This window comes from Mesorhizobium argentiipisi (SeqCode) (genome assembly GCF_037179585.1).
In the GTDB taxonomy this organism is placed as follows: Bacteria; Pseudomonadota; Alphaproteobacteria; order Rhizobiales; family Rhizobiaceae; genus Mesorhizobium; species Mesorhizobium argentiipisi.
Genome location: NZ_JAPYKO010000003.1, coordinates 112,877 through 228,219, shown reverse-complemented (window position 1 = coordinate 228,219; position 115,343 = coordinate 112,877). Strand labels below are relative to the sequence as shown.

Sequence of the window (115,343 nt, the reverse complement as noted above, 5' to 3'; positions counted from 1 at the left end):
GTGAGGCTGGAGGAGAGTGGCTCCTGTCCGCCATTCAGGACATCACAAAGCCATAGGCCCTTTTTGCGGGGCCCAATTTGTGCGGTTGGGAGCCGTTTCGAGTTCTGGAGCATTGCCGGTGTGAACGGATGGCGGATTGCGATGCGCACGCTGCAGAAATTCCTCGGTCTTATCGTTGTCGTCCCTTTCGTGGTCGGTTCCGCGAACCGAACCGCCGCCGGTCGACGTGTTCGACCTGCCGACGCCCACCCGTGCCGGCCTGGGCGAGCCGCCGCCGAACGACATTATCTTCAACAATATTCATTGCGCGCGTGGACTTTACATATTTGTAAATTGCAGTCGCCGGCTAATCCGAGATACCGCTGGGCGGCGGTTCGGTTCGCGAATCCGACTTATCGGGCAACAGCACTTCCCGGATGAACGAGCCGGGCCGTCCTTAAGCTATTTGGGAGAACACTATGATTCGCAAGGTTCTGGTTGCAGCCTCGGTTGTGACGCTCGTTAGCATGCCGGCATTTGCCGCCACCCAGTATTGGGTCGCGAAGGACGCCACGACGAAGAAGTGCTCCGTGGTTTCCACGAAGCCGGACGGCAAGAAAATGACCGACGCCGGAACAAAGGCATACGATTCCCAAGCCAATGCCGAGAAGGCGATGAAGCTGCTGAAAGACTGCAAATAAGGGAAATTTACGCCCGTTTTGAGCTGTCGCCCGCTCTGGAGCACTGGAGCGGGCTTTTTGCTGCGCAGAGCTCGCGGTCGATGGCGGACGTCATCTGCCCAGTTCGACTCTGCGCCAGGAAGGTCGATGCAATTTCGCGCCTGACAGGAAGGCAGCTGTCTCGAACCTCCCGATCGGCGGCGAATGCAGCAAAACGTGTTGTTTTGAGGATCAATCCCGCAGGGCGAGGGGGTCGACCGCGATGCCGGTCAAGAGAGGCCGGCGGATAAAAAATGGCCGGGCTCGAATGCGGCCCGGCCAAAAGAAGGTCAAAACCTTCAGAGGGAGCACCGTTCAGCGGGATGGGAGGAAACGCCGAACAATGTTATGTTTATGTGCTCATTTCTGAGCTTCTGCGACGAACGTCATTCCAAAGAGTTGCCCAACTGACAAAATTCGTACTCCGCGCCGACCGGGCTCGGCGTTCAGACACGGTGCTACGTTCCCCCGGGGCCATAGGCTAACCGCCGCCCCGCTCGCAAATGGCTTGCGTGAGACGCCGATCCATTGTCCATCGAGCATCGCGACGCGCCGAAACTTTCAGCCAATCGGTGGACGCGCTACCCCGCCTCACTGCCGGTCGCAGTTTGGCGAGAACTGACATTTGTACCCGCAATGTCGCCTAAAAAGGCAGAGTGGAACTTTGACCGGTCCAGCTGCAAGAAATATCACGCTGGGCTGTGTCGGGTCGCCGTCTCAATCACTAAGCTGCTAGTACCGCCTAGCATGTGGGTCGGACCGCAATCGGCAGGCGTTCATTTGTTGTTATTGAAGGTAACCCTCTGCTCGGCATTGGAACGCGCAGGCCGCCTGACGAGCGCTCGAAATTTCGACGGCTTTGGGCTATTTCGTGACCGGACGTCTAGCTGTCAGCTTCCTGACAGGTTGGCTGCTCCATCATGCGATCAACCAAAGCGAGTGTCCTGCCGCGCTGTCCTCGACGCGATTGTGGCTTGGCAGCTGATTGTGAACGGCTGTGTTGAAAGCAGGAATCATCATCGGCACCGGATCAGCAGATATTTCGTCACCCTCGGCCGGATATGCGCGAGGCGTGATTGAAGGCCGGAAACCACCGCTTCAAGAACAAAGTTTGACAAAAATCACCACTGAATCAGAAATGCTCAAACCCGGAAAGCTCAAGATGAACTCTACCTATGCAAGCTCTCAGAAGGCCATTCACTGGGCTGTGTTTCTCCTGGTTGTCAGCCTCTATGGCCTGACCTATGTCGCCGACCTTCTTCCGCGCGGGGATGCCGGTCGCAACCTCGTATGGTGGTTTCATATTTCATTCGGCCTGCTGCTTTTTGTCCTGGTCGTTACGCGCATCGGCCTGCGCCTGGTACGTGGAGCGCCCGATTTGCCCGCGCAAATGACACGACTTGAAAAATGGATGGCCAAAGTCGCGCATCTTTTGCTCTACGCGCTTCTCGTAGCCATTCCGGTCCTCGGAATCCTCCTGACCTGGTATAGGGGGGAACCCTTGAGCTTCTTCGGTCTGATTACCATATCGGCCCCATTCGCACCCGATCGCGCGTCGGCCGGAACCATTAAGGAGCTCCACAGCCTCTGCGCCAATCTGATACTTGTCCTTGCCGGGCTTCATGCGGCTGCCGCTCTTTGGCATCATTTTGTCCGTAGGGACGACGTACTCAAGCGAATGTTGCTGGGAGCACGCGCCTCCTGATTACGGCTTATAGATGAAGAAGGCACTGATGCGTGTCGCGATGGTTGGCTTGCTCGGACTTGTCCTGGCCCGGCCGCATGCTGCGCTTGCAGAAGTTGACGAGGACGGCGATCATGATCGGGCGCGGGACCTATATGAGCATGGCGAGATAAAGAGCCTGTCCAAGATAATGAGCGTGGTCCGCGCCCAAGTTCCTGGCGACATAGTAGCCGTCGACTTCATCCGGATTGACGACACGTGGGTGTATAGGTTCCAGGTTGTTGCCTCCGACGGCCGCCGCAGGATCGTCGATGTGGACGCCGGGGCCGGAGCTGTCATGCACGGCAAGCGCGGCGACTAATGAAAATTCTCCTCGCCGAAGACGAACCCCGTATCGCGACCGACATCTCGGCGGTTCTCAAAGCCGCTGGGATGGCCGTCGATATCGTGCGCGACGGCGAAGCTGCCTGGTTCGCAGGCGACGTCGAGAATTACGATGCGGCCATTCTGGATCTTGGGCTACCAAAACTGGATGGCCTGACTGTTCTGAAACGCTGGCGTGCCAACACCCGACGTTTTCCAGTTCTAATTCTGACCGCCAGGGGGATGTGGAGAGACCGCGTCGAGGGCATCAACAGTGGTGCAGACGATTACCTTCCCAAGCCTTTTGAAATGGAAGAACTTCTCGCTCGGTTGAGAGCAATATTGCGTCGTTCAACGGGACAGGCTGCGCCGGTGCTGAAATCAGGACCATTGCTCCTCGACACGCGCCAGATGCGCATTTCGCTCCGCGGCGTACCTGTCGCGTTGTCGCCGCTGGAATATCGGCTTCTGGCGTTTCTGATGCATCATTCCGGACGTGTGGTCGCGCCAACCGAACTTGCGGAGCATCTGTATGATTCCGGCAACGATCGTGATCCCAATGCAATCGAAGTCATAGTCGCCCGTCTTCGCAGAAAGCTCGGCAACAACGTCATCGAGACGCGTCGCGGGTTTGGATACTTTGTCGCTGACGAGCCTTCCTAATGGGCAACTCGATCCGCTTCAGACTCTGGTCGGCAGCGACGATCTCGATTCTTGTCGCTCTTGCCATTGCCGGCGTCGGGCTTCGCTATCTGTTTGAATCGAACGTCGAGCGGCGGGTCGTCAGTGAACTGACTCTCGATCTCAACGAATTGATCGCTGCAACCAGCTTCACAGCCGACGGTCACCTTTCGGTCGCGCCCGCCTTGACTGATCCGCGCTTCGCAAATCCGCTGTCCGGTCAATATTGGCAGGTGGAGGATCTGAGCACACACGGTCTTGTGCGTTCACGCTCGTTGTGGGACGCGAGGCTGGTGCTGCCGGATCATCAAACTGGCGGCGAGTTGAGGCAGACCGAGGAACTCAAGGGGCCCGCCGGCGAACTTACAATTGCCGTCGCGCGTTCGATCATTGATGCCGACGGCCGTTCCTTTCGCGCCATCGTGGCGGAAGACCATCGCAGTGTGGAAGTCTCGGTAAGCAAATACGTCCGTGACCTTGCGCCAGCTCTCATCTTGCTCGCCGCTGCCCTGATGGTGGCATTTTTCATCCAGATCACTGTTGGCCTTGCTCCGCTGAGAAACCTACGGGCGGCCGTCAGGGACGTTATCGCGCAGCGAACGGCGCGGCTAGAGGTGGTTGCGCCGACGGAGGTGCAGCCGCTCGCCGACGAAATCAACCGCCTCCTCTATGCCCAGGAGAAAGCCCTTGCACGCGCCCGATCGCGTGCCACCGACCTGGCGCATGGCCTCAAGACGCCCCTCCAGGTTCTATCGGCGGACATCCGCGCATTGCGCAAAAAGGGCGAGACGAAGCTCGCCGACGAAATTGAAAAGAGCGCAAGCGCGATCCGCCGCCATGTCGAGCGGGAATTGGCGCGCGCCCGTCTGGCACCCGGCGTTTCTGGCAAGGCATCCTGCCGGGTGCGAGAAACGGCGGCTGGCGTTATTGCTGTGGTGAGACGCACGCCGAGCGGCAAGCAGCTCGCCTTCGTGATCGACGTCGCGGAGGATCTCGTGGCGCCGGTCGATGAAGGCGACCTGTCGGAGATTCTTGGCAACCTTGTGGAGAACGCGGCGCGTTTCGCGAATTCCTTAGTTCGCATCACCGCTTCCGACGCCGCTGGCGAGGTGGTCATCGCCGTTGCCGATGATGGTCCAGGCATTCCGGATGCGGACCGCGTATCGGTCCTGTCACGCGGCGTCCAACTGGACAGCAAGGGCGGCAGCAGCGGACTGGGTCTGGCCATAGTTTCCGACATTGTCGAAGCCTATGACGCACACCTGACCATGACCAATTCCGATCCTGGCCTGGTGGTAACCATAGTCCTGCCACGGCACCGCTAGAAAAAGACGAGCACAGGGGCTGGCGTTCACGCAAACCCAGGGAAATAATCAGTCTTTAGCCTCGAACGGCGCACGCCCATGGCCAGCAGCATCTGTCGCAGCGTCTTGACCATGGCTTGCGGGCCGGAAATATAGAAGGTTCGCTCCAGGTAGTCGGGTATGGCCAGGCGCACCAGGCGGGCGTCGATATGGCCGGGATATTGGCCCGGCCCGGTGCCGTTGGCCACGGCGTGAAACGTCCTGATGCCCAGTTCGCGCCTCGCGGCGCCAAGCACGTCGCGATAGGCGATATCTTCCTGGGTCTCCGTGCCGTAGAGGACGACGATGGGTCGCACCTCCTTGCGGTCGATAAGATATTGCAGCATCGAACGGAACGGCGTGATGCCGATGCCGCCGGCCAGGAAAGCCATCTTGGCCTTGGGATTGGACGGCAGCGTGAAATCGCCGGCCAACTGGGAGGCGTGGATCATGCTGCCGGGTCTCATGGTGGCCAGCGCCCGCTTGAAGGCGCTCGATTGTGGATAGAACTTGATGCCCAGCCTAACGGATTGCTCGGTCGGCGCGGACGCGACCGTGAAATAGCGCCGGTTGCCGCGATTGTCGGAACGGTCGAGGCCAAGTGTCCATTCAAGGTACTGGCCCGCCTTGAAGGCGAGTATTTGCTGTGACCTGAAGATGAAGTCGTAGCTGTCGACGGCGGATTGCTCGACGCGTTCCAATCTCAGCACGAAACGCCCTTTCGGGCTCACAGCGTAGGCGAAGAGGTTGCCCACGAGAAGCGCGAGTTCGGGCGTAAGGTAAAACGAGCCAATATGAATGTTGGGCGCGAACAGAAAGCCGACGATTGCGCCAAAGGCGATGCGCGGCCAACGCGTCGTCGGAGCTGTCAGCGGCTCGGTCAGCATCACGAAGGCGAAGAACAGCAGGGGTGACGAGCCGAAGGTCTCCGTCAGGGCGGTGCCGTAGTGAGACGGATCGGTGGTGGCCAATGTTGTCGCGAGAGCCACCACTAGGAAGGTGGCAACGAGGTCCAGCCGGCGCAGCTTGCGCATCACAAGAACGCCGCCGATGAGCACGAAGGGAAGCAGCCAGATATTGCCCCCCGCCCACCAGGTGGCGGGCCGGTCGAGCAAAAGCGCGGTGAGAGCGACACCCAGCGCGGCCGGATTAAAAAGATGCTTCCTTCCGATGGCGAGCATGTATTTCGAGGAAATCGCCCAGACCGCGGCGAGTACAATCGCCCCGATCGCCTGGAGGTCCGTGGCTGCGACCGGATCGAGAATCAGCGTCAGGATGAGGGCGGTGATGTAGAGGGATTCGGTGTTGGCTGGGACCTCGAAAATGCGCGCAAAAACCTTGTTGGTAATCCAGCAGGCGACTAGCACCAAACCGGTCGTGAAGGCGAGCGCGACGGGATCATGCGGCACAAGCTTAACGAAGCCGAACACGAATGCCGTACCCACCAGCGCCATCAAATAATAGAGCACCAGCCGGTACATGGTCAGATGGTCGAGAAATCGGTCAATGGCCTTTATCATTGTTGGCAAAAAGCTCCGAAGCCGCTGGTTATCGTGGCGCGGCCATTGACGTCGACGATGTAGCCTTCCAAGTCCGGCATACGCTCGAGGAAGTGGATGCCGTCCTTGCCCATGGCGAAGGCTGCAGTGGCAAAACGGTCGGCTTCGAGCACGTCAGGCCCGATAACTGTCAGGCTGACGATGTCTGCGATGGCACCTCCAGGCCCGTGGGGATCGTAAATGTGTTGCCCGCGCACATATGTGCCGGATGTGGCCACGCCGCGTCCGCACGGGCAGATGATCTTAATGACTTCGTCCGCGTTGAAGGGATTGCGGATGCCGACGCTCCAGTCCCGGCCCGCGGCGTTCCTGCCACTGGACTGGATGTCGCCTCCGGCCTCGATGAAGAAGTCGCGGATCCCGGCCCGCCGGATGATTTCGGCAGCGTTGCAGATGGCCCAGCCCTTGACGATCCCGGACGGGTCGAGCGAACCGTCGGCCTTGCGAATATCAAAATATCCGTCCGTCTCCCTCCTGGTCCGTTCGGCGAGCGCCATCACTTCAAGCATTTCGCGGCTCCAGTTGCGTACCGGGACATCGCCACGATTGATGGCCGAGATCTCACTTCCCGCCCGGTAGGTGCTGAAACGACGGTCGACAGCAGCGAAGTAATCGAAGACCGTATCGATCAGGGCGCCATCGGGCGCATTTGCGATATCGACCGTGACTGGCATGCCCATTAAAATCCGGGTTTCGCGCATGACTCACGAAGACGCCTTCTCCAGCGCGCCGCCAAGGGACTGGATAAAGGCCCTACTGGTCAGCGTCGCGCCCGAAATGATGTCGACATCAGCGCTTTGCGCGCGGATCGCCTCCTCGCGCAGCATGGGCAGAGCCTGCCTGTTGATGCTGACAGACGTGCGGCGGTCACTCGGGTATTTCAGCACCTTGAGCGCCGTGAGTCGGCCGTTCTGAACGAGAACCTGGAGCTGGATGATGCCGTAATAGGCGTCGGCTGCGGGGCCGGTGTAGACCCCGTCGGCATAGCCGTGGGCTGCGAGCTTCATGCCGGTACGAAAGGCGTGAGCCGGCGCTTGCGGATATCCCGGTCTCGGCTGCGGGATCGGTATGTAGACAGCCGGCGTCACAGCAAAAGACGGCATTTCTGGCAGGGTGGGGCTGGCGGGCGCCGGCGCGAACTTTTGCTCCGGCGGTGCAGGCGGCATCTGAGAAACCTGCGGCTGACCGGCGGCAAGTGCCGGTTTCGGCGCATGCGCTGCAATACCCCCCGTGGTTTCCTTTCCAATCTCACGCGGCATTCTCAGCGTCGGCGCCGGCCGCACATCTTCTTGACGAACAATGGGCAGGGCTGCCGCAGGTGCAGCAACTGGATAGGCCGCAGCCAGTGATACGACCGGCGGCAATGCGTCCCCGTTTGCCTTGGCGGATAGGGCCCCATCAATCAGATCGTTGGCCGGGCCGTGCTCAGTCTGAGCCCAGATACAAGCGCCCGACGACGCGATCACGATAAGTGACAAAGCGATCTGTTTCATAAGGTTGTGTTCCACATTGGATTGTGCGCCGGACAAATCGATTGAGCAGGCATTGTCTCACCACCAAGCTGACAATTGGCTGTCAGGTATTCCTGGGGGGTATTCTGACTTCGTTGTCGGCTTTAGCGAACCTGCTTGACAGCACCCTGCGAGCAGGACCCTGAACTGACGAAGCGCAGATATGGGGTAGCGGGATCAAACGGGAAGCGGGATGGCCCGAAACTGTTTTCTTAAAGGCGCGCATCGTCCGCCTCCGAAGGAGGAAATAGGGAATCTGGGCTGGAGGCTCGTTGGGCCATAGCACCACCCGACAATTCCGATAATGCGCTCGCCTCCCGATCTCAGGTCCGGTAAGATGCATATTTTCTCGGATTAATATTCTGTAATAATTACTGACGTTTCGCGTTTATAGTCACCAGTATGACGGCCATAACCACAAGGTATCATTTATACGAGAACTTCTGAATCTATATCTAGGACAGCTTTTGGAATTCTCCGAGAGCCTTTAGATCAGGAGCTTATCATGAGAAAAGTAACAGCAATATTGGCGACGTTGGCCTTGGGCGCGGTCCTTGCAACGGGTACGGCAACAGCCTCGATGGCCCGCGGCGGTGGGGGCGGCCATGGAGGTGGCCATGGCGGTGGTTTCGGCGGCGGTCACAGCATGGGCGGTGGTTTCGGCGGCGGCCATGGCTTTGGCGGCGGTCATGGCCATGCCGGCGGCGCTCGGGCCCTTGGTGGCATTGCTGGCAATCGTGCCGTTGCTCGCAATTTCGGCGTCAACCACGCAGTCGCAATTGGCCATGATCGTGTTGCGGTGCGGGACTTCCGGCGGGACCGCCGCGATGATCAGTATTGGGGGCCGTACCCCTACTGCGAGTACCCGTATCGCTACGATGTTCCCCCCTACGCGCCTTGCCTGTGAGGGCGCTTGAGTGATCGTTTGGGCGGCATCGCAAGCGTTCAACGCTTGCGATGCCGCCCAAATGAACAAATGCGGGCGCCTCCCTAAAGGACGTTTTCGACGATTCTGAAAATCACGCCGATCAGGCAGGCTCGGAGTTCCTGTTTTTCGGTGCACCATAGAAGCTCAATGGCGATGGGATGGGCGAGCCAAGACTTATGGCGGTCCTCTTGCTTGCGAATACCATCTCGGCCGAGGGGTCAAGTGCGGCGTGCGGTTCGACCCTGGACCCGCAGGAGAGTGCGGCTGCCAACAGCCTCAGCTACGCGACCTCCGGCGACACCACCCCCCCCGCTCGAGTAGAGTTTGTAACCAACGTAAAATACGAAAGTATATGGCAACCGACCTGAGCAGATAGGCCGCGCAAACCGTCATATAATGGTGCGGCATGCCAGGTGCGGTAAATTCCAGCTAGGGAAGAATTGAGCTCGTGCTCCGCATTAGGAGCGTACGTCGCCTGGACGCGGGATCACTGAAGGGCAGCGTTGTCGTCCAGAGGGACATCAATTCGGCTGCACATGGAACCATCGGCTTGCGCGATTTGAGGAGACAGCAAATGTTTTGTATCAACTGTAACTCTGCGCTTCACCGGCGACCTTCTCAGTACTATTTCTGTTCGAACGCGTGCTGGGAATACGCCAAGGCAAACACTCCTTGGCGTATTCTATCGGATGGCCTCAGTCTCTTCGCGACTCCTGCCAGGCACGTTACGTCTAGGCCGCTAAGTCGTCGGCGGTCCAGAAGAAGCGTGAGGGCTATCATCCAATCCACGGGTGAGGCGGGACCTATCGGGACAAGCGTGGAAGCAGTCACCTGAACCTGCGCTCCGCGTCTGAATTGGCCGGCCAGCCGAAATGACAACTTTGCGACATTGGTGTCCGATCGGCTCTGTGAATTCCAATAACGGTTATTGATCCGAAAGAACTCTAGGTGCCCACCTTGTCTGCGTCATGCCTTCGGTCAGCGCGGCGTTTCATGGCTCCATCGTCGAGATCGCTCCCACGCGCAAGATGGCGGGTTCACTCTGTTGCGCGATGAGAATGCCGTCTTTGCGCCCGGTGCGGCTCGGCGCGAAAGCAAGGCACAGCGACGTCGCTCACGCCTGCATTGGATGCGGGATGACTGAGTTCAGGGCTGTCCTGCTGGAAGGATTGGAGGTCGCTTTCATTGTACTGGCAGGCTGCCGCGGCCTCCTGTTTCCGGTTCTCTGGGTGCGCTTGCCGCTTAGCGCGTCGTCCTGGTCTTTGGAAACCTCATCCGCCGACCGCGTGGCGGTTTCCGAGAACCAGCCCAGGTTCGGTGTCGGCTTTCTTGATCGATGTGGAAAATAGCGGAAAGTGCAGAGGCTTCAGCCCCGAAACCGGCAAGCTAGGAACAAATACGGCAAAATTTACATAGCGCTATTGGGGACATAAAGCTAAACCACCGAGCGGACCGCCCATGATGCGGCCAGGCAGACGGTTCAGCTAACGAGTTGAACTGGCCAGTTGGCCATGGCCCGCTCCAGGCACTCAATCGCGCTGGGGCAATCCTCCCCTAGTTTTCCTTATGAGACCTACCGAGCAGAACTTGAGGTTGTATTCATGAGATCCGCGGCTTGGACGCGCCAGCCCTAAGATGTCGCTATTCGTTTTATCCATTGCAAACGCTCGGCATCTAGCGCTCTGTAGAATTATCCGGTGATCGCAGAGCGCCAGGCGAGAGCCAAGATGATAAACCAGTTGCACCCGATTCGGAGCGCCAGCAAGACGCTACCTCCCATTGCAACCGGCGCAGTTGCGGCAGCAATCTTCATTGCGGACACGGTCACGGAGGCCGACATCCCGGTCGGCGTTTTCTATGTTGCCGTTCTACTGATGGCTGCCCGATTCTGCCGCGCGCGGCGCCTCATAATCGCAGCGGCGGGGTGTGTTGTTCTCACCTTGTTGAGCTATTTTCTATCGGCACCCGCAGCCCCGGACGCTCCTGGTCTTATCAACCTTCTAGTCAGTATCGGTGCCATCGGCGTGACGGCCCTGCTCGTGGTGCAAGGCCAATCAGCGGCAGAAACACTGCGCGAACAGGCCAGTCTGCTTGGCCTTTCGCACGACGCCATTTTCGTGCGCGATGTGCACGATCGGATCACCTATTGGAATCGCGGCGCCGAGAGCCTGTTCGGATGGACGAGCGACGAAGCTGTGGGAAACCTGTGCCATCAGCTCATGCAAACGACCTTTCCGGCGCCGCTTGAAAGGATCAACGCCGAGCTGCTGCGCAGCAGCGGCTGGGAAGGAGAGCTGATCCATACGAAGCGCGACGGAACGCAAGTCGCGGTCGCAAGCCGATGGGCATTGCAGCGGGATGGGCGAGGCGACCCTGTCGCGATTTTGGAGACCAACAACGATATCACCGAGCGCCAGCGGGCAGAGGAGGCGCTGCGCGAAAGCGAGAGACGATACAAAAGCATCTTTCGGACGGCAGGCGTATCGATATGGGAAGAGGATTTTTCTTTGATCAAAGCCGCGATCGACGAGCTCAAGGCCCAAGGCGTCGAAGACTTCCGTACTTATTTCGCTGGACATCCGGAGTTCGTAGTAGAATGCGCTTGCCTGGCGAAGGTGGTCGACGTGAACGACGCCACGATCGAGTTGTTCAAGGCCCAGAGCAAGAACCAGCTCCTGGATTCGCTCAATGCCGTATTTACCCCGGACACGATGGACGCGTTTGCCGCGGAACTGATCGCCGTTGCAGAAGAACGCTCCCTTTTTTCAGCCGAAACGACGCTTCAAACACTGACGGGAGACAAACTGACGGTCCTTTTCGCGATCACCTTCCCACCCGGACCTTCCAAGCTCGACCGGGTATTGGTGACAGTTACGGACATCACCGAGCGCAAGCGGGCCGAGGAGGCGCTTCGCGAAAATGAAGAAAAGTGGAGGGGAGTATTCGAGCACAATCCGACCATGTATTTCATGATCGGTGCCGCCCGGACCGTTCTTTCCGTGAATCCCTACGGAGCCGAGCAACTTGGCTACGCGGTCGACGAGTTGGTGGGTGAATCGGCACTGAAAATATTCCATGAAGCTGATCGAGCTGAAGCGCAGCGCAATATGACGCGGTGCCTCGACGAACTCGAAAAAGTCGTCAGTTGGGAGCTGCGCAAGCTCCGCAAGAGCGGCGAGGTGCTCTGGGTTCGCGAAACTGCCAGAGCCATGCTGATGAAGGGTATGCCCGTCATCTTGATCGTCTGCGAAGACATCACAGAACGCAAGCGCGCAGAATATCTGGCGGGCCAGGTATTTGAAAGCTCACCCGACGCCATTTCCATGGTGGGGAAAGACCACCGGTATCGACGCGCAAATCCCGTTTATGAACGACTTTGGGGAATGTCGGTCCAGATGTGCATTGGCAAGCACGTGGCTGATCTTTTGGGCGCGGCAGTGTTTGAACAGACAATCAAGCCGCATTTGGACAGGTGTTTCGAGGGCGAAGAAGTACGCTACACCGAGTGGTTTACCACCGCGCTCGGGCGACGCTACCTCGCCATGTCGTACACACCGTTGCGGATGAATTCCAACCACATCGAAGCCGCACTTGTGGTCGTACGCGATCTTACGGACCACATTTTAATTTCTGAGGCCTTGCGAACTGCTCAGGCGGAACTCGCACGTGTCAACCGCGTCACCACCATGGGGCAACTCACCGCCTCAATCGCACATGAGGTGAGCCAGCCCATCACCGCCACCGTCGCCAACGCTCAGGCGGCGTTGCGGTGGCTGGGAGGCCGACCGCCCAACGTTGAGGAGGTACGGCATGCACTCGATGAAATCGTGAAAAGCAGCAACCGGGCGGGCGACGTCATCGGCAGAATCCGCGCTCTCGTCAAAAAAGCACCGCCACGGAAAGATCGGTTCGACCTCAACGAAGCCGTTCGGGATGTGATTGTGTTGACACGCAGTGAAGTGCTGCGGCATAGCGTTTCGCTACAGGCTGAGCTCGCGAGAGATCTGGCGCCGGTTAGTGGCGACCGTATCCTGCTGCAGCAGGTGCTCCTGAACCTGATCATGAATGCCGTCGAGGCGATGAGCGGCACTACCGATGGGAAACTGAACCTGCGGATCAGCACCGAGACAGAGACGGATGGGGGAGTGCGCGTAGCAGTGTGCGATTGCGGCCCGGGATTGGACCCTCAGAGCCTGGACCGCGTTTTCGATGCCTTCTACACGACCAAACCGGACGGTATGGGCATGGGCCTGGCAATCTGCCGATCGCTTGTAGAAGCGCACGGCGGACGGCTGTGGGCCAGCGCGAACCAACCGCGGGGTGCTGTTTTTCAGTTCACGCTGCCTCCGGAAAGTGATGAGACCGCCTCCGCCCCACGCGCCAGCTAGCCGCCCGACCACCCGTCTTTGAAAGCACCAGGTGGCTGCTATCCGAAGACGCTGAGCTTGTCACGGCACAGGACATGGTGGTTGATGCCGCGTCTACCATGGGAGGGCCGCGCTTATGAGCGAGGCACTGTCGTTCGCGATCTCGATATGCGATGCCACCATCGCAGATTGTGTGGTTTGGATGACTACGCTAGGCGTTTGTGAGAGGTAGCGCCACGAACCGGATGGCATCGCCCGATTTGATCCGTAGCAGCGCGGCGGCCTTGCCGCTGTTGCGGAGCGATGCAAGACTCGTGTGAACATCGTTAGGGTTCGAGACCGTCTTGCCGCCGACCTCGAGGATGATGTCGCCAGCCTGCAAGCCATGCTCCGCTGCCTGACCGTTGGGATCGACGGCAACGACCATCACCCCCGGCTTGCTGGTGCCCGCAGTCTGGTTTGCAGGCGCTAGCACGAGCCCAAGATCTTGCTTCTTGGGGGTGCCAACCCTGCTCTCGGTTGGTGCGGTGACCTGTGGCTGGCGATCGACCGGCATGGTTCCCAGCTTCATGTTCAGGTCCTTGGCCTCGCCATTGCGATGGATACTTAATGACACCGTAGTCCCCGGCGCCATTTGGCCGATCTTCTGCGCCAGGTCCAGGGGGTCATCAATTGGCGCCCCATTGACGGCCGTGATGGCATCCCCCGGCTTCAGCCCTGCATCGATTGCCGGGCCAGTAGGCTCCACATCATCGACAAGAACGCCTCTTGCCTTGCTCAAGCCAAGCGCAGCGGCAATATCCGCGACGATTGGTTCATCATGAATGCCGAGCCAGCCGCGCGTCACATATCCCTTGTCCTTGAGTTGAGCGACAACCGCTTTCACGGTAGCCGCCGGAATGTCGAAGCCAATTCCGACCGAGCCTTCTGAGGGCGTGAAGATAGCCGTGTTGACGCCGATCACATTCCCGTCGACATCGAAGGCCGGGCCGCCGGAATTGCCTCGGTTGATCGGGGCGTCGATCTGAATGAAGTTGTCATACGGGTTGGCATTGATGTCGCGTCCTTCTGCGGAAACAATGCCAGAAGTGACAGTACCGCCGAGACCGTACGGATTGCCGATCGCGATCACCCAATCACCAACGCGCGGTTGCCGGTCGGCAAATCTGACGTACGGAAAATCGTGCCCGTCAACCTTGATCAGGGCGAGATCAGTCTTGGAGTCCGTGCCTACGACTTTGGCCTTGTAGCTCTTGCCGTCGCCGGTGGCCACTACGACGGCCTCGGCATGATCGACCACGTGGTTGTTGGTTACCGCGTAGCCATCTGCCGAGATGAAGAAACCCGATCCCTCGCCGAGGATCACTCCTTGTTCCCCTGACGAGACTGAATCAGGCGACACAGCCGGGCTTTTGCCTGCATTTGTGCTTGCAGTCTCTCGGGTCTCGTCGATTATCACGCGCACCGACAGGACAGCCGGTCTGACCTTAGCCACGATATTGGCAAAGCCGTCGGGTGAAGCAGCAGGTTCGGCGGCTTGCGCCGTATCGGCCTGTCTTGAAAAGCCCAGTTCATGGAGCGCCAGTGTCCCACCAAGCAGTCCAACCGATCCGAGAATGGCCGCCGTGACCCCCAAACGGTAAGTTTGTGGCCTAGATTGACGGGAGTTGGTGTACTTAACCATGGCCTATCTTCCTTCTGATGGACGAACAACCAGCCGAGACTGAGTATGGCTGGAGCTCTGGTGCCGCGGCTGGTTGCGGTCCGAGGTCCGGAGAACCAATTGATTAATCGGGCAGCTGAGTGAGTTCAGGTGCCTCAACCCACGCTCGTCACGATGGCAGCCTGATCAGGTATGAGAAGCACCCGATAAGCCTTGGCGTCGCACTGCAGCAGATAAGCGGTTTCGTTGGGTACCGATTCGGCATCGAGACGCTCCGCCGAGATCGGCCCCTTGCAGGGGAAACCCTGGCTGCGGATCTGGTCGGCAACGATCGCCGCATCGGTTTCGCCGCGTTGAGCCGATGCAGTCAGCGAGGACCCTCCCGCACAGGCCGGGCTGATGATTGCCGTGACGATCGATAATACCAGCCAAAATTTGAGCTTGCTCTTCATTTCGATCTCCTTGGCTATTCTTCGCCATTCTCCCGCGATCGATCCACAGGAGAGGCCGGTTGCGATCAGGTGCGAGAAGTGGCGAGCATCCAGTGACCGGCAGTTCGCTCACGGGTCTCTCCCGAATTGATTGAACGCCAACGGTTCGGCGTCTCGCCGACGAAACGTTTGAAGACGACGCTAAAATGGGATTGCGTCTGGAAGCCTATGCAGAGGGCAATCTCGACCAGCGGCGTTTGGGTCTTTGCGAGCATTTCCTTGGCATGTTCGATACGTCGCCGTAGAAGAAATTCGTGCGGACGTATCCCTGTTGCAGCCCGAAATTGGGCAGCAAAGTGCATCCGGCTGAGCCCCGTTGCCGCGGCCATGTCGCCCAATGTAATCGTTTCTCCGAGATTTGCCTCGATATACTCGGCGGTGCGTTTGAGGCGCCACATGGGGAGTGGGTTCTGGGGCTGGGTCGAACACTGGTTCCCTCGAAGTGACTGCAAGGCAAGCACCCGAGCGACAAGGGCGAGGCGGAGCGAATCTGCATAGAGGCAGGCGAAATCGTCCTGGCTGCACTCGGCAGCCTCAAGCGCCTGCGACAGCTGTTCGACGATCGGATCGGCCGGTTGCTGGGTTCTGCTAGCCGGTTTTAGCAGGCCCGCCGCCGTGCCATCACCGGTGAACCAGTCGTCGCCAGTCGGACGAGTTGTCGGCAATCCAGCTACGGAAAGGAGAAGGTCGAGATGCTCGAGAACGATCGAGATCTCCGGCGAGGTTGCCAGGTCAGGACTGTCAGGGAATGATCTTGATGAGTCGGACGCATGTGCTCCCCTAACGCGGACAGTTGGCGCCGGAAGACGCGGAGGAGCCAGGTACTCTTGCCCTGATCGACCAACATGAGATTCAGACGCACGCGCTTGTTGCATTGGAGTAGCTCCTGAAATTCCTGCCCATCATCAATCACGATGCCGTGGTTCCGGAACAAATCCGAATGGGCTACCGAACTGGCTTCAATTGACCTCAACTGACATGGACCGAAACTACAACTCGCTGAGATTTTCTCCATTCTATATGAGTTTAACATGGATCATCTCCTGATATGGCTGCCACACACTTTGGTATTCCTGTCCACGGAGTTCGTGTTGCCGATATCGCCCCCATGTCTTGCTACTATGGGGATCTCCAGCTGATGCAAACCTTTGTATGGTTCCTAAGCAGTGCAGATTTTTGTATTGTCGGGATATAGAGGGAAGAGACAGAGGGATCCCTTCGGACCGGATCAGAAAGACAATGAAGTGCCTCAAATCCCTTTGATTGCCATCATCGATGACGATGGTGCGGTCCGGACATCAACCGCCAATCTGATGCGTTCGGCCGGGTACGAGGCGATCTCCTTCGCGTCAGGAGAGGAGCTTTTGGCTTCGGCTCGCCTGAACCAGGTGAATTGCGTTATCACAGACGTGCAGATGCCTGGGATGTCGGGTCTCAAGCTCCAGGATGCGCTTCTGGCACGACGCTTTACAAGGCCGATCATTTTCATCACCGCTTACCCAGAAGAGCGGGACCGCTGCCAAGCCTTTGCCGCGGGAGCTCTGGCCTTCTTCAGCAAACCCTTCGATGGCACTGAAATGTTGGAATGTGTAAGTAAGGCGGTAAATGCGCAGAGCGACAGCAGGCCAGATGAAACACGTCATCCGTAGCGCAAAGGGCCCTTGTGGCCGGTACCGCAACTGAAAGCCGGAAGAATGCCTGGAATGGATCGAGAATTGCGTGGCGCCCAGAAAATTTGGAATTGGCAGCAGGCCGGATCTGCTACGGTCGAAAGATTTCGACCAAGGTCGATATGCGAAATCGCTATCAGAGATAGCTCGGGCCGTCGGCGATGGCCGGCAGTTCAGCCCGGCGATCGACCTACGAGCATCGGCGACAGTGGTTGCGGCATCACCGAGGAGCTCGAGGCACAAGTGGTTGAGCCGTTCTTTTCGGCAAACCCGGCAGCCAAAGGCGCTGGGCTCGGATTGCCAATGGTCAAAGCTTCCGTTGATCAGTGGGGCGGGCACATCGATGTGCAGAGTGCTGTCGGCCGAGGAATGACGATGTCGATATACGTCCCGAGCCAAGTTGCTGACTTGGCCGGCAGCAAAGATCGCTTGCGAAAGCGATTAGCCGGCCCTTCTTGTGGAGGTGAAATCAACCGGGGTAATATCGAAATCGTCTCTGCCGCTCCATTTGCCATTTTCACGTCGTCAGGGAAACGGCATCCGCTCTGCGATTGATTTCTCGAGACCCGCGGGCCCGTATCCGTTTGGAACAAATCTGGGAAATAGCGCATGCTTCGTCGTCCGGTTACCAGCCTTGCAGGAGGCAATTCATGACTACCGGAGCCAACGGCAATTCGATCTCCACTCCGAACATTGTCTATGTCGTAGACGATGATACCGCCTTACGGGAAGCCATAAGCAGCCTGTTCAGGTCGGTCGGACTGCAGGTCGAAACGTTCGCTTCTGCCTCCGAGTTCCTGCAGAGCAAACCTCTTGAGGCACCGAGCTGCATTGTTCTTGATATCCGCCTTCCCGGCGTGAGCGGCCTGGATTTCCAGGGCCAGTTGGCGAGATCAGGCATCCCTATCCCTATCGTTTTCATGACAGGGCACGGCGACATACCCATGTCGGTGCGGGCCATGAAGGCAGGGGCGGTCGACTTTCTTACCAAGCCGTTCCGGGATCAAGACATGCTCGATGCGGTCTTCGCGGCTCTGGAACGTGACCGCAAGAGATGTGACGAGGAGCAATCGACCGCAGCCACTAAGGCCCTCTATCAAACGCTGACATCGCGGGAGAGGGAGGTCATGTCGTTCGTCACAAAGGGCCTAATGAACAAGCAAATCGCAGGCGAGCTGGGTCTCAGCGAAATCACGGTCAAGATTCATCGCGGGCATGTCATGCGAAAAATGGAGGTTCGTACTCTAGCGGACCTCGTGCGGATCTCGGAGCGGCTGGGGCTCTCGAGCTCCAATCCAGTTTCCTAAGGACTGTCGAGAAGACTTGCGCAGCGCGCGCTCGATCGAGTGTTCGCGCTAGTCTTACCAGGTGAACCACACCTGATGGCCGCGTAGATGGGCCAGCTTCCGACCTCGCCATCGCCGATTAAGTCCCGTTCAGTCGAGAACCTCCTCAAAACCCGGCGCCGCTTCGTCGGCCAGTTCAAGAGAGGGAGGGTGATGCGTTCCAACGATGTAGCTGGCGCGGCCGAGTATTCGGGCGAAATCGAAATAACAGCGGCGTTCTGAGAATACCACGCCGTTCCAGTCGGCGAAGATCGCGGTGCCCAGGACAATGGCCGCACTCCATGGCAGTGTCCCGCAAACCGCTGAGGCACCGCATGCTCCCTCCCCATGCGTAGCCCTTTCGGCACTCCGACGGCGACGACCGGTCAGTGTTCTGGGCGCTTTTACTTCGAACTCCGCCGCGCCGCCCCGAATCCGAGCGGCCCTGGTGGCGCCGAATTCACGAGGGCAAGAAAGACCATGGTAAACAGAAGCGGAGTTGGCGAAGCGGATGCGCTGCGAAGTTCGTCGAGACGTCACAATCGGCGCTTTGTTCTGAAGGCAATGGCCGGTCTGCCGCTGGCCGCTCCAGCGCTGTCCATCGCGCCTGCGGCAAGCGCAGTATTGCTTGGGACCGAGTGGGCAAGAGCCCAAACCGCGGAAGAACTGATCCAACCGGCGGAAATCCGCAGTGACAATGGAGTCCTCAGGGCAACACTTACAGCCACAGCTGATCGTGTGAAGCTCGGCGATTTCGCTTTTCCCGGGTTGGTTTATAACGGCGCCTATCTGCCGCCGCTGCTACGGGTGCGAGTAGGCGACACAATGGCGATCACTTTCAGGAACGGCCTTCCTGATGATCCCTCGAATTTGCACTATCATGGGATGGCGGTTTCGCCTTTGGGCAATAGTGACAATGTATTTATCCATGTCCATCCGGGCCAGGAGTTCGACTACAACATCCATATTCCTGTCAGGGATCGCCAAGGGCCAGGCCTGTTCTGGTATCATCCGCATGCGCACGGATTTGTGGCCAAACAAATCCTGGGTGGAATGTCGGGAGGCATCGTGGTCGAGGGATCCGAGCAGCTCTTTCCCATCCTTGGCGGATTGCCAGAGCGTTTCTTTTTCTTCAAGCACGTCGAGCTTGGCGAAGAAAGCGAGATCATCTCCGTCAACGGTCAGCTTAATCCCCATGTGCGGATCCAGCCTGGCGAGCTGCAGTTCTGGCGCATTGCTAACATCGGCGCCACTCTCTTCATCAAGTTCCGCATCGAAGGCATGCCGCTCTACGTGTTGGCGACCGACGGTCATCCGCTGTCCCGACCACGTAAGCTGACCGAATTCTTTCTTGGACCTGGCGAGCGGATCGATGTGATAGCGATTGGTCCGCAATCAGGCGAATACGCCATGACGACAATCCCGTTCCAGAACTCGGCCGGGCGGAAGCCCAGTCCTCCACAACGGATCGCGGGCGTAATTTCTGCCGGGGCGCCGACCGCAACTGCGGACATCGAGGCCGCGGTTTTGCGTCATGATGTGCAGGGTAGGCGATGGTTTGATGAGGTGCGATCCACACCAGTCGCGCGCGGCCGCACCCTTGTATATTCGAGGAGCCCCGACCGGCAGCATTTCATGATCAATGGACGCATGATGGACGAGAACCGCGTCGATCAAACCGTGAAGCTCGGAGACACTGAGGAGTGGACCATCATCAACAACGACCAACAATACCACAGTTTCCATATTCACCAGACAGCGTTCATGGTGACCGAGCTAAACGGAATCCGGCAGAACGAGGACAGCCTTCGCGACACGTTTTCTGTGCCGCCGGCCACCGATGCCGGACCGGGTATGCTGAAAGTAGTGATCCCTTTCACGGACCCGGTAATCGTAGGCCGGTTCGTTTATCACTGTCACGCGGTTGATCACGAGGACAAAGGAATGATGGGAATTATCGAGGTCGTCGCGTGACAGGTCGGCTTTTTCGGTAGCTCTTGGGTTACGTCCCGAAGCGTTAACGCTGATGGCCGCGGTTCAAGGCCGCTGGGTCGATGCTGTGGCCAGTTCAATCATTTTGCCCTGAAAGGATACGCAAATGAAAGTTGGATTCATCGGGTTGGGGCACATGGGCGCAGCCATGGCCGGAAACCTCCTCCAGGCGGGCCACGACATGACTGTGTACAATCGGACACCGGGTAAGGACGAAGACCTCCGCCATAAGGGCGCCCATGCCGCAAGCCAGGCCTCAGACGCGTGCCAGGATAAAGTCGTGTTTACGATGCTGGCGGACGATCACGCCGTCGAGAGCGTGGTCTATGGGGACGGTGGTATACTGGCGAACCTTCCGAAGGGTGCCGTCCATATTTCGGCGAGCACGATCAGCGTCGCACTTTCGGAGCGGCTGACGGCCGATCACGCTGAAGCCGGTCAGCAATTCATCGCAGCGCCTGTGTTCGGACGGCCAAATGTAGCATCCGCCGGCCAACTGTTTGTGATCGCCGCGGGCGCACCGGACGCCATCGAAATTGCTTTACCTCTCTTCGACGCCATCGGCCAGAAAACGTTCGTGGTCTCTGAAACGCCGAAAGCGGCCAATCTCGTCAAGCTGAGTGGTAATTTTCTGATCGCGTCCGTGTTCGAGTCTCTCGGCGAGGCCTTGGCGCTTGTCGGCAAAGGCGGGATCGATAAGCATCAATATCTCGACATCCTAACATCAACACTCTTCGGCGCGCCCGTCTACAAAACCTATGGCGCGCTCGTCGCCGACGAGACGTTTGAGCCGGCCGGCTTCGCCGCGCCGCTCGGGTACAAGGACATTCGGCTCGTGCTGTCCGTCGCCGAGGATCTGCGCGTGCCACTGCCGCTCGCGAGCCTCTTGCGTGACCGCTTTCTTACCTTGTTCGCCCATGGCGGCGACAAGCTCGACTGGTCGGCGATCGGCGGTTTGGCAGCCAAGGACGCAGGCACTGGAAGCAGTAAAGCCGGTGCGAGTAAATAGGCTGGCGATGCACACGCATATCGAGAGTTCGCCGCAGTCGGCCGACCACGGCGGGCGCATCGTCTCGGTCGCCCGTCATCATCGTCAACACCCATGCTTGGCGAGAGGTGCTCGGCACTAAGGTCGGGACTTCGAGGGCCGATCTGGGGATTCCTGCGCAATCTGACCGCCCGCGGCCTGCGGCGTTAAGCATAAGTCTCCGACGCCCACGGAGGCTTTCAAAGCACAGTCCCGAAGGTGCTGTGCGCCGCGCCTGGCACTGCCGAGTTCAGCGTGCTGGCGCATGCCGGAAAGAGCGGCCGCGGGGTCGTTTGTCACCACTGCATTCGTCCAGGAGAACCGGAAGCCGCGAGCGCCCACTCGCGCGGCGTGAGTCAGAGATCCCGCGCACTGCCCACAACAACACTGCGACCTTCGGCTGTGGACGCCGTGCTGCGGTTTGCTGTCGGCAGGATGCGGCCCGAGGCCAACGGCGACGATATGCGCCGCGTTGATCCCAAGTTCCATCCACCTCGCAGCGCGCTGGATGCTCCACTAGGGACCCAGCGTGCTGTGGGTGCGCAGCGTGCTGTGGGTGCTCGTTATCCAGACCAGCTGCAGCTTATTGATCAGGGGCGGCTGGCAGTTGGATGCGAGGACATGGCAGAACTTGATCGCATCCTTTGCGCGACATCAAGAATCCGATTGGACCAGAATTCATGGTGCCGCCGCTACGATCCTGACCGATGTTGCAAGCTCAGGCCTTGCGCGAGCGCAGGACGAGTGCTGCCGCCAGAGCATTCAGGGCAAGACCGAACCAATCGCGGCAATACGAAGAAAGATATCTGCCGGGCGATATCTACACTCTCAGTCGGACCACCCCTTTTGCCTCAGAGACTGGTAGAGGAACTTACGACGTGGCTGCGACAGACCTAAACGTGAACGGCAGAATGGAGTCGGTCACAGTCAACGATCCCGATACTCCACTGCTTTATGTGCTCAGGAACGAGCTTGGACTGCGTGGACCGCGCTTCGGCTGCGGCCTCGGTCAGTGTGGGGCTTGCACCGTGCTGATCGACGGCGAGGCAGCACGGTCGTGCGTAACGCCACTCTCTTCGGTTGGAGCCAGCAAGGTCGTCACTCTCGAGGGGCTCGGCTCCGATGCAAACCGCCATCCCCTGCAACAGGCCTTCATAGACGAGCAGGCCGTCCAATGTGGATACTGCATCAACGGGATGATCATGCAATCCGCTGCGCTGCTACGGCGCAAAGCAAAGCCTAGCGACCTGGAAATCAAGCAGGAATTGGCAAACAATCTTTGCCGTTGCGGCACGCATCTGCGCATCGTCCGCGCAGTGAGGCGGGCTGCTGGCCGATGAGGAGCATGTCATGACCGTCATCATGGATCGGCGCTCTGTGTTGCTTGCGGCCGGGGCTCTTGTTGTAACCTTTGGTGTTGGCCGCGAGCGTGCAAGGGCTCAAGCGGCCGCGCCGCAAAAGAGTGTATCGCCCGACCGCGTCGAGGGCTTCCTTGCGATCGACCGTGAGGGCAAGGTCACAGTCTACTCCGGCAAGGTCGACCTTGGGACAGGGGTGTGCACAGCCCTCACGCAGATCGTGGCAGAAGAGCTCGATGTGCCGATGAGCCAAGTTGCAATCATCGAGGGCGACACGGCGCTAACGCCAGACCAGGGAACCACGAGCGGCAGCTATTCCATCGAGAAAGGTGGAATGCAATTGCGTCGAGCGGCGGCTAGCGCGCGTCTGGCGCTTCTCCGAAAGGCAGCTACGGCGCTTAAAGTTGAGCTTTCGTCGCTCTTGGTCCAAGACGGGATCGTGAGAGCCTCCAGCGGCCACGAGATCCCGATCGGTCAGCTCGTCAGCGGTGACTCGCTCGCCATCGACGTCGATCCGAACGCTCCTGAAAAACCGGTCTCCGAATATACCATCGTTGGAAAGCCGGTCGCGCGCCTCGATATTCCGCAAAAGGTAGATGGACGCTTCACCTACATGCAGGATTTCAAGCTCCCGAGCATGCTACACGGGCGCGTCATCCGGCCGTCAGGGATCGGCGCGAAACTCGTCTCCTACGAGGAGTCGTCGATAAGCGACATCCCTGGCATTGTCCGAGTGGTCCGCATCGGCAACTTCCTCGGCGTCGTCGCCCAAACCGAATGGAGCGCGGTTAAGGCGGCCCAGCAATTGACCGTAACATGGTCGAAATGGGAAGGGCTGCCTGACCAGACGCAGCTCTGGGATCACGTCCGCAAAACGAGGATAGTCCATGACGATATCCTCAGCAATGTGGGCTCGTCGACATCGGCGATTGCGGCGACGCCACGGAAACTCTCGGCGACCTATGATTTTGCTATACACACGCACGGCTCCATCGGCCCTTCCTGTGCGGTCGCCTCCTTTAGCGAAGGCGCTGTCACCTGCTGGACCGCCTCCCAGGCCACACATAATCTTCGCAAGCAACTAGCGGCGATGCTCGAGCTTTCGGACGCAAAGGTTCGCTGTGTCTACGTCGAAGGCGCCGGTTGCTATGGCCGCAACGGGCATGAGGACGCGGCGGCGGACGCGGCGCTATTGGCGCGGGCGGTAGGCAGTCCAGTCCGCGTCCAATGGATGCGCGCCGACGAGCATGGCTGGGATCCGAAAGGGCCGCCCACTCTTCTCGACATGCATGCCGGCATCGATCAGGGTCATGAGCTCGTCGCATGGGAATCCGAGCTGTTTATTCCTCAAGGCGGCCCCACGTTAGTGGAGCTTGTCGGCGCCGGCCTTGCCGGGCTGAAAGATCTGAGCCAGCTTAGCCCGGGCGGCGTCCTCAACGATCTCGCAATCCCGTACACCTTTCCGAATGTGAAGACGACCGCGCATCGGCTCGAATCGACGCCGCTCAAGCCGTCCTGGATCCGTTCTCCTGGACGGCTGCAAAACACGTTTGCGAACGAGTCTTTCATGGATGAGATCGCCGCGGAACTGCACGCCGATCCACTGGAATTCCGCCTCGATCATCTCGACGATCGGCGCGGCAAGGAGCTTCTGGAGCGACTCGCGACGCTTAGCAACTGGCGTGCGCGGCCGCAGCCCGATCGGAGCGCGGACGTCGTTACCGGGCACGGCCTCGCCTATGTCAAATACGAGTTGGTCCGTACCTATGTTGGCGCCGTCGCAGAGGTGCGTATCAACCGAAAGACAGGGGAGATTGCGGTCCAGCGCTTCTATATCGCGCATGATTGCGGGCAGATCATCAATCCGGACGGACTGCGCAATCAGATCGAAGGCTGCATTGTGCAGACGGTGAGCCGGGTGCTAAAAGAGGAAGTGACCTTCGACCACTCCATGGTGACCAGCCTCGACTGGGCCACCTATCCGATCCTGACCTTTCCCGAAGTTCCCGACGTGGTGATCGATCTGATTGATCGACCAAACGAGCCCCCATGGGGCGGCGGCGAACCGTCCTGTGCGGTCGTACCGGCGGCAATCAGCAATGCCATCTTCGAGGCGACCGGCGCGCGAGTCCGTTCGGTGCCGTTTACCCCAGCGAAGGTAAAGCCCGCGCTCCACTAGCTGTGAGCCTTCAGGAGGTTGTCAAATCGGCCCGACCGAGAACCTGATATCGAAGCTTCAGTTATTCTCGGAGGACCGAATGAAGGGTGAGCGCCCAAACTGTGTTCGGGGCGGCGTGCGGCGAACGTGCCGTCGTGTTCAACATCATTCAAATATCTTCGCGCCGCCCGGCTGCGCCATAGCCATTCCGGCACGCTGCGAATTAGCGCTGCCTTCGAAGGACCCCGGCTGCAATATGCTCCGGCAAATCAGCCAGGCGGCGGGTCCAGAGTCCCAGCTTGGAATGCCGCCGTGTTCGCTAGGGCTTGACGGGAGAATCGACGTGCATATGCCCCGGCCGGACTGTAGAATCTGAAGTGAGGCCCCCGAAGGGTTCGCCGCGGCCTGGAGGAGTTTGTGTGTCCGCTTTGGCAAACCTGCCGATTTTAAGCAAGCTGCTAGCGGCGTTTGTCGTGGTGCTTGCCACCATTTTTGTGAGCAGCGCAGTAGTTTACGACCGGCTGCTAGTAGTGGAGGAAGCCAAGAATTGGCGCATCCATTCCACCGACGTAGTGGTCGCCCTAAGCACAGCAAGGCATGCCGTACTGGAGCAGGAATCGAACCTCCGCGGCTACATACTTACCGGTGATGACAGTTTTCTGGAGTCTTCCCGTCAGAGCAACGCTAGGTACGAGCAGTTAATTAGCAAGCTCAGAGATTTAACTAAAGACAACCTGTCCCAGCAGAGTCGGCTCAATGCGCTCGATGATTTGGAGAAGAAATGGCGATCTAGCATTGCGGATCGTGAAATTGCTCTCATGCCAAAGCCCGAGGGGCAGGAGGGTGCGCGTGCCATTGAAAGCTCAATGGTTGGCAGAAGCTTAATCGATCTTATTCACGCGAAAGCCGAGGAGATCGAGAAAGCTGAGCTGGAGCTCCTTGCAGGGCGAGACGCTACTCAGCGAAAGGCCTTTACGGCAGCGTATACGATGACGGTGCTTGGCTGCGCGGTCTCATTGGTCATAGCGGCGTTGATGGCCGCTCTTGTCACCCGATCCATTGCTGCGCCTATCGGACGCCTCACGGCAGCAATAACGACACTCGCCAAGGGGTTCACCGCCGTCGAGGTGCCCAGGATCGAGCGCAGCGACGAAGTCGGCAAGATGGCTGCCGCAGTCCAGGTTCTGAAGGACAGCATGATCGAGCGTGAGAGGCTTCAGTCTGAGCTAGCGCATGCAAACCGAGTGGTGACCATGGGCCAACTCACGGCTTCAATTGCGCATGAGGTAAACCAGCCGGTTGCCGCTGTGGTCACGAATGCACAAGCCGCCTTGCGCTGGTTGGGTGGTCAACAGCCGAACCTCAAGGAAGCACAACATGCTCTCCGCAGCATCGTCAATGAAGGGACGCGGGTTTCGGAAGTCGTTCAGCGCATTCGTGCCCTGTTCATGAAATCACCTCGGCGATCTGAGCTCCTCCATGTCAACAGCCTGATGCTCGAAGTCGTGGCCCTCACGCGACGGCAAGTCCTCGCAAATGACGCTCAGCTTCGCCTAGAGCTTATGGAGGGATTGCCGCCCATCCGTGGGGATCGGGTCCAGTTACAACAGGTCATGCTCAATCTGATCATCAATGCTATCGAGGCCATGGCTGGCGTTCGCGACGGGTCACGAGAATTGCTGATCAGAACCTGTCAGGCGGAGCCGGCCGCGATTGTCGTTGAGGTGTGCGACACTGGTCCGGAGATGGACCCTCAAAGTCTAGAGCGGCTTTTCGACGCGTTCTACACCACCAAGCCTGGAGGGCTCGGCATGGGGCTCTCCATCTCGCGAACCATTGTCGAACGGCATGGCGGCGAGTTGTCGGCTGCGGCGAATGAACCTCGAGGCGCCATTTTTCGGTTCTCCGTGCCCGCCGAAGACAGCGCCGGCTCACAGGCGGTGTCCATCTCCGCCGGCGATGCCCGGCACGGGACCGCCCAACTCTGAGAAAACCATAGCAGTCGGCTTGCCGCTAAGGTGACAAGGCACACGGACGGTGGTCCAGGCGAGAGCGCCGAATTCGCACTTCACTCAACTCAAGGTTCTTTGGTTTCCGATGCGTGTCGGGTCGGCTTTAACCGAGTCAGCGAGAACGCTTCCGCTGCCATAAGCTCGTACGGTCCAGATCTGCGGCCAAAACAGTCGATCACACCCAGTGACTTGGGAAAAATCATACACAAGTATAGGCTCGCCACACCGAGATTCTACCAGCGTTTACCTGTGTACGATGGAGAGGTCCGCAGGTCGCAAGTAACTAAGGCGCACGGCACCGAATAAAGGTGTCCAAACCGCAAGGTGCGCTGATGCTGTTAAACTCGTCACTCTCCAAGCTCGAGCCATTTGCCACCGCTGGTGGCGCGGTTTTGCCGGCGGCTCTGCCGTCGCGGCCAATTCCGAGAAGCCTTTCCGAGCTCCGCAGACGCGAGGCGGCGCACGTCGCCGGCCAACTCGATACAGTCGCATGTAGCGGGCTTGTTGGTCCGCTTGTCGAGATATCCCCGGCCTATGCGGCCACACGGCGAGCCGTGACCTGCGGCGGCATGATTGCCGAGATCGTCGAGACCAGGGATGACATCAGAGCTGAGTACCATTTCAACGCCCCCGTGCATCTGCTCGCCGTCTGGGAGCAAGGCGTTCGGCGCGCAGGGGAGACGTCTGTGGACGGTCTGCCACGATCTGGTTTGAAGGACCGGACGGGGAGAACAAGCTTCGTGCCCGCAAATCACGCGTATCACGACTGGCACGAGGCGCAGGGCGTGACCCGGATCATTTTCGTGTACTTCGATCCGGCCCAGGTGTCGAACCCCGATGTGCCGATGCCGCGGCTCTTCTTCGAGGATGCGGTGCTCCTGGCGCTCGCGCTCAATCTCGGCAAAATCGTCGAGAGGTCCGCTGCAGGCGATGCCTTGTATCTTCAGGCGCTGGCCCTCGTGCTTGCCCGCGAGCTATGTCGCCTCGATCAAGCGGCTTCGCAAGCCGACACTCCTGTCCGCGGCGGGCTTGCCGCATGGCAGCAGCGAGTGGTTGCAGCTCACATTGAACAGCATCTCGCAGAGCCGATATCACTTTCGGATCTCGCGGAACTCGCGCGTCTAAGCACGTATCACTTCGCCAGAGCCTTCAAGCGATCATTCGGCGTGCCGCCTCATCGGTTCCACGTCACGCGGCGCATCGAACGGGCAATGGTGCTGCTTGTTGAGTCTGCGATGTCCGTGACAGAAATAGGTCTTACCGTGGGCTTCAGCGAGACCAGCGCGTTCACGGCCACCTTCCGCAAGCTGACCGGCTTCACGCCCACTGCCTACTCGCGCAGCCAGGCGGCTGCCCCTTATTGACTGGGGCTTTGATCGCAGCCGCCACGGCAAGACGGATCCGATCAAAACCGACGCCCGGCTCCATCGTGATCGGCTCGGAGTTCCGATTATCGCGAAGAAACTTGCAGCTTGTGAGGCTTTGAAAGGAAACGAGATGGGACACGACAATTCCAAAACCGGAGACACCACCCGCCGCACCTTGCTTTTGGGAAGCGGGGTTGCGATTGCCACCTTGGCAAGCAGCAGGCAGGCCAGCGCGGCTTCGTCAGCAGCAATGGCGCATGCACCCGTCGCCGAGCCCGTACCTGGTCCTTATCCGATACCACCCAAGGACAGGTCTGCTGGCCCGATCCTACCCGGCCGGGGTTCGACCCTGTCGGGCAAGATCGCGGTCGTTACCGGAGCCGCTCGCGGCATCGGCCGCGCAATCGCGGTCGAATTTGCTGCGAACGGTGCGGACGTCATCGCGCTCGACATTGCAGGTCCGGTGAGCCCCACGGCAGATGCGATTCCTGCAACGGACAGCGAGCTTTCGGAGACTGTTGCGCAGATCCAGAAATATGGTCGACGCGGAGCGGCCGTGAAGGCTGACATCCGGGACATCGCGGCGCTACGCCGGGTCGCCGACCAGGTCGAACGTGAGTACGGGAAGATCGACATTGTGGTCGCCAATGCAGCGATCCAAGGTTGGAAGCCTTTGATGCAGATGGATGACATGGATTGGCGGGATCAGATTGAAAACAATCTCAACGGCACGGCCAATACCATCCGCGCTTTCGGTCCCAGAATGGTTGCTCGCAAATATGGTCGCCTCATCCTGCTTTCATCTATGCAGGGGAGGATGGGGACCAAAGATGGCGCGAGTTATTCCGCCTCGAAATGGGGGATTCTCGGCCTGATGAAATCCGCGGCGCTCGAGCTTGGTCAGCACAACATCACGGTCAACGCGATATTGCCCGGCTTGGTCGGCACCCCACTAACGTACAATGAGCAGCGCTTTCGGGCTGCGATCGAGCAATCGAACAGAACGCCCACAGCTAATCCGACCGCGCAGGAGGCTTGGGAAGCGCGTGCACCGACCGTGCCGCTCCAGGTGGGTTGGCTGCAGCCGGAGGATATTTCACCAACCGCAGTCTTCCTGGCGTCCGATGCTGCTGCGTTGGTGACCGGGGCTGAGTTTGCGGTCACGGGCGGGGATGCTGCAAAGGCAAGTTGAGGCAATCCGCAGCCCGACGGCTCATCTATTCCAGGGAAACATGATTTTTCCCCTGATCTGCGGGCATACCAATCGTGACATCCGACGGCATCACTGCCGCTGCCATCGACGGCGGTCATCATCGCTTCCTCGCGCTTGCTGTCGCAATAGACGCTGTTCGAGCTCAGGGCGGTTAAGTCTCACGTCGGCCGAGGAATCTCAACCGTGCGGGCAATGGGATCGTCAGCAGGCCGCAACGCGATCGCCAGCACAGCTGCTTCAGCGCAAGAGCGAACTGGCGCGTTCAGAGGGCATTCTTGCTCTCCGGTACCGGCACCTCGAAGCCGTTCAATATCACCGATACGAGGCTGTAAAGGCCGGTCAGGTAAATGAGTTCGGCGGCGCCATCCGCGCCGAAGGTTTTCACCGCGTGTCGATAGACCAGATCGGGAAGAAGCCTCCCCGATACCAGCGCGGAAGCGACATCGTATGCCGCCGCTTGCTGGCGCGTCAGGTCCACCGGACGTTGCCCGGCTGCGATGGTTGCGATTGTTTCCTCAGCCAGCCCATTCGCCTCTGCAACAAGAACATGGGCATAGAGTTCGTAGGCTGAGTGAAAATGTACGCCCGTCACAAGGATCGCGACCTCGCGGACCGGCTTTGGCAGCGTGGGCGACGCGGAAAGCGCCTTGACGAGCTCCCAGGTTGGGCCGCCGAATCTTGAGAAGTGTAACCATGGATTCCATGGACCCATCAATGCGCCGTCATCGTTGACCGCCGCAAAGCCTTTGAAGCTGCTCTGGATGCCGTTTTGCATGTCGTCATAGAGATCACGTTGGTCCGGACTGAGTTCCGACGGTAAGAGAAGGGGTAGGCGCATGGCTATCCTGTGGGTTGGAGTGCGCGTTTCGTCAGGCAAAGGGTAGTCGATCGGGTCAGACGAATGAAATGCATCGTCTCCATAGCTAGGCGGGAGGACAATGCTTGCCTGATATTGCTGCCGATATTGAGAGTTAGGCTTTTGCGACCTTCTGACGATGTTCAACTGTGGACTGTAGTCGTCTTGGCAAAGAAGAAGACGGTTTTTCCGAGTTCTTGGGCTGAGATATATGGCCCGCCGGCTGTAATCGACGTCTTGAGTTTGGTCGGTCGGAGTCTCCTGACTGGATCCGATGTTGAGCAGGAAAGGCTCAAGCGCATTCTACGCTTCTACCACATCGGGATACTTCTCTTTCCCGGGCTGGCGCCGGCGCCGCACCAACCCGCTGAGTTGGTCCAGGTAGAGGTAGACGACCGGCGTGGTAAAGAGCGTCAACAGTTGAGAAAGCAGCAGGCCGCCGACGATAGTGTAGCCGAGCGGCTGGCGGAGTTCAGATCCAACGCCGGTGCCGAGCATCAGCGGGAGGCCGCCGAGGAGCGCCGCAACAGTGGTCATGAGGATAGGGCGGAACCGTAGCCGGCACGCTTGATAGATTGATTCCTCCGGGCTCAGTCCCTCGATGCGTTCGCGCTCAAGTGCGAAGTCGACGAGCATGATGCCGTTCTTCTTGACGATGCCGATGAGCAGGATAATGCCGATCATGCCTATTACGTCGAGCGGTCTCTGCGCGACCATCAGCAACAGAAGCGCACCGATGCCGGCCGACGGCAGCGTCGACAAAATGGTGATGGGATGAATCAGACTTTCGTAGAGAACGCCGAGGATAATATAAATGACCACAAGCGCTACCACGACCAGCATCACTTCTCCCGACAGAGCTGAGGTGAAGGCGTTCGCATTACCTTGGAAAGTCGTCGTGAGCGACGCCGGCCTCCCGCTTTCCTGTTCGATTTGGTGAATGGCGTTGACCGCGTCGCCGAGTGCCACGCCCGGTTTCAGGTTGAACGAGATCGTAGTCGAGGGGAACAGGCCCTGATGGTTGACCACGCTCGGCGCCGTCGTGACTGTATTCTTGACCAGGGTGTCGAGCGGTACCTGCTGCCCGGCAGATGAGGGTGTATAGATGTCGCTGAGCGCCTCGGGGCCGGTTTGGAAGCGCGGGTCGACCTCGAGCACGACGTGGTATTGGTTCAGCGGCGTGTAGATGGTCGAGACAATTCGCTGGCCGAAGGCATCGTCCAGAATGTTGTCGACCGTCCCAGGCAGGATGCCGAAGCTCGATGCGACTTCGCGGTTGACGGTAACGTTGAGCCGCGGCCCGCCACTTTCCTGGTCTGTTGCCACGTCCGAGATCAAGGGCAGCGCTTGCAGCTTTTCGAGGAAGAAGGCCGACCAGTGATTGAGCTCGTTGGAATCTGCATCCGTCAACGAGTACTGATATTGCGTTTTGGCGACACGCGCCCCGACGGTGATATCTTGCGCTGCTTGCATGTACAGCCTGATGCCCTCGATTTTAGCCAATGAAGCTTGCAGGCGATTGATCACCTGGTCGGCGGAAGCATCGCGCTGCTCGCGCGGTTTCAGGGCGATGAAGAGGCGGCCTTGATTAAGGGTGGAAGTCGCACCGGAAGGCCCGATGCTGGACCCAACCGAAGCGACTGCCGGATCGGCGATCACCACACGGATGGCTGCCTGTATGCGCGCGCTCATCGCCTGAGATGAGACATCCGGCGCTGCTTCCGCGATGCCGGTTATCATTCCGGTATCCTGTTGCGGGAAGAAGCCCTTGGGAACGACAGAGTAAAGGTAGCCGGTGAGCCCGATCGTGGCGAGCATTACGAGCAGTGTGATGAACCGGTGCTTCAGGGCTACACGAAGAGCCCGCTCATACGCGCCAAGCAAGCCATCGAAGCCGCGCTCGAAGCGCATATAAAGGCGCCCGTGCGTCTCGGCCGGACGCTTCAGGAGGCGGGCACACATCATGGGGGTTAGGGTCAGCGAGACTAGAAGGGACAGCACGAGCGAGACGCTGACCGTGATGGCAAACTCCTGAAACAGCTTGCCGATATAGCCACCCATGAGGAACAGTGGAATGAAGACCGCAATTAGCGAAAGCGTTATTGATACGATCGTGAAGCCAATTTCGGCGGAGCCTTTGAGGGCAGCCTCCATCGGAGAAAGACCCTCCTCCAGGTGACGTGTGATGTTCTCGATCACGACGACCGCGTCATCAACCACGAAGCCGACAGCAATTGAGAGCGCCATGAGCGACAGATTGTCGAGATTGTAACCCAGTGCGTACAGTACGGCGAATGTTCCTACGAGCGAGAGCGGCACTGTCACAGCCGGAATGACAGTCGCCCAGACATTACGCAGGAAGATGAAGATGACCATGATCACCAGCGCAATCGTGAGAATCAATGTGAACTGAACGTCCTTAACGGAAGCGCGGATGGTTTGAGTTCGATCCGAAAGCACATCGAGCTTGATCGCCGGTGGGATTGAGGCTTGAAGCTGCGGCAACAACGCCTTGACGCGATCGACCGTGTCGATCACGTTGGCGCCAGGCTGGCGCAGGATCGTGAGGAAAACCGCGCGCTGGTCATTGTACCAGCCCGCGTTGAAGACGTTTTCCGGCCCCGCTGTCACATTGCCGACGTCGCTAATGCGAACCGGTGAGCCGTTTCGGTAAGCTATGATCAGATTTTGGTACTGGTCTGGTTTTACGATTTGATCGTTGGTGTTGAGCGTATAACTCTGTTTCGGACCGTTGAGAGTGCCCTTCGGCTGATCGACATTCGCCTGGCCGAGTATGGTGCGTACATCTTCCATGCTTATGCCGCGATTGGCGAGCGCTTGCGGGTCGACCTGAACGCGGACGGTCGGTTTTTGCTGGCCGCCGATCCCGACCTGTCCGACGCCGGCGATTTGCGAGAGCTTGGGGACCAGGATACCTTCGACATACGCATCTACTGTAGTGAGCGGGACCGATTTGGAGGTGAGGGCGAGGACCAGGATAGGGGTATCGGCCGGGTTCACCTTGCGGATCGTGGGAGGGTAGGTCATGCCTTGGGGCAAATACGGGCTTGCGGCGTTGATCGCTGCGAGCACGTCGGCGGCAGCACTATCGACGTCACGGCTCAGATCGAACTGAACCGTGAGCTGTGTGGTACCGAGCCCACTCGCAGAACTCAGCTGCGTGACCCCCGGAATAAGCGAGAGCTGCTGTTCGAGTGGGGTCGCGACCGAGGATGCCATCGTCTGCGGATCGGCGCCTGCAAGCTGCGCCTGGATCTGAATGGTCGGGAAGTTCACGTTCGGCAGGGCTGCCACGGGCAGAAGCGGGTAGGCCACGAGCCCCAGCAGCAGCACTGCCAGCATCAGCAGCGCCGTCGCGATCGGGCGGCGGATGAAAAATGCCGAAAAGTTCATGGGATTTCCTGCTCTATGGAGCTCTGCAACTGAGCGCCGCGGGCGGCCTGTCCAGTCAGTTCCTGGATAGAGGCACCCGGCTGCAGTCTATACTGGCCGTCCACGACGACCTTCTCGCCAGCCTGAAGACCGGAATCTATCAGGGCTATGCCGTCGTCAATCTGCGCGACCTCGATCGGACGCGTCTGCACTGTTCCGTCGGAGCCGATGACCCATACAAACGATCCTTGCGGCCCTTGCTGCACGGCCGAACCGGCGATCGTCAGGCCGCCCTGGCGGGTGTCGAGAAGCAGTCGTACATTGAGGAGTTCGCCGGGCCACAGGGTGCGCTTGGCATTGGGGAAGCTGGCACGCAGTCGAATCGTTCCGGTGGTCTGGACGATTTGATTGTCAATAAGATCGAGCTTGCCTGTATCAAGCTTGACCTTGTCGTCTTGACTGTATGCGAGGACTGTCAGCGGTCCCGTGGCCATTTGCTGCTGGATCTCAACGAAGTCGGTCTGCGGCAGGAAGAAGAACAGCGAGGCCGGCTGGATCTGTGCGATATCGACAAGACCGTTCGCGCTGGACGGAGTGATGATATTCCCTTGGTCGACCTGACGAACGCCCGTCACCCCGTCGATCGGAGCCGTCAGCCTCGTATAGCTCAAGTTCGTTCGTGCCTGGGCGATGACGCCTTCGTCGTATTTCACCTGCGCCTGCAGTTGGTTTGATTGGGCATTCTGGGTTGCCACGAGCTGCGTGGTGGCGAACCCCTTCTGCTGCAGTGCGGTATAGCGGTTTAGATCAGCGCGGGCATTGAGGAGCTGCGCCTGATCGCGGTCGCGGGTCGCGACCGCCTGGTCAAGCTGTGCTTGATAAGGCCGCGGGTCGATCTCGGCGAGAAGATCTCCCTTCTTCACTGTCTGTCCCTGGATAAAGGCTATCTTGATGATCTGTCCGGTGATTTGGCTTTGGACAATCACATTGTTGTAGGCGACGACTGTGCCCATCCCGCGTAGATAGACGGGCACGTTGCCGCTCTCAACTGTTCCGGCGACCACTGGAACGGCCGGAGGTGGGAGGGCGGCCTGGGCCGGTGCGGTCGTATCGCCGACGTACCACACTGCCAGCCCGGCGCCGCCAATGACAGCTACCGCCGTGATGAGCACCATGAATCTTTTGCGCATAAAAAACCCCGCTTTAGTAGCACCCGGGAAGGGACGCGACTGTGCTCGTCGATCCGGAGCCCGAGTTGGAACTGCTCCCGCTGCTCAGACCACTGCACGCACCACTGCCGGACGAGGGGACGCTTATCGCAGTACTGCCGATGCTGTTGCTCGTGCTGCTCGGTGCCTGGATCGTAATTATTGGGCTCACGCCGGCATTGCTCAATTCAGTCGAGCTCAGCGGGATTGTGCCGCCATTCAGTGCAGAACTTGTGCTCGAACCCGGGGTTGACAGAGGTGACGCAGTGCCACCCGAAGATAAGTTGGGCGAGGACGTGCAATCCGATGCTGAAGCCATTGAGGCGGGCGTTGTGAGTCCACCTCCGTCGAAGGTCGAACAGGTTGTGCCGATTGCTGTGCTCACTCCCCCTGGATCAATCTCGGTCGCACCCAGAGGAATGCCGGTGCTGGATGCACCCGAGCCGCTGGACCCCGGAATGCCGAGCGGGGAGGTCGCTCCTGATGATAGTGTGCTCATCGTTTGCGCATAACTTGCGCTGCAGCTGAACAAGAGGGCAACGATGATCATGGACGTCCGTCGCATGGAATCTCCTGTTGCTTCAACGAGGGGCACCGCCCGGCGTCGCGTTAAGGCGAGGGGAACTTCTTCGTGATCGATGTCGCTGTTCCGTGCCGGAGCGGAAACCAATACTCCAACCATGGGCCGGAACAGCACCTATACGGTAGCTAAGGCTTCAAGCGGGAACTGGCTTGATCGCTACTGCTGCCATTGGCTTGCTCTTGCGCAAAGAGATTGCCGATAACGGTCAGGCCAGTCGGAACTGTTCGTCGGCCGCTGCAAACCTAGAGTATCCGAGGGTACATCCTGCCGACTATCCTTGTTCTTGTAGAACTGGAGGCTGATTGCGTAATTGAGCTTATCTGCTGAATATATTGGCAGATTAGCATAGCCCGTCGGACGTTCTTTCTAGCGACAAATCGTGGTTGGGCCGGCATGGATTGTCCCCAGCACGACAGCGATAAGCGCGCCGCTTGCCGGCAGCAGGAGCGACCACAGGCCGAATGCTTGTTCGCAGGCTGCACCGAGTGCGCATCCGGTGAAGAAGCCGGCAATCACCAGTCCCGCCCGCTGCGCACGCTTTCTTGCGTTGATCCGATCGCCGGTACTGCTTCCAAACAGCGCCTCGCTGAAATCCGCCACGAAACGCGTTATGTTGGTTGTCATGACCGCAGTGGAGGGCGCCCCTTTCAAGAGCTGCACAAGAGCGTTTTGAAGAGCCATGGCCGAGACGCCCAGCATGCCCGCGACAACCATGTTTGCTGAATCAGGATCCACATGCGGTCCGTTCTCGATACAGGTGGCAAGGAAAGCAGAAAGAAGGGCGAACTGCAGCAGGAGCAGAGGCAGCAGGGAGGGGATCCGCATACGCTCCAATCCAGTCACAAGAAGTTTCACCAGGGTGACTGTGAGCACGAACACCGGAACCGAGATCAAATGAGCCACTGGCGCTTGACCGTCGCCGACAAGCCTGGCGGCAAGTACAACGAGATTTCCGGTAATATGGGCTATGAACAGGCCGCCAAGTCCGAGGAAGCCGATGACGTCTACGCTGCCTGCGATCAGACTGAGCGCAAACAGCAACGGTTTACTGCCGGCCGACTCGTCGACCCAGTCCACTGCGGCCCCTTTTATCACACCCGTTTCAACACTGCCTGGATGCGATGCGGCTACGCCCGGGTCAACGCAGACTACGGACGACCCCTCCCCAGAATGTACAGGTGCGCGCTCGCTCATGCCTGATCCGCATGCATCGGTTTGGGAAGCGATCTTAGCCGGCCTCCTCCGAATAGATTGGTCGGTAAGTGCAAGCACTGATCAGCGCACCGATATCGTTCGGGCGCGGCACCCTTGCCAAGCCCTGATCGAAAATGTAGGCGGCGATCCTCTCGGCGACATGGAGCGATGCCTCGAGAATGCGGCTCTGCGGCGGATAGATCAGTCCGGTCGCGAGGTGCTCCTCACTAACCTGCTCCGCCACGGCCTTGGCGGCGACGATGAACATGTCCTCGGTCACTCGGGTCGCATCGGTGGCAAAGACCGCTAAGCCCATGGCCGGGAAGATGTAGACATTGTTGCCTTGCCCCGGCACAAAGCGCCGCCCGTCGATCTCGACTGGCGGGAACGGGCTGCCGCTCGCGAAGACCGCCCGACCTTGCGACCAGCCATAGGCCTCCGTGGCGGTGCACTCGGAGCGCGAAGTCGGGTTGGAGTAGGGAAAGATGATCGGCCGTTCGTTGATCTCGGCCATAGCCTCGATGACTTGCTGATCAAACAGGTTCGGCGTGGTGCTGACGCCGATGATGCCCGTTGGCCTGAGCGCCTTTACTGCCTCGACGAAAGTCGCGACCGGCGCATGATCCAAGGCGAACGGCTGCTGAAAGTTGGTGAGATCAGTGCGCGATTTCACTACCAGGCCATTGACATCGAACAGGGCGTTGCGCCCCCGCGCCGCCGTGAGCTCCGTGCCCTCGCTCGCCATCGCGAGGCTGATCAGCTCGGCAATGCCGGTCGCCGCCGAGCCTGCGCCGAGGAACAGGAATCTCTGCTCGCAGAGCCGCTGCCCTGAGATGCGCAGCGCTGCGTAGATGCCGGCCAGCGCGACACCTGCAGTACCCTGGATGTCGTCGTTGAAGGTGCAGATCCTGTCGCGGTGCCGCTCGAGAATGGGAACAGCGTTGAAGTTTGCGAAGTCCTCCCATTGGATACAGCACCTGGGATAAAGCGCCTGCACGGCATCGACGAATTCGTCGATGAAGGCCGCATACTCCGTGCCCCGGATTCGCTCACGACGCAAGCCGAGATACAGCGGGTCCTCCAGGAGTTCGTGATTGTTGGTGCCGACATCGAGGACGACTGGCAGACAGTGTTGCGGCGGCACTCCTGCGCAGGCGGTGTAGAGCGTCAGTTTGCCGATCGGAATTCCCATACCGCCAGCGCCAAGATCGCCAAGTCCGAGGATGCGCTCGCCATCGGTGACAACTATGAAGCGCACATCCTTTTCCGGCCAATTGGCAAGCAGCTCTTTCAGCCGACCGCGCGCAGTGATCGGCAGATATAGCCCGCGTGGCGCGCGAAAAACATGGCCGAACTTTTGGCAAGCCTCGCCAACTGTCGGCGTATAGACGAGCGGCATGTAGGTGGCCGGGTCCGACATCAAGAGCGCGTAATAGAGCGTCTCGTTGCGCGCCTGCAGATCCGACAGCGCCAGGTACTTCTGCAGGTCGTCGTCGAGAGCGGCGATCTCGTCATGCCGGCGCGCCACCTGCAGAGCGATCGTGCTCACCGCGGGCGGCAGCAGACCCTCCAAACCTGATGCTCGCCGCTCTGCCTCGGAGAACGCCGTCCCCTTGTTGAGGCGGGGATTGCGCAGCAAGTTGCAGCCGGTGGGATGTTCCGTGGTAGGCACCTCAATCTGGATCGATGCGCGCGCGGTCATTTGATTGCTCCGATGTGATGTGTACCGGGTTGGTCTCTCGAAAGGGGGCGTGAGCGGTCACTGCCGCGGGCATCGCTGATGCGAGACGCTCCGCTTCGCGACAACGTGTGCCGGGTTGAGGCCCTTCAGATAGGCTACGTGCAGCTCGCAGCTGGTCGGTGCAGCATGCGATAGTTCAGCGCTGCATGTGCAAGTCCATCAGTTCGAGCGGAGGCATCATGTTGTTGTTCAAGTTGGCCATGATCCACAGCGAGCCGGCGACGACGAGGATTACGATGAGTACGCCGAACGCAAGCGCCAGCACGTTATTCGTGTTGTCCGGCCCCGTAGTAATGTGCAGGAAGAACACCAGGTGAACTCCCATTTGAGCGATGCCAAGGACGGCGAGACCGAGGGGGATTCCGGGTGCCCAGAGCAGCGAGGTGTTGGCGACCCAGAAGGAGATGGACGTGAGGATCGCCGCGACGACCAATCCAATGGTGTAGACGAGCACACCGGCCGATGTCTTCTCTTCCTTCTCAGGGAAGACTGACCTGTCTCCGGGCGCGCGATCGAAACGTATTTCCGTCATGGCCGGACTCCCATCAGATAGACAACCGTGAACAGCCCAACCCAGATAATGTCGAGCGCATGCCAGAACAGGGAAAAGCACTGCAGCCGGCGCTCCACCGTGGGGCGAAAGCCCTTGACCGCTACCTGCGCCATCATCACCGACAGCCAGATCAGCCCCGCGCTGACGTGCAGCCCGTGACAGCCGACAAGGGTGAAGAATGCTGAAAGAAACGCGCTGCGTTGCGGGGTCGCTCCACGCGCGATCATACCGGTGAACTCGCTCAGCTCGAAAACGAGAAAAGCGACGCCCAGGGCGAATGTGAGCGCCGCAGTCAGATAAGTGGCTCCGCGCCGTCGTGAGCCGACTGCCAAGGACATCAATCCACATGTGTAGCTCGAGGCAAGAAGACAAGCGGTTTCGATCCCGACGCTGGCCTGATTGAATAGCTCGGCGCCTTTCGGACCGCCCGCAGTGGCGGTCGCGAGCACAGCGTAAGCGGCAAAGAGCGCTGCGAACATCACGACGTCGCTAAGGAGGAAGATCCAGAAACCGTAGGCAACGACGATCCGCTTCGGAGCCGGTCCGGCTTGGCTTGTGCTCGGCAGTGACGGGCGATCGCCTTCGCCAACAGCGACGGTGAGGTTCATACCACAAGCTCCAGCTGCTGCGCCCGATCAAACCGTGCAATCTGCTCGGCCGGTACTTCCGTTTCCTCGTCATTGCGAAAGGCGAAAAGGAGCACCGTCACGAACGCGCCGAACAGCCCCAGGCCGACCATCCACCAGATGTGCCAGATCAACGCGAAGCCGGTGACGACAGCAAAGAATGCGGTGACGAAGCCTGTCGCGCTGTTCTTCGGCACCTCGATCGGCTCGTACTTGCGCGGCCGCGCCGGTTGATCCTGATTTGCGGGCTTCCCTTCCTTGAGGGCCCAAAATGCGTCGGCCCCGTCGACATGCGGCAGGATTGCAAAGTTCCAGGCCGGTGGCGGCGAGGCAGTGGACCATTCAAGCGTGCGGCCGTTCCACGGGTCGCCCGTTGCGTCGCGCAGCTGCTCGCGGTTGCGGATCGAAACGATGAGCTGGATAATCTGGCAGACAATGCCCGCCAGAATGACGACAGCGCCGGCTGCCGCCACCAACAGCCAAGGCTGCCAGTTCAGATCGTCGTAATGCTGCATGCGTCGGGTCATGCCCATCAGCCCCAACGCATAAAGCGGCATGAATGCGATATAAAACCCCACCAGCCAGCACCAGAACGAGGCCTTACCCCAGCGTTCGTCGAGCTTGAAGCCGAACGCCTTTGGGAACCAATAATTGTAGCCTGCCATCGCCCCGAATACGGTGCCGCCAATGATCACGTTATGGAAATGCGCGACGAGGAAGAGGCTGTTGTGCAGCTGAAAATCGGCGGGGGGCACGGCCATCAATACGCCGGTCATGCCGCCGATGACGAACGTCACCATGAAACCGATAGTCCATAGCACAGGCACCGTGAATCGGATGCGCCCGCCCCACATGGTGAACAGCCAGTTGAAGATTTTGACGCCCGTCGGCACTGCGATGATCATGGTCATGACCCCGAAGAAGCCGTTGACGTCTGCGCTGGCGCCCATCGTGAAGAAGTGATGCAGCCATACCAGGAAGGAGAGGACGCAGATCGCCATGGTAGCCGCCACCATCGAACGGTAGCCGAACAGCGGCTTGCCTGAAAAAGTCGCGATAACTTCCGAAAAGACGCCGAACACCGGCAGGATGAGGATGTAGACTTCCGGGTGACCCCACACCCAGAACAGATTGACATACATCATCGGGTTGCCCTGCCCACCGACCGTGAAGAAATGAAAGCCAAGATAGCGGTCGAGCAGGAGCATCGCGAAGGTCGCGGTCAGAACCGGAAATGCCGCGACAATGAGCAGGTTCGCCGCAAGCGACGTCCAGCAGAAAACCGGCATGCGCATGTAACCCATTCCCGGAGCGCGCATCTTGAGAATTGTGGTGACGAAATTTATTCCCGTCAGCAACGTGCCGATGCCGGAGATCTGCAGCGCCCAAAGATAGTAGTCGACACCGACGCCGGGCGAGAACTGCAGCTCGCTGAGCGGCGGATAAGCGACCCACCCTGTCTTGGCAAACTCGCCGACCACCAGGGAGATGTTGATCAACAGAACGCCTGAAGCCGTCAGCCAGAAGCTAACAGAATTCAACGTCGGGAAGGCCACATCGCGGACACCGAGCTGCAGTGGCAAGACAAAGTTCATAACGCCGATTACGAGCGGCATGGCCACGAAGAAGATCATTATGGTGCCGTGCGCCGAGAAGATCTGGTCGAAATGCTCCGGCGGCAAATATCCTTGCGCGCCGCCAGCCGCGACCGCTTGCTGCCCCCGCATCATGATTGCATCGGAGAATCCGCGGAGCAGCATGACCAGCGCCAGCAGGAAGTACATGACTCCTATACGCTTGTGGTCAACGGATGTGATCCACTCACGCCACAGGTAAGGCCAATGCCCCTTCACTGTGACCCAGGAGAGGACGACCAGCATGGCTAACCCCATGACCGCAGATGCGCCCATGACGATCGGCTGGTCGAACGGGATCGCGTCCCAGCTGAGCTTGCCAAGAACATTCATTTTTGGGTCCTTTGTTCAACCGCCTGGGAGAGACGCGATTGATCATCAGGCTGTAGTCTGGTGCCCAAGATGCTTTTGAACAGGTTGGGAGCGACCTTGCGATAGCTGAAAGGCGCAACCGCTATGCTGGGCTTGGCGAGATCGGCATACGCCTGTGTGTCGAGCACCGGACCAATATTGCGGGTTGCGGTCACCCATTGCTCAAAGTGGTCGGCTGGCACCGCCTCAACGTTGAAGCGCATATCCGCAAAGCCATCGCCGCTGAACTGGGCCGACAGCCCTCGGTACGTTCCAGGATGGTCGGCCTGAAGGTGAAGACGCGTCGTCATCCCTGCCATCGTGTAGATCTGGCCGCCCAGTTGCGGTACGAAGAAGCTGTTCATGACGCCCGACGAGGTCAGCTCAAAGCTGACCGGCGTGCCGACCGGGATTGTCAGCTGATTGACGCTCGCAATGCCTTGATCCGGGTAGATGAACAGCCATTTCCAGTCGAGCGAGACGACCTGAATAGTGACGGGTTTTATCGTGTCGGCAATTGGCTTGCCCGGGTCGAGATCGTGTGAGCCGATCCAGGCCACTCCGCCAACCAGCAGCACAGTCATGGCTGGAATCGACCAAACCAGCATCTCAAGACGACCGGAATATCTGAAATCCGGCAGGTAGCGGGCTCGCGTATTCGAGTGGCGAAACCAGAACGCAACGCCGAGCGTGGCCAAGATCGTCGGGATCACGATGGCAAGCATGATGCCGAGCGAGTTAAACAGAATTTGCCGCTCACCGGAGGCGATCGGTCCTTTTGGATCGAGCACGCCCTCAGCACAGCCACTGAGTGTCGAGGCACCGATCAAAACAATAACCGATACGCGGTCTCGCTGACAAACCCATGAGGTCAGCCGAAGCCGGGAGCAGAGGCTGGTCCTAATCTCCATTACCGATCTCAGCGCAATACGTTGGTCTTTGCGAGGTCGATGACCTCGTCGCCTCGGCCGCTAATCACAGCCTTGACCATGTAGAGGGTAAACCCTTTCGCCATCTCCATGGTGATGGAAGGCGGTATTGCGAGCTCGGTCCGGTTGACCACAGCATCGATCAGAACCGGCCCGTCGTGGGCGAGGGCATCCGCGATTCCGTCGTCCACCTCCGCCGGATCCTCGAGCCTGATGCCCCGGATGCCGACAGCTTCGGCCATTGCGGCGAAGTTCGGATTCTTCAGCTCTGTGCCGAAATCGAGGAAGCCGGTGGATTTTTGCTCGAGTTCGATAAAGCCCAACGCGCCGTTGTTGAACACCACCACCTTCACGGGAAGGCGATGCTGCGCCAGCGTCAGAAAATCGCCCATCAACATAGCGAAGCCACCGTCGCCGGACAGCGAGATCACCTGCCGATCGGGAAATGCGGCCTGGGCACCGATCCCCTGCGCCATCGCATTCGCCATCGAGCCATGCCAGAAAGAGCCGAGCAGCCGCCGCTTGCCGTTCATGGTGAGGTAACGCGCGGCCCACACCGTCGGCAGACCGACGTCACAGGTAAAGACAGCGTCCTTACTGGCCTGGTCGCTGATCGCCTGAGCGATCTGCTGCGGATGAATGAGCCGCTTTCCGGGCGTGCCGATCGCGAGACCGTCGAGTGCCTTGCGCGTCCTGACGTAGTGCTGCCGTGCCTGGGTAAGGTGCGTATCGTCGCGTTTCTCCGTCAGCAGCGGCAGCAAAGCGGTGATGGTGGTACGGACGTCTCCCACAACGCCGAGGTCGACTGCAGCGCGACGGCCGATGTTCTCTGCCCGCAGATCGACCTGAGCAATGCGGGCGCCATCACCTTCCGGGTAGAATTGGCGGTAGGGGAAATCGGTCCCCAGCATGAGCAGCACGTCACAGGCGCGCATTGCATGGTAGCCGGAGGAGAAGCCGATCAACCCGGTCATGCCGACATCGTAGGGATTGTCCCACTCGACATGCTCCTTGCCGCGGAGCGCATGAACCATTGGCGCCTTGAGGCGCTCGCCTAGCGCCAGCAACTCGTCGTGGGCGCCCTGACATCCCGAGCCACATAAGATCGTCACACGGCCATCACCGTTGAGGAGCGCTGCCAAACGATCGAGGTCGTTCGGCGACGGCGTTACCATCGGCGCGGATGGGAGCAACCCGCCTAGTTTGACCGGCGCGTCGGCAGCGGCCTGCAGCGCGATGTCGCCGGGTAAAACGAGCACCGAAACGCCGCGCTTGCCGACGGCTTGGCGGATGGCGATCTCGAGAGCCCGTGGCATTTGGTTGGGCCCGGAGACCAACTCGCAATAGTGGCTGCATTCCTGGAAGAGCGCCTGTGGACGGGTCTCCTGAAAATAGCCGCTGCCGATTTCGCCCGAGGGGATCTGGGCGGCGATTCCAAGAACAGGGACGCGCGAGCGGTGACAATCGAACAGACCATTGATGAGGTGCAGGTTGCCGGGCCCGCAGCTTCCCGCACATACGGCGAGCTCGCCCGTCAGATGCGCCTCGGCGCCGGCGGCAAAAGCGGCAACTTCTTCGTGCCGGACGTGGATCCACTCGATCTTGCCTTGTTGTCGGATGGCGTCGGTCAGACCGTTCAGGCTATCCCCGACGATGCCGAAAATGCGTTTGACACCCGCGGCGGCGAGGATTTCCGCGAATTGATCCGCCACCGTTTTTGCCATTTGGATTTCCTTACCTGACGCGTTCCGGCCGTAGCAGCGGCTCCAGCCTGCTGCCGTCTCAGTGCCGGATCTCCTATCGTCGATCGGCGAGGGCCCAACATTAGTGGACGCGATGACCCGCTGGCTTCGTCGTTCTTGCCGCGCCTGTGACGATGTTGCGCTAACTGAAACAAGCTAGCCAGGACGCGCCTTGCCCCTGCAGCATCTTCAATTCAATGCTAAATGGGTCGAGACCAAGACCCGCCGCGCATGCCTATCTCGATGGTGTCAGACGCAGGATCTCGAGAGGGAGTCAGATCCGCGCGTCTTCGTGCACAGCGGGAAACTGCGCGATGAACCATGTGAGGCCTAGCAGATCTGCGGTGCCTCCTGGGCTGAGATGGCGCCTGATCAGCGCGTCATCGAAGGCTACCATTTTCGCAGCACCATCCGGTGCCAAGGCGCCGCCCGCCTGCAGAAGCTTTGTGGCGTATGTGCGGACGTAGCCAAGGCCAGCAAGACCGCCTCGGGAAACGAGGTTGGTATCGTCGTTGACGGCCAGCAGATGTAATAGCGCCTGTAGGAGCGCCACTTCTTCGCTTACGCCGTCGAACCGTAAGCCGGCGTACACTGGCAACGCCGTCGTGCGCACTGTCGCGAAACCAGACGCTGCCTCTCCTCTGGCACCGGGGAAGCCGAAGCGACGGAACGCCCTTTCACCCGCCGTACCCGCCTCCAGTGTGCCCCTAAGCTCCCGATCAACGAGTCCGGAGCAAATGCCTGCCACCTCGGCGCACATGCTCTCTCGAGTCAAATCGAACCCATTCGTCAAAAGCCGACCGGCGGCGAAACAGAGCAAGCCGAAGGAAAATATGGCGCCCTTATGCGTGTTAATGCCGTGTGTCGCCTGCAGCATCGCTTGTTCGCACTGGAGTCCGATGGGCCGCACCAGCGGCAGCGAGAGACAAGCAGCGATTCCAGCGGATTCATGGCCCATCTCCAGGAAGCGCGGCCACCAGGGAGCAATAGCCCGCGCACTCGCCAGGAACGTATTTATGTCCATGTCGTAGTGAGCGCCGCAATTGCGCGCGTCAACCAGCCCGGGCTTGGGGGTGAGCATCACCTCTGTGAGCAATGCCCTGTTGACATAGTCCGCAATCGCGGCAGCGCCAATTGTCTGTTGCGCTTTGTCCTGCGAAGCGCGCCACAGCCTGCTATATGGCTGTCCGTAGATCATATTCATGGACGATCTTTCTCAACGTGCTCAACAGCTCTTCCAGCGGGTGCCTGCGCGAGCGGCCGCAGACGTGCGCCGGCTGTGGGCAGACGAGGCAGGGGCGCGGAGGAAAGCCGAGGCTTCGGCGGGATAGTGAGCCCGTCCCGGGAGCGATGACATCCAGATCCCACAGGCGCCCGATGGGGTGGCGGTCTTCAAGCTCGATGGCAGCCGATTTGAGGGTCCATGCGTCCGTGTCAATGACGTAGAGCGCCTCCGGGCCGGTCTCCTGCCACAAGGCTTCGTGCGACAGGACGCTCCAGCCCCGCCTGAACGCGACGTCATCCAATTCTCGAAGCCCTTGGGCCATCAAACGTCGCGGTAGTTGGCCATCCTTGATCGGACCGGGGATCACGAGCGTCACTGAAATTAAAGGTCTGCCGAATCGCGCGAGAGCAACGGCTTGGCGCGCAACCCGCTGCTCCCTTGCGACCAGCATCTGCTCGAGGCTGATACTGGTCTCACCGATCATTTCGGCATGGGAATCCATGATCAGCCCTTCACCTGCCGCACGACATCGATGACGCTGCCGTCGCGATAACGGACAACGCCGACGATGCGGTCGGTGAATTCGAGCGGTTCGGGCTCCCCGGTCAGTGTCACCGCCCGCTGGTGCAACTCTTCGATTGTCATGACCGGCAACCGGGCTTCGCGCAGGCGCTGTTCGACTTCGGGACGGTTCCGGTTTACCGCGATGCCCTGATCCGTGACGACAACATCGACCGATTCACCAGGAGTCAGCCTTGTCGTGACGCGTCGAACAATTGTGGGAATCCGGCTGCGCACCAAAGGGGCCACAATGATGGTCAAGTCGGCCGCCGCTGCCACGTCGCAATGCCCGCCAGATGCGCCTCGCATGACGCCGTCGGAACCGGTGATCACGTTGACGTTGAAATCAAGATCGATCTCCAAAGCACTTAAAATTACTATGTTCACGCGGTCGACGTATGCCGCCTTGGAGGTGGGATTCGCATATTCGTTTGCCGAGATCTCCAGATGTCCGCTTGAGGTACGCAGCGACTCCGCGGCATCCTGGTCGAATGACTGCACATCCACGACGGTCTTGATCAGACCCTTCTTGTGCAGATCCGCAATGCCACCAGTAACGCCGCCCAACGCGAAGCTTGCTTTGATTCCCCTGCGCGTCATGCGCTCCTCCAGGAAGCGGGTAGCAGCGGTGGCCGCCGCTCCCGAACCGGTTTGCATTGAGAAGCCATCAACGAAATAACCCGAGTGCTCGATCACGTCCGTTGCATTCCGGGCAATCAGCAATTCGCGTGCATTGTTCGTGACCCGCGCGGCGCCTGCGCTGATCTTCGACGGGTCACCGACTTCGTCGAGCTTGACGATCCAGTCGACGCGATCCTGCGAAATGCTGGCCGGGTGGTTCGGGAAGTCGACCACTTCTTCTGTCAACACTACGACCTGGCGAGCGAATTGCGCATCGACCTTCGCGTAGCCAAGCGAACCGCAATTCAGCCTGCCATGAGTTCCATTGGCGTTTCCGAACTCGTCGCAACAGGCTACTGCCAGGAAAGCCACGTCGATTTGCAACTCTCCCGTCTGCAGCAAGTGGACACGGCCGCCATGCGAGTGGACCTGTACGGGCCGCGCCATCAGGCCGTTCGAAATGGCTTCTGCGAGCTTGCCGCGCATGCCCGAAGTATAGATTTCAGTGATGACACCGCTCTTGACGTGGTCGACGAGAGGATCGTGGCAGCCGAGCAAGGAGCTCGACGCGAGCGTAAGGTTCTTGAAGCCGAGCCGCGCCAGAGTGTCGACGACCCTGTTGACGACTTTGTCGCCCTCTCGAAAGGCGTGATGGAATGAGATGGTCATCCCATCCTTGAGCCCCGATCGCTCGATGGCTTCCTCAAGCGATCGGCAAAGTTTGCGGTGCAATTTCGTATCGACGGCATCGAGATAAGGGGTCTGGGCCGTCGCTCCCGTGAAAGGCTGCGACTGGCCAAGTACGGAATCCGGCGATTGCAGTGGCGTGAGCGAACTGGTCATAAGTGTCGTCCTCAATCGAAGTGTTTGTTTCAGGCCGCTTCGGCAAGCTGCAATGTCATTTCAGCCTCTTTGAGCACTGGTGGGTCAATCATCTTGCCATCGAGTGAGACGACCCCCATTCCTTTGCGGAGCGCTTCCTCTGCCGCTGCAATCACGCGTCTGGCGTGATCGACTTCGTCCTGCGTCGGCGCGTATGTTCTATGAAGAAGGTAAACTTGCTTCGGGTGAATCAGCGACTTTCCGTTGAAGCCGAGCTGCTTGGCGATTTTGACCTCGCGCATGAAACCCTCGTCATCGTTCACATTGCCATAGACGACATCGAAGGCGTCGATATGCGCCGCTCGCGCGGCGTGCAGGACCGCAGCTCGTGCATAGAACAGCTCGGGCTGCCAGTCGTCGCTGCGGTGCGTATGCATGTCGACGAGGTAGTCGAACCCGGCCATGGCGATCGCAATCATCCGCGGCGACGCACTTGCGATCGCCATGGCGTTGACAACGCCCGAGGCGGATTCGATCGCTGCCATCAGCTTTGTGTCTCCGACAGGGCGTCCGCACGCGATTTCGATCCGTGTCACGTGTGTCTCGAGCTCATGGATCGCCTCTGGGCTTTCTGTCTTGGGTAGCCGCACCACGTTGGCGCCCCCTCTGATGGCGGCCTCTAGATCTTTCCTGCCGAACTCCGTGCTGAGGCTGTTGATGCGCACGACGGTCTCGATATCCCGATACACGGGGTGCTGGAGCGCCTGAAAGACGAGCAACCGCGCCGAATCCTTCTCACGTGGTGAAACCGCGTCTTCGAGATCGAACATGATCGAATCGGGTTTGTAGATGAATGAGGTGCTCAGCATCGCGGCATTGTCGCCGGGGACGAAGAGCATGCTGCGACGCAATTTCATGACAGCCTCCGCCAATCCAGGTCCTCGGACCCGGAGCCACGCAACGTCGCGGCCTGAACCCGTGCCCGGATGACACAATCCAGCGCGCCCTTGTCTTCGATCACCACGGATCCGGCCTTGACAGAAAGCTGATCCAGGGTCTCGGCAACGACACGCGCGATCTGCTTGCCGAACTGCTTGAATACTTCGCTCTTGATCACGATTTCGCGTGTATCGCTTGGCGCAACCTTGACCAGCAGATCACTAGATTCCAGCGTGCCGGCTATAGCTTCTTTGACAATCTTCATTGAATTTCGACCTTTCATCATGCCCCTTGCACAATTTGCGGATAGTCTTGCTCCAAAAACTTCATGGTTGTCGCTGGCACCAGTTCCTCGATAGCCTTAAAATTCCGGTGCGCGAGCAATCTTCGGACCTCGGTCGCGGAGACCGGGGTCCCATGGATCGATATTCTGGGCACCTCGATCACCTTGATCGGTGGAGCCGGCGAGGCTGGTTGCTGCAGCCACTGTCTCATCTCAGTGTTGTAGCTGTTCGTCACCAGGTCGAACGGCTCAGTGCCCACGTAGCGCTGGGTGATGCCAAGGGCCGGTGCGATGTATTCCCGGAACAGAAGTAGATCGATAGCGGCCCAGCTATGATCGACGAGCGCTTTATCCTTCAGAAAGTAGCCCGGGAAGGTGGCGCGCGAGATTATGTAGTCGGAGCCCTGATGCAGCGTCAGGTTGTCGATATCCTTTACGCCCGCCGCAACGAGGGCGAAGCGATCGGCATAGGAGATAGACGATGCATCTTCCCTGACGAGGAAGAGATGGATCCAGTCGCAAGCGGCCGCCGCCTGCTCAACCAGATAGCGATGGCCAAGCGTGAATGGGTTCGCGTTCAGGACGATGCCGCCGATCGTGACGCCCGGCTGACGTTGCTCACGTAACCTGTCGCAATATCTTTGAATTGCAACCGTACTATTCTCCATCAGCACGATCTGCCGGGGAACCTCGACCAGGGGGTAGAAGCCCCAGCCGCGGAATAAGGTTTGGTTATGCGGTGGGGAGTAGAGGAAGAGGTGGAATTGCCCTCTCTCTGCCGCCAGGCTGACGACTTCGCTGCCCAGCCGCAGGCTGAGCGCCTCACCGCGTAGATGCTCGGCGACAGCGACACACTTTATTGTGCAGTGGTCAAGACCCGCGCAGGCGACGACGGTCCCTTGGTGTCGGCAGACAACGAAAATCTCGATTTGGCTGTCCAGCTCCAGATTATTGGCAGCCAGGAGCCGCTTTACATCCTCCATCTCGTGCGGCGCCTCGTGGGGCCGCACACTATGAAAATGATAGAGATCACCTGGGGCGTTCACAGCTGACCCCCCTCTCACGATATCATCAGATGTTGTGTCGCTACGATCATGAGCGGGATCGTTGCGAAGGCGAGCACCCTCGTTGCGAGAATGGTGGTCGAGGATTCTGACTCGAGAACATGGTGCTCTTCGGCGAACATGGTTGTGATGACCGCCGAAGGCAGTGCCGCGAGCAGGATTGCCTCCCGCGCGACGACGCCGGTAATCCCCAATGCCAGGACGGCCGCGAACATCGCGACGGGATGAACGAGGTTCTTGACCAGGCAGTCGATGGCCACTGCCTTTGTTAGCTCCACCTTTTCCTCGGCGATGATGAGCCCGGCAAGAAAAAGAGAAATCCCCGTTGTGGAATTGCCTATGAGTTTAAGCGAGTCGATGGCGAATGCGGGGATGTGCAAGTCAAGGAGCATCAGCACGATGCCGATGAATGGGACCCAGACTCTCGGCTCACGTATCGCTTTCACCAGCGTGATGAAGAATCTACGAGCCCCCGCGCTCTTGCCGCTGTTGGAGCCAATTTCGAGGAGCACGGTGGTGAGCGGAACGATGATCAGCGATGGGACCAGGTTCGCGATGAGAATTGGGTAGAGGCTTGAAGGGCCGAATAACTGCCCGAGGACCGGAACGCCCATGAACACCATATCGGGGAAGGCGAGAAGGCTCGCCCTCAGTGTAGACGTGCGCAAGTCGTAGCGAAGGACAAACAGGCTGCCGAGCAGGATGGCGAGGTAGGGAACCGTAAGCCCCACCACGAACAGCAACGGTATCCTGTAGTCCATGAGGTCTGAGCGGGGCGTCTGTAAGATTCCGGCCAGAAGCAGAGGCGGCAGGAGCCAGGTCAGCACGAGCCGGGTCAGCATCGCCCGGTCGGTGCCTCCGAAGAACTTCAGGCGCGCCGCGCGATATCCGAGAAAGATTACAAAGGCAACGGGCACAAGCGTCACGGCGATGGTGTTTAACATGCCGGCGCACCTGAGCTGCTGCGCAGTCGGTCCGTGATAGTCAGCACCCGCATCGCCTCCCGGATCATTGCCGGTTCCACGACGTGACCGTTCAAGACGGGCAGGTCAGTACCGGCCGCCGTGCTAGCGGCGATGACCGAACGAGCATTGGCTACGGCCTCCGGTGGTGGTGTGAAGACGGCGTCAATCGCGGCCAGCTGCTCTGAATGCAGAGCTGCCTTGCCAGTCATGCCGAGCCTGCGACTCGCTACCGCGTCGCGGTGAAGGCCCTCATGGTCGCGCTTGAAGTACGGCGCGTCGATCGCGGCGATCCCGGTTGTGGCTGCGGCCGCCACCGCCTGAGATCGTGCAAACAGCAGGTTCTCCCAAGAACCTTCGGCTCCCAGGTCGGCCGCCAGGTCGCCGCCGCCGAGGAAGAGCCCGCAGACGCGTCTATGGGCTTCTGCCATCAGATTGGCAACGAAGACTGCTCGTGCAAGTTCGACCATCGGGATGATGCCGATAGTGGATTGCGAGCGGTCCAGTATGTCCGCCACCATCCGGACTTCATCCGCGGACCGGCATTTTGGGATGATGATTGCGTCCGGACAGCTTCCTGCTTCGTGGAGGGCGAGCAGGTCACGAAGTCCTTCCGCCGACCGTGGACTGTTGATGCGCAGAATGCGTACAAAGTCCGTGTCGATTGGCTGGCGCAAGAACGCCAGCGCAGCCTCACGCGCCCGCTGCTTGTCCACGGGGGCGACGGTGGACTCGAGATCGACGATGAGAGCGTCGCCGCCAGGGCTACCAGCCATCGAGAAGAGATCGGGGCGGGAGGCAGGTGTGAGTAGAAAGCTGCGGCATGCACGGAGCCTGGTGCTAAACGAATTAAGCTCGGGGGTTTGGAGCAGGTTAGGATCGTGCGGCGCACTTTGCTCTGTACCAGTGCTCGCTGGCCCGTTGCTCCGGGATGTACTATCGCTCCAGCTTACCCTGGTCCTCTCGCCCCCTTTTTCAGTTGCAGAATTGGACTTTTTAACCGCTGTCATATCGTCACCATTCCGCAAATGGAGGCTCCCAATGCTACGGTCGCTTCCAAAGTGAGTTCGTTCGGACGAGAGAAAGCTACCCGCTGCGGCTTGGGATGACTTGCGCAGTCTTGCCGTGAGTGGTGTGCCTTTGCGCTATTGGTCGAAGACGATCCCCGAAGACTGTCCGACAAGTTCGAGCCGGCGGAGAAGCAGCGCGTCACGTTTAATGGTTTGGCCCATCGGATCATCCTCCTCTTGTCATTTTTCGTTCCCCGGCATCGATCCGGAGGGCCTTTCGAAAGCCGAAACCAATCGGGCCAACGCACCGGCGTGCGATCGGAACTGTTCCTCTGTCGTCTCGACGTGGCTCTTGAGAAGGTCCGAGATGTCGACACGCGTCCTTCGTTCAGTAGGGCAACCTGCGCGACTTACATTTCGGTCAGGTAACGGGTCGTGAGTGAAGCCCGGCCTGCTCGTCAGAATGATGCTCAGGCGATCATCGACAACGATCCGGCCTAATCGTTTCAGGGCAAGATCGGGCAAGGCGCCGCAACACCGACAAAGCGCGCAAGCATCACTTAGGCAATAGTGACTCTTGAGAACCCCGCCAAGACATCACGCGACTTTGTGGGGCCGGCATCGGCACGCCCTTCGATTCTCCTATTCTAGACGGTCGCGCCGTGCTGACCGATAGAAAGCCGGAGTCCAAGCGGGCGCCGAGGAGCATGCATGGATATTGAAGCATTTTTCGCCGCGAAGCTCGATAGCCTTCACAACGAAGGACGCTATCGGGTCTTTGCCGATCTGGAGCGCAGAAAGGGCGACTTTCCGCGGGCGATCCGGTATGCCAATGGCACTCGCAGCGAGGTGACGGTCTGGTGCTCGAACGACTATCTGGGCATGGGCCAGCATCCGCCGGTGATCGCCGCCATGCATGAAGCGCTCGACCGTTGCGGCGCGGGCGCGGGCGGCACGCGCAACATTTCCGGCACCAACCACTATCACGTGCTGCTCGAGCATGAGCTTGCCGACCTGCACGGCAAGCAGGCAGCGCTGCTGTTCACCTCGGGCTATGTCTCGAACTGGACCACGCTCGGCACGCTGGGCGCTCACCTTCCGGGTGCCGTTATCTTTTCCGATCAGAACAACCATGCCTCGATAATTGAGGGCATCCGCCATTCGAAGGTGGAGAAGCGTATCTGGAGGCATAACGACCCGAAGGACCTTGACCGGCTACTGTCGGAATATGGCCGCGAGGCACCGAAGATCGTCGCCTTTGAGAGCGTCTACTCCATGGATGGCGACATTGCGCCGATCAAGGAGATATGCGACGTCGCCGACAAGCATGGCGCCCTGACCTATCTCGACGAGGTGCACGCGGTCGGCATGTATGGGCCGCGCGGTGGCGGTTTAGCCGAACGTGAGGGGCTGATGGACCGCATTACCATCATAGAGGGGACGCTCGGCAAGGCTTTCGGCGTGGTCGGCGGGTATATCGCAGGCTCGGCCGCGCTCTGCGACTTCATCCGCAGCTTTGCTTCTGGACTCATCTTCACGACCTCGCTGCCGCCGCATGTCGCGGCGGGAGCGCTTGCGGCCGTACGTCATCTCAAGGGGAGCAATGCGGAGCGTGAGCTGCATCGCGACCGGGTCGCCAGCGTGCGCGGTCGTCTGGAGAGAATCGGGATCCCGTATCTGCCGAACCTCAGCCACATCGTGCCGGTGATGGTGGGCGACCCCGTGAAATGCAAATGGATCAGCGATACCATGCTGGATAGCTATCGCATTTACGTCCAGCCGATCAATTACCCCACGGTGCCCAGGAAAAGTGAGCGGCTTCGGATCACGCCGTCGCCCCTGCACTCCGACGCCGATATTGACCATCTGGTCGGCGCACTCTCCGACCTCTGGTCACGATGTGCATTGGCGCGGGCCGTCGCCTGACGGCTGCGATTGCAGAATTCAAGGACGTCACGGTGCAACGGCGCCTGTGGAGGCTCGAGAGTTTACAGGCGTGGCCAGGGAGCCGTGACTCCGTATGCCAGGACTCCTCAATGGTAGCCCCTAATGGCGAATTTTGCCGTCCTGCAATCACATCGTCCGGTTCGATGTCGGCTTTGCGACCAGGAACTGCGTTGGCCGGGCGTGTCAAGAAATGAGAATCATACGTAAGCGTCAAATTCGACAAACCCAGACCTTATTGTCGTCCACTTGCGTACAATTGAGCGGCTGACGAGCAGGGAGGTAAGTTTTGGATATCTGCAAGAGTCCGAAGGTCTCCCGAAATGATCCTAAAATATCCTGTGCTCTCTCCACGCGGCCTGCTTTCGGTCGGCCTTAAGCAAACGTGGCCAGGAAGCTTCCAACTTCGACGTAAGAATTGCGGATTCAGGATAACGCTCTCTCATGCCGCATTTCCTGAAGTGATTATGCTCCGGGTAAGCGATGATGAGTTGCTGCGCGAGCCAGAGGCGATCGTCAGGGGGTTGGTGCGAACGGCCTGGAGGCTTTTTTGGATTTTGTTAGACCGGGCTATACCGCAGCAAGGCGGCAGCTACATTAATGATGGCCTGTTGGTGCTAGACGGGGCAGCAGCACCAAAGAATGTAAGCGGTGAGACGTAACCGCCATTTGTGTTGGCCAATTTGTAGCGCGATGCGACTGGGCTTTGCTATATGAGGCTGGGGAGGGCTAAATCGGATGCGGTTCGAAAATAAGGATGTTCTCGTAACCGGCGGGAATTCAGGTATAGGGCGCGCTATCGTTCACCGGTTCTTGCGAGAGGGAGCCAGAGTGGCCTTCGTTGGACGCGATCCGGACAAAGGCCGGACAGTCGAGGCGGAAGCAACAGCAATGAACGGGCAAGCGCGCTTCTTTCGATGCAATCTTGAAAGCGAGGACGAGGTAGCCGATTTGATCGAACAAATCGCGAATTGGGGTCGCTTGAGGATCGTCGTCAACAATGCCGGCCTTGGTTCTCGCCGAAGTGGCGCCGTGACTTCAGATCGCCCCGGCCTTCGATGGGACAAGCTGAGGGGTCCCAATCTAGATTCCACCTACTTCGTCTCTTCCTATGCATTACCACTACTTCGCGATTCTGGCGGCGGCGCCATCGTCAATATCTCGTCCACCGCTACTTTGCACGGCAATTGGGGTCTTTATTGTGTGGCAAAGGCTGCTGTGGAAGCGCTCACCAAGTCCCTGGCTATCGAGGGTGCACCTCATGGCATCAGGGCGAACTGTGTAAGCCCTGGCTGGGTTTCCACCGAGACCGATGCGGAAAAGCCAGCCTCCGGTAGCGCAGGCGATTGGAAAGTTCCTCCGAGCGCTTTCAATCGGATGGGATTGCCCGCCGAAATAGCGGCCGTCGTAGCATTTCTCGCGAGCGATGACGCCTCGTTCGTCACAGGCCAAACGCTCATCGCCGACGGTGGGTTGACCATCTTGGATTATCCTTCGCTGCCACTCCTTGAAGACCGCGGTGCAACGTTGTTCTCCGGCACGCTCGAAGACTGATCGCTGGCTGGTCTATCCACCATCGAGATGTCGTGTGTCAGAACAAGAACGTTGTCGTCGCCGGATCCGATCCGGTGCGACCATCCGGTGAATCGATCCCTTTGATGGTGTCCAGGTCTTCCGCGTCCAGCTCGAAATCGAAGACGTCAAGATTGGAGACGATGCGTTCCTTGTGAACCGACTTCGGAATGACAATCAGCCCTTCCTGCAGGTGCCATCTAATGATCGTCTGCGCCACGGATTTCCCGTGCTTGCTGGCGATGCTTTCGATGGTTGGGTCCTTCAACAGGCGACCGCTGCCAAGGGGACTCCAGGATTCGATACGGATATTGTGCTTGATGTGAAATTCACGCTTGTCCCGCTGCTGGAAGCGTGGGTGGAGCTCGATCTGGTTGACCGCGGGAGTGACGCCGGTCTCGCCGATGATCCGTTCCAAATGCTCCTGATTGAAATTGGAGACGCCGATTGATTTGATCCGACCGGCGTCCCTGAGTTCGATCAGCGTCTTCCATGCCTCAACATATTTGTTCTGGCTCGGTATCGGCCAGTGGATCAGGAACAGGTCGAGCTGTTCGATATCGAGCTTGCTCATCGTCTCGTCGAAAGCGCGTAACGCGTTATCGCGCTGATGAGCACCGTTGCGCAGCTTCGATGTTACGAATAACTCGTTCCTCGGGACGCCAGCGCCGCGGATAGCCTGCCCGACGCCTTCCTCGTTCCCATATCCTTCGGCAGTGTCGATCGATCTGTAGCCCGCCTCGATCCCCCAACTCACAACCTGGGCGGTAATGGACGGGTCCACTTGCCATACGCCAAGGCCGAGTTGGGCAATAGCGGAGCCATCATTGAGTCTGATCTCTTCAGGCATATTCAGATCCTATCTACTTTTGGGTTGACGTGCTGGCTCCTCGCAAGAAAGCGCAGTTGCCTTCGAACAGAAGTAGTGTTGGAACGGTCGCCGTCGGAAGGTGCTGCTACAGCTGGCGCTGATCATTACGCTACCTCCACAGGATCGTTCCAAGCCGATGGTACGTACACGGTGCAGAAACGACGCCTGCCCGTCCTCGATGCAGCTGTTTGGGTCGCTACGGTGAGTTGCGGACAAGAATTTTCACTTGGTCTTTTTGCCTGTTAAATCTACGCCGCGTGGGATTTAACGCCATCCTGGGAAAGGTGTTAGCAAATGGTCTGCTCAGATACTTGTCGTATACGTTGGTATGCGTGGCATGCCGTCGCCGACCCTGTAGGCTCGGTGAATCTCAGCTACCCCGCAGTGAGAGGTGGCGAGGCGGAGGCTTCGAACTGCAGTGATCGGATATTGTCGGATTCTGCTAGGATCTCGCGCCCCTTCGCCCGAGAACCAGAGGACGGGGCCCCGCCGAATTTGAAGGGTCAGGCGCCGACCAGACGTCGGGCTCATGGACCTTCCGGGATTCGGCAATCGCTGGCGCGATCTAACCGCCGCTGTTTCCACTATTGCTTTTGCCCAATGCGACGAGGGCATCGACCATTTGCCTCTTGCGCTGCAGTACCTTCTTCATGTCCACCGAGACGGGACCGGTGATCACGCCGAAGTCCGTGGCTTGAGCAACAATCCGGGCATCACCCGCCACTGCCTATGACAAGAGCATCGAAACGCTCCGTTCGCTATTTAGATCCTCTGTAGATGATGAGGGATACCCAGCTTGCTCTCGCATTCCGTGCGGGCGGCCTGGGCGATAGCCCTATGCTCGGATGTCCAGATGCCAGCTCTTTCGCCGCCTATTGTAAGAAACGATGGAAAGGACGGCAGGCTAGCCTGAAGCGGGCTAGCCTTGATCACTGCCACGTTTGGTCGGGAAGATTGACGACGATTGGAGTCGAGGTGCTCCTGACGACCACCCAGCGAAAGGCTTCGAAATCTGAGGGATTGATTTCCATGTGCGGTAAAAACGCGGGCACATGGATAAAGTCGCCCGCTTTCGCGTGCCCAGCATATTCGCCTTTTGCGCCCCAGCGGACTTCGCATACGCCCGACAAGACATAGGCGATCGTCTGCTGCTCTCCGTGATGGTGGATGCCCGTACGGGCTCCCGGCTTGACCTCGAACAACCCGCCCCACAACGTCGATTGGATGCCCCGCTGCGGTGCGACTGCTGCCAAGCGCACGGAACCTGAGGTCTGTTCCGTGCCTGGGTCGAAGTCAGGCGGGCTGACGATGCGAATTGGTGGGTATTCGGTCACCGCTACAAAAGCTCCTACTCGGTCGAAAATAGATGCGCTCGCGCTCATGGGACTGCAACTGGATGCACCTGAAGCCTCAAGCTGGGGATAGTCTCGATCTTCGGCAGAATCTGAGCTTGTCGGGTATTGCTTCATTCGTGCCGCTATTGCCGCGAAGTGCTGCGGCGCCTTGCGTTCGCGGGGACGCGCCTTCTCTGGCCGTGCATCCATTGAGCACGGCTTTGGGGCAAGAAAGAACGAAGAACAGCAACTCTCGCCAAGCAACGCCTTACTCGCTGAATTACAGCAGACCATCGGCAGGAGAGCACCGTGAACTAAGCGGCCGAAGTGCGAGCGCGGCGCCCAAACGTTCGTGACAAAAAAGGAGCCCAACATGTCCACTACCAAATTCACCAATGCCACCGGCGCGCCGGTCTCCGACAACACAAATATCATGACCGCCGGTCCGCGCGGCCCCGCGCTGCTGCAGGACATTTGGCTGATCGAAAAGTTGGCGCATTTCGATCGGGAAGTGATCCCGGAGCGGCGAATGCATGCCAAGGGTTGGGGCGCATACGGAACCCTCACCGTAACGCACGACGTCACCCGCTACACCAAGGCCAAGCTCTTCTCGGAGATCGGCAAGGTGACGCCAATGTTCGCGCGCTTCTCGACCGTCGCCGGCGAGCGCGGCGCGGCCGATGCGGAACGCGACATCCGCGGCACCGCGCTCAAGTTCTACACCGAAGAGGGCAACTGGGACATCGTGGGCAACAACACCCCCGTGTTCTTCTTCCGGGATCCGTTGCGGTTCGCGGACCTGAACCATGCTATCAAGCGCGATCCGCGCACTGGCCTGCGCAGCGCGGACAACAATTGGGATTTTTGGACACTGCTCCCCGAGGCGCTCCACCAGGTTACCGTCGTCATGTCCGATCGCGGCATCCCGAAGAGCTTCCGCAACATGCACTTGTTCGGCAGTCATACCTTCTCGATGATCAATGCCGCCAACGAACGTGTTTGGGTCAAGTTCCACTTCCGCACGCAACAGGGCATTGCCAACCTTACCGACGCCGAAGCGGCTGCACTGGTGGCGACCGACCGGGAGAGCAACGGACGCGACCTCCTTGATGCGATCGAGCGGAGCGACTTCCCGCGCTGGACACTCTTCATCATGACCGAGGATCAGGCTAAGACCCACAAACATAATCCCTTCGACCTGACCAAGGTGTGGCCGAAGGCCGACTACCCGCTCATCGAGGTCGGCGTGATTGAGCTCAACCGCTATCCTGAGAATTATTTCGCCGAAGTGGAACAGGCTGGGTTCTCCCCTGCCAACATCGTTCCCGGTATCGGCTTCTCGCCCGATAAAATGCTCCAGGCTCGGCTATTCTCCTATGGCGACGCGCAACGCTACCGGCTTGGGGTCAATTTCAACCATATACCGGTCAACGCTCCGAAGTGCCCGTTCCAAAGCTACCATCGCGACGGCAAGATGCGGACGGACGGCAATCTTGGCGGAACGGTCACTTTCAATCCAAACAGCGCCGGCCTGTGGGACAACCAGCCCGATTTCGCCGAGCCGGCGCTGCCGCTCGACGGGGAAGCGGCGCATTACGACCATCGCGTGGATGACGATCATTGGGAGCAGCCTGGCAACCTATTCCGCAAGATGACTACGGCGCAGCGGCAAGTGCTGTTCGATAACACCGCCCGCGCGATGGGCGATGCACGGCCGCACGTCAAGCAGCGCCATGTGGAGAACTGCACGCGGGCCGATCCGGCATACGGCGCGGGTGTGGCGCGGGCGCTGCAGATGTCCTCACGGGTCGCAGCCGAATAGAGACCTGCTTCGCCGACCGTCAGACGTTCTGGGTTTGTCGGTCGGCGAGCCCCCCAGCATTTTGCGCTCGGGCCAAACCCTATCGCTCGGGTTGGCGCCGAACCCATCTCAGGAGATCAGCGATGTCCAAACCAATTGCCCCCAAGCTCCTTGCGGAGTTCATCGGCACCTTCGCCTTTGTGTTCATCGGGGCCGGCGCGGCTGCGGTGATCGGCGACGGAACCGGCCTGAACGGCATCGCCGCGATTGCCTTCGCCCATGGCCTGACCATCATGGTCTTTGCCTTTGCTTACGGCAGCATTTCGGGAGGTCACATGAACCCGGCGGTCACCGTCGGCGTACTCGCAGCCGGCGCCATCCGCGTCGGCGACGCGCTCGGCTACATCGTGAGTCAGCTCGTCGGCGGCATCGCCGGCGCGCTGGTATTGCGGGCCGTGCTCGCCGGCACGGCTACAGGCCTCGGCATGCCGCAACTGGCGCACGGTCTCGTGCTTGGCGCGACGACGGTCACGATCACGCCCGCAGCCGGCTTCGTGATCGAGGCTTCGCTCGCTTTCTTCCTGGTAACTGTCGTGCTCAGCACCGCTGTGGCCGGCCGTGCCGGCAACCTCGCGCCGCTAGCGATCGGAATGACTGTCACACTCAATATCATCATGGCCGCAGCCTTGACGGGCGCCCCGTTCAATCCGGCGCGGGCTCTTGGCCCTATGGTAGCGACCGGAAATTTCGCCGATGCGTGGCTGTATACGATAGCACCGGTCATCGGTGCTGTGACCGCCGCTTTCGTGCATTTGGGACTGAGGCGGCTCGCCCACGAGGATCGAATAGACACGCAGGCGCCAGCCGCGCCAGCTGAATGAGTGTCGCAAAACTCCGAAGCGCCGGCTCGACGTCCACAGCAGTCGGATGACGCCCGCCGACGCCTAGGAGACGATGACATTCAGAAAAGTATTACATGAACAATACGCGATATTCTTCGGCAGGGCTGATCATCCGACAGCGGGAGCCCAAAAATCTGGAAACTCCTTTCGATCGGATCGACTCCTATCTCACTCCGACGGCGCTGTTCTACATACGCAGTCATTTTCCGAGGCCGACGCTCGACCGAGCATCATATCAACTGCGTATCGATGGTGCCGTCAGGCACCCGTTTGCCTTAAATTACGAGCAACTGCGAAACATGCCGTCCGAAACGCGGGTCGCCACCCTGGAGTGCGCTGGCAACAGCCGGGTTTTTCTCGTCCCGCAGGTGCAGGGAGCACAGTGGGAGCTCGGCGCCGCCGGCAATGCGGAATGGACCGGTGTACCTTTGCGGGCGTTGCTGGAGCGCGCCGGCCTGGCAGACGATGCGTGCGAGATCGTGCTCGAAGGAGCGGACCGAGGAGCACCCAAAGAAGAGCCCCGGCCACCCAACCCTATCTCGTACGTCTGGAGCTTGCCCCGAGCCAAGGCCATTCAGCCGGAAGTCCTGATCGCGTATCAGATGAACGGACAGGATCTCCCGCTGGATCATGGATTTCCGGTCCGCGCAATCGTGCCTGGTCATTATGGAATGGCCTCCGTCAAATGGTTGACGCGCATCGAAGCCGTGCGGGATCCGTTTCACGGTTACTGGCAGACAACGGATTACGCTTACTGGGCTTTGACGAATGGGAAGCCGGTGCGGCGGGCGTTGGGAGAGATGAAGCTCAAGTCCGAAATCGCGCGACCTCGTATCTACGAAACACTGGTCCCGAACCGGATTTACACAGTTTCCGGCGCCGCATGGGCAGGCGAGAGCGACGTAACCGAGATTCAAGTAAGCACCGATGGCGGCCTTGCCTGGGCTGAAGCAGAATTCCTGGATCCAGTGCGACGACATGCTTGGCGACGTTGGAAATTCGATTGGCTGACGCCGAAAGAGCCGGGCCAGTACACGTTGCTGGCTCGTGCCAAGGACGCGAGTGGTGCGTTCCAACCTTACGACCACGATCAGGCCTATGGCGGCTACGCAATCAATCACTGTCTTTCGATTGAGGTATTCATAGAGGGTTCTGGGTAAACGAGGGGGTGCCGGGGCGGCTGAGTGGTCACACCGTCGGGCGCAAGTGCACTTCCTTAACCCAAGCCGATCATGGATCCTTCGGGGCATTCATAAAGATCGGAACGGTAGATGCAACGTATGCGTCAGATAGCCGAAACGTATTATACTTAAATTGGCCTTCTGTCTCCATATCAATTTGGCTTTCAAAATCGTGAGAGCTCTAAAGATAAGGAGTTTGCTATGAGAAGGTCGAAAACAATACTTATGATGGTGGCACTGGGTGCAGTGCTGGCAGCGGGCTCGGCGACGGAATCAATGGCGCGCGGAGGCGGGGGTGGCGGCGGCCATGGCGGCGGCGGCGGGGGTCATGGCGGCGGCTTTGGCGGCGGCCATGGCGGTGGCTTCGGCGGCGGCCATGGCATCGGGGGCGGTTTCGGCGGCCACAGCATAGGGAGCGGTTTCGGCGGCCATGGCATCGCCGGCGGCCTCGGTAGCCACAGCGCCGCCCATGGCTTCAGCAGCCATCATTCATTCGGAGTGACCCACCACGTTGGATCGGTGGGGCACCCCCATTATCGTCACGGATACTATGGTTCGGACTACTTCTGTGGTTACCCGTACGCGTACGGCTACGAAGATCCATACAATCCGTATGCATACGACCCATACTGCCTGTGATCCACTACACCCTCTTCGAATCCGGCCTCCACAGTATGAGTGGAGGTCGGATTTGAACGGTGAAAGGTTTGGCTTGCTCGTGCCGCGCCGTGAATCTGACCGTGACTTTGGAGCGCGTCACCGGCATCGGCATACGCTCAACCGCCCATAACTATAAATGCAAGGTATAAGCATCCTGACCGTAAGTGCTATGTTGATTCTTATATCCTCCACATATTTAATTATAGAGTTAAATAACATAGCTAAACCGTAGGAGTATATGGTGATGAGACCAACAAAAATACTGGCGAAGATCGCTTTGGCCGCACTGCTGGCGACCGGGTCGGCGACGGTCTCGAGCGCGCGCGGCGGCGGTGGTGATGGTCATGCCATAGACTTTAGCGGTGGTGGCATTGCCAACCGTCACCGACACCACAAGATCTTTTTTAGCGATCCAGGATATCACTACCAGCCTTGGTGGAACTACGATACCGATGCTGCTTACTGCTCGTTCGATGCCGTGAACTCGAGCTACTATGGATCCAATGGAATGTGGCACTCTTGCCCGTGATCCAAACTCGCCAATTAGAGCCCTTCTGGTTCGGATTGAAGCAAAGTCGTGCCGATGAAGCGACATCCCGGCGGAAGGCGACGCCCGCCCCATGTCGTTCATCGGCAGGCCTGCTGACAAAGCGAGCCGAGACGAGCGGCTTCAGAACAAGCATCGACAGAGTCATGTCAGGTTCTTTGTCCTTGGAGTTCTTTGAGCGCTGATCGGCGGCTCGGGCAGCGGGCTCGGGTATGTCAATTCCCATCCGCCACCAAGCGCTTTGTACAACTGGACGAGATCGATCGAGATGTTGGTCGTGCTCTGCGCATAATTCTGTTCGGCTTCCAGCAGCGTGCGCTCCGTGTCGAGCACAGTGGTGAAGTCGGCGACGCCATCATTGTAGCGGACGCGGGCTAGCGACAAGGCTTCTCGCGAGCGCTTGACCTGCGCTGCCAGCCGGTCACGGCGTTGCTGTTCGGTCCGGTGGGCGACCAGGGCATTGACGACATCGTGCCAGGCTTGCAGAACGGTCTTGTGATAGGCGATCGCCGCCTCTACCTGTTGCGCCTTGCGAAGCTCCAATGTCGCCTTCAGCCGGCCACCCTCGAAGATCGGCATCGAAATGCTGGGTCCGACATTGGTCAGGATCGCACTGGTCGTCAGTAAACTCCCAGCCTTGAGGGCGTCGAAGCCCACCGCTCCGTTCAATTGAACCGTTGGGTAGAATTCGGCGACCGCCACTCCGATGTCGGCGGTGGCGGCGTGAAGCTGCGCCTCGGCTGCGCGAATGTCCGGACGGCGGCGCGCCAACTCGGAGGGAATGCCGATCGGAATCCTGGCGGGCGACGGCGGTACCGGTTTCGTGGTGGCGAGTTCGCCGCGCAAGGCATCGGGCGGCATGTCGAGCAGAAAGCTCAAGGCGTTGATCTCCTGCGCTTCTTGCTGTTCCAGGCTGGGCAGCTCCGCCCGGACAGCTTCGACCTGGGCGGATGCATTGTCGACGTCGAGACTGGCCGTCAGGCCGCTCTGCTGGCGCGTTTGCGTCAACTGCAGAATATCCTGCTGGATAACAAGGTTGTCGGTGGCGATCTTGATCAAGGTCTGCGTGCCGCGCAGTTGGATATAGTCGCGTGCGGTTTCCGCCAGGCTCGAGAGGAGCGCGCCACGCCGCTGCTCCTCGGAAGACTGCACTTGCGCATCCGCCGCTTCAACCTGGCGGCGGACGTGCCCCCAAAGATCGAGTTCCCATGACGCATCGAAACCGCTGGTAAACAGGTCCGTCGGCCCTGTGGCAGAAATGGTGCTCGACCCAGCGAGACCATCGATCAGACTGCCTTTGATACTCGGATCGCTCAGTTTTTCATGTTGGTATCTAGCGCTGCCTTTCAGATCAGGCAGTTGGGCGGAAGCCACGGCACCACGCTGAGAACGGCTTTCAGCGAGATGGACGGTCGCAGTCTTTACGTCGAGGTTGGCCTCAGCGACCCTCTTCACCAGAGAGGTAAGGGTAGGATCGTGAAAAACCTGCCACCAGGCAGAGTCGACAGGCTGCTGAGCCGCCGCGCTGAATGCCGCGGTACTCGCAGGCGCGGCTGCCGTGCCGCTGGTGTACCAGCGTTTGGGCAGGGCCGGGTCCGGCTGGACGAAATCTGGGCCAACACTGCATGCTGCCACGGCCAACGTGCCGGAAATCGCTGCAACAGTGGGCAATTTGTAGCGCATGATCAAGCCCCGTGGCCGGCGCCAACGCCGCCGCTGGCCACCATCTTGCCCGACAGGAGGAGGCAGAAGGGAACGGCAAGGAAGGCGAGGCATGAAAAGAACAGAAACACATCGGAATACGCCAGGACGGCAACTTGCGATCGGAAGCTTTGGTACACACCCCCAACCGCCATTTCGTGCGCGATCCCAGCAGGATGTCCAACCGACTCCAACGCACGCTCGTACTGGGCGACCAGCGCGTTGTAGGGTTGATGAAAGGGCGAAGCCCATTCCGACAGATAGGACTGCCGGACCTGGCTTTGCTCTGTGACGAGCGACGTCGCGGCAGAAATGCCGATCGAACCGAATACATTGCGAAGCATTGAAAAAAGGGCTGCCCCGTCACCGCTCAGTTCGCGCGGCAAGGTAGAATAAGTGATCGTACTGATCGGCACGAAAAGGAATGCGAGGCCGGCAGTCTGCAAGCTGCGCATGATGACAAGTGTCGAAAAATCTATGTTCGGCGTCAGGTGGGTCGAAAAGAGCAGCGCCGATCCCATGATGAGAAAGCCAGCGGCGATGACGAAGCGCGCCTGGATAATGATCAAGAGGCGCCCGACGATCGGAATAAGGAGGATGATGACAACGCCACCTGGGGAGAGAATGAGCCCCGCCCAGGTCGCGGTGTAGCCAAGGACCTGTTGCGCGAATTGCGGAATGACGACGGCGCTGGCGTAGAGAATGCATCCCGTCGCCGCGATCAGTGCGCTGCCGCCGGCGAAATTCCTGTCCCTGAACACATCGAGGTTGACGATCGGCTTCCGGGCAATGAGGAGCCAGCCAATGGCGCCGGCGATGCCGAGGAAGGCGAGAAGCGCCATGACTATGATGACCGACGAACCGAACCAATCGTCGTCGGTGCCCCGGTCCATCATGATCTGCAGGCCTCCGAGCCCAACCGTGATGAGGGAAAGGCCAATGTAGTCGAGACCCCGGCGCTTTCGGCTCTTCACCCACGGCGGGTCTTCAACCAGGATCGAATTCACAACCACTGCGAGGATGCCCACGGGTACATTGATGAAGAATATCCAGGGCCAGCTCCACTGATCGGTGATGAAGCCGCCAAGCGTCGGACCCAGGATCGGAGCGACGATCGTAGCGATCGCGGTGACGCCGAATGCAGCTGCGCGCCTGGCCGGAGGAAACGTATCCAGTATGATCGATTGTTGGCTCGGCTGCAGGCCGCCGCCAAAGAAACCCTGCAGCAGCCGGAACACGATCAGCTCGCCTAGACTCGTCGACATTCCGCACAGGAACGAGCAGACCGTGAACATGCCGATGCAGATCAGAAAGTAACGTTTGCGTCCGAATAGATCGCTTAGCCAGCCCGAAATGGTCAGCACGATTCCGTTCGCAACCAGGTACGAGGTCAGGGCCCAGGTTGCCTCGTCATTGCTCGCAGAAAGACTGCCGGCGATGTGCGGCAATGCGACATTGACGATCGTGGTGTCGAGGATTTCCATGAAGGCGGCAAGCGTCACGCAAACCGCAATCAGCCAGGGATTGTAGCGGGGCTTCCAGTCGGCGACGGCTTCTGTTGGAGCGCTGCTCATCGAACGGTCACCGCCGGAATCACCGATATCCCGAGCGGCAGCGGAAGTTTGGGATCGAGTCCGCGGTCGATGACGATCTTGACTGGCACGCGCTGAACGATCTTCACGAAATTGCCGGTGGCGTTCTCCGGCGGAAAGGCCGTGAACTTCGAACCGGACCCCATCTGGACACTGTCGACATGACCGTGCAGGTCGAGATCGGGATAGGCATCTATGTCGATCTTCACGCTCTGGCCAGCCCGCAGAGCGTCGAGCTGGTTCTCCTTAAAGTTGGCGGTAACCCACACGTCCGGTGAAACGATCGAGAATATCTGCTGGCCGGGCGTGACGTAGTTGCCGATTTCCACGTTGCGCCGGGTTATCCAGCCGTCCTGCGGTGCGGTGACGACCGTCCACGACAGGTTGAGCGCCTGCTGATCAAGCTGGGCCTGAGCCTGCTCGACTTGTGCCGTTAGTTGTTTGACTTGCATATCGCTTTGGCCGATATGCTGCTCCACCGGCGAACTCAGCTGAACCTGGGCTTCGGCTTGGGTAACCTGAGCCTCGCCCTGGCGCAACGCGTCCAACGCCGCATCGACCTGCTGCTGGGTGGTCGCAGCCTTGGGAAGGTCGTGTTGCCGGTCATAGTCGGCTTGCGCTCTATTCAGATTGGCCTTGGCCGTCACCAGTTGGGCCTGGGCCTGCTCCAGCAAAGCCGGGAAATTCTTGCGGGCGATTTCGGCGATCAGCCGTTCGCCGGCAGCTTGCGCCCTGGTGCTGTCGAGTGTGGCCTGGGCCCTGTCCCGTTCGATCGTGTAGGGGCGCGGATCGATGTGAGCCAGCGGATCGCCCTTGTGGACATACTGGTTGTCCGTCACATCCAGCGAAACGACGAGGCCGGTAACCTGCGGCGCGATGGCGACAACCCGCCCATCCGTATAGGCGTCATCCGTGCTCACGATGTTTCGGTTCACATACCAGGAATAGAACACGCCGATGACGAGAGCTACCAGGGTGAGCAAGCCGATGATAAAGACCGCCGGCCTTCGCCTTGCGTGCATCGCGTCCGGATCCGGTGAACCGCTTCCTTGCGCCGCCTCTTCGACAGCCGGTTCGTGCTCGGCTGGGCTCGCATCGGCGACAGGATCTCTCGGCCCTGGCGCGGCAGGCAAGCTCACGAGGCTGCCCGCAACCGTCTCCCGGCTGTTTAGGAGGGAGATGTCCAGACCACTGCGGCCCACTGCACGCACTGTGTTGACTTCGGCTGGGTCCGGGCCGCTGGGCTCGATAATGTCGGACTGCGACATGCTTCATCTCTCTTATGCAACCGTTTGTCATGCAAACCGGCTGGAGGCCGCCGTGCTCGGTCGAGGAACCTGTCGGGGTCCTCGCCGGCCGCAGAGACCGTTTGCTTTTCAAAACGCGTGACGGGTGGCTCTCGCTATGGCCGGCGGTGTATCCGATGATCGGCTGCCTCTCCATTTGAAGCGAGTGTAGTTAGCCGTGTCGGGTCTCTCCAATCCGACCTACGTATGCGTGGATAAAGTGTCGGTCTGAAAGGCTCATACTTTGGTATGCCCGCCGCACGCGCCCGGGCTTCCCAGGCACGCAACCACGGCCCTGAATGGGTCGCAAGAGCCTCACGAGGGGTACCTGGCAACAACGTGCGCCCACGTCGGGCCTGACCATCCGCATCATGACATCGCCGGGTCTAGCTTCTCGCGTGGGACGTCTGATCGCGCCGTCGCCAAGCAAAAAAATGGGCCGATGACGAGGCGTCACCGGCCCAACGAGCCCGTGCCACGACGAGCGCCCCGGGGGGAAACAAGGCGCCCACCAAGACCGACCAAGGGGGAGAGGGGCCTCTGGCGATCAGCTTTGACACGAGATGGTCTGCGGCAGATGAGTTTTCGAACCGATGGCCGAAATCAACATCGGCGCAGCGCCGATCAAGAGACTACTTCATTGCCCTAAATATGCTTGTCCGCTATTGCCGAGTTTGTGTTTCAATTGCCTCAATTTTAGGGGTGATGGGGCATCCAGAGACTTTGCCAGCTGGCCTGGCGCTGATGCGACGACCGGGTGGTTTTAATTCCACACCGGGCTGCTGAAGTGACCAAAGTCGAGTGAAGGTACCGACCACATAGATGTACCTCCTGCCGATAAATAGTGGCGGAGCTCCAGGCCACTACGATCGTAAATTCCAGCAAGGCAAACCTCTGTATAGGTCCGACCATGGTGGATGCGTTGTATGTTTCCAATATGGGATAGAATTTTCCCGGGTTATTCAAAAGATGCCGAAGGCACAAATTCCAATGGTTGCCATCGTCGACGACGACGAGGCCGTCCGAATGTCTACCGTCAGTCTGATGCGTTCGGCTGGTTACGACGCTGTTGCGTTCGCAACTGGCAGGGAACTCCTGGATTCGACTTGGCTCGACATAGCGGCCTGTATCCTTACCGATCTGCAGATTGCCGGTCATGACCGGTCTCCAGCTTCAGAATTTGCTTAGGGTCGCGGCTATACGACACCCGATTCATCATCCCTATCCGGAAAAACGGGCCCGGGGAGTATTAGTATCGCATACATGGGGACAATTCTGTAAAACGAGTGTATTATACTAACTCAACATCACTCACATTATATTAGGTTTGGTAACGACATATTCGATGTCGACCAAAAGGAGAATACAATGACCAAACGAACCGTACTCTTGGCAATTGCCATTGGGACAATGTTGACGACCGGGACTGCTGCGCTGGCAGCTCGTGGCGACAGCGCTTTGGACTGGCCCAACAAGTCCTGCATCGATGGGATCCCCAACGTCACCCACGGGGGTCATGTTCCCTGCTAATGGGGGAGTTTCAATCGAATCCGGGCCTGAGCCCGGATTCGATCATGCGCTTCTCGACCAATCCGGGTCTGCCGTTCAAGCAGGTGCTGCGCTCGCCCGCAGGTGCATCTCAGAAAAAGTTACTGCGGATTGGAAAGACCACGGTCAGTAGCATGGGCAGGGGCGCGCGAGCTGCGCGGGGCTCGAGCCGTAAGCCAGAGGGCGATCTGTATTGCGCCCTTTGGAGCTGGCGCAGCACGGCTGGAATCGCTCGCTGGCGGCCGAACTGACCAATCAGCTGATCCCGGATGCGGTGCTCACGCCCGGCATGGTCGGCACCATCCCCCAACTGCAGCAAGGCGGCTTCCACTACGCGAGCTCCGGCTAACGGCATTAGCAAGCAGCAAAGGCGCCGATCGAGGAGAAGTTCAGTTACCAATACCTCTGAGCAAAGCGCTGCGATGAAGCATTATGATCGGGAAGGATGTCGATGTCCGACAACGTCACCGCCAAAGCTGGCGTCCCAGTACTCGGTCTTGCGGCTCTGGGCATCGTTTTCGGTGATATCGGAACCAGCCCGCTTTATACGTTCAAGATCGTCCTTGCCCAGACCGGTGGCAAGCCCGACGCAATGACCATCCTGGGGTCAGTTTCCTTGATCCTTTGGACACTCATCATTGTTACCACCGTCAAATACGTCCATTTCGCTATGCGGGTCGATAACGATGGTGAAGGCGGCATCCTAGCCGTGATGTCATTGCTCGGCGTGAAGAAGCAGAACCGACCTGTCATCGTCGCAGCAGGCCTGTTTGGCGCAGCGCTGATGTTCGGTGACGGTGCGATCACGCCAGCCATTTCGGTTCTCTCGGCGCTTGAAGGCGTTGAACGGGTAGCGCCAAGCCTGACACCATGGGTGCTTTGTGGCGCGGTTGCCATCTTGGTCGCATTGTTCGTCCTTCAGCCGTTGGGAACAACCCGCATTGGCAAGAGCTTTGGGCCGGTCATGCTGATCTGGTTTGGTGTGATGGCCGCCATGGGTATCTACGGCATCCTGCAGTATCCAAGCGTTCTCGTAGCAATCAATCCCTACCGCGGGCTGGAGTATCTTGCTTCAACTGGGCTGGCTGGCTTCCTCGTTCTGAGCGGCGTGTTTCTTTGCGTCACAGGTGCCGAAGCGCTTTACGCCGATATGGGCCATTTTGGTCCTGTGCCGATCCGGCTCGCCTGGAACTTCGTGGTTTTTCCAAGCCTCGCCCTCAATTATATCGGGCAAGCCGCCATTGTTTTGAATGACTCGCCAAGCGACGGCAGTATCTTCTATCGTCTCTGCCCGCCAGTGCTGCTGACGCCTCTGATTGTCCTGGCAACGGTCGCGACGATCATTGCCAGCCAATCGATCATCACCGGTGCCTTTTCAATGACACGCCAAGCAATTCAGCTCGGGTGGATGCCGCGCTTCAACGTCAGGCAGACATCGGCTGAAGGCTTTGGCCAGATCTATGTCGGCGCTGTGAATTGGTTGCTGATGATTGCCACCGTGGCCCTTACTATAGGTTTCGGCAAATCCGACAGTATCGCCGCTGCCTATGGCATCGCCGTTTCCATGACAATGCTGATGACCTCAGTTCTGTTGTTCATCGCCATGCGCGAGATCTGGCAGTTGAGCATCGTCACCGCTAGCGCCGTCGCTGGACTGTTTTTGATCGTCGACAGCGCATTTTTTGCAGCCAACATGACGAAGTTTTTTCAGGGCGGCTATATACCACTTGCGATGGCGATAGCGGTCTATGCAATCATGTGGATTTGGCACCGCGGTTCGAAAGCCATGCACAACAGCGTCCAGAAAACGCTAATTCCGACCGACACATTCCTCACGGAATTACAAACCGGCATGGTGGCGCGCGTGCCTGGCACGGCGGTATTCTTGACGCGCTCCGCCAAAGGTGTGCCACCCGTGATACTCTGGCATGTGCAACTTAATCGCGCCCTGCAAGAACGCGTCCTCGTACTGCGCTGGTCCATTCTATCTGTACCACGCGTTGCAGAAACAGATCGCTTCACCCTCGCGCAGGAAGTGCCCAATTTTTGGCGTGTCGAAGCAAGGTATGGTTTTATGGAAATGCCGGATGTTCCAAAGCTTCTTGCATCCTGCAGGGCGGCGGACGGCGGAATCGATCTGACCGACGTCACCTACTACGTCGGCCGCACGAGCATTATACCGCGCGAGGATGGCCAAGGCCTGCCATCATGGCAAAGGGAGCCATTCGCGGCCATGAGTCGCAATTCAGCGCGGATGAGCGATTATCTGAAAGTGCCCAACGACCGGCTTGTCGAAATTGGTCGGCAAATTCCAGTTTGACCATGCTTTCGCGGGATCCGTTTTGCGCCACCTTGCCTTGGCGGGTTAATGTTTAGTCTTGGGCATTTGGCGGATCGGAGCGAGGCGCTCGGGCTATTAATGCCAAGCATTGGGGATGAACTCACAGGGCGTGAAGTCTTTGAGTGTCTTAGGTCTTCGGGCAACGTTGTAGGCTACGACGAAGTTGGCAGGCCGCTTCGTTCGTGCGGAACAATGCCGCGACTAATGTTCAGCAGATTGGGATTAATCCGTGGGCCCGGGGCGCCGGGCATCCACGCACTGATGTTCACCTGGTGCTGTCCCGGCCAATTCGATGTGCTACGGCAACGATGGTCGTTGACTGCCGAGCGAGACTTTCGGTCACCGCATCCCGACGTTTTGGCGTGGGTGCGTCAACGCTGGACCTTAACATGGCTGGCATCTCAAGATTCGAGCTGAAGAGCGCCCCGTTTTCCTCTTCCAAGGCTAATTCGCGGAGAGCGTGGCAGACCAGCGCTGGCCTGCTTAATGCATGTCGCCCGGAAGTGTCCTCGGTTCCGGGACAACGACATGCATCAAATCAAAAGCTTACAGCAGGTCGGGCGAATCCTATTCGCCGCGACTGCTGTGGGCTTCGTGCCCGTGGTCACTGAAAGGATGGAAAGATCCAGGGATCATCATCGTATCCCAGGCGCGGTTCGGACTTACCTTTTGCCCGGTAATGCGGCGAAGTCGGCACCGTTCCTGTCGATCGGCAGTCCAACCTAGCAACTGCGGTGCTCGGTTGCGTTATGGCTTTTTTCTCGTGGGCACTTGCGAAGCCGGATCCTGCAAACACAATTGCCGCGCAAACAATCGCTAATCTCATCGTAAATCTCCTGGCATCTGTTAAGCTGGCCCGACTGCGCTTGCAGCAGCAGCGGCGAGAAGTCGGGCCCTTGCGGAGTTGCGACCTCCCGGTTTGCCAAAGATGTTATGAGGCTAGCAGTGAGGCAATTTATCTCTTCCGGTGAGACAGCTAACTCGTCTGTTTGAGCATTCCGCCTGCCCGTGGTGCATCTAAACCTCGGCGGCAGTTATTGGTGAGGCTAGAGAGGGTCTTAGAGGGCGCGAAACAACTCGTCGCGATCCCAGCTGAAGGACTGCATGCCTGCGCCAGCCCGATCCTCGTCATTTCTTACCGCTTATGGCGGCGAATCGGGTGGCGAAGGCACGTCACGGTAGCCAGGCCAAAGTCGAGACCCAGCACACATGATCATCGTGCAAAGCGCAACGAGCAAGCCGGACCTGAACCTGGGCGCCGGAAGCTTAGATCGAGGACGTCATGCGCACTGAGGCGAAGACCGCCGGGGCCGCGATGGTCTGAGCTTCGCGCGTCGGATCATCACTCGATCCGTCGCGAGTTGATCGGTGAGGAGCTACTCCTGATAGCGCAACTTGCCCAGGGGCCTTCGGCCGAACTAGACAGTGTGTGGTCCGTACCGCCCTGGCTCCTGAAGGGCCCGGCAGCTCTTCCACGGCACCGTCGAGCCCGAACATGTATCGGAAGCCTCTTTCGCAAATCCGGAAATCCGACCCCTGGCCGAAGGCATGACGATCACCGAAAGCGCTGAGTTTGACGGCGCATTCCCGTCCCGCCGCTTCTCTTCCGTGGAACTGCAATTAAAGGACGGGCGCGGTCTCTACTCGGGCCCAACGGAAGCTCCCGGGAACCCGGAGGTGCCAGCGTCGACGGCGCAGATCCGCGCTAAATTTCAAAGATACGCTGACGCGCAGCTTGGAGCCGTGCGCGCAGCGTATCGATCAAGCCGTGAAAAGGCTAGCCGATGGTTCGGGCTTAAAGTTGCTATTTGAGCTGGCCACCACAGCGGCGGTCGAAGGCCAGTCCAGTCGCCGAACTTACTAGACATGTTCGTTAGAGGTACCGGTGCAGAAACTTTGCGCTGCGGTAGTTTGCGTCCCTGTCACTCCTCCTCACGGATATGCGGCGCCAATGAAGACCGTGCGGGTAAGTGCGCCGTACCAAGAAGTCTGATCGGCAGCTTTTGATCATTGATCTTCGATCATAGCTCTCAAACAATTGGTGACTCAGCGCCGAGCGAACTTGGGAACAGCGGCCTGGTGCATGCTGCCGGTCGGAGGGTCATTCCAATTCTAAGCCAAACTCCCTGACGCTCCGTTAGCACTCGGCGCCTTTTAAACACGCAGACGGATCCAGCACACACAACCATCAATGATTGCGTGGATTGAGCGAATGGTGTCCAGAACGGGCGTCGTTGCCGGAAACACCGCGGCAGGTACAGAATTCAGCTGAGCAAAGGGCTCATTGGTTGCGGCGCTTGCCCTCTAGCAGGTCGAGGACTGCTCGCGCGGCATCGAGCACTGCGGTTCCGGGCCCAAACACCATAGTCCATCAGGAACTGATAGTCCTGGCGTGACACCACGCCCACCGCAAACGACGATGATGTTCTCCGCCCCCTTGGCCCTCAGTGCCTGGACGAGCTGTGGGAGGCGTGTCTTGTGTCCGGCCGCGAGCGAAGACGCTCCGATGACATGCACCTTTGTCGCGAGCGTCATGTCGGCAGCTTCTTGCGGCGTCTGGAAAAGTGGTCCTGCCACCACCTCGAAACCGAAATCGCCGAAAGCCGATGCGATCACCTTGGCGCCGCGATCGTGACCGTCCTGGCCGAGCTTGGCAATCATGAGTCTTGGTCGTTTGCCGAGCACAACGGAGATCTCTTCGATGCGAGAGACCAGGGTCTTGTATTCCGGTTCCTCTTCGAACGCCGCTTTCATCCTGCGCGTTAAGCTCACCGGCCTCGAGCACAGCCCAGGCTGTGGGCGGCCTGGGCCATTTCGTGCTGAATGATCTTTCAGAGCCAGCGTGTCCTTTGGGCGCGCTGGCTCTGGTGACTTCAGTTCGGATAATTTCCGTCGGGATTGTCGTCGTTGATGGCGAAGCCACTGCCGGTATCGACCATGAGCCTCTGGTCGAGATTATCAAGCCTGCGCAGTAATTGCTGAGATTGCGCAGCCGATATCTTGCCGTGGTCCTCGGCGGCCGTTCTTTCGGCGGCCTGGGTGATACGAACTACCTGTATGTGCAGCCTTTGGGCCTCGGCCGGCGTGATCGTGTTCTGCTGCCTTGCGTCAGCGATGCCTTGGTCCACACCCTGCGCCTGATCGGCAATCGAGGTCGGCGTCGCGTTGGCATAGGCGCCGGCGAACGGAACAGTGATGAGAAGGGTGATGAGGGTTACTGTCTTGAGAGTCCTGAAAGAGCGCATGATTGCGCCTCCTTTTTTCCTAGGGTGAGGGGCGATTGCTTCGCCTCGCGTTCCATCTGCGGGCCGTCCGGTTCCGTCGCGTCGCGATGCGTGGTTCATCGCCGGCGGTTCTCGGCCCACAACGCAGGTAGGAGTGCCCGCGGCAAATTATAATCATCCAAAGGATTGTCCCTCATGCCTTGTCGTATGCATCAGGGCGCCCTACTGGGCACTGTCGCGGCGCTGTTGGACGGACACAAATGAGCCACGGCGCCATCTTCCCAAGCTGCAGGAGCGGAACACGAAGCGAAAAACTCGGCTACGACCCCGGCTGTGTATAGCGAGGGGGCGAACGCCGCTTTGGTAGTCTTTGGCCGGCAGGGCCGGATGCGGCCGTGCGTAGAACATCGGCTCGCGTGTATCGAGACCGGCGTCGGCGGCCTGCATCTTCATCTCTAACCCAGTGCCGTCGGCTTCCGCCTTGCCCCTCGCATCTTGAAGCTGTTGGGCCGCCTGCTGGCTCCAGGGCAGTACGTAGGCGCGCGGCTCAGGTGAGCCAGCCGTGGTGAGCCATACGTAGATGGCCTCGTTCTCGATCGGAACGGCGCCCACCACTTGGGCTGTGAAGTGCCGAGTCGCGGTTCCGCCTTTTGGCAAGATCGGCACAATCACCGCAAGGTCCAGCAATCGTCGGCTCGTCACGTCCGATACAACGGGCGAGCTTCGCATCGGAGATGAGCAATACCATGCGTTACACCGCCTCGGTCCCGCACTCAGTCACGGCTTTGAGGACGCTGCCATTGCTCGTTGCAGCCCAGTTGCTCGGCACGAGCCAGCCCGGTGCCGCCGCTGACGCCTCGGCGGGTCAGGCTTTTTTCAACAGCCACTGTGCGGCTTGCCACTCCCACAGCCCCGGCTTGAACCGCATCGGTCCTTCGTTGGCAGGGGTTGTCGGCAGGAAGAGCGGAACCATAGCCGGCTTCAACTATTCCGTCAGCCTCAAAAACGCTGGCGTGACCTGGGACGACGGGTCGCTCGACAAGTTCCTGCAGAATCCCAATGGCTTCGTCCACGGCACCAAGATGTTCATCAGCGTTCCCAATCCTGCGGATCGCCAGAACGTCATTGCCTATCTCGGCACGCTCAAGCCCTGAGGCGCGCCCGCCACGCGTATCCCGATCCCAGTCACGGAGAGTCTCGAATGCCTCGCATTTCGATCAACGGAGTGGCGCACGATATCGATGCCGACCCGCAAATGCCCCTGCTGTGGGTCATCCGCGACATTCTCGGCATGACCGGCACCAAATTCGGATGCGGCGTAGGCGCCTGCGGTGCGTGCACAGTGCACATCGACGGCAGCGCCACACGATCCTGCATCACCGCACTCGCCGACGCCGCGGGGCACGAGGTCACCACGATCGAGGGGCTGAGCCCCGACGGCGGCCATCCTGTCCAAAAGGCCTGGGTGGCGCACAACGTTCCACAGTGCGGTTACTGTCAGGCGGGTCAGATCATGCAGGCCGCCGACCTCATTAAGCAGACGCCGAATCCGTCCGAACAGCAGATCATCGACGCCATGTCGGGCAACATCTGCCGGTGCGGTACGTATCAGCGCATCCGCGCCGCGATCACGGCGGCCATGGACGTCCACGCCTCGACGCAGTCATCCAGCAAGGCCGGTTAAGTCAATGACGCACATCATCAATTTGAGCCGCCGCGACCTCCTCAAGGCTGGCGCGGGCGTTTCCGCCTTTGTCCTGGGCATGCACGCCGGGCTCCGCGAATTTCCGGTGGCGCAGGCGGCCGAAGGCGCGTCCTTCGAGCCCAACGTCTATCTCGGCATCGATGAGACAGGGCTGGTCACGATCGTCGCCCACCGCTCCGAGATGGGGACCGGCATCCGCACCGGGCTGCCGATGGTGCTCGCCGACGAACTCGAGGCGGACTGGTCGCGCGTCAAGGTCCTCCAGGCAAACGGCGATCCGAAATATGGCGACCAGAATACCGACGGGTCGCGGAGCATGCGCCAGTTCTACCAGACCATGCGTGTCGCCGGAGCGACCGCCCGGCAGATGCTAGAAGATGCCGCCGCTCTGACCTGGCACGTCGATCCGAACGAGTGCCACGCGCGCAACCATGCGGTCGTCCACACGCCGACCGGCCGGCAACTGCCGTTCGGCGATCTCGTCAAGTTGGCCGCCGGCCTGCCCGTCCCCTCGGACGATCACATCTCCTTGCATTTCAAATCGCCGCAGGCGCGCCGCTACGTCGGCAAGCCGGTGCCGATTGTCGACCTGCACGACATCGTGCGCGGTCAGGCGAAATACGGTATCGACACCGTGCTGCCCGGAATGAAATACGCCTCGATCGAGCGCTGTCCGGTCTACGGCGGGAAGGTGCGATCCTTCGACAGCAAGGCCGCATTGGCGGTGCCCGGTGTCGAGCAGGTGGTCGAGGTCCCGGCGACGCCGGCGCCGTCCGGCTTCAACCCGCTAGGCGGGATCGCCGTGATTGCGAACAGCACCTGGGCGGCACAGCAGGGCCGCCTGCAGCTCAAGATCGACTGGGATTTCGGCGCGAACGCCGGCTACGACACCACGAGCTACCGCAAGGAGCTCGAGGCGACCGCGCAGAAGGCAGGTCGTGTCGTGCGGGCCGAAGGCGATGTCGACGGCGCCCTGCAATCAGTCGCGAAGCGCGTCTCGGCGGACTATTTCGTGCCCCACTATTCCCACGCTCCGATGGAGGTTCCGGCGGCCGCCGCGCGCGTCGAGAACAGCAAGTGTGAGGTCTGGGCGCCGAGCCAGAACCCGCAAGGGGCGCGCACGACCGTGGCCGACGTGCTCAGCCTGAAGGAGTCGGACGTGACGATCCACACGACCCTGCTCGGCGGCGCGTTCGGTCGCAAGTCGAAGCATGACTTCATCGCCGAGGCGGCCTGGCTCGCGCAGAAAATCGGCGCACCTGTCAAGGTGACCTGGACGCGTGAAGACGACATCCAGCACGACTATTTCCACGCGATCTGCGCACAGCACATCGAGGCCGGCCTCGACGTCAACGGCGCCGCCACGGCCTGGCTGCACCGGACCGTATTCCCGCCGATCGAGGCGACATTCCAGCCCAGCGTGACCTATGGGACCGCGGGCGAGCTGCAGCAGGGCTTCACGGACGTGCCCTATGCCATCGCCAACGTGCGGTGCGAAAATGGCCCGGCGCAAAACCATGTCCGCATCGGCTGGTACCGCTCGGTCTTCAACGTGCCGCACGCCTTCGCCGTTTGCTCGTTTGCAGACGAGCTCGCGGCTGCCGCGGGCAGGGATCCCGTCGAATACCTCCGCGAGCTCATCGGTCCCGCCCGCATCATCGATCTAAGGGCGATCGGGGTCGACTACCCCAATTACGGCGCTCCCCTCGACCAGTATCCGATCGACACGGCACGGCTGCACGGAGTGCTCGACCTCGCTGTGGCCAACAGCGGGTGGGGCGAGGCGCTTCCGCAGCGCCACGGCCGTGGTGTCGCCATCCACCGCAGCTTCCTCACCTACGTCGCCGTTGTCGCTCACGTGGCGATCGGCAATGACGGGCAGATCGCGATCCCTCGCATCGATATGGCCGTCGATTGCGGACTGGTCGTTAACCCCGATCGTGTGCGCTCGCAGTTCGAAGGCGCGGCCATCATGGCCATCAGCAATGCGCTCTACAGCAACATCACCGCCAAAGACGGCCGCATCGAGCAAAGCAATTTTACCGACTACGACGTGGCGCGGATTGACATCACGCCGGAGACGCACGTCCACATCGTCGAGAGCAGCGCGCCGCCTGCCGGCGTCGGCGAGCCCGGCGTGCCGCCGACTGCGCCGGCGATCTGTAACGCCATATTTGCCGCGACAGGCAAGCGCATTCGCGCGCTCCCCATCGACCCCAGCCAGCTGAAAAGCACCTGAAAGTCGGTCAATCTTGTGAGGGCCGAGGGTTCGGCGCTGACGCCGATCACGCCGAACCTCTCCATCAGTTCCGTGGGTACTGTCACGTTATTCGGAAAGTTTTGTGTTGAGCAGCCGGATCGATAGTCATGCCAGCATTTTGGTCACGGCTCTTCATTCCGCCATGGCCTTGAGGCGGTGGATTGGATGGCGGTCGCTGAACGTTTGTAGCTTGGTGGAACGAAGAGATTTTGCAGCGTCGAAAAAACCGAGATGAAACGCTGCAAGCCTCCAAGTGATCGGAAGCCCTGCATCATCCGTTCTCGTTTTCGCAAAGGGAAATGCGAGTTCTCAGCTCGATTGTGCAGCCCTTTGTGGGATCGATGCTCGAGATCCGGCATCGCCTGACGTTTTGCCGCGCCATAGGATCGTAGCTTATCGGTGATGATGCGTTTTTAGCGATCCCCTGCTTCTTCAGAAGCCTGATCGCCAGAGCCAGTGGTTGCGGCCGCCGATGGAGATTACGACCTCATCCAGTTGCCAGATGTCACTGTGTGATTTTTGCGACGCATTTGCCGGGCTTGGGTGGGACCGAACTTTCGGCCCCATCGGTATCTCCTGGCAGCGCATCTGTTAAAGCTGGCCGACTGCGCAGCGGGAGGAAGTCGGGCCCTTGCGGAGTTGCGACCTCCCGGTTTGCCAAAGATGTTATGTGGCTAGCAGTGAGGCAAATTTATCTCTTCCGGTGTGACGGCTAACTCTGCCGTTTGAGCATTCCGCCTGCCGTGGTGCATCTAAACCTCGGCGGCATTATTGGTGAGGCTAAGAGGGTATAAGAGGGCGCGAAAAATATTCCGCCGACGTGTGCGTCAAGCTGAAAGCTGAAATCGAGGTCGGCACCGGCATGCACCAGGTCGGCTCGATCATCGTGGCGCTGACCGAAGAACGCAATCACGAGATATACAGGCAGGCGTGTCAAAGAGATGTATCCGCATCTCAATATCTCCGACGTGGTCGGTGCCGTGCATCTGCGCCGCATCCGTGGTGACCGGCATCGACTCGGCCAGACACTATGTCCGGCGGGATCGCGCAATGCGGCTGCCTGCCCGGTAAATACGCTTAGGCTGGAAAGCTCCTTTCCGGCACGTGCCGGGGACGCGAATTCGAAGCAATGGCCACGAAGCATGATACCACATGGGTGGTCCCCGCTCGCATATGAACTTCTTGTTGAAGACGGGCTCTATGACTCTGATGCAGTTGCCAAGGCTCCTTCTGGGCGATAAAGGCCGGCGCGGAACAGGAACTGGCGGTGAAAATCGCAGGCCGAAACTGACCTTTTCGACTATAGTGCTCACAAGGAAGTAGCATGAGGCGTCAAACGCGACCATTCATCTTGGAAGTCAAGCGGAAGCGTGGCGTTCAAAAACAGCCCCGGTCGATTTGGGGGAACTTTGATATCTCAGCGGCCGTCGCCGAGACGATCGGAGAATCAGAGGCGGCAGACCCGCCCAATTGTCAGACGATTGACTCCAACATAATCTCCGTCAATCCTGAACATCTGTTCAAATCCCAAACGGAGACTCATATGCCCGATCCAAATGGCTCTGAAGCTGTGGCATCCCCCTCTGAATCACGTGCGAAAGCAGAAAAGCCAAAGACCAAAGGTAGAGTTGCGCAATCGCGCAAGTCGAAGCCGGAGAAAGCATCGCCTTCCCGTACCAATGGAGCGGTAACACAGCCTGCGACGCCGGATTCGACGGCAACGGCTCGAAGCGGCCGGAAGATTTACTCCGCAAAAGAGCGGGCCGAGAAGCTCTCCGAGATGCAGAAGTCCATGAACAGCGGCGCCACTTTGAAAGTTGCTGCAAAGCAAGCGGGCATATCGGAACAGACCTACTACCATTGGAAACGGGCCTCGACACCTGCGCCGCGCAGCGACGATCTGAAAGACCTTGTCGCGCTCGAGGAGGAAAACAAACGGCTAAAGACCCTTCTCGCTGAGCGCCTTCGCAAGCAGAACGCGGAACTGAAGAACAAACTCGGTCTTCTGTAGGGCCCGCTCTTGAGCCGCTGGATTGAGACCCCAATAACCGAGAGCCATCGCCAGGGTGCCGGCCTGATCGGGATTTGCCACAGTCCGGAATGCCCGGATGCGGGGTAGGCGCCACTGGCACGAAACGGCGACCGTGGCAAGCATGTCGGCTTGAGTGGCGACCTGGTGGCCTGGAGTAAGGGCTCTTCCTCGCGAGCTCATATCCCTCCCATGCAGAGGTATTTCATCTCGAGATAATCCTCGAGCCCGTGGCGCGACCCTTCGCGCCCGATGCCGGATTGCTTGATGCCGCCGAAGGGTGCGGCCTCCGATGACATGCGGCCGGTGTTGATGCCAACCATGCCATATTCCAGCGCCTCGGCCACAAGCCACACGCGCTTGAGGTTCGAAGCGTAAAAATAGGCGGCAAGCCCGTAGATTGTGTCGTTGGCCTCGTGCACGATCTGATCGGCGTCTTCGAAACGTATGATCGGAGCCAACGGCCCGAATGTCTCCTCTCGGGCCACCGCCATCTCGCTGGAGATGTCGGCGAGGACCGTCGGTTGGAAAAACGTGCCGTCTTTGCCAATGCGATTGCCACCGCATCGAACTGAACCGCCCTTTGCAACGGCATCGTCGATATGGGATTCAATCTTGGCCAGAGCATGACTATCGATCAGGGGTCCGATAGCTACGGCTGGATCGAAGCCGTCACCCACCGAAAGCTGGCGGACTTTTTCGACGAACTCCTCGACAAACCTGTCGTGAACGCCCGCCTGCACATAAAAGCGGTTCGCGGAGACACATGTCTGGCCGGCATTGCGGAACTTCGCTTGGATCGCGCCGTGGACGGCAGCTTCGATATCGGCATCGTCGAAGACGATGAACGGCGCATTGCCGCCGAGCTCAAGGCTGAGCTTCTTGATCTGGTCCGAGCACTGGCGCATCAACAGGCGTCCGACCTCGGTCGAGCCGGTGAAGCTGATCTTGCGGACCTTGGGATTGGAACAGAGTTCGCGGCCTACCGCATCGCCATCCGAAGCATAGATCAGGTTGACGACGCCTTCAGGAAAGCCAGCTTGATGGGCGAGGGCGAACATCGCACCCGCCACGAGCGGTGTCTGTTCGGCCGGCTTGAGAACGATCGTGCAGCCTGCGGCAAGCGCTGGCGAGATCTTGCGCGCCACCATGGACGCCGGGAAATTCCACGGCGTGATCGTGCCGACGACCCCGATCGGCTGTTTGATGACCAGCATGCGGCGGTCTGCCGATGGTGCCGAAATCGTCTCACCATAGATGCGATTGGCCTCTTCGGCGTACCACTGCAGATACGCGCCCGCATGCGAGACCTCCGACTTCGCCTCGTTGAGCGGCTTGCCCATTTCAGCGGTGAGGATCGCTGCGAGGTCATCGGCATGGTCGACGATCAACTGATGCCAGCGCCAGAGGATGTCGCTGCGCTCTCTGGCGGTCAGCGCCGCCCATAGAGGCTGCGCGATATGCGCTTTGGAGATCGCGGCGCGCGTCTCCTCGATGCCCATGTCAGGAAGCTTCGCCAGCAATTCGCCAGTCGATGGATTGAAGATCTCGAATGTGCGGTCGCTCAAAAGCGTGCCAAGGCACGGCAAGCGGTCGATGGTGCCGAACAGGTCGGGGCTTTTCAGGTGACGGATCAAAGGCGGGCAGAGCGGCAATACCGGATTCCTCCTCAACGCGGCGGACGTCTGTTGCAATGCGCTTGTCTATCCCACACGTCCGATCTCAGCATAGGGCCTTGGACGTCCGGCGGGTAATCCCAATACTACTGATCCGGAGGGGGCAGCATCGACCAAGCCGATGAGAGATTGCCGCTTCGCTTTCATGTCGGCCAGCGAGGGCGCTGAAACCACATTGATTGGCAGCGCGCACACTTTCGTCCGCCGTCGCCGAGCGCAATAAAGGCGGCAATGGCGCTGGAGAGCATACAGCCCGTCCCCGCATCGTGCCCGATCGCGGCAATCGAGAACAATGTTCCTGACCTCACCAACCGCGCGAACGCTGATTTGCAGTCGATCCGATCAAAGGTGGGGTCGCGAAATGGGACGCTTCGCTCACGAGCGCGAAGGTAAGCCGCGTCGGCAGGACGTCGCCGCAGTCCGCAACGCAATTATCTCCTTTGATTGAATCGCCAGATCGAAGTCCAGATCACCCATCAAACGGAAAATGCGTCCGGGCTCTTCCACGACCCGTCAGATTCTCGAAAGCTGTGTCTGCAAAAGTCTTCAAATGTCTCGAGTTCTAACGCCGCAAGAGGCTGCTGCTGCGGAGGTCCGAGTCGAAGAGGCTCGTCCCGATCTGGGGCGGCTATGAAGTTTCATCTAACCTCGGGAGAGTATTATGGACCCAAACTATAACGATCCGGATTATTGGACGCGTTGGTACGCTGAGCAGCAAGAGCTGCAGCGTGCGAGGCAAGTGTCGGACGACAGGGGTGCGGATCAAACTGGCCTTGATCAGCTGGGCGAGTTGCAACTCAGCTCTTCCGAGGAGAGTTCCGCTGAGTCGAGTTCGCCCGACACGCGACCCGCCGAGGCACAAAGAAGTTTCGAACGCACTGGCGCGGGCGGTTCGATGCGCATGCCGCAGCAATCCAATCTGCAGGACAGTTGGTTCAACAATGCGCGGCACAGCATCGATATTCCTCGCGCTGCGAGGGCCTTGCAATCTGATCTGCGTGACAGGCCATTCACGAGCACGCGCTACACAGCGTCATCGGAAGCGCAGCCCGCGGCGCGGACCAAGGATAGCAAAGGCCGTGGGCTGTTTTCTCGTGTGAAATCAGGTCTCGGCAAGATGTTCGGAAGTCGTAGTGAAAAGTCGTCCCGTGGCTCGATGTCCGAGGTGGTCCATTCGGAGCTTCGTATGGACTCGGCGAAGCGTAGTCGCCCCCCCGCCGGCGCGGACATGCATCCCGAGGACGAGCGCCTTATCGAGCAGTTCGCGGCAGAACTCCGAGCCTATGAAGTCGTTCCCGACGGCACCATCGGCCGAGGGGAGGGAAAGGTTCCCGAACCTACCATCAAGGACAATTTAGGCGTTCTTAGGGGATTTGCTCGTTGGCTCCGACAAGAGAACAGGGGTCCGTTGACGACTCGAGCTTTTAACGAGCCAAGATCGCTAGCCATCGACATCGAGGAGTACACGAAAGCCGGTGGGGACGATCGCGACCGCCTCTCGTCGGCGCTGTCCCATTTCCGGAGACTCGGGGCTGAGGGGCTCCAGTCAGTCGGTGCCGGGCCCCGCCTGATGGGGCGCCAAACACTTGGCGCTTATCCCGAGGACGCCCTCGCCATCGATGGCTTGGAAAAGAAAAACCTAGCCGAGCTCGCACCCGACTCGACTCGCTCACAGAAAACGCGCGTCTCAGTGATCGCTTCCAGGCAACGTAAGTTCAGTGATTGGCTCCAAAGGGAAGATAAGGGGAGCATAGTGAGCCGACTCAACGGCAGTGCTCAGCAACAATTGTCGTTGCAAGCAGATCACAAGGCCTTCATCACAGCCACAGGACAAACAAGCTCTCAACTCGATCAGCTTCGGCTGTACCTGGGCGCCGATCCCCAAATCAACCGGCATAGTCCTTATCCCGATGACGCCAGCATTATCGATGACCTGGAAAAGGAAGAGCTGCGCCAACTCGGACCCGAGGTGGGCAAACAGAGGAAAGTCGTCTGGAATACTGCATGGGCTCAACGTAGGTTCAGTGATTGGCTGCAAAGGGAGGGTAGGGGGAGCATAGCGAGCCGAATCAACGGCACTGCTCAGCAGAAACTGTCGTTGAAAGCAGACCAAAAGGCCTTCAACACAGCCTATGGAAAGACCGCCCTGAGTCTCGACCGGCTTCAGCAGCACCTAGGCGGCGGAATCCAATCGAGCCGGCAATCCAACCGGCACAATCCTTATCCCGATGACGCCCGCATCATCGATGGCCTCGCCAAGGAAGAGCTGATCAAGCTCGGACCCAAGCCGACACCCCGGCAGAAAAATGTGAGCGTGACCATTGCCAGCGCGCAACGCAAGTTTAGTGATTGGCTCCAAAGGGAGGGTAGGGGGAGCATAGCGAGCCGACTCAACGGCACTGCTCAACAGAAACAGTCGTTGAAAGCCGATCACAAGGACTTCACCAGCGCAGAAGGAAGGGTCACCCTAAGTCTCAATAGGCTTCGGCAATACCAAGAAGTTGTTGAGGCGAACAGAGCGCTGGATGTGGCTTCCGGTGAACAGGCTCATTGGGGAGTGCAGCCTGGCGGATCAAGCTCAACCTGGTCGCCGTATGTGCCGTCCGACTTTGACGCGAATGAGTGGCTGCCGGAAGGCCCGTCAGGCCGCGCCGGATTGCAGGAAACTTCGTCCGGCTCAAGCTGGGCGCCGCGAGTGCCGTCCGACTTCGACGCGAATGAGTGGCTGCCGGAAGGCCCGTCAGGACACGCCGGATTGCAGGATGTTTCGTCCGACTCGAGCTGGGCGCCGCGAGTGCCGTCCGACTTTGACGCGAGTGAGTGGCTGCCGGGAGACCCGGCAGGACACGCCGAATTGCAGGACGATGCTTACTATCGGCCGAAGCTGCCGGTTCCGCCCCCCGTGGCTCACATCCAGGCTTTGGATCCGCGAGCCTCGTCTCATACCAACGAGGAGGTGCTCGGCGCCAAGCAATGGCTGAGTGACGACCATATTCTGAGCGATTACGATCTCCTGGCCCAGGAATTGCCGGGGAGTCATCCGGACCTCGCCGCCCGGACGCGGTTCGTCGACCCCCTCATAGCCCTTCATAGTCTGCGTGGGGGCCTCGATTTTCAGCGCGCATTAGGTAACATCCTGTACAGGAATGGTGACGACACAGCCGACTTCCTGTTTCTGCCAGTCAGCAACGCCAGCACGACGGACCCTAATCGACTGGGCACCCATTGGTCGCTGCTGCTGGTTGATCGCCGTGATCGACAAAGGCCGGTTGCCTATCACTACGACTCCTTGCACGGATACAACAACGAACCTGCGTCAATGCTTGCAGCACGGCTGGGCGCGCGCCTTGAGCCAGCCCGCATCTCCCAACAACAGAACGATTTCGATTGCGGCGTCTTCGTGGTGGACGCGACACGGGCATTGGTTGGGCAATTGGCGCAAGAGCGGCGGCCTGTGCAACAGTCACGGCATCTCGACCACCTCGTGGCCGATCGGCAGGCACTCCAAAACCGACTCAGGGTCGGCTTGTTGGGCGAGGGTCCCCCGCTCCGGGCGGAGCTTGAACTGACTGGTGTTGGGGACAGCCGAGATCTGCGCGGTTCGCGTGACCTTGACACGGCTCTGTATGCAGAGCGCTCGCGTGGGCGATCTCAAGGATTGGGTCGATGACGCCCGGGTCAAAATTTCCTGCGGTGGCGTGGAATACCGGTGTCCGTCGAATCTCGACATGCCAATCGGGCGCGACACGGCAGCGCTTCCAGCGCGCAGACAGGTAGGCTGGTCCGGCTCAAACAGATCGGCGGCACCTCAGTCGCCGGTCCGGCATTTTGTCGCCGCGCCGTCGCTTTTCGCACCTTGCGGGTTGCATCACCGTTGCCCCTTCCACCATATTGCGAAACAGGCGACGGCTCTCGGGCGCCGCATATCCGACATCGCTAGCTTGAAGGCGCTCCATAGACAATGCCGCATGACACGCCCCTTATCGCCACCATCGTCGCCGGTCTGGGGCTGGCTTTTGTCTTCGGCGCTCTCGCCAATCGCTTCCGGATTCCCCCATTGGTCGGCTATCTCGTAGCCGGCGTGCTGGTCGGCCCGAACACGCCCGGTTTCGTCGCCGATGCAGGGCTTGCCAACGAATTGGCCGAAATCGGCGTCATTCTCCTGATGTTCGGTGTCGGCCTGCATTTCTCGCTCAAGGACCTTCTGTCGGTCCGCGCCATCGCCGTGCCGGGCGCCGTCGTTCAGATTGGCTTTGCCACCGCGCTCGGCGCCGGGCTGTCCTGGATGCTCGGCTGGTCGATGGGCGCGGGCGTGGTGTTCGGCCTGGCGCTGTCGGTCGCCTCGACCGTTGTGCTGCTGCGCGCGCTTCAGGAACGCCGCCTGATCGAGACCGAGCGCGGCCGCATCGCCGTCGGCTGGCTGATCGTCGAGGACCTGGCCATGGTGCTTGCGCTGGTGTTGCTGCCGGCGCTTGCCGGTGTACTCGGCGGCCAGGAACAGGCCAATGCCCATTCGGGCGACCTGCTGTCGCTGCCGGCCAGCTACGGCATATGGGGTGTCGTGGGCATCACGCTGGCCAAGGTCGCCGCCTTCGTGGTGGTCATGCTGGTGGTCGGCCGCCGGGTCATTCCCTGGATCCTGCACTACGTTGCCCATACCGGGTCGCGCGAACTGTTCCGTCTCTCGGTGCTCGCCATTGCGCTCGGCGTCGCCTTCGGCGCGGCAAAACTGTTCGGCGTCTCGCTGGCGCTGGGCGCGTTCTTCGCCGGCATGATCATGAGCGAATCCGAGCTCAGCCACCGCGCGGCCGAAGAATCGCTGCCGCTGCGCGATGCCTTCTCGGTGCTGTTCTTCGTCTCCGTCGGCATGCTGTTCGATCCATTCAGCCTGATCAGCAACGGCCTTCCGATCCTGGCGACGCTGGCCATCATTGTCATCGGCAAGTCGCTGGCGGCGTTCGTGATCGTCGTAGCCTTCGGCTATCCCCTGGCCACGGCCTTGATGATTTCGGCCAGCCTTGCCCAGATCGGCGAGTTCTCCTTCATCCTGGCCGAACTCGGCGTCGGGCTGAAACTTCTACCCGAGCAGGGCCGCGATCTGATCCTGGCCGGCGCCATCCTGTCGATCGTGCTCAACCCGTTGATGTTCCTGGTTATCGACTGGATGAAGCCGTGGCTGGAGGCCCGCGCCGCCAGGACGGCACTGCCGGCGGACGCAAAGCCGGTTGGTCCGGCGACCGAACCGGGCCAGGTGGCCTCCGTTGCCACAACGTCCAGCAAGGAAGACGGGCCGCCGCCGCGGACGGCGCTTGCCGGTCACGCCATCCTGATCGGCTACGGCCGGGTCGGTGGCCTCGTCGCTGCCGCGCTGAAGGAGGCGGCACTTCCTTTCCTCGTCATCGAGGACGCCGACAAGACGCTGGCGAAGCTTAAAGCAGACGCCATCGAAACCATCGTCGGTAATGCCGCCAATGCCGAAGTGTTCGCCGCCGCCAATCCTGAAGGCGCCAAGCGGCTGATCCTTGCCATCCCCAATGCCTTCGAGGCCGGCCAGATCGTGCTGCGGGCACGCACCGCCAATCCCAACATCAACGTCGTCGCCCGCGCCCATTCCGATGCCGAGGTCGAGCATCTGAAGGGACTCGGCGCCGATACCGTGATCATGGGCGAACGCGAGATCGCGCGCGGCATCGTTGAAGAGGTTCTTGGCGACAAGCCGGTGTCGCGGTCGCAGGCGGCCGAACCTTCCGCTGCCTGATCAGCCAGCGCGCATATGCCTGCAATGTGACCTTAGGCAGGTTCAAGCGACGAATGCAGAACCGCCTTTTTGCGCGACACTGCCGAGTCAGCCGGCGGCGAAAGCCTCGCACACGCGATCGAACGGGTCGCACTTGGCGGGACCATCGTCATGTTCGCTTAGGAAAGTGGCGAACTCACGCTGTTGGATCGTGTCAGTTCGTCCGGGTCACGAGGGGGCTAGTTGCAGCGTCACCCTACTCAATCCCGGTTTCCGGCACGTCGCCGAGGCGTGCAGCAGATCACGACGGACATTTTGATCCGGCGATTGTGAAATCCTGCGCTCGGTTCGATTGTCGTGATCGACACAAGCTCCTACAATGCCGAAGGCAACGCGAATTTGCCTACGCCGGCAACGAGCCAGGTGGAAGTGCTAACTGGTTGCCGATGCGGGTAGGGCAAAGAATGGCTCGGAAGTCCAGATGCTTTCGCATCCTTAGCGGCCTGAGTCATAGGCCGAAATTGCCTCTCAAATGATCAAGCCCGCTACCGGGGGGGCTGGCAGCGGGCCTCGATAGCGCGATGGGGGGTGCGCTGCCTCCAACGCCGACATCACATCTGGAAGGAGGAGATGGTCGACAGCGCGAACATAGGGATAGCACAGCATATTGCAATGCACAAAATGTGGAAATGCGGAAGCATTGCCCCGGAGCGCTCTTAGGCATCATGTCGATGACGCTCTCAGTGGAAGCGGCGCTTTTTTCAATCTGGACGGCAGCCCAGCGTTTGTCGGGTGGGTTCGGAAGCCCATAGGCCGCTAAGCCTGTTCCTGAACGGCTGGCAGTCAAGGCAGCGCAGGCGATTGTATCGCTGCGGCACTTAACCGATCGACAAAACACAAAAGGAAAGGGCGGCATCGCTGCCGCCCTTCCGGAGATCCTCGAAAGGTGCCCTTAGAAACCCATGCCACCCATGCCGCCCATGCCGCCCATGCCACCGCCAGGCATGCCGGCCGGCATGCCGCCGCCAGCCGAGTCCTTCTTCGGAGCTTCGGCGATCATGGCTTCGGTGGTGACCAGCAGGCCGGCGACCGAGGCCGCGTCCTGGAGAGCCGCGCGCACGACCTTGACCGGATCGACGATGCCCATGGCGATCATGTCGCCATAGTCGCCGGTCTGGGCGTTGTAGCCATATGTCGCACTCGCATTGTCGAGGATCTTGCCGGCAACGATCGATGCTTCCGCACCAGCGTTGGCCGCGATCTGACGGGCCGGAGCCTGCAGCGCACGACGCACGATGTTGATGCCGGCAGCTTGATCTGAGTTGGCGCCGGTGGCGTTGAGGTTGGCCGAAGCGCGCAGCAGGGCAACGCCACCGCCAGCAACGATGCCTTCTTCCACGGCCGCGCGGGTCGCGTTGAGGGCGTCATCAACGCGGTCCTTCTTTTCCTTGACTTCGACTTCCGTCGCACCGCCGACGCGGATCACGGCAACGCCGCCGGCGAGCTTCGCCAGACGTTCCTGCAGCTTCTCCTTGTCGTAGTCCGAGGTGGTCTCCTCGATCTGCTGCTTGATCTGGGCAACGCGGCCCTGGATCTCGGCCTTCTTGCCGGCGCCGTCGACGATGGTGGTATTCTCCTTGGAGATCGACACCTTCTTGGCACGGCCGAGCATGTCGAGGCCGACATTCTCGAGCTTGATGCCGAGGTCTTCCGAGATGACCTGGCCACCGGTCAGGATGGCGATGTCTTCCAGCATGGCCTTGCGACGATCACCGAAGCCCGGCGCCTTGACGGCGGCGATCTTAAGGCCGCCGCGCAGCTTGTTGACGACCAGCGTGGCGAGCGCCTCGCCTTCGACGTCTTCCGAGATGATGAGCAGCGGCTTCGAGGTCTGCACGACGGCTTCGAGGACCGGCAGCATGGCCTGCAGGTTGGAGAGCTTCTTCTCGTGCAGGAGGATATAGACGTCCTCAAGCTCGGCAACCATCTTGTCGGCGTTGGTCACGAAGTAGGGCGAGAGGTAGCCGCGGTCGAACTGCATGCCTTCGACGACTTCGAGTTCGGTCTCGGCGGTCTTGGCTTCCTCGACCGTGATGACGCCTTCGTTGCCGACCTTCTGCATCGCTTCCGCGATCATCTTGCCGACCGACTCGTCGCCATTGCCGGCGATGGTGCCGACCTGGGCGACTTCCTCGGAGGTCTTGATCTTCTTGGCGGCCTTGCCGAGAGCGGCGACCACTTCGGTGACGGCCAGATCGATGCCGCGCTTCAGGTCCATCGGGTTCATGCCGGCGGCAACCGCCTTGTGGCCTTCCTGGACGATCGACTGCGCCAGAACGGTCGCGGTCGTGGTGCCGTCGCCGGCGATGTCGTTGGTCTTCGAAGCGACTTCGCGGACCATCTGCGCGCCCATGTTCTCGAACTTGTCTTCAAGCTCGATTTCCTTGGCGACGGTGACGCCGTCCTTGGTGATGCGCGGGGCGCCGAACGACTTGTCGATGACGACGTTGCGGCCCTTGGGACCGAGCGTGACCTTCACCGCGTCGGCGAGGATGTTGACGCCGCGCAGCATGCGCTCGCGGGCGTCACGGGAGAATTTTACGTCTTTGGCAGCCATGTTTTAACTCCTGGCAGGGCTCGGAGAGCCCGAAAAATTCAAGTTGAAGGTGAGGCCGATGATCAGCCGATGATGCCCATGATGTCGGATTCCTTCATGATCAGAAGGTCTTCGCCATTGAGCTTGACTTCGGTGCCCGACCACTTGCCGAACAGGATGCGGTCGCCGGCCTTGACGTCCAGCGGAACCAGCTTGCCAGCTTCGTCGCGGGCGCCGGAGCCGACCGCGATGATCTCGCCTTCCTGCGGCTTTTCCTTAGCCGTATCCGGGATGATGATCCCGCCGGCGGTCTTGGATTCGGATTCGACCCGGCGAACGACCACGCGGTCATGAAGTGGGCGGAATTTCGACTTTGCCATTATGGATTTCCCTGGTGCGATGTTGAACGATTTCCGTTGCCGGAGCGATTGGCACTCACCTAGGCAGAGTGCTAACAATGGGGTGGATAGGCCGTTGACGGCTGCAAGTCAAGGCGCGGAGAACGGCGGAACCAGAGCGAAGGACGTGGGCTGGGGGCCTATATTTTTCTTCAACACGAGCAAGAGGATGGGCTCATTTCTTGCATCAGCCACGGAGGCGGCGGCCGTCAGCGCGGGTCGCCGGCTGTGGACTAAACAGGTCGGCATTTCGCAAGCGTTCTGGACCGATTTACCGCATCCATGAACCTGGCGAGGTCGCCAGGACCCTCGGTGTTGGTTAGGTGCGCTGCTTTCGCGTCAAGGGGCTGAGACTCAGACCTGCGGCTTGATGTCATGTTGCGGGGTCGAGCCGCCGTTGAAGAAGTTCTCTGCCCTCTTGAATTGACTGGTGGAGTTCGCATTCACGAGCTGCTGGAAGTTTTCATGGTCGGGCCCCCCTTTTCGGATCCGGCGTGCCTGTACGATGCTGGTGATCTCGGTATAGCCCATGTCCACATCGATCAGTCGCATCGACGAGCAGCAGGACCTCAGCTCAAGGAAGTTCTGTTTGAACTCGATCTGGCGCAGAACGATCGCTCCGTAATCGTAATATCCACCGGCTCCATTATCGAGAAGGTAGCTCTGGTAGGTGCATGTCAGGGCCCTGTATTGCTGCGCCTTGGCGTTGGCGCTGAAGGTGATGTTACCCATCGCCGTCAGGAATGACTCGAAATCTGTCAGCAGCGATGCCCCGTCGGTAATGATCGCCTGGGCAATCAGAGAAAGGAAGGTGGCCGAGACGGAAGTACCAACAGCCTTTTGCGAATAAAATTTCTGTTTTTGCTGTCCGATCGAAAGATCGGGAATGTTGCTTAGAACGTCAGCCCAGGTGGTGAGGTCTAGCATTTTTGAGTCAATGGCAGGAAAATTGGAATGCATGTAGTCGTAAATGAGTCCTCCAATAGCAAGAAGGTTGTCTTGGTTCTCATTCATGATTCGGCTGTACATCGGGATATTTGTTTGCTGACCGATAAGGTGAAACTGTACGGTCCCCTCGTCGTTGGCGATCAGGTCGTTTTTCCTAGGCGCGGCATCTGCCATTGACAAAAGCCGAGAGCTGCCATGGAAAAAGGCTCGAGCGGCCTTGTAGGCATCGTCAGTGTGCTGGTTTTCACGTTCCTTCACGTCAAGCGACCATTCGTTTGGCATTTTATTCTCCTTTGTGAGAGTTAGGGTAGTTGTTAGATCGTGAGCCCTTGGAAAGCGCGCAACTTGAGCATCGGCTGACATGTGTGCATCTTGGCTCAATCACGTGCGGACAAGCAGCGTGAGTCTTTAACGGGGCGCTTCCGTTATGGCCCTGCCAGTTTGTGATGTTTGCATCAGTTCTGTTTGCGAAGCCGCTGCGGTGATCTCGTGGCGCAGCCAGCGATGCTCCGGGTCGCGATGGCACCGTTCGTGCCAAATGAGGGCGACCTCGTAAGGGGTCAGTTCCACGGGCGGATCGACAATCGCCAGGGGGAGCAAGGCAGCGATCCGCGTTGCGACGCGCCCTGGGACAATCAGCACCAGATCGCTCGCCGCGACTGCCGCGGCTGCCGTCAATATGTTGGAAACCAGCACCGGATCGCGATCCAGAACATCCAATTTGACCAGTTCGTCATGCACCCGGCCGAACCCGTCCTTGGAGTCCGATGCAATGGCAGCGTGGTGCAAGGTCGCGAAGCTATCGATCGTCCATTCCCGCGCCAGGGCTGGGTGACCCTGGCGAAGCAGGCAGGCAAAACGGTCGGCATAGAGCGTACGGCGCAAATAACCCAGTGGTGCAGCATCGATCTGCCCGATTGCCAGATGGATTTCGCCTTGCTCAAGCCGCAGGAGCGCGCCGGCCAAAAGGGGGTCGGTGACGATATCGAGATTAGGCGCGTGCTCGCGCAAAAGTGGCAGTAGAGGCGGCAGCAAGATAAGCGCTTGGTGATCGGGCATCACCATTGTGGCTTTCGAACGCCATTCCCCTGGGGCGCAACTGCGGTCCATCATTGCGCGGATAGCGCTCAAGATCGGCGGGAGGACTTTGGCCAGACACTCGGCCTGCGGCGTCGGAACCAGACTGCTCGATCCACGAACCACAAGATCGTCATCGAAAATTCCACGCAGCCTTGCCAGTGATCGGCTCATGGACGGCTGGCTCACGCCCATGTACCGGGCTGCATGCGTGACGTTGCGGTACTCCAGCAGCGCCTCAAGAGACAACAGCAATTTCAGGTCGATCGATTCCAGCATCTGCTGTTGCCGTGTGGCGCGCGCGCCATTGACAATGTTAGGCGACCGCTCACTTCTGCTTGAACGATCCCGACTGTAAACGAGGTCCATGCCCCTCTCCTTAGTTTAGTAGCGGTGTGCTCACGCTAGCGTCGTTATGGTTGGCGTTGAGGGCCGGCCTGCTGATGACAGTAGCGGTGTCGTCATTGGTTTGACGTGGTTCAAGGTACCGGTCTCGATCAGCGAAACGATCACAGTCGCTGCGGGCGAACGAGCACCTTCTGCGCTTCACGCGGGGGCAAAGCCTCCGGCGATGTGGAGGCGGTCTGGCTGACCAGGGGTGAAATCCTCACTCGCGGCTATAGTGGTCGGCAACTACCGAGGCACCATCGGCCGCCGTCGGCGAGGCAAGAATGCTGCCTCATCGATATGCCGGGCCCAGCCTCACACTCGCGACACTGTCGCCGCGAGGCTGGGCCCACGAAAGGCTCAGTGTCGATTCAGTGACGAGAGAAAATCGCTGCACCACTTATGGACATCGTGCTCCCGCAGAACCGTCATGATCGCCCTCCAGCGGTCAATCCGCTCCCCTCGCGGCAGAACGAGGGCTTTTTCCATAGTGCGCGCCATCTCCTCCGTGTCGTAGGGATTGACGAGCATCGCTGCGCCCAACTTCCTGGCGGCGCCGGAAAAGCGTGAAAGAATGAGAACGCCGGGGTCCAATGGATCCTGCGAAGCGACATACTCCTTCGCCACCAGATTCATGCCGTCGCGAAGCGGAGTCACCAACCCGATACGCGCCTTGCGGTAGAGGCCGGCCAGCTCCGACTGCCCGACCGACTTGTTAATGTAGTGCACGGGCACCGAATCGACGGTTCCGAGTTCTCCGTTAACGCGCCCGACCAGTTCGGCGACGTCCTTCTGAACCACCCTATATGCCGGGATACTTGCCCGGGATTTCGGGGTGATCTGCAGCAGCAACGTCTTGTCGACACGTTCACGGTGGCTCCGCAGAAAATCACGAAAGGCGACGATGCGTTTCTCGATACCCTTCGAATAATCAAGCCGATCGACGCCGATTGCGATGTCATAACCAACCATCCTCGGATAAGTCACCTGCAGACGCTCATTGCGGGCCGCATTCTCGGCGAGACTTTCGAAATTCGCAGTGTCTATGCTGATCGGAAAGACGCCGCAGCGAAACTCGTTCTGATACGCTGCGTAGAAACCCTCTTCGATGCGTTTCCCTTGCTCCTCGCGGTTCAGACATTCGAGGAAGTTGCTGAGATCGTAATCCGTATGGAAGCCGACGAGGTTGCAGAACGAAAGCCCGCGCAGCAACGCATCGTACTTCGGGACAGTGGAGAAGATGTCCGCCGGCGGCCATGGAATGTGCAGAAAAAAGCCGATCCTGTTGCTGCAGCCGAGCTTACGCAGCTCTTCAGCGAGCGGAATCAAGTGATAGTCGTTCACCCAAATAACGTCGTCATCGCGCAGGAGAGGGTTCAACAGCTCTGCAAACCTCTTGTTGACACGATGATATCCGGCCCTTCGTGCCTCGGAATATTCGGCCAGATCAGGACGGCCGTGGAAGATCGGCCAAAGAACCCTGTTGGCGAAGCCCTCGTAATATTCGTCCAGATCCCTCTGCGAGAGATCAACAAGCTGATAATTGATGCCGTCATCTTGCAGCGGTGTCAGCTCCGGCGGGGCGTCTTCGGCCACCACCCGCTCCGACCAGCCCATCCAGAAGCCGTGCTCTTTCTTGAGCACCGCTTTCAGCGCGATGGCCATCCCACCCGCGGGCGGCACCCCGTTTTCATCGGGCAGCGGAACCCTGTTGGATACAACGATCAATCTACTCATTTCTACCTCCTGCGTTTGAGTACAACGAGAGACTCTGCGCTCAAGTTGTTTGTAAGGTTTGTGGAATTCGTGGCAATATTTTCCAGAATATTCGCCACAATAATTCAGTAAGACGCGGTCTAAATTGGTTCTCTTGATGTCTTGATCACCTGTCTTACGTCTATCTATACATTGGAATGGGGTGATAAATCCATCTTGCCGAGTGGAATGTCAATGTTTTCGGAGTTTCAGATGAAATGCATCTGAATCCGAGTGGAGATGTGCGCTGCGGGCGCAGAACGCCTTGTGACACCGGCTTCACGGCCGCAGGAGAGGGGATCGGCAGAGTCAACGACCGGCAAGGCGCGCGGGCGATCAGCCAAACGAATAGGACGAACACTCTGAGCGAAATCGGAGAAACGGCCGAACACGCTTGGCGAGCTCGGTTCCTGACTCACGGCGGCAGTCCCGCCTAGGACTATGTGTCTGCGCTATTGTGTCATGCGCCCAACGAAGATTGTCCCACGTGCGGACCCCTGCCTAATTTGGCTCATCGTCGAGAAAGCCAAAGCTGCATTCAACAGGAGTCACCATGAAGAACATTCTCGTTTTGAGTCAGGACGCTTCAACGAGAGAACTGCTCGTGGACCTCTTGTCCAAGCAGGAGTTTAGGATCAGTGCGGTCGAAAGCGGCCAACAGGCCGCCAGCAAGATGGTTTCGGAAGCCCTTGATCTGGCAATTGTCGATCTGAGCCTCGGCCGAGAGGACGGTTTGCAATTCGTTCGGGATTTTGGTGCCAACAGGGACCTTCCGATCATTATCATCAGCGCAGACTACCTGGATGAGTCCGACAAGGTAGTCGGTCTCGAAACCGGCGCCCGCGATTACATCACTAAGCCCTTCGGCCACCCGGAGTTTCTGGCTCGCGTGCGTGCCGCCGTGCGCCAGCGGCCGGGGCGTGAGCGAAATGCAATCTTTAATTTCGATGACTGGCAAGTGAGCACGAAACGTCGCCGCTTGCGTCGAGGCACGGATATCGAAGTGAAGCTAACTGCGGGTGAGTTCAACCTGCTTATGGCCTTCCTCAAGAACCCAGGCCGGGTGCTTTCGCGTGAGCAGCTTCTGAAGGCGACCAGAGTCTATGATCAAGAGGTCTATGACCGGAGCATCGACGTGCTGATCCTGCGCCTTCGCCGCAAGCTGGCACACCGCTCAACCCTCCAGTATATCCGCACCGAGCGCGGCGCCGGATATGTTTTCGAGAGCGCCGTGGACGTCAAGGAGCTGAGGACGCGCCGCTAAGGCAACGACCTTGCTTTGTAGTCAGTGCTGCACCGACCACTCAGCGTATAGGGTTCACTCAAGCAGGGTTACCGGGGGGAGGCGACCATCGTGTCTGCCTGGCCGGCTTTGCGGGCGATCAACACCGATAAGCACCGCCGCAGGGGCACCTATCAGAAGCGTCAACCCATGCTTGCGGGCCTCCATCTGGCAGCCGCGGATATAGATTATTGGGACCGGTGCAGGTATGCGCTGGCCAACGCCCATTGTCGGGTTTGTCAGGTCCACGACGCCACCGTGGTCGGTTTGTACCTGGCTGGGGGCAAAAGCTTTGCAAATCCGTGTCCGAGTCCTTCCCACGGCTTTGGCTCGATTTTTGCTCCTCAGTCTCGCGACGCTGCAGATGCTGCCGAGGATGCGGCCCTAATCCCTTGTAATGGGAAGCCGCTCATTTGGCGCACAGTCTCGGGGTTCGAAAGGAGAGGCTGTTTGGCGATTGGGTTGAATTTTCGGTATGCTGCACTCGGATGTTGCCTGCTCACCTCAATGGCGATGGGGCAGGACAGTCTGCTTGATGACGCGAAATCGCTGTTTGGCCCCATCCCCAACGTGCCGGTCCTGGACGGCAATCCGGCGACTTCAGCGAAGGTCGAACTGGGCAAGATGCTATTTTTCGAGCTGAGGCTATCGGAGTCGCACAACATCAGCTGCAACACCTGCCATCACATCGGACTCGGCGGGGCAGATGGCCGCCCCACTTCAATTGGCCACAATTGGCAGCACGGCGGCCGAAACGCGCCAACTGTGCTCAATTCAGTGTTCAACATCGCTCAGTTTTGGGATGGTCGGGCCGCCGACCTGACGGAGCAGGCCGGTGGACCTATAGCCAGCCCAATCGAGATGGGCAGCACCCCTGAGCACGCCGTCGAACAGCTCAAGGGTATTCCCGGCTATGTGGAGGCATTCCGCAAAGCCTTCCCAGATGAAATCGATCCTCTCGACTTCGTCAACCTCAAGAAGGCAATCGCCGTGTTCGAGGCAACGCTGACCACACCCGACGGACCGTTCGATACGTATCTCAAGGGTGACGAAAAAGCGCTCACCAAGGAAGAGAAGAAAGGCCTCAGGCTTTTTATCGACAAGGGATGCTCCTCTTGCCACAACGGCATAAATGTCGGCGGCGGCATGTACGCTGCTTTTGGCGCGGTCGAGAAGCCGGGCGCCGACTTCCTGCCGCCCGACGATGAAGGTCGCAAACGGGTGACAGGGCAGATGGACGACCAATATGTGTTCAAAGTCCCCAGCTTAAGAAACGTCGAACTCACTGCCCCGTACTTCCACAGTGGCCGTGCGTGGGACCTGGACGAGGCGGTAGCGGTGATGGGCACTGCCCAGCTTGGCATCCGCTTGGCCCCTGAGGAAGTCTCCAGTATCGTCGCCTTCTTGCGAACGCTAACCGGCGACCAGCCTCAGGTAACTTACCCCACCCTGCCGCCGAGCGTCGCGACGACACCTCGGCCAACGCCGTGATCGCATGAGGCGGTGATGGGTTGATTGCCAGCTGCCGTTTGCCTCCGCAACCGGCTGTCCACGCCGCCTTTACCGCGAGTCCAAAAAGCGCGGCGGCCCCGAGCCTGTCACCAAGTCACAGCCGACCAACGAGCTTTCCCTTGCAAACCGATTCGTCGGGAAAACCGTCCTTGTCTCGGTCCAACTTGCCTCCCCGTGAGCAGTTTGAGAGACACCAGTGGCTTCATCACATGAAGGAACATTCTCCGCCGCGGGTCGCGGGAGTTGCCGTTAGCCGTGTGCGCGAGAAGCCTGCGGTTGACCATGCCGAGTGGTGGGCCGACGGCGCCGCGCCCTCTGCATGCGCCGCTGGCTACTCCCAAGGCGCCTGAAACTTGCCGGCCCGAATGCCGACCTTCGCCGCTTCCCCGTTCACCTGCTGCTTTGCACACGCGCCGTGGCTGTAACACGGCCAGTCCAAGACCTGGCCGAGATCAACCGTTCCAGGCGGACAAGCCCACAGGAACGAGCAGTGAACTGGCCTCGGGGTCGCCAACAAGGCGTTCCACGCTTCAGCCGCGCGGCGCCCAGGAATTCGGACCCTGTCGGGTCGTCTCGATAGAGACCGGTAATTATTGCGGTCGCGCGATCTGCTGACTCGCACCAGGACCCGGCTGGCGCGGCAGGAATTCACACTTCACTCCAAACCGTGTTCCGTTGTCCGATATCCGACACGCTGTTCGATGTCGTTGTTCGATATCCGACACGATGTTGGATTATTGGCACCGCGATAGCAGAGCTAGCACATCGTTCGAATGGTTCTCCGCTTGGCACGATAAATGCTGCGTTATCTACAAACGCGTCAGGAACGAAGGAGAAATCATACCGTGATCACTCTGCCGAAAATGTAGTCGCCAAAGGGATGACCGGCCAGGCGGCGGAACGCCGTCGTGGAGACTAGCGAATGCTGCGCCGGGGAACTTAGTCTCGCGTTACGCCGGATTAATAGCACGCCCCATAATCTTCAGCCTTCCCCCATCCCGCCCTCGATTCCACGCCTTTTCGCGAGCCGCGGTGCCGAGCCGATCGGTGTGACCCAGCCTGCCAGCCCGTTTTGCGAGCCGCTACGGCCAAACATCTTTTCGCTGGCCCGCAGCGCCTGCCGGTCACCTTCCGCCCTTCCATCGCTAGAGGACGAAGTCCGACCATGTCCGAACAACACTTGCCGACCCTGCCGATGTGGCGCGTCGATCACATCGAGCCCTCGCCTGAGATGTTGGCGCTATGCTCCAACGGTCCGATCCACCGCGTGCGCTTCCCGTCTGGGCACGAAGGCTGGCTAGTGACAGGCTACGACGAGGCCAAAGCGGTGCTGTCCGACGCGGTGTTCCGGCCCGCGGGAATGCCGCCGGCGGCATTCACCCCGGATTCGGTGATTCTCGGTTCGCCGGGGTGGCTGGTCTCGCACGAGGGGGGCGAGCATGCCCGGTTACGCACGATCGTAGCGCCGGCCTTCAGCGACCGCAGGATGAAGCTGCTCGCGCAGCAGGTCGAGGCGATCGCCGCGCAGTTGTTCGAGACGCTGGCGGCCCACCCTCAGCCCGCCGACCTACGGCGCCACCTTTCCTTTCCACTTCCGGCCATGGTCATCAGCGCGCTGATGGGTGTGCTCTACGAGGATCACACCTTGTTCGCCGGGCTGTCCGACGAGGTGATGACGCACCAGCATGAAAGCGGCCCGCGCAGCGCGTCGCGCCTGGCCTGGGACGAACTGCGCGCCTACATTCGCGGCAAAATGCGGGACAAGCGCCAGGATCCGGGCGACAACCTGCTGACGGATTTGCTCGCGGCGGTCGACCAGGGCAAGGCGACCGAGGAAGAGGCGGTCGGCCTGGCGGCGGGCATGCTGGTGGCGGGGCACGAGAGCACCGTTGCGCAGATCGAATTCGGCCTGCTGGCCATGTTCCGCCATCCGCAACAGCGCGAACGCCTGGTCGGCGATCCATCCCTGGTCGACAAAGCGGTGGAGGAAATCCTGCGCATGTACCCGCCGGGCGCGGGCTGGGACGGCATCATGCGCTATCCGAGGACCGACGTCACCATCGCGGGCGTGCATATTCCCGCGGAAAGCAAGGTGCTGGTCGGCTTGCCGGCGACGTCGTTCGATCGGCGCCATTTCGACGACCCGGAAACCTTCGACATCGGACGCGAGGAAAACCCGCACCTGGCGTTCTCCTATGGGCCGCACCACTGCATCGGCGTGGCGCTGGCCAGGCTTGAACTCAAGGCGGTGTTCGGTTCGATCTACCAGAGCTTTCCCGCACTGCGCCTAGCCGTAGCGCCCGAAGAACTGAAGTTGCGCAAGGAGATCATCACTGGCGGGTTCGAGGAATTGCCGGTCCTCTGGTGATGCGCAGATGCCGCCGCGTATCGCGATCTTCTCCGCAACTTGCCGGCGCGCCCGACCCGCGCCGGTCAGATCAGCCAGCTGACAGGTAACCAAGATGGACGTGCAAGAAACCACGGCAGCATGCCGGGACGCCTTCGCCGAACTGGCGTCGCCAGCGTGCATCCACGACCCGTATCCGTTCATGCGGTGGTTGCGCGAGCACGATCCGGTGCATCGCGCGGCGTCGGGCCTCTTTCTGTTGAGCCGCCATGCCGACATCCACTGGGCGCTCAAGGCCACGGGCGATGCGTTTCGCGGACCGGCGCCGGGCGAACTGGCGCGCTATTTCCCGCGTGCGGCGACCAGCCTGTCACTCAATCTGCTGGCGTCCACGCTAGCGATGAAGGACCCACCGACGCATACACGTCTGCGCCGGCTGATCTCGCGCGATTTCACCATGCACCAGATCGACAACCTGCGTCCGAGCATCGCGCGCATCGTCGCAGCTTGCCTGGACGGCATGGCGCCCGCGCTGGAACGGGGGGAGGCGGTGGACCTGCATCGGGAATTCGCGCTGACCTTGCCCGTGCTGGTCTTCGCCGGACTGTTCGGGATGCCCCAGGACGACATGTTCGGGCTCGCCGACGGCATCGGCGTCATTCTGGAAGGCCTGAGCCCGCACGCCAGCGATCCCCAGCTCGCGGCGGCGGACGCGGCCAGCGCCAGGGTGCAGGCCTACTTCGGTGACCTCATGCCGCGCAAGCGCGCCGATCCCCGCCACGACATCGTGTCGATGCTGGTCGGCGCACACGACGACGATGCCGACACGCTGTCGGACGCGGAGTTGATCAGCATGCTATGGGGCATGCTGCTGGGCGGCTTCGCCACCACTGCTGCGACTATCGACCATGCGGTCTTGGCGATGCTGGCGTATCCCGAACAGCGGCACTGGCTGCAGGGAGACGCCGTGGGGGTGGAGGCATTCGTCGAAGAAGTCCTACGTTGCGACGCGCCCGCCATGTTCAGCTCCATCCCGCGTATTGCCCAGCGCGATATCGAACTGAGCGGCGTGGTGATCCCGAAGAACGCGGACGTGCGCGTGCTGATCGCGGCCGGCAATCGTGACCCGGACGCATTCGCCGATCCCGATCGCTTCGATCCCGCGCGGTTCTACGGTACCAGCCCTGGCATGTCGACCGACGGGAAGATTATGCTGAGCTTTGGCCACGGCATTCACTTCTGCCTCGGTGCGCAACTGGCCCGGGTGGAGTTGGCCGAGAGCCTGCCGCGGATTCAGGCGCGCTTCCCCACGCTGGCATTGGCCGAGCTACCGACCCGGGAGCCCTCCGCGTTCCTTCGGACGTTCCGCGCGCTGCCAGTGCGGCTGCATGCGCAGGAGGGCTGAAATGCGCGTCGTGGTCGACCAGGATCTGTGCGGAACCACCGGGCAGTGCGTGCTGACACTGCCGGGCACCTTTCGCCAGCGCCAAACGGACGGCGTGGCCGAAGTGTGCGCGGCGACTGTCCCGCAGGCGCTGCACGCCGCCGTGCTGCTCGCGGCCAGCCAGTGCCCGGTCGCCGCCATTCGGGTCATCGAAAGCGACGCTGCCGATGACGGGCGCGCCAGCGTCGACCCTGCGCCTTCTTCCGCGGAGGTCGAGCGGCATGCCTCGAAAGACCAACGCAATCCAGGAGGACGCGATGGGGCGGTTTGAAGGCAAGGTGGCCGTGGTGACCGGCGCCGGTGCCGGCATCGGCAAGGCGTGCGCCCTCGCCATCGCGCGCGAGGGCGGCAAAGTGGTGGTGGCCGACATTGATGGCTCGGCGGCCATCGCCTGCACCGCGCAGATCGCGGCCGAAGCCGGCCACGCGCTGGCCCTGGCCATGGACATCGCCGATGCGTCGGCGGTGGCGGCCTGTTCGAGATGGCGCAGGGGCACTTCGGTGGGGTCGACCTGCTGGTGAACAACGCGAGCGCCATGCATCTGACCCCGCGCGACGGCGCGATCCTCGATCTGGACCTGGCGGTCTGGGATCAGACCATGGCGACCAATCTGCGCGGCACACTGCTCTGCTGTCGGCAGGCCATCCCACGGATGATCGCCCGCGGCGGTGGTGCCATCGTCAGCATGTCGTCTTGCCAGGGGCTCAGCGGTGACACCGGGCAGACGTCCTACGCCGCGTCGAAGGCGGCGATGAACATGCTGTCGGTCTCGCTCGCCACCCAGTACGGTCATGCGCAGATCCGCTGCAACGCGATTGCGCCGGGTCTCATCATGACCGAGCGTCTCCTCGCCAAGCTGGACGAGTGCATGCAACGGCATCTGCGCCGGCATCAGCTCCTGCCGCGCGTCGGCCGCCCCGAGGACGTGGCCGCGCTGGTGGCCTTCCTGCTCTCGGACGACGCTGCGATGATCACCGGCCAGGTGATGTGCATCGACGGTGGCATGCTGGCGCATGTGCCCACATACGCCGACGGTGGCAACAGCCCCGCCGCACGGGCCGCCGACGACACCGCCGAAGCGGCGCGCTGCTGATGGGCATGCTGCTCAACCCGCTGAACCGTCGGCACCGGCTGCGGGACGACATCCCGGTCATGCCCGGCGCTTTCCCCCTGGTCGGGCATCTTCCCGCCATCGTCTGCGACCTGCCGCGGCTGCTGCAGCGCGCGGAACGGACGCTGGGCAGCCACTTCTGGCTGGATTTCGGCCCTGCCGGACACCTGATGACCTGCGTGGATCTGGATGCGTTCGCAATGCTCCGGAGCAAGGACGTGTCCTCGGCGCTGATCGAAGAGATCGCGCCCGAATTGCTTGGCGGAACGTTGGTCGCCCAGGACGGCGCCGCGCATCGGCAGGCGCGCGATGCGATCAAGGCGGCGTTCCTGCCCAAGGGGCTGACCCAGGCCCGCATCGGCGCCCTGTTCGCGCGCGTCATCCGGGCGCGGGTGCAGGCGTGGCGCGACCGCGGCGACGTAACCATCCTACCTGAAACCGGCGACCTGATGCTCAAGCTCATCTTCAGCCTGATGGGAATCCCAGCGCAGGACCTGCCGGAATGGCACCGCAAGTACCAGCAACTGCTGCAGTTGATCGTCGCGCCCCGGGTGGACCTCCCCGGACTGCCCTTGCGGCGGGGCCGCGCCGGCCGCGACTGGATCGACGCGCGCTTGCGCCAGTTCGTCCGCGACGCGCGCGCGCATGCCCCGCGCACCGGGTTGATCAACGACATGGTGAGCGCCTTCGATCGCAGCGGCGATGCGCTCTCCGATGACGTCCTGGTCGCCAATATTCGCTTGCTGCTGCTTGGCGGTCACGAGACCACCGCCTCGACGATGGCCTGGATTGTGATCGAGCTAGCGCGGCAGCCTGTACTGTGGGACGCCCTGGTCCAGGAGGCGCAACGCGTGGGCGCGGTGCCGACCCGGCACACGGACCTGGCGCAGTGTCCGGTCGCCGAGGCGCTGTTCCGCGAGACGCTGCGCATGCATCCGGCGACCACGCTCCTGCCGCGTCGCGCGCTGCAGGAATTGCAACTCGGCCAACGGCGCATTCCGGCGGGCACCCATCTGTGCATCCCGCTGCTGCATTTCTCGACCTCGGCGCTGCTGCACGAGGCACCTGATCAGTTTCGCCTGGCGCGGTGGCTGCAACGCACGGAGCCGATCCGGCCGGTGGACATGCTGCAGTTCGGTACAGGCCCACACGTCTGCATCGGCTACCACCTGGTATGGCTGGAAATGGTGCAGTTCTGCATCGCCTTGGCGCTGACGATGCAGAAGACCGGGGCGCGGCCGCGGTTGCTGAGCGGCGTAGAAAAAGGCCAGCGCTATTACCCGACCGCACATCCGCCCATGACAGTCCGCATCGGGTTCTCATGAGGCATCGCATGCCCCATGTGGCGAGGCGGCGGCACCGGCGACGCGCGGCATTGCTGCACTCGGCGCGCCCGGTACGACCCCGGCAACACCGCGGCGGCTCGCCGCTCGCCGCGGCCGTCTCCTGTCAAGTACAAAGGACATGAACACATGCAGACTGGTTCCACGCTACACGACGACCGAACCGCGGTTTCCACGCCAGGCGGATTGGGCGCGCAGGCACGCGGCGCATCCGGCGGACTGCTGCCGGAGATCTGGATGCAGGACGGCGCAAAGCGGGTCGAACAGGCGCTGGTTCGTCTTCTCTGCGCCGAAGGCGGTGAGACCGAGCTGATGCCGGCGATGCGCTACGCCACCCTGGATGGCGGGAAGCGCACCCGCGCCTTGCTCTGTCTGGCTGCCGGCGCGCTGGCCGACACGCCGGCGCACATGCTTGACGCCGTCGGTGCCGCCATCGAGATGATGCACGCCTGTACCCTGGTCCACGACGATCTGCCCGCGATGGACGATGACGTTCTTCGCCGCGGCCTTCCGACCGTGCACGTCAAGTTCGGCGAAGCCACTGCGATCCTGGTCGGCGATGCGCTGCAGGCGCACGCCTTCCTGACCCTGGCGAGTCTGGATGCGCCGGGCAACAACCGTATCGCGCTCGTGCGCGAACTGGCGCAGGCGGTGTCGGTCGAGGGTGCCGCAGGCGGGCAGGCCATGGATCTGGCGCTGGTCGGAAAGCACGTCGAGCTGGACAGGATCGTGGCGGTGCACCGGATGAAGAGCGGAGCGCTAGTGCGCGCGTCCGTTCGCATGGGTGCGCTATGCGCCACGGCGGAGGATGCCGCGCACGCTGCGCTGTACCGTGCGCTCGATCGCTACAGCGCCTGTTTCGGCCTGGCGTTGCAGGTGGTTGACGATATTCTCGACGCGACGGCGGATACCGCAACGCTCGGCAAGACCCCCGGCAAGGACGCGGCGGCGCAGAAGCCGACCTGCGCGTCGATCATGGGGCTGCAGGCGGCTCGCCAGTTCGCGCTGGATCTGTTGCACGACGCCGGGGAGGCCATCGCCCCGCTGGGGCCGCGTGCGGAACGGTTGGCGCAGATGCTGCAGCGGGCCAACGCGTATCTGTTGAAGCACGCGCCATGCCCATGAGCGCGCCCGTCCGCATGGAGCCGCCCCTGTTCTGCTGCGATCGGCCGGCGGCAGCGGTGAATGCTGCCTATGTCTGAATGCGCGGCGCCGATTGCAGCAGTTGGCCAGTCCAGCCACCGCGCCCGCGGAGCGCTACGCGCAAGCTATTCGGCGGACCGGCGTGTGCCCGAACCTGGTTCTCGTCTACCGTCTGCAGAAGGAACGTCCCGCGTGAACGCGCTGTCCGAACAGATCCTTTCCGAATTGCGCCACCTGCTGCGTGCGATGAGCGACGGCGGCAGCGTCGGTCCGTCCGTCTACGACACAGCGCGAGCTCTGCAGTTCCACGGCAACGTCACCGGTCGGCAGGACGCATATGCGTGGCTCATGGCGCAGCAACAGGCCGATGGCGGATGGGGAAGCCCGGACTTCCCGCTGTTCCGCCATGCGCCCACGTGGGCGGCGTTGCTGGCATTGCAGGGTGCCGATCCTCTTCCCGGCGCTGCCGACGCAGTCCAGGCTGCAATCCGATTCCTCGAGCGCCAGCCCGATCCCTATGCACATGCGGTGCCGGAAGACGCGCCGATCGGCGCGGAGCTGATCCTGCCGCAGTTGTGCGGCGAGGCCGCATCCTTGCTGGGCGGCGTGACGTTTCCGCGCCACCGGGCCCTGTTGCCGTTGCGGCAAGCGTGCATGGTCAAGCTGGGGGCCGTGGCGACGTTGCCGAGCGGCCATCCGTTGTTGCACTCCTGGGAAGCCTGGGGGACGTCGCCGACCACCGCATGCCCTGATGACAACGGCAGCATCGGCATCAGTCCGGCAGCCACCGCCGCGTGGCGTGCGCACGCCGTGACACAGGGGAGAACGCCGCAGATCGGGCGCGCCGACGCGTATCTGCAGGCGGCATCGCGGGCGACGCGCAGCGGCATCGAGGGTGTCGTTCCCAACGTCTGGCCGATCAATGTGTCCGAGCCATGCTGGTCGCTGTACACCCTGAATCTGGCCGGGCTGTTCTCCCATCCCGCGCTGGCCGAGGCGGTGCGCGTGATCATCGCGCAGCTCGACGCCCGCCTGGGCGTGCGCGGTCTGGGCGCGGCCTCGCACTTCGCGGCCGATGCGGACGACACCGCCGTTGCATTGTGCGTCCTGCGCCTTGCAGGCCGCGACCCGGCGGTCGATGCCTTGCGCCATTTCGAAGTCGGCGAGCTGTTCGTCACCTTCCCCGGTGAGCGCAATGCCTCGGTGTCGACCAACATCCATGCCCTGCATGCGTTGCGCCTGTTGGGAAAGCCCGCCACCGCCACCAGGGCCTACGTCGAGACTAATCGCAATCCGCGCGGTCTATGGGACAACGAAAAATGGCACGTTTCGTGGCTGTATCCCACCGCGCATGCGGTCGCCGCGCTTGCGCAAGGCAAGCCCCGGTGGCGCGACGAGCGCGCGCTGGGGCCACTGCTGCAGGCGCAGCGCAACGAAGGCGGCTGGGGCGCCGGTCGCGCATCCACATTCGAGGAAACCGCCTATGCGCTATTCGCGTTGCACGTAATGGACCGGGGCGAAGACCCGACGGGCCGCCGGGGCATCGCGCAGGCGGTGGCGCGTGCGCTGAAGTGGATGCTTGCCCGCCATGCGGCGCATGTATTGCCTCGGACGCCTTTGTGGATCGGCAAAGAACTGTATTGCCCCACCCGGATCGTGCGCGTGGCCGAACTCGCCGGTTTGTGGCTGGCGCTTCATTGGGGGCGGCGCGTCCTGGCCGAGGGAGCAGAAGCGGCGCCATGATCCAGACCGAACGCGCGCTGCAGCAGGTGCTGCAGTGGGGGCATTCCCTGATCGGGTTCGCCGGCGAGCATGCCGTGGAAGCGGTCAGGGGCGGCCAGTATATCCTGCAGCGCATCGACCTGAGCCTGCGCGACACCAGCGCCCGCACCGGCCGCGATCCGCAGGACGAAACGCTGATCGTGGCGTTCTATCGCGAACTGGCGCTGCTGTTTTGGCTCGACGATTGCAACGACCGTGGCCTGATCGCGCCAGAGCAGCTCGCCGCGGTGGAGCAGGCGCTGGGGCAGGGCGTGCCGTGCGCGCTCCCCGGATTCGAGGGCTGCGCTGTGCTGCGCGCTTCGCTGGCCGCGCTCGCCTATGATCGTCGCGACTATGCTCAGCTTCTCGAAGATACCCGGTGCTACTGCGCGGCGCTGCGCGGCGGACACTCGCAGGCGACAGGGGCGGAACCCTGGTCCTACGCCGAGTACCTGCACAACGCCATCGATTCGATCGCCTACGCGAACGTGTTCTGTTGCCTGTCGTTGCTGTGGGGGCTGGACATGGCGACCTTGCGCGCGCGTCCAGCGTTTCGCCAGGTCCTGCGCCTCATCTCCACGATAGGGCGCCTGCAGAACGATCTGCATGGACGCGACAAGGATAGGTCGGCCGGCGAAGCCGACAACGCGGCGATCCTGCTGCTGCAGCGCTATCCGGCTATGCCTGTGGTGGAGTTCCTCAACGACGAGCTGGCCGGCCATACGCGCATGCTGCACCGGGTGATGGCGGAAGAACGCTTTCCCGCGCCGTGGGGACCGTTGATCGAGGCCATGGCAGCCATCCGCGCGCAGTACTACCAGACCTCGACCAGCCGCTACCGCAGCAACACTGCGGGGGAGGTTAGCGTGCGGCGGCCTGAACGCGCGGGCGGCGGCGGCGTGTGCGCGCTGCCGTCGGTCCGATCTGACGCAACGCCGTCGTCCGATGCGACGGATGGAGCGAGCATGAGCGACACCGCCCTCAGCCGGCGCAAGGACGACCATCTGGACATCGTGCTGGATCGGCGAACGGCGCCGACCACGGTCGCCGCCGGCTGGGAGTCCATCCGTTTCGAACACTGCGCGGTGCCCGAGTTGGACTTGACGCGTATCGACCTTCGCGCCTCGCTGCTGGGCAAGACCATGCGCGCGCCGCTGCTGATCAGCTCCATGACCGGCGGCATGCCACGCGCCGAGGCCATCAACCGGCATCTGAGCGAGGCAGCGCAAGCCTTGGGCATCGCCATGTGCGTCGGCTCGCAGCGCGTGAGCCTGCAATCCCGCAATTCCCAGGGGCTGACGCGCGCGTTGCGCCGCGCGGCCCCAGACATTCCCTTGCTGGCCAATATCGGCGCCGCGCAGCTGCGCGAGGCCGACGGCCTCGACCTGGCGCGCCGGGCGGTGGATGCGCTCGAGGCCGATGGACTCATCGTCCATCTCAATCCGCTGCAGGAAGCGGTACAGCAGGAGGGCGACCGCGACTGGCGCGGCATCCTGGCGCAGATCGCTCGCGCCGCGCGCAGCGTGGGCGTGCCGATCGTGGCCAAGGAAGTGGGGGCGGGCCTGTCCGCCTCGGTGGCCTGTGCGCTCGTCGAGTCGGGCGTGGCGGTGATCGATGTCGCCGGCGCCGGCGGCACCAGTTGGGCCGCGGTGGAGGGCGAGCGCGCCCGCGATGCCGCCGCTCGTGCAGTGGCGATGGCGTTCGCCGATTGGGGGATTCCAACTCCAGCCAGCGTGCAGGCGGTACGTCGGGCGCTGCCAACGGTGAAGCTGATCGCGTCGGGCGGGATCCGCGACGGCGTCGACGTGGCCAAGGCCATCCGCCTGGGCGCGGACATCGCCGGGCAGGCGGCCGGCGTGCTGCGCGCGGCGACGGTGTCCACCGAGGCGGTTGTCGCGCATTTCGAGATCGTCATCCGCCAATTGGCTGTCGCCTGCCTCTGCAGCGGCTCGGCCGATCTGGCGGCGTTGCGTCAGGCGCGCTTGTTGCCCTCGGCGCATCTGCCCGCCGGTTGATGCCGCGTTTCCTTTGCCCGTTTCCAGGGCCAGCGGTGAGAAATGTATGAACAAAAATGAAGCATAATATGCATCTTCATGAAATCGAGAGCGTCAAAGCGTTACAAACGGCAATATTATCTTAACTTGAAGAATATTGATGAACCGCCATTATGACTGTTTGGAAGGGGCAGGTATGGAGATGCACAGAGATGTACCAAAGCGGCCTACACAAAATATGATTTCCGCCGGTCGGACCGCCGAAAGCTTGCTTCAACTGATCACAGCCAGCGAGCTTACTTTTGCAATGGAAGGGCACGACGGTCTCTCGGCCGCGGTCGTGGAGCACGCGGGCTTCAAGGTGCTTTGGGCGTCAGGCCTGTCGATCTCATCAAGTCTCGGTTATCGCGATGCGAACGAAGCCTCCTGGTCCGAGGTTGTCAATGTTGTAGAGCGTATGGCAGATGCTGTGCAGATTCCGATCCTCGTCGACGGCGACAGCGGATTTGGAAATTTCAATAATGCCCGCCTCATGGCCAGCAAACTACGCCGATGTGGCGCAAGCGGCATTTGCCTCGAAGACAAGGTGTTTCCAAAGATGAATTCGTTCGTGGGGGACCGACACCCCCTCGCCGAAACCGCGGAGTTTTGTGGGCGGCTCAAGGCGATCAAGGACCGAATTCCGGATCCGGAATTCGTGCTGGTCGCGCGTATCGAGGCGCTGATCGCCGGCCAGGGAATGGATGAGGCGCTGGCGCGCGCCTATGCCTACGCCGAGGCGGGCGCGGATGCCATCCTCATCCATTCCCGCAGGTCCGACGCGGAGGAGATCTTGGCCTTCACTCGCGCCTGGCAGAACCGACTTCCAGTCGTCATCGTACCCACGAAATATTACCGCACGCCGGTCTCCGCGTATCGCGCCGCAGGGATCTCCATGGTGATCTGGGCCAACCACAACTTGCGCGCCGCCACTGCTGCCATGTGCCATATTTGCGGTCGGATCGTTCGGGAGGAAACAATCGCCGGTATCGAGAGTGAGGTGGCAACGCTGGACGAAGTGTTCGACTTGCTCAAATACCAGGAACTGGCTGCGGCCGAAGAGAGATATCTACCACAGAAGGCGAGCGGCGTTCGTCAGCCGGCTTAAACCGCCCTTTTCTGAAAAGCAAACGAGACGAGGAGGCGCAACATGCTTGCGAAACGGACAAGCTTGTTCCGTTCATCGGGGACCGCCGCCGCGCGGGCGGCGGCAAGGGCATCTGCCGATGCTGGCGATGACATCATTGATCTGACCGCGGGTGAAATCTGGAGTGACCTCGCTCCAACAATTCGCGACGGAGCGTTCGAGGCCATCCGCAAAGGTGTCAATCGCTACACCGATACCGCTGGTATGATGGAACTGCGCGAGGCGCTGGCGAAAAAGGTGTCTCTCGATACCGGACAGATGTGGAATGCCGAAGAGCTCATCACCACGACAGGGGCCAAACATGCGCTCTTCAGTGCGGCTATGGTGGTGCTCAACCCAGGCGACGAAGTCATCATCCCGACGCCTTACTGGACGACCTTCCCGGCGCAAGTGCTGATCGCCGGCGGCAAGCCGGTCTTTGTCGAAACTCGCTCCAATGGCTATGTCGCGCGGGTCGAAGACATCGAGGCTGCTGTCACCACCCGGACCAGGGCAATCATCATCAACACGCCTGGTAATCCCACGGGTGCCGTTTATGACGCCCAGACGCTGATGGCGATTGCCCAGCTCGCGATTTATCGCGACTTGTGGATCATTTTCGATGAGTGCTATGGCGAGTTCGTCCACGGGCATCATTCCCATCACGCGATCGTCTCCGTCGTTCCGGAGGTTCGGCCTCGGACGCTCATCGTCAACAGCTTCAGCAAGGCTTTGGCACTGACCGGATGGCGAATTGGCTACCTCGCCGGTCCAAAGGAGATCATCAACGCCGTGAAGGCGTTGCAGTCGCACACCACATCAAATCCGAATGTCATCGCCCAGCATGCCGTGTTGGCGCATCTAGAGCGAGGAGACGGCAGCTATGAGCGCCAACTTCGATCGCAGTTGACCAGCGCCAGGGAAATCGGTCTCAACGTGCTCTCATCGCTAAGGCGGGTACCAGTGCCGAAGGCGCAGGGCGGCTTCTACTTCTATCTCGATTTAGCGAACCTGCTAGCGCGCGAGCCGTGGGATGTGATCACTGACGACGCGGAAAAGATAGTGCATTCGCTGACCAAAGCCGGCGTCGCAACGGTGCCCGGCACCGCCTTCGGCGATCCCGCTGCCATACGCCTCTCCTATGGAACTCAGCCAGAAAAACTCGAAGCCGGGTTGAGCCGCATCGTCGAGGTGCTCAACGCTTGGGAAAGACCCCGCAAGATCGCGGAACACAGATGGGGGACACATGCGACGTCGATCAAAACCCCCAAAAAGGCCGTCATTCTAGCCGCGGGTTTCGGCTCTCGTCTGCGTCCATTAACCGATCTGCGGCCGAAGCCCCTGGTGGAGGTCAATGGCACGCCCATACTACACAACGCGCTTCGAAACCTGGAAGCGGTCGGCGTTGAAGAGGCGACTATCGTCATAGGCTATCGCAAGGACGCAATCCAATATGCATGCGGCAGTCTCTTCGGTGGCCTGAAGATCAATTATGTCGAGTCGGTGGTTTTCGACCGGACCGGCAGTGCCTACTCGCTGTGGTTGGCGCGCGATGCGCTCCTTTCCGGAGACTGCTACCTCCTCGAAGGTGACGTCTTCTTCGAAGAAGATGCTCTGCGCTATCTGATGATGGGGGACGCGGCAAATACCGCTGCCGTTGCGCCGTTCGATCCTTCTATGGAAGGGTCCGCAGCCATTCTTTCCAGCGACGGCTTCATATCCGAGGTCCGGTTAAAGCAGACGGCAGCAAGCCTGGGCTCAGGCGGTCCACTCTTCAAAATGATGAACCTTATCCGGTTCTCTGGCGCCGAACTCCGAACAAAGATCGTCCCGGTCCTTTGCGACATCATCGGCTCGGGTGCGACCAAAGTTTATACCGAGGAGCTGCTCGGTATCCTTATCGAGCGCAACGGACTGCAGCTTGCGGCGGCGCGATGCGACGATCTGAGATGGTATGAGATCGACAGTGAAGAAGACCTACGGGTAGCTGAGAGGATTTTCACAGTCGAGCGATCTGCGAGATGCGGCTCCGGCCACATCGCAGCCGCCGCCGGAGAGTAGCGAGATGATCCGCTATCTCTTCGATGCTGCAAATGCCATTACCGCGCTTGGGCTGATCTTCGCCACGAACGCGATCTATTTTGCCTTGGTCGGACGCTTCGAGCTTGGCATTTGTTTCGCATTATGGGCGCTTCTGGCGGATGATGCCGATGGCATGGTCGCGCAGCATTCCCCGAGCCGTTCGGCTTTGACGGCCCAGGTGGGAGCCGCATTCGATGGGCTAGCGGATTTGGTCTATGCGGCTCTCTTTCCGGCAGTTCTCATCTTGTCGTTCAACGCGTTCTCTATTCCGTCGCTGTTCGCTGCGGTTTGCCTTGTCCTGTCAGGGGCCCTCCGCCTCAGCTATTTTTCTGCGTTCGGGCTGGACGATGACGGATTCGGCAGAGGATTGCCGTTGAACAATGACCTCTTCGTGTTGGCCGCTCTCTTTGCCACAAACCGTTTTGTGGCAATCCCTTACCTTGGCGGTCTCCTGATAGGCGCGGCGTTGCTTCTGTCCCTGCTACATCTCTCGAATTTCAAATTTCCTGGTACCGGCAACTGGTTGCGCCTGGCCAACCTTACACTCGTTGCTGCAGGGTCTTTCGCCCTGCTCGCAAATCCACCTGCATCGTAAAGTGTGGGAAAATAGCATGGAAAGCTCTTTCGAAATCCGCACGCGCACCGTCTTCGATCAGTATCAGCGCGACCAGGAGAATGATCCTCACATATTTGACAGGTTGGTCTCCCTCATTGAGGAGGAATATTTCGGCCTGGCAGCCGGTAGCTTCCGCGGCCTTGACGTCTTAGACGCGGGCTGCGGCTCGAATGCGAACGCGTCTTATGCGTTTCTTGAAAAGGGAGCGCATAGCGTTGTCTCACTTGAACTGGGCAACGATTGGATGGATTGCGCGCGCAAACGGCTTAGCCGCTTCGGGCCACGCTCGCAATTGGTCGCCGGCAGTGTGCTCGATCTCCCGTTCGACGAAAAGAGGTTCGATTTTGTCCATTGCGCCGGGGTTCTGCCGCACACCAGCGATCCAAAAACAGGCTTCGAGGAACTTGCCCGCGTAACTCGTCCCGGGGGGAGCTTCTTTCTGACGATCATGGGCACCGCAAACGGCGTCATCTATCGATGCATCAATCATTTGCGAGAACTCTACCAGAATGATGAACAATTTCGCAGCGCGATCGACAATCTGAATGGATCCACCACACGTGAAGCCATCGACTGGCTGTTAAACGCAAAAGAGAATGAAGAAGAAGAATATATGCCTGGCGAAAACGCATTCTTCCGAAGTCTTTTCGACGATGATTTGTTTGTGACGATTCGGGATCGTTTCCAGGCGCCAACCTACCACGAGTTCTCATTCACAGAGGAGCAAATCAGAGACTGGTTTGTCGAGTGCGGCTTCGACAACATTCGCAGGATCTCAAGGTATACGAGAAATTTCCACAACCTTCGGCGCTTTCTCGCGCCCATGTACCGTCATTACGACCATCCGCTTGCTCGGTTCTGGTTCGGCGATGGCTGCATCCAGATGATCGGCAACAAGCCAAGCACGTAGTCGGCATCACTCGTATAAGAGAGCGACATCAATGTGCGGAATCTTCGGGATAGTCCTTAAAGAGGAAGGTATGCCGGTCTCCGCGGAGGCGGTAGAGCATTGCGCGGACGCTCTTGCTCATCGCGGACGTGATGCCAGAGGTCTATACATTGATCGTTCGGTTGCGTTCGCACATCGACGACTATCCGTTATCGATCTTAATTCTCGAGCCAATCAACCTCTTCGCGATAACGGGACCGGAGTGGTAATTACGTACAATGGGGAGATATACAACTATCGCGAGTTGAAAAAAGAATTACAGCAATTGGGTTACTGTTTTTCGACGACGTCAGATACAGAAGTCTTGATTATCGGTTATATCGCGTGGGGACGAGCTTTCTTGGATCGCTTAGACGGGATATTTTCCTTTGCGCTGTTCGATCCTCGAAATTGCCTTGTTCTCATCGCCCGCGACCGGTTAGGCGTAAAGCCACTTTACTACACGATTTGCGATACTGGACTCGTATTTGGATCGCAGCCGAATGCTCTTATTCGCTGGCCAGGGGTCATGCGCGGACCGGATATGATCGGCGCGCTCAGCTTTCTATCCTATCGCGCCGCTGTAGGATCCCGCACGCTGTACGCTGGCATTTCCAAATTAGAGCCCGGCTATCTCCTCGAGATAAAAAGCGGGCGCTACAGGTCCGAACGTTGGTGGGATTTGTCCGAGGGCATCTCACGCTCGAAGCCGGACTCCGACATTAAGGGATTGCTCGGAAGCGCCGTTCAACGCCAGCTGGTAGCTGATGTCCCGGTGGCCGTATTGTTGTCCGGCGGGCTTGACTCCAGCATCCTTGCCTATGAGGCCTCCGCCCGCTCACAAATCGATCCCATCTGCTTTACCGGCAGGGTGGAACCCTCCGAATATGACGAGACGGGCTACGCCATGGAAGTTGCCGCTGAGTTCGGGCTCACGCACCGCGTCGTCCCAATTCCAGAACCTTCCAATATGGAGGCTGTGGCAGAGCTGGTCCGTTTGCGTGGACATCCACTTGGAATGCATAACGAAACCGCCATGTATACGCTCGCAAAGGCAATTTCGAAGGAGCATAAGGTCGTACTCACGGGCGAGGGTGCTGACGAAATTTTCGCGGGCTATAGCCGCTTGTTTCGGACGCCGTATGATCACAATCGAAGCAAATTCATCGCCGCATTGCCCTCTTCCTTGGCCCAGATCGCACGCCGGCGCCTTGGCCTTGGGGCCCATGGCAATCAGCTGCAGTTTTTCTTGGACCGTTATACGTACTTTCCGGCTGATGAGATCCGCTCGCTTGCTATCGATGGCCAGATGGGAACGGAGTACGAGATGGAACTCGTCGATCATTTTGCGGCTCAATTTGCGGAGGCCGAAGGAGACTTCTTTAGCAAAATATCACGTGTCTTCGTCTCTACGCATCTGCCAGCGCTGCTGGAGATGGTCGACAACACCACGATGGCAGCTGGGATTGAAGCTCGCGTTCCTTTCACCGATCACCAGCTTGTAACCGCCGCAATGGCAATACCCGGATCCCAGCGGTTAAGGTGGAGGTCACCAATCGCTTCCGTCCAGGCACTTTGGCAGCCGGTCGCTTCCTTCAGCGAACGTCTTGACGTCTCAAAATATCCCCTACGAAGCGAATACCGGAGCGTCTTGCCCAAGTCCGTTTTATCTCGGAAAAAGATGGGATTTCCGCTTCCGCTGGGCCAATGGGCGGTGGGCGAGGGAGCAGCGCAATATCGAAGGCTGCTATTTCACGAGGACTCTCCCCTAGGAAATTTATTCGACCCGCCTGCCTTGAGGCGTTGGTTTGAGGTCGGACGAGAAAGACCTTCTGA

Annotated in this window: 85 protein-coding genes and 7 pseudogenes (2 of these 92 running past the window's edge); 51 read left to right on the top strand and 41 right to left on the bottom strand. The window is 60.1% G+C overall.

The window, feature by feature from the left end; genetic code table 11:
- From O7A05_RS06530 to O7A05_RS06505, 6 genes are all read left to right on the top strand, one after another.
- A protein-coding gene (locus tag O7A05_RS06530; protein ID WP_337092171.1) for a TIM44-like domain-containing protein crosses the window boundary here: on the top strand, positions 1–56 show its 3' portion. 616 nt of this gene lie to the left of the window's left edge; 56 of the gene's 672 nt are visible here — the last part of the coding sequence; its start codon lies off the left edge, out of view; the stop codon is at positions 54–56.
- 402 nt (positions 57–458) lie between these two features.
- Positions 459–680, top strand: a complete 222-nt coding sequence (locus O7A05_RS06525; protein ID WP_337092170.1) for a hypothetical protein — start codon at positions 459–461, stop codon at positions 678–680.
- Between the two features lie 1,018 nt (positions 681–1,698).
- Positions 1,699–2,403 carry a cytochrome b gene (locus O7A05_RS06520; RefSeq protein WP_337092169.1) on the top strand — a complete coding sequence of 235 codons (705 nt, stop codon included), beginning with the start codon at positions 1,699–1,701 and terminating at the stop codon, positions 2,401–2,403.
- Between the two features lie 13 nt (positions 2,404–2,416).
- On the top strand, positions 2,417–2,743 hold the full coding sequence (locus O7A05_RS06515) for a PepSY domain-containing protein (protein WP_337092168.1): 327 nt from the start codon (positions 2,417–2,419) through the stop codon (positions 2,741–2,743).
- Entirely contained in the window at positions 2,743–3,408 is a 666-nt protein-coding gene (locus O7A05_RS06510) for a response regulator transcription factor (RefSeq protein ID WP_337092166.1), read from the top strand. The genes O7A05_RS06515 and O7A05_RS06510 overlap by 1 nt, the downstream gene beginning before the upstream one ends.
- Positions 3,408–4,751: a sensor histidine kinase gene (locus tag O7A05_RS06505; RefSeq protein ID WP_337092165.1), complete on the top strand. Its 1,344-nt coding sequence runs from the start codon at positions 3,408–3,410 to the stop codon at positions 4,749–4,751. Before O7A05_RS06510 ends, O7A05_RS06505 begins: the two co-directional genes overlap by 1 nt.
- A gap of 26 nt (positions 4,752–4,777) precedes the next feature.
- On the opposite strand, the gene O7A05_RS06500 is transcribed toward O7A05_RS06505, so the two are convergent.
- From O7A05_RS06500 to O7A05_RS06485, 4 genes are all read right to left on the bottom strand, one after another.
- Entirely contained in the window at positions 4,778–6,289 is a 1,512-nt protein-coding gene (locus tag O7A05_RS06500; RefSeq protein WP_337092164.1) for an RnfABCDGE type electron transport complex subunit D, read from the bottom strand.
- A complete protein-coding gene (locus tag O7A05_RS06495; protein WP_337092163.1) occupies positions 6,286–7,029 on the bottom strand; it encodes an FAD:protein FMN transferase in 744 nt (247 codons plus the stop codon). Before O7A05_RS06495 ends, O7A05_RS06500 begins: the two co-directional genes overlap by 4 nt.
- 3 nt (positions 7,030–7,032) lie before the next feature.
- Positions 7,033–7,821, bottom strand: a complete 789-nt coding sequence (locus tag O7A05_RS06490) for an FMN-binding protein (protein ID WP_337092162.1) — start codon at positions 7,819–7,821, stop codon at positions 7,033–7,035.
- Between the two features lie 505 nt (positions 7,822–8,326).
- Positions 8,327–8,626 carry a hypothetical protein gene (locus O7A05_RS06485; protein ID WP_337092160.1) on the bottom strand — a complete coding sequence of 100 codons (300 nt, stop codon included), beginning with the start codon at positions 8,624–8,626 and terminating at the stop codon, positions 8,327–8,329.
- 1,868 nt (positions 8,627–10,494) lie between these two features.
- Here O7A05_RS06485 and O7A05_RS06480 point away from each other — a divergent pair.
- Positions 10,495–13,155, top strand: a complete 2,661-nt coding sequence (locus O7A05_RS06480) for a PAS domain S-box protein (protein ID WP_337092159.1) — start codon at positions 10,495–10,497, stop codon at positions 13,153–13,155.
- Between the two features lie 190 nt (positions 13,156–13,345).
- Here the strand turns inward: O7A05_RS06480 and O7A05_RS06475 are convergent, their stop codons facing one another.
- The 3 genes from O7A05_RS06475 to O7A05_RS06465 all read right to left on the bottom strand — a co-directional run bounded on the left by O7A05_RS06475 (position 13,346) and on the right by O7A05_RS06465 (position 16,163).
- Positions 13,346–14,818, bottom strand: a complete 1,473-nt coding sequence (locus O7A05_RS06475) for a trypsin-like peptidase domain-containing protein (protein ID WP_337092158.1) — start codon at positions 14,816–14,818, stop codon at positions 13,346–13,348.
- Between the two features lie 134 nt (positions 14,819–14,952).
- Complete coding sequence (locus O7A05_RS06470; RefSeq protein ID WP_337092157.1) at positions 14,953–15,249, bottom strand: hypothetical protein; 297 nt, start codon at positions 15,247–15,249, stop codon at positions 14,953–14,955.
- A gap of 65 nt (positions 15,250–15,314) precedes the next feature.
- Positions 15,315–16,163, bottom strand: a complete 849-nt coding sequence (locus O7A05_RS06465; protein WP_337092156.1) for an AraC family transcriptional regulator — start codon at positions 16,161–16,163, stop codon at positions 15,315–15,317.
- Positions 16,164–16,454: 291 nt separating this feature from the next.
- Here O7A05_RS06465 and O7A05_RS06460 point away from each other — a divergent pair, with 291 nt between their 5' ends.
- From O7A05_RS06460 to O7A05_RS06410, 10 genes are all read left to right on the top strand, one after another.
- The gene (locus tag O7A05_RS06460; RefSeq protein ID WP_337092155.1) at positions 16,455–16,937 is read left to right on the top strand and encodes a response regulator transcription factor; all 483 of its coding nucleotides are present in this window, start codon (positions 16,455–16,457) and stop codon (positions 16,935–16,937) included.
- A 45-nt stretch (positions 16,938–16,982) separates the two neighbouring features.
- Positions 16,983–17,513 carry an ATP-binding protein gene (locus tag O7A05_RS06455; RefSeq protein WP_337092154.1) on the top strand — a complete coding sequence of 177 codons (531 nt, stop codon included), beginning with the start codon at positions 16,983–16,985 and terminating at the stop codon, positions 17,511–17,513.
- A gap of 95 nt (positions 17,514–17,608) precedes the next feature.
- Positions 17,609–18,265: a response regulator transcription factor gene (locus O7A05_RS06450; protein WP_337092153.1), complete on the top strand. Its 657-nt coding sequence runs from the start codon at positions 17,609–17,611 to the stop codon at positions 18,263–18,265.
- Between the two features lie 498 nt (positions 18,266–18,763).
- Positions 18,764–20,257 carry a multicopper oxidase family protein gene (locus O7A05_RS06445; RefSeq protein ID WP_337092152.1) on the top strand — a complete coding sequence of 498 codons (1,494 nt, stop codon included), beginning with the start codon at positions 18,764–18,766 and terminating at the stop codon, positions 20,255–20,257.
- Between the two features lie 124 nt (positions 20,258–20,381).
- Positions 20,382–21,284, top strand: coding sequence for an NAD(P)-dependent oxidoreductase (locus O7A05_RS06440; RefSeq protein ID WP_337092151.1), 903 nt, complete (start codon positions 20,382–20,384; stop codon positions 21,282–21,284).
- Positions 21,285–22,180: 896 nt separating this feature from the next.
- The gene (locus O7A05_RS06430) at positions 22,181–22,642 is read left to right on the top strand and encodes a (2Fe-2S)-binding protein (RefSeq protein ID WP_337092150.1); all 462 of its coding nucleotides are present in this window, start codon (positions 22,181–22,183) and stop codon (positions 22,640–22,642) included.
- 10 nt (positions 22,643–22,652) lie between these two features.
- Positions 22,653–24,839, top strand: a complete 2,187-nt coding sequence (locus O7A05_RS06425; RefSeq protein ID WP_337092149.1) for a xanthine dehydrogenase family protein molybdopterin-binding subunit — start codon at positions 22,653–22,655, stop codon at positions 24,837–24,839.
- A 398-nt stretch (positions 24,840–25,237) separates the two neighbouring features.
- Positions 25,238–26,806: a CHASE3 domain-containing protein gene (locus O7A05_RS06420; RefSeq protein ID WP_337092148.1), complete on the top strand. Its 1,569-nt coding sequence runs from the start codon at positions 25,238–25,240 to the stop codon at positions 26,804–26,806.
- Positions 26,807–27,399: 593 nt separating this feature from the next.
- Positions 27,400–28,194, top strand: a complete 795-nt coding sequence (locus O7A05_RS06415) for an AraC family transcriptional regulator (RefSeq protein WP_337092147.1) — start codon at positions 27,400–27,402, stop codon at positions 28,192–28,194.
- 133 nt (positions 28,195–28,327) lie between these two features.
- A complete protein-coding gene (locus O7A05_RS06410) occupies positions 28,328–29,389 on the top strand; it encodes an SDR family NAD(P)-dependent oxidoreductase (RefSeq protein ID WP_337092146.1) in 1,062 nt (353 codons plus the stop codon).
- Between the two features lie 283 nt (positions 29,390–29,672).
- Here the strand turns inward: O7A05_RS06410 and O7A05_RS06405 are convergent, their stop codons facing one another.
- The 3 genes from O7A05_RS06405 to O7A05_RS06395 form a co-directional block, all read right to left on the bottom strand.
- Positions 29,673–30,248, bottom strand: coding sequence for a carboxymuconolactone decarboxylase family protein (locus O7A05_RS06405; RefSeq protein ID WP_337092145.1), 576 nt, complete (start codon positions 30,246–30,248; stop codon positions 29,673–29,675).
- A 321-nt stretch (positions 30,249–30,569) separates the two neighbouring features.
- The gene (locus tag O7A05_RS06400) at positions 30,570–33,680 is read right to left on the bottom strand and encodes an efflux RND transporter permease subunit (protein ID WP_337092144.1); all 3,111 of its coding nucleotides are present in this window, start codon (positions 33,678–33,680) and stop codon (positions 30,570–30,572) included.
- Complete coding sequence (locus tag O7A05_RS06395) at positions 33,677–34,834, bottom strand: efflux RND transporter periplasmic adaptor subunit (RefSeq protein WP_337092143.1); 1,158 nt, start codon at positions 34,832–34,834, stop codon at positions 33,677–33,679. The genes O7A05_RS06400 and O7A05_RS06395 overlap by 4 nt, the downstream gene beginning before the upstream one ends.
- A gap of 80 nt (positions 34,835–34,914) precedes the next feature.
- Between O7A05_RS06395 and O7A05_RS06390 the strand changes: the two genes are divergently transcribed.
- A complete protein-coding gene (locus tag O7A05_RS06390; RefSeq protein WP_337092142.1) occupies positions 34,915–35,379 on the top strand; it encodes a hypothetical protein in 465 nt (154 codons plus the stop codon).
- A gap of 437 nt (positions 35,380–35,816) precedes the next feature.
- On the opposite strand, the gene O7A05_RS06385 is transcribed toward O7A05_RS06390, so the two are convergent.
- The 15 genes from O7A05_RS06385 to O7A05_RS06315 all read right to left on the bottom strand — a co-directional run bounded on the left by O7A05_RS06385 (position 35,817) and on the right by O7A05_RS06315 (position 51,707).
- Entirely contained in the window at positions 35,817–36,527 is a 711-nt protein-coding gene (locus O7A05_RS06385; protein ID WP_337092141.1) for a YoaK family protein, read from the bottom strand.
- A 151-nt stretch (positions 36,528–36,678) separates the two neighbouring features.
- Positions 36,679–38,346 carry an NAD-dependent malic enzyme gene (locus O7A05_RS06380; protein WP_337092140.1) on the bottom strand — a complete coding sequence of 556 codons (1,668 nt, stop codon included), beginning with the start codon at positions 38,344–38,346 and terminating at the stop codon, positions 36,679–36,681.
- A 175-nt stretch (positions 38,347–38,521) separates the two neighbouring features.
- Positions 38,522–38,917, bottom strand: a complete 396-nt coding sequence (gene cyoD, locus O7A05_RS06375; RefSeq protein WP_337092138.1) for a cytochrome o ubiquinol oxidase subunit IV — start codon at positions 38,915–38,917, stop codon at positions 38,522–38,524.
- A complete protein-coding gene (cyoC, locus tag O7A05_RS06370; RefSeq protein WP_337092137.1) occupies positions 38,914–39,546 on the bottom strand; it encodes a cytochrome o ubiquinol oxidase subunit III in 633 nt (210 codons plus the stop codon). Before cyoC ends, cyoD begins: the two co-directional genes overlap by 4 nt.
- On the bottom strand, positions 39,543–41,531 hold the full coding sequence (cyoB, locus tag O7A05_RS06365) for a cytochrome o ubiquinol oxidase subunit I (protein WP_337092136.1): 1,989 nt from the start codon (positions 41,529–41,531) through the stop codon (positions 39,543–39,545). The genes cyoC and cyoB overlap by 4 nt, the downstream gene beginning before the upstream one ends.
- Complete coding sequence (cyoA, locus tag O7A05_RS06360) at positions 41,528–42,379, bottom strand: ubiquinol oxidase subunit II (protein WP_337092135.1); 852 nt, start codon at positions 42,377–42,379, stop codon at positions 41,528–41,530. Before cyoA ends, cyoB begins: the two co-directional genes overlap by 4 nt.
- An 89-nt stretch (positions 42,380–42,468) precedes the next feature.
- The gene (poxB, locus tag O7A05_RS06355) at positions 42,469–44,202 is read right to left on the bottom strand and encodes a ubiquinone-dependent pyruvate dehydrogenase (protein WP_337092134.1); all 1,734 of its coding nucleotides are present in this window, start codon (positions 44,200–44,202) and stop codon (positions 42,469–42,471) included.
- Between the two features lie 292 nt (positions 44,203–44,494).
- Positions 44,495–45,424, bottom strand: coding sequence for a triphosphoribosyl-dephospho-CoA synthase CitG (citG, locus tag O7A05_RS06350; RefSeq protein ID WP_337092133.1), 930 nt, complete (start codon positions 45,422–45,424; stop codon positions 44,495–44,497).
- Positions 45,396–45,947, bottom strand: a complete 552-nt coding sequence (gene citX / locus O7A05_RS06345) for a citrate lyase holo-[acyl-carrier protein] synthase (RefSeq protein WP_337092132.1) — start codon at positions 45,945–45,947, stop codon at positions 45,396–45,398. The genes citG and citX overlap by 29 nt, the downstream gene beginning before the upstream one ends.
- Before the next feature lie 2 nt (positions 45,948–45,949).
- On the bottom strand, positions 45,950–47,470 hold the full coding sequence (gene citF, locus O7A05_RS06340; protein ID WP_337092131.1) for a citrate lyase subunit alpha: 1,521 nt from the start codon (positions 47,468–47,470) through the stop codon (positions 45,950–45,952).
- Positions 47,471–47,499: 29 nt separating this feature from the next.
- The gene (locus O7A05_RS06335; RefSeq protein WP_337092130.1) at positions 47,500–48,366 is read right to left on the bottom strand and encodes an aldolase/citrate lyase family protein; all 867 of its coding nucleotides are present in this window, start codon (positions 48,364–48,366) and stop codon (positions 47,500–47,502) included.
- Positions 48,363–48,653, bottom strand: a complete 291-nt coding sequence (gene citD / locus O7A05_RS06330; RefSeq protein WP_337092129.1) for a citrate lyase acyl carrier protein — start codon at positions 48,651–48,653, stop codon at positions 48,363–48,365. Before citD ends, O7A05_RS06335 begins: the two co-directional genes overlap by 4 nt.
- Positions 48,654–48,670: 17 nt before the next feature.
- Entirely contained in the window at positions 48,671–49,654 is a 984-nt protein-coding gene (citC, locus tag O7A05_RS06325) for a [citrate (pro-3S)-lyase] ligase (protein ID WP_337092128.1), read from the bottom strand.
- Between the two features lie 77 nt (positions 49,655–49,731).
- Entirely contained in the window at positions 49,732–50,679 is a 948-nt protein-coding gene (locus tag O7A05_RS06320; protein WP_337092126.1) for an AEC family transporter, read from the bottom strand.
- Complete coding sequence (locus O7A05_RS06315) at positions 50,673–51,707, bottom strand: HpcH/HpaI aldolase/citrate lyase family protein (RefSeq protein ID WP_337092125.1); 1,035 nt, start codon at positions 51,705–51,707, stop codon at positions 50,673–50,675. The genes O7A05_RS06320 and O7A05_RS06315 overlap by 7 nt, the downstream gene beginning before the upstream one ends.
- Positions 51,708–52,418: 711 nt before the next feature.
- Between O7A05_RS06315 and hemA the strand changes: the two genes are divergently transcribed.
- Both hemA and O7A05_RS06305 read left to right on the top strand, forming a co-directional pair.
- Positions 52,419–53,633: a 5-aminolevulinate synthase gene (gene hemA / locus O7A05_RS06310; RefSeq protein ID WP_337092124.1), complete on the top strand. Its 1,215-nt coding sequence runs from the start codon at positions 52,419–52,421 to the stop codon at positions 53,631–53,633.
- 756 nt (positions 53,634–54,389) lie between these two features.
- Positions 54,390–55,205, top strand: coding sequence for an SDR family NAD(P)-dependent oxidoreductase (locus O7A05_RS06305; protein WP_337092123.1), 816 nt, complete (start codon positions 54,390–54,392; stop codon positions 55,203–55,205).
- 37 nt (positions 55,206–55,242) lie between these two features.
- Here the strand turns inward: O7A05_RS06305 and O7A05_RS06300 are convergent, their stop codons facing one another.
- Together O7A05_RS06300 and O7A05_RS06295 are read right to left on the bottom strand one after the other, a co-directional pair.
- Complete coding sequence (locus O7A05_RS06300; RefSeq protein ID WP_337092122.1) at positions 55,243–56,073, bottom strand: aldo/keto reductase; 831 nt, start codon at positions 56,071–56,073, stop codon at positions 55,243–55,245.
- A 950-nt stretch (positions 56,074–57,023) separates the two neighbouring features.
- Entirely contained in the window at positions 57,024–57,863 is an 840-nt protein-coding gene (locus tag O7A05_RS06295) for a cupin domain-containing protein (protein WP_337092121.1), read from the bottom strand.
- On the opposite strand from O7A05_RS06295, the gene O7A05_RS06290 reads away from it, so the two are divergent.
- The 3 genes from O7A05_RS06290 to O7A05_RS06280 all read left to right on the top strand — a co-directional run bounded on the left by O7A05_RS06290 (position 57,802) and on the right by O7A05_RS06280 (position 61,291).
- Positions 57,802–59,250 carry a catalase gene (locus O7A05_RS06290; RefSeq protein WP_337092120.1) on the top strand — a complete coding sequence of 483 codons (1,449 nt, stop codon included), beginning with the start codon at positions 57,802–57,804 and terminating at the stop codon, positions 59,248–59,250. The two genes, O7A05_RS06295 and O7A05_RS06290, sit on opposite strands and share 62 nt — an antisense overlap.
- A 122-nt stretch (positions 59,251–59,372) precedes the next feature.
- Positions 59,373–60,110, top strand: coding sequence for an MIP/aquaporin family protein (locus tag O7A05_RS06285; protein WP_337092119.1), 738 nt, complete (start codon positions 59,373–59,375; stop codon positions 60,108–60,110).
- Between the two features lie 95 nt (positions 60,111–60,205).
- On the top strand, positions 60,206–61,291 hold the full coding sequence (locus O7A05_RS06280; protein WP_337092118.1) for a sulfite oxidase: 1,086 nt from the start codon (positions 60,206–60,208) through the stop codon (positions 61,289–61,291).
- Between the two features lie 294 nt (positions 61,292–61,585).
- Here the strand turns inward: O7A05_RS06280 and O7A05_RS06275 are convergent, their stop codons facing one another.
- The gene (locus O7A05_RS06275; protein WP_337092117.1) at positions 61,586–61,798 is read right to left on the bottom strand and encodes a hypothetical protein; all 213 of its coding nucleotides are present in this window, start codon (positions 61,796–61,798) and stop codon (positions 61,586–61,588) included.
- A 418-nt stretch (positions 61,799–62,216) separates the two neighbouring features.
- Here O7A05_RS06275 and O7A05_RS06270 point away from each other — a divergent pair, with 418 nt between their 5' ends.
- On the top strand, positions 62,217–62,501 hold the full coding sequence (locus tag O7A05_RS06270; protein ID WP_337092116.1) for a hypothetical protein: 285 nt from the start codon (positions 62,217–62,219) through the stop codon (positions 62,499–62,501).
- A gap of 162 nt (positions 62,502–62,663) precedes the next feature.
- Here O7A05_RS06270 and O7A05_RS06265 read toward each other — a convergent pair whose 3' ends face one another.
- The 3 genes from O7A05_RS06265 to O7A05_RS06255 are packed head-to-tail and all read right to left on the bottom strand — an operon-like array spanning position 62,664 to position 67,080.
- Entirely contained in the window at positions 62,664–64,202 is a 1,539-nt protein-coding gene (locus O7A05_RS06265) for an efflux transporter outer membrane subunit (protein ID WP_337092115.1), read from the bottom strand.
- 2 nt (positions 64,203–64,204) lie between these two features.
- Positions 64,205–65,794, bottom strand: coding sequence for a DHA2 family efflux MFS transporter permease subunit (locus O7A05_RS06260; RefSeq protein ID WP_337092114.1), 1,590 nt, complete (start codon positions 65,792–65,794; stop codon positions 64,205–64,207).
- A complete protein-coding gene (locus tag O7A05_RS06255) occupies positions 65,791–67,080 on the bottom strand; it encodes an HlyD family secretion protein (protein WP_337092113.1) in 1,290 nt (429 codons plus the stop codon). The genes O7A05_RS06260 and O7A05_RS06255 overlap by 4 nt, the downstream gene beginning before the upstream one ends.
- A gap of 1,759 nt (positions 67,081–68,839) precedes the next feature.
- Between O7A05_RS06255 and O7A05_RS06250 the strand changes: the two genes are divergently transcribed.
- The 3 genes and pseudogenes from O7A05_RS06250 to O7A05_RS06240 all read left to right on the top strand — a co-directional run.
- The gene (locus tag O7A05_RS06250) at positions 68,840–68,995 is read left to right on the top strand and encodes a hypothetical protein (protein WP_337092112.1); all 156 of its coding nucleotides are present in this window, start codon (positions 68,840–68,842) and stop codon (positions 68,993–68,995) included.
- Positions 68,996–69,097: 102 nt separating this feature from the next.
- Positions 69,098–70,966: a potassium transporter Kup gene (locus tag O7A05_RS06245; protein ID WP_337092111.1), complete on the top strand. Its 1,869-nt coding sequence runs from the start codon at positions 69,098–69,100 to the stop codon at positions 70,964–70,966.
- 1,491 nt (positions 70,967–72,457) lie between these two features.
- Positions 72,458–72,799 (top strand): annotated as a pseudogene (locus O7A05_RS06240) (hypothetical protein); the annotation flags it as partial.
- Between the two features lie 469 nt (positions 72,800–73,268).
- Here O7A05_RS06240 and O7A05_RS06235 read toward each other — a convergent pair.
- The 3 genes and pseudogenes from O7A05_RS06235 to O7A05_RS06225 form a co-directional block, all read right to left on the bottom strand.
- Positions 73,269–73,732 (bottom strand): annotated as a pseudogene (locus tag O7A05_RS06235) (cobalamin-dependent protein); the annotation flags it as partial.
- A 128-nt stretch (positions 73,733–73,860) separates the two neighbouring features.
- On the bottom strand, positions 73,861–74,232 hold the full coding sequence (locus O7A05_RS06230; protein WP_337092110.1) for a hypothetical protein: 372 nt from the start codon (positions 74,230–74,232) through the stop codon (positions 73,861–73,863).
- Between the two features lie 201 nt (positions 74,233–74,433).
- Positions 74,434–74,898: a hypothetical protein gene (locus O7A05_RS06225; protein WP_337092109.1), complete on the bottom strand. Its 465-nt coding sequence runs from the start codon at positions 74,896–74,898 to the stop codon at positions 74,434–74,436.
- Positions 74,899–74,957: 59 nt separating this feature from the next.
- Here O7A05_RS06225 and O7A05_RS06220 point away from each other — a divergent pair, with 59 nt between their 5' ends.
- Genes O7A05_RS06220 through O7A05_RS06210 form a run of 3 tightly spaced genes read left to right on the top strand, consistent with a single transcriptional unit; the run spans position 74,958 to position 78,155 of the window.
- Entirely contained in the window at positions 74,958–75,365 is a 408-nt protein-coding gene (locus tag O7A05_RS06220; protein WP_337092107.1) for a c-type cytochrome, read from the top strand.
- A 47-nt stretch (positions 75,366–75,412) separates the two neighbouring features.
- Positions 75,413–75,895: a (2Fe-2S)-binding protein gene (locus O7A05_RS06215; RefSeq protein WP_337092106.1), complete on the top strand. Its 483-nt coding sequence runs from the start codon at positions 75,413–75,415 to the stop codon at positions 75,893–75,895.
- A gap of 4 nt (positions 75,896–75,899) precedes the next feature.
- Positions 75,900–78,155: a xanthine dehydrogenase family protein molybdopterin-binding subunit gene (locus O7A05_RS06210; RefSeq protein WP_337092105.1), complete on the top strand. Its 2,256-nt coding sequence runs from the start codon at positions 75,900–75,902 to the stop codon at positions 78,153–78,155.
- A 153-nt stretch (positions 78,156–78,308) separates the two neighbouring features.
- On the opposite strand, the pseudogene O7A05_RS06205 reads toward O7A05_RS06210, so the two are convergent.
- Positions 78,309–78,745 (bottom strand): annotated as a pseudogene (locus tag O7A05_RS06205) (IS6 family transposase); the annotation flags it as partial.
- Between the two features lie 236 nt (positions 78,746–78,981).
- Between O7A05_RS06205 and O7A05_RS06200 the strand changes: the two are divergent.
- Positions 78,982–79,165 (top strand): annotated as a pseudogene (locus tag O7A05_RS06200) (hypothetical protein); the annotation flags it as partial.
- 335 nt (positions 79,166–79,500) lie between these two features.
- Positions 79,501–80,187, top strand: coding sequence for a transposase (locus tag O7A05_RS06195; protein WP_337092104.1), 687 nt, complete (start codon positions 79,501–79,503; stop codon positions 80,185–80,187).
- Positions 80,188–80,384: 197 nt separating this feature from the next.
- On the opposite strand, the gene O7A05_RS06190 is transcribed toward O7A05_RS06195, so the two are convergent.
- Positions 80,385–81,860, bottom strand: coding sequence for an NAD-dependent succinate-semialdehyde dehydrogenase (locus O7A05_RS06190; RefSeq protein WP_415926962.1), 1,476 nt, complete (start codon positions 81,858–81,860; stop codon positions 80,385–80,387).
- 682 nt (positions 81,861–82,542) lie between these two features.
- Here O7A05_RS06190 and O7A05_RS06185 point away from each other — a divergent pair.
- Both O7A05_RS06185 and O7A05_RS06180 read left to right on the top strand, forming a co-directional pair.
- The gene (locus tag O7A05_RS06185) at positions 82,543–85,551 is read left to right on the top strand and encodes a Ulp1 family isopeptidase (RefSeq protein ID WP_337092103.1); all 3,009 of its coding nucleotides are present in this window, start codon (positions 82,543–82,545) and stop codon (positions 85,549–85,551) included.
- A 291-nt stretch (positions 85,552–85,842) separates the two neighbouring features.
- On the top strand, positions 85,843–87,639 hold the full coding sequence (locus O7A05_RS06180; RefSeq protein WP_337092102.1) for a cation:proton antiporter domain-containing protein: 1,797 nt from the start codon (positions 85,843–85,845) through the stop codon (positions 87,637–87,639).
- 931 nt (positions 87,640–88,570) lie between these two features.
- Here the strand turns inward: O7A05_RS06180 and groL are convergent.
- The 5 genes from groL to O7A05_RS06155 all read right to left on the bottom strand — a co-directional run bounded on the left by groL (position 88,571) and on the right by O7A05_RS06155 (position 94,761).
- On the bottom strand, positions 88,571–90,235 hold the full coding sequence (gene groL, locus O7A05_RS06175; RefSeq protein WP_337092101.1) for a chaperonin GroEL: 1,665 nt from the start codon (positions 90,233–90,235) through the stop codon (positions 88,571–88,573).
- Between the two features lie 62 nt (positions 90,236–90,297).
- The gene (gene groES / locus O7A05_RS06170) at positions 90,298–90,594 is read right to left on the bottom strand and encodes a co-chaperone GroES (protein WP_006203049.1); all 297 of its coding nucleotides are present in this window, start codon (positions 90,592–90,594) and stop codon (positions 90,298–90,300) included.
- Positions 90,595–90,966: 372 nt separating this feature from the next.
- Entirely contained in the window at positions 90,967–91,842 is an 876-nt protein-coding gene (locus tag O7A05_RS06165; RefSeq protein ID WP_337092095.1) for a hypothetical protein, read from the bottom strand.
- A gap of 126 nt (positions 91,843–91,968) precedes the next feature.
- A complete protein-coding gene (locus O7A05_RS06160) occupies positions 91,969–93,006 on the bottom strand; it encodes a LysR family transcriptional regulator (protein WP_415926961.1) in 1,038 nt (345 codons plus the stop codon).
- Between the two features lie 378 nt (positions 93,007–93,384).
- Positions 93,385–94,761 (bottom strand): alpha,alpha-trehalose-phosphate synthase (UDP-forming), encoded by a 1,377-nt coding sequence (locus O7A05_RS06155; protein WP_337092094.1) that lies wholly within the window; start codon positions 94,759–94,761, stop codon positions 93,385–93,387.
- 571 nt (positions 94,762–95,332) lie between these two features.
- Between O7A05_RS06155 and O7A05_RS06150 the strand changes: the two genes are divergently transcribed.
- From O7A05_RS06150 to asnB, 17 genes and pseudogenes are all read left to right on the top strand, one after another.
- Positions 95,333–96,043 carry a winged helix-turn-helix domain-containing protein gene (locus O7A05_RS06150; RefSeq protein WP_337092093.1) on the top strand — a complete coding sequence of 237 codons (711 nt, stop codon included), beginning with the start codon at positions 95,333–95,335 and terminating at the stop codon, positions 96,041–96,043.
- Positions 96,044–96,511: 468 nt separating this feature from the next.
- Entirely contained in the window at positions 96,512–97,552 is a 1,041-nt protein-coding gene (locus O7A05_RS06145; protein WP_337092091.1) for a cytochrome-c peroxidase, read from the top strand.
- 1,186 nt (positions 97,553–98,738) lie between these two features.
- The gene (locus O7A05_RS06140; protein WP_337092090.1) at positions 98,739–99,941 is read left to right on the top strand and encodes a cytochrome P450; all 1,203 of its coding nucleotides are present in this window, start codon (positions 98,739–98,741) and stop codon (positions 99,939–99,941) included.
- 94 nt (positions 99,942–100,035) lie between these two features.
- Positions 100,036–101,325: a cytochrome P450 gene (locus O7A05_RS06135; protein ID WP_337092089.1), complete on the top strand. Its 1,290-nt coding sequence runs from the start codon at positions 100,036–100,038 to the stop codon at positions 101,323–101,325.
- 1 nt (position 101,326) lies between these two features.
- Positions 101,327–101,635 carry a ferredoxin gene (locus O7A05_RS06130; protein ID WP_337092087.1) on the top strand — a complete coding sequence of 103 codons (309 nt, stop codon included), beginning with the start codon at positions 101,327–101,329 and terminating at the stop codon, positions 101,633–101,635.
- Positions 101,622–102,457, top strand: a pseudogene (locus O7A05_RS06125) (SDR family oxidoreductase). The gene O7A05_RS06130 and the pseudogene O7A05_RS06125 overlap by 14 nt, the downstream one beginning before the upstream one ends.
- Positions 102,457–103,800, top strand: coding sequence for a cytochrome P450 (locus tag O7A05_RS06120; protein ID WP_337092085.1), 1,344 nt, complete (start codon positions 102,457–102,459; stop codon positions 103,798–103,800). Before O7A05_RS06125 ends, O7A05_RS06120 begins: the two are co-directional and overlap by 1 nt.
- A 147-nt stretch (positions 103,801–103,947) precedes the next feature.
- Positions 103,948–104,943 (top strand): polyprenyl synthetase family protein, encoded by a 996-nt coding sequence (locus tag O7A05_RS06115; RefSeq protein WP_337092083.1) that lies wholly within the window; start codon positions 103,948–103,950, stop codon positions 104,941–104,943.
- Positions 104,944–105,153: 210 nt separating this feature from the next.
- Complete coding sequence (locus O7A05_RS06110; RefSeq protein WP_337092082.1) at positions 105,154–106,704, top strand: hypothetical protein; 1,551 nt, start codon at positions 105,154–105,156, stop codon at positions 106,702–106,704.
- Positions 106,701–107,570, top strand: a pseudogene (locus tag O7A05_RS06105) (terpene synthase family protein); the annotation flags it as partial. The gene O7A05_RS06110 and the pseudogene O7A05_RS06105, both read left to right, overlap by 4 nt.
- Before the next feature lie 117 nt (positions 107,571–107,687).
- Positions 107,688–108,737 carry a type 2 isopentenyl-diphosphate Delta-isomerase gene (gene fni / locus O7A05_RS06100; protein ID WP_337092430.1) on the top strand — a complete coding sequence of 350 codons (1,050 nt, stop codon included), beginning with the start codon at positions 107,688–107,690 and terminating at the stop codon, positions 108,735–108,737.
- Positions 108,738–108,954: 217 nt separating this feature from the next.
- Positions 108,955–109,863 (top strand): phosphoenolpyruvate mutase, encoded by a 909-nt coding sequence (gene aepX, locus O7A05_RS06095; RefSeq protein ID WP_337092429.1) that lies wholly within the window; start codon positions 108,955–108,957, stop codon positions 109,861–109,863.
- Positions 109,864–109,905: 42 nt separating this feature from the next.
- Positions 109,906–111,090, top strand: a pseudogene (locus O7A05_RS06090) (aminotransferase class I/II-fold pyridoxal phosphate-dependent enzyme); the annotation flags it as partial.
- Positions 111,091–111,138: 48 nt separating this feature from the next.
- Positions 111,139–111,942: a phosphocholine cytidylyltransferase family protein gene (locus tag O7A05_RS06085; protein WP_337092428.1), complete on the top strand. Its 804-nt coding sequence runs from the start codon at positions 111,139–111,141 to the stop codon at positions 111,940–111,942.
- A 4-nt stretch (positions 111,943–111,946) separates the two neighbouring features.
- Complete coding sequence (locus O7A05_RS06080) at positions 111,947–112,558, top strand: CDP-alcohol phosphatidyltransferase family protein (protein WP_337092081.1); 612 nt, start codon at positions 111,947–111,949, stop codon at positions 112,556–112,558.
- A 16-nt stretch (positions 112,559–112,574) separates the two neighbouring features.
- Positions 112,575–113,489 carry a class I SAM-dependent methyltransferase gene (locus O7A05_RS06075; protein ID WP_337092080.1) on the top strand — a complete coding sequence of 305 codons (915 nt, stop codon included), beginning with the start codon at positions 112,575–112,577 and terminating at the stop codon, positions 113,487–113,489.
- A gap of 31 nt (positions 113,490–113,520) precedes the next feature.
- Positions 113,521–115,343: the 5' portion of an asparagine synthase (glutamine-hydrolyzing) gene (asnB, locus tag O7A05_RS06070; RefSeq protein WP_337092079.1), read on the top strand. 67 nt of this gene lie beyond the right edge of the window; 1,823 of the gene's 1,890 nt are visible here — the first part of the coding sequence; its start codon is at positions 113,521–113,523; its stop codon lies off the right edge, out of view.

What these genes read in the sequence shown, in the direction of transcription:
- citG (WP_337092133.1), bottom strand. Translation starts at nt 45,424, where the DNA reads ATGAATATGATCTACGGACAGCCATATAGCAGGCTGTGGCGCGCTTCG.
- O7A05_RS06455 (WP_337092154.1), top strand. Translation starts at nt 16,983, where the DNA reads ATGCCTGGAATGGATCGAGAATTGCGTGGCGCCCAGAAAATTTGGAAT.
- O7A05_RS06335 (WP_337092130.1), bottom strand. Translation starts at nt 48,366, where the DNA reads ATGAAATTGCGTCGCAGCATGCTCTTCGTCCCCGGCGACAATGCCGCG.
- O7A05_RS06305 (WP_337092123.1), top strand. Translation starts at nt 54,390, where the DNA reads ATGCGGTTCGAAAATAAGGATGTTCTCGTAACCGGCGGGAATTCAGGT.
- O7A05_RS06380 (WP_337092140.1), bottom strand. Translation starts at nt 38,346, where the DNA reads ATGACCGCGCGCGCATCGATCCAGATTGAGGTGCCTACCACGGAACAT.
- O7A05_RS06300 (WP_337092122.1), bottom strand. Translation starts at nt 56,073, where the DNA reads ATGCCTGAAGAGATCAGACTCAATGATGGCTCCGCTATTGCCCAACTC.
- O7A05_RS06400 (WP_337092144.1), bottom strand. Translation starts at nt 33,680, where the DNA reads ATGAACTTTTCGGCATTTTTCATCCGCCGCCCGATCGCGACGGCGCTG.
- O7A05_RS06485 (WP_337092160.1), bottom strand. Translation starts at nt 8,626, where the DNA reads ATGGCCAATTGCGACTGCGTGGTTGACGCCGAAATTGCGAGCAACGGC.
- O7A05_RS06495 (WP_337092163.1), bottom strand. Translation starts at nt 7,029, where the DNA reads ATGCGCGAAACCCGGATTTTAATGGGCATGCCAGTCACGGTCGATATC.
- O7A05_RS06215 (WP_337092106.1), top strand. Translation starts at nt 75,413, where the DNA reads ATGCCTCGCATTTCGATCAACGGAGTGGCGCACGATATCGATGCCGAC.
- citC (WP_337092128.1), bottom strand. Translation starts at nt 49,654, where the DNA reads ATGGAGGATGTAAAGCGGCTCCTGGCTGCCAATAATCTGGAGCTGGAC.
- O7A05_RS06270 (WP_337092116.1), top strand. Translation starts at nt 62,217, where the DNA reads ATGAGACCAACAAAAATACTGGCGAAGATCGCTTTGGCCGCACTGCTG.
- O7A05_RS06255 (WP_337092113.1), bottom strand. Translation starts at nt 67,080, where the DNA reads ATGTCGCAGTCCGACATTATCGAGCCCAGCGGCCCGGACCCAGCCGAA.
- O7A05_RS06120 (WP_337092085.1), top strand. Translation starts at nt 102,457, where the DNA reads ATGGGCATGCTGCTCAACCCGCTGAACCGTCGGCACCGGCTGCGGGAC.
- fni (WP_337092430.1), top strand. Translation starts at nt 107,688, where the DNA reads ATGAGCGACACCGCCCTCAGCCGGCGCAAGGACGACCATCTGGACATC.
- O7A05_RS06500 (WP_337092164.1), bottom strand. Translation starts at nt 6,289, where the DNA reads ATGATAAAGGCCATTGACCGATTTCTCGACCATCTGACCATGTACCGG.
- O7A05_RS06295 (WP_337092121.1), bottom strand. Translation starts at nt 57,863, where the DNA reads ATGATATTTGTGTTGTCGGAGACCGGCGCGCCGGTGGCATTGGTGAAT.
- O7A05_RS06130 (WP_337092087.1), top strand. Translation starts at nt 101,327, where the DNA reads ATGCGCGTCGTGGTCGACCAGGATCTGTGCGGAACCACCGGGCAGTGC.
- O7A05_RS06475 (WP_337092158.1), bottom strand. Translation starts at nt 14,818, where the DNA reads ATGGTTAAGTACACCAACTCCCGTCAATCTAGGCCACAAACTTACCGT.
- O7A05_RS06410 (WP_337092146.1), top strand. Translation starts at nt 28,328, where the DNA reads ATGGGACACGACAATTCCAAAACCGGAGACACCACCCGCCGCACCTTG.
- O7A05_RS06425 (WP_337092149.1), top strand. Translation starts at nt 22,653, where the DNA reads ATGACCGTCATCATGGATCGGCGCTCTGTGTTGCTTGCGGCCGGGGCT.
- cyoB (WP_337092136.1), bottom strand. Translation starts at nt 41,531, where the DNA reads ATGAATGTTCTTGGCAAGCTCAGCTGGGACGCGATCCCGTTCGACCAG.
- O7A05_RS06285 (WP_337092119.1), top strand. Translation starts at nt 59,373, where the DNA reads ATGTCCAAACCAATTGCCCCCAAGCTCCTTGCGGAGTTCATCGGCACC.
- O7A05_RS06080 (WP_337092081.1), top strand. Translation starts at nt 111,947, where the DNA reads ATGATCCGCTATCTCTTCGATGCTGCAAATGCCATTACCGCGCTTGGG.
- O7A05_RS06160 (WP_415926961.1), bottom strand. Translation starts at nt 93,006, where the DNA reads ATGGACCTCGTTTACAGTCGGGATCGTTCAAGCAGAAGTGAGCGGTCG.
- cyoC (WP_337092137.1), bottom strand. Translation starts at nt 39,546, where the DNA reads ATGAACCTCACCGTCGCTGTTGGCGAAGGCGATCGCCCGTCACTGCCG.
- O7A05_RS06470 (WP_337092157.1), bottom strand. Translation starts at nt 15,249, where the DNA reads ATGAAGAGCAAGCTCAAATTTTGGCTGGTATTATCGATCGTCACGGCA.
- O7A05_RS06180 (WP_337092102.1), top strand. Translation starts at nt 85,843, where the DNA reads ATGCCGCATGACACGCCCCTTATCGCCACCATCGTCGCCGGTCTGGGG.
- aepX (WP_337092429.1), top strand. Translation starts at nt 108,955, where the DNA reads ATGATTTCCGCCGGTCGGACCGCCGAAAGCTTGCTTCAACTGATCACA.
- O7A05_RS06220 (WP_337092107.1), top strand. Translation starts at nt 74,958, where the DNA reads ATGCGTTACACCGCCTCGGTCCCGCACTCAGTCACGGCTTTGAGGACG.
- cyoD (WP_337092138.1), bottom strand. Translation starts at nt 38,917, where the DNA reads ATGACGGAAATACGTTTCGATCGCGCGCCCGGAGACAGGTCAGTCTTC.
- O7A05_RS06265 (WP_337092115.1), bottom strand. Translation starts at nt 64,202, where the DNA reads ATGCGCTACAAATTGCCCACTGTTGCAGCGATTTCCGGCACGTTGGCC.
- O7A05_RS06245 (WP_337092111.1), top strand. Translation starts at nt 69,098, where the DNA reads ATGTCCGACAACGTCACCGCCAAAGCTGGCGTCCCAGTACTCGGTCTT.
- groES (WP_006203049.1), bottom strand. Translation starts at nt 90,594, where the DNA reads ATGGCAAAGTCGAAATTCCGCCCACTTCATGACCGCGTGGTCGTTCGC.
- citX (WP_337092132.1), bottom strand. Translation starts at nt 45,947, where the DNA reads ATGGATTCCCATGCCGAAATGATCGGTGAGACCAGTATCAGCCTCGAG.
- groL (WP_337092101.1), bottom strand. Translation starts at nt 90,235, where the DNA reads ATGGCTGCCAAAGACGTAAAATTCTCCCGTGACGCCCGCGAGCGCATG.
- citF (WP_337092131.1), bottom strand. Translation starts at nt 47,470, where the DNA reads ATGACCAGTTCGCTCACGCCACTGCAATCGCCGGATTCCGTACTTGGC.
- O7A05_RS06185 (WP_337092103.1), top strand. Translation starts at nt 82,543, where the DNA reads ATGGACCCAAACTATAACGATCCGGATTATTGGACGCGTTGGTACGCT.
- poxB (WP_337092134.1), bottom strand. Translation starts at nt 44,202, where the DNA reads ATGGCAAAAACGGTGGCGGATCAATTCGCGGAAATCCTCGCCGCCGCG.
- O7A05_RS06115 (WP_337092083.1), top strand. Translation starts at nt 103,948, where the DNA reads ATGCAGACTGGTTCCACGCTACACGACGACCGAACCGCGGTTTCCACG.
- O7A05_RS06290 (WP_337092120.1), top strand. Translation starts at nt 57,802, where the DNA reads ATGTCCACTACCAAATTCACCAATGCCACCGGCGCGCCGGTCTCCGAC.
- citD (WP_337092129.1), bottom strand. Translation starts at nt 48,653, where the DNA reads ATGAAGATTGTCAAAGAAGCTATAGCCGGCACGCTGGAATCTAGTGAT.
- O7A05_RS06525 (WP_337092170.1), top strand. Translation starts at nt 459, where the DNA reads ATGATTCGCAAGGTTCTGGTTGCAGCCTCGGTTGTGACGCTCGTTAGC.
- O7A05_RS06280 (WP_337092118.1), top strand. Translation starts at nt 60,206, where the DNA reads ATGAACAATACGCGATATTCTTCGGCAGGGCTGATCATCCGACAGCGG.
- O7A05_RS06445 (WP_337092152.1), top strand. Translation starts at nt 18,764, where the DNA reads ATGGTAAACAGAAGCGGAGTTGGCGAAGCGGATGCGCTGCGAAGTTCG.
- O7A05_RS06275 (WP_337092117.1), bottom strand. Translation starts at nt 61,798, where the DNA reads ATGGCTGCTGAAGCCATGGGCGGCGCTGTGGCTACCGAGGCCGCCGGC.
- O7A05_RS06210 (WP_337092105.1), top strand. Translation starts at nt 75,900, where the DNA reads ATGACGCACATCATCAATTTGAGCCGCCGCGACCTCCTCAAGGCTGGC.
- O7A05_RS06415 (WP_337092147.1), top strand. Translation starts at nt 27,400, where the DNA reads ATGATTGCCGAGATCGTCGAGACCAGGGATGACATCAGAGCTGAGTAC.
- O7A05_RS06135 (WP_337092089.1), top strand. Translation starts at nt 100,036, where the DNA reads ATGGACGTGCAAGAAACCACGGCAGCATGCCGGGACGCCTTCGCCGAA.
- hemA (WP_337092124.1), top strand. Translation starts at nt 52,419, where the DNA reads ATGGATATTGAAGCATTTTTCGCCGCGAAGCTCGATAGCCTTCACAAC.
- O7A05_RS06395 (WP_337092143.1), bottom strand. Translation starts at nt 34,834, where the DNA reads ATGGTGCTCATCACGGCGGTAGCTGTCATTGGCGGCGCCGGGCTGGCA.
- O7A05_RS06075 (WP_337092080.1), top strand. Translation starts at nt 112,575, where the DNA reads ATGGAAAGCTCTTTCGAAATCCGCACGCGCACCGTCTTCGATCAGTAT.
- O7A05_RS06405 (WP_337092145.1), bottom strand. Translation starts at nt 30,248, where the DNA reads ATGCGCCTACCCCTTCTCTTACCGTCGGAACTCAGTCCGGACCAACGT.
- O7A05_RS06230 (WP_337092110.1), bottom strand. Translation starts at nt 74,232, where the DNA reads ATGCGCTCTTTCAGGACTCTCAAGACAGTAACCCTCATCACCCTTCTC.
- O7A05_RS06150 (WP_337092093.1), top strand. Translation starts at nt 95,333, where the DNA reads ATGAAGAACATTCTCGTTTTGAGTCAGGACGCTTCAACGAGAGAACTG.
- O7A05_RS06260 (WP_337092114.1), bottom strand. Translation starts at nt 65,794, where the DNA reads ATGAGCAGCGCTCCAACAGAAGCCGTCGCCGACTGGAAGCCCCGCTAC.
- O7A05_RS06490 (WP_337092162.1), bottom strand. Translation starts at nt 7,821, where the DNA reads ATGAAACAGATCGCTTTGTCACTTATCGTGATCGCGTCGTCGGGCGCT.
- O7A05_RS06320 (WP_337092126.1), bottom strand. Translation starts at nt 50,679, where the DNA reads ATGTTAAACACCATCGCCGTGACGCTTGTGCCCGTTGCCTTTGTAATC.
- O7A05_RS06505 (WP_337092165.1), top strand. Translation starts at nt 3,408, where the DNA reads ATGGGCAACTCGATCCGCTTCAGACTCTGGTCGGCAGCGACGATCTCG.
- O7A05_RS06440 (WP_337092151.1), top strand. Translation starts at nt 20,382, where the DNA reads ATGAAAGTTGGATTCATCGGGTTGGGGCACATGGGCGCAGCCATGGCC.
- O7A05_RS06510 (WP_337092166.1), top strand. Translation starts at nt 2,743, where the DNA reads ATGAAAATTCTCCTCGCCGAAGACGAACCCCGTATCGCGACCGACATC.
- O7A05_RS06140 (WP_337092090.1), top strand. Translation starts at nt 98,739, where the DNA reads ATGTCCGAACAACACTTGCCGACCCTGCCGATGTGGCGCGTCGATCAC.
- O7A05_RS06450 (WP_337092153.1), top strand. Translation starts at nt 17,609, where the DNA reads ATGACTACCGGAGCCAACGGCAATTCGATCTCCACTCCGAACATTGTC.
- O7A05_RS06195 (WP_337092104.1), top strand. Translation starts at nt 79,501, where the DNA reads ATGAGGCGTCAAACGCGACCATTCATCTTGGAAGTCAAGCGGAAGCGT.
- O7A05_RS06315 (WP_337092125.1), bottom strand. Translation starts at nt 51,707, where the DNA reads ATGACAGCGGTTAAAAAGTCCAATTCTGCAACTGAAAAAGGGGGCGAG.
- O7A05_RS06165 (WP_337092095.1), bottom strand. Translation starts at nt 91,842, where the DNA reads ATGCCAAACGAATGGTCGCTTGACGTGAAGGAACGTGAAAACCAGCAC.
- O7A05_RS06480 (WP_337092159.1), top strand. Translation starts at nt 10,495, where the DNA reads ATGATAAACCAGTTGCACCCGATTCGGAGCGCCAGCAAGACGCTACCT.
- O7A05_RS06465 (WP_337092156.1), bottom strand. Translation starts at nt 16,163, where the DNA reads ATGCAACAAGCGCGTGCGTCTGAATCTCATGTTGGTCGATCAGGGCAA.
- O7A05_RS06515 (WP_337092168.1), top strand. Translation starts at nt 2,417, where the DNA reads ATGAAGAAGGCACTGATGCGTGTCGCGATGGTTGGCTTGCTCGGACTT.
- O7A05_RS06155 (WP_337092094.1), bottom strand. Translation starts at nt 94,761, where the DNA reads ATGAGTAGATTGATCGTTGTATCCAACAGGGTTCCGCTGCCCGATGAA.